The sequence below is a fragment of the Shimia haliotis genome, from assembly GCF_900114415.1.
GTDB classification, from domain to species: Bacteria; Pseudomonadota; Alphaproteobacteria; order Rhodobacterales; family Rhodobacteraceae; genus Shimia; species Shimia haliotis.
The window spans coordinates 452,248-564,375 of the sequence record NZ_FOSZ01000001.1; the positions used below are offsets into that span (position 1 = coordinate 452,248).

The following is a 112,128-nucleotide window of genomic DNA, read 5'->3' on the forward strand; positions in this document are numbered from 1 at the left end:
TATTGCGGGCGCTTGGCGGGTTTTCGGCGCTGATGGTGCTGGTTGCCATGCCGGGGATGCTGGCGCGCCTCTCGATCGGAGTGCTGCCCCATGCGACGATTTTTTACTTGCTGCTGACACTGTCCGGCTGCGCTCTTATTTTTCGCGGATTGCGCCCCAAATGGGTGGACCGTCCCTTGGGGCTGGCGCAGGGGGTGGCGATTTTTGGTACGCTGATCCTTGTGGGCTTTGGCGCGGGGGAATTGGCGGCCAAGGCGGTCATGATGTCGGACATGAAACTGGTGTCGGCACAACAGATGACCGCCGCCCTGTGGTCAGTGGCAATGGCACTGGGTACCGTTGCGGGGATTACGGGTGTAATTGTTAGCCTTTTCAATGATGTATCCGGAAGTCGCACGGTGTTTGGGCAAAGCAGCCGCGGCGTTTAACGCACCAGTTCACGCATGCCTTGCTCAAGACCCGCGAGGGTCATAGGCACCATTCGGTTTTCGAAGATTTCTCGGATCATCTGAATGGAATGAGTGTATTGCCAGTGGCTTTCGGGGGTCGGATTGATCCAGAGGTTTGATGTCCATTGCGCGCGCGCACGTTCCAGCCATGCTTGGCCAGGTTCTGCGTTCCAATGTTCATTTGCCCCGCCCGCATAGGCGATTTCGTAGGGAGACATCGACGCGTCTCCGACAAAAATACATTTGTAGTCCGGCCCATAGGTGCGCATCACCTCGTGGGTAGATGTCTGGTCGTTCCAGCGGCGCTTGTTATCGCGCCAGACGCCTTCGTAAAGGCAATTGTGGAAATAGTAGTATTCCAGATGTTTGAATTCGGTACGGGCCGCGGAGAATAGCTCTTCTACAACTTTGACGTGTGGGTCCATGGATCCACCCACGTCGAGAAACAGCAAAACCTTCACAGCATTGTGACGTTCCGGACGGGTTTTGACGTCCAGATAACCGTTTTCAGCGGTGGAGCGGATTGTGCCGTTGAGGTCCAGCTCGTCGTGAGCCCCTTCGCGCGCCCAGCGACGCAGGCGTTTCAGAGCGACTTTGATGTTGCGGGTGCCCAGTTCAACGGAATCATCAAGATTGCGGAACTCGCGTTTGTCCCAAACTTTGGTGGCGCGCTGGTGGCGGCTTTCGTTCTGACCGATCCGAACGCCTTCGGGATTGTAGCCATAGGCCCCGAACGGCGAGGTTCCGGCGGTGCCGATCCACTTGTTGCCGCCCTGATGGCGGCCTTCTTGCTCTTTGAGCCGTTCCTTGAGGGTTTCCATCAGCTTGTCAAAGCCGCCAAGCGCCTCGATCTCGGCCATCTCTTCTGGCGAGAGGTGCTTTTCCGCCATTTTGCGGATCCATTCCTCAGGAATGTCGACGGCCTCAAGCACGTCTTTGGCCGAAATTTCGTTCAGGCCATCAAAGGTTTGCGCGAAGGCTTGGTCGTATTTGTCGATGTTGCGCTCGTCTTTGACCATGATCGTGCGCCCCAGATAGTAGAAGGCGTCGATGTCATAGGTGGCCAGACCCGCCTTGAGCGCTTCGAGAAAGCCAAGGTATTCGCGCAGGGACACGGGAACGCGGGCCGAGCGGAGGTTTTCAAAGAAGCGCAGGAACATGGATCAGATCGAGAAACGGTGGATGATAAGCGTGATGAACAGCCCCAAGATGCCAAAGATCATTGCGTAAATCACCGCATATTGCAGGATGTCCAGTTTTTTGCCGCCACGTCGTTTGGCGATAGTGCCGCCTGTCAGCAGACCCAAGAGGGTTCCTACGAGTACGATCATAGTGCCTTATCTACTCCCTTTCAGCGGGCTGATCGCCGAAATTTCACGCAGTTTTGCGCGCACGGCCCAGTCCGGACCAAAGCCGTATCGCGCCCAGCCGAGACTGTCCAGACGCAGGGTGCCGGCTTCTTGCAGGCGTCCTTCCAAGTCAAGCGCTTCGGCCTTGAGCAGCATAAGCGTTGACAGAAGGGCCGCGTTTTCGTGGTTGGCGACAATGGTCATATGCGGCGCGATGAGATTGAGCGCTTCTTGTCCGCGACCGGCGGCAATGGCGTGTGCGGCAAGGCGGGTTGCGATAAAGGCGCGGTGCGGCCCGTAGGTCGGATTGCGGGCAAACACGCGGTCCGCATAAAGGTATTGAGTGTGCGCCGCGTTGATGTCGGAGGCGCTGAGCAGGCGTCCGAGGGCGTAGTGCGAAAAGCCGAGGCGATGATCACTCCAGCCTTCCTGATCTGCGATTTGCAGAGCTTTGGAGGCCGCACGGCGGCGGCCTTCGGGGCTGGTGCCCGGGCCGAGGGCCACTTGGATGGCGTCAATCCATGCCCGAGGTGTCGGACGTAGGTAATTGGGAGACAAACGCTCGCCGCGCGGATTGATGCGCGCGAGAATGGCGGGCAGGCGGTCGGCGACCTGTTGGCGTGTCATGCCGTTTTTCAGGCTCGGATCATAGTAGGCCCGCAGAATGGTCATATCAAAACCGGTCAGCACCGCGTGAACGTCATCGTCGTTAAAGACGCTGTCGGGCAGGCGGTAGAGGTCGTTGAGCGGGCCGAGCGCCTGTGCGAGTTCCTCGTGCAGACAATCGCGGGTTTCCTGTGGCGTGGTGTCGTTTGGTACAAAGATCGCAATTCTCTCGCGCTTTGTCAGATCCACCCAGTTTGCCGACCCATTGCGCCGTGCGGATTTGTATTCCCGCAGCGACGAGATATTGGGCACCACAAAACAGGCGGCTTGCGGCAAGGTGCGGCGGATTTCCCGTCGGGTGACGGCGGACACGGTGATGTTGGCGTTGGCGGAATTGGTCAACCGGATGTCGATCCGTGCTTCATTGCGCAACCGTGTCAGCAGCGCGTTCAGATCCGCGGTCATGTTGGCAGGCGGCTTGCCGGTGACGCGCACCGTGATCGGGCCTTCAAATCGGGTCAGATGCGGCAGCGCGCGCCCGCTTTCGAGGGCGAAAGAGAGGTCCAGAAAGTCGCGCGCTATTTCGCGGTTGGACCGTGCTGGCGGTGTCGGGCGCGGGGTGGCAAAGGACTTTACCGGTGGCAGGGTGTTGTCGCTGATGGCCGCACGCGTGGGCGTGCCGGATTGTGGCACCGGAGCACATGCGGCGGCTGCAAGGGCGAGGGGAAGAAGAAACCGGAAAATCATTAAGGGCGCTGATACTTTATAAATGGGGTTTTGGCGGCAATGCGGTCGTAAAGTTGACGTGCTGTGGCGTTGAAATCCTGAGTGAGCCAATAAACGGTTGGCGACCCAGCGTCGTCGGCGGCGGCATAGACCGCTTCGATCAAGGCACGTCCGATGCCTTTGCCCCGCACGGTGGGGTCGGCATAAAGGTCCTGAAGATAGCAGACGTTTTCCACTTTCCACGCGTGGCGGTGGAACAGGTAGTGGGTGAGGCCGACGGGTTTGCCGTCAACTTCGGCAATCAAACAGGTGAAATCCTGCGGATCGTCCCCAAGCAGACGGGCAAAGGTGGATTGGTAGACCTCTTCGGGAACAGAAGAGTCATAAAACGCCAAATAGGCCGTCCAAAGACGGCGCCAGTCTGATTCGTCCGATGCCACCAAAGGGCGCACCGATACGGTCTGCGGTGTCTGCGTCATACGGCCTCTCTGTCGTGCCTCTGGTGGGCATGGCCTCGCTCGTTGTGTCAGTTTAGCAGCTTGCCCCGCAAATGGGGCAAGAATTCGCAGGTTTCGGGTCGGTTTTTAGGGGCGGATCAAGCGGCGCGCCAATTAGCGGCCGGATCGAGCCATAAACGCGAGCCGTTCAAACAGGTGGACGTCTTGTTCGTTCTTCAAAAGCGCACCGTGCAGTTTCGGCAGGGCGGAGGCGCCATCGCGTTTGAGATCCTCGGGCGAGAGGTCCTCTGCCAAAAGGAGTTTCAGCCAGTCGATCACCTCGGAGGTGGAGGGTTTTTTATTCAGCCCCGGGGTGTCGCGGATCTCATAGAACTGCGTCAAAGCGGTGGTCAGAAGTGATTCCTTGACGCCCGGATGGTGGACTTCGACGATCTGTTTCAGCGTGTCGATTTCAGGGAAGCGGATATAGTGGAAGAAACAGCGGCGCAGGAAAGCGTCAGGCAGTTCTTTTTCGTTGTTTGAGGTGATGATGATGATCGGACGGTGCTTGGCCGTCACGGTTTCGCCGGTCTCGTAGACATGGAACGCCATTTTGTCGAGTTCCTGCAACAGGTCGTTGGGGAATTCGATGTCGGCTTTGTCGATTTCATCAATCAGCAGCACCACACGCTCGTCGGAGTCAAAGGCTTCCCAGAGTTTGCCGCGTTTGATGTAGTTGGAAATGTCGTGCACACGCTCGTCGCCCAACTGGCTGTCACGCAGGCGCGACACGGCGTCGTATTCATAAAGACCCTGCTGGGCCTTTGTGGTGGATTTGATATTCCACTCGATCATGCGCAGGCCAAGAGACTGCGCCACCTGAAGCGCCAATTCGGTTTTGCCGGTGCCCGGCTCGCCTTTGACCAGAAGCGGACGTTCCAGCGCCACGGCTGCGTTGACCGCCACGGTCAGATCGTCAGTGGCGACATAGTCTTTGGTGCCTGAAAATTTCATCAGTTTTCCCTGCGCGTTCCCTGTTTCGGCGGCGACCCTAGCGTGAACATAATTTGTCCGCAATGCGGTGCTAGGGGAGGTGGACATTACGTCACGAAGGCGGTATTGGCAGGCCAGTACAGGGGGTTCACATGTCTGACTTGAGTACCATGCCGGACGTGACCCACGACAAGGGAGCAGAAATGAAGGCCGAGACTTTCCTGCCTGACGACTATCGTCCTGCTGAGGACGAGCCGTTCATGAATGAGCGGCAGACCGAATACTTCCGTCGCAAACTGATCGACTGGAGAGGCGAGCTGCTTGCTGAGACCCGCGATACCATCGAAGGTCTACAGGACAGCACACGCAATATTCCAGATGTGGCAGACCGGGCCAGTGAGGAGACTGACCGGGCGTTGGAACTTCGGACACGCGATCGCCAGCGCAAGCTGGTGTTGAAGATCGATAGCGCATTGCGCCGGATTGACGAAGGTGAGTACGGATACTGTGAAGTGACCGGCGAGCCGATTTCGCTCAAGCGGCTGGATGCACGCCCGATTGCGACGATGAGTCTTGAGGCGCAAGAGCGTCACGAGCGTCGTGAAAAGGTGCATCGCGACGATTGATCCCCGCGGACAGCTGACATAAAGACGCCGGGCTACCACAGCCCGGCGTTTTTCGTTTCGCAATGGTGGGTTTGTCAAAAGCATCAGGATACAAAGGCACGATGGATCTGAACGGATTGAAAGTCACCGTGGTGGGCGCGGGGATTGGCGGATTGACCGCCGCTTTGGTATTGCGGGCGCGCGGCGCGAAAGTGACCGTTTTGGAACAGGCCAATGCGATCACCGAAGTCGGCGCCGGCTTGCAGGTGTCGCCAAACGGTATGGCAGTTCTGCGCAGCTTGGGCCTTGAGACGGAGTTGCGGCAGAAAGCTGTGCGCGGGCAGGCGGTGGAGCTGCGCGACTATGCGCGCGGACGCTTGGTGTCGCGGCTACAGTTGACCACACTCGGAGAGGCCGCGCCTTACTATTTTGTGCATCGTGCCGATTTGATTGACGTTCTAGCGAATGCCGCGCGGAATGCGGGCATCAAGATCCTGCTTTTGCAAAAAGTAGAAGACGTGGTGCCAGGCGACCGGCCAAAGGTTGTTCTGGCGCGCGGGCAAGAGATGAAGGCCGATCTGGTTGTGGGGGCGGACGGGCTGCATTCGGTGCTGCGCAAAACCCTGAATGGCACAGTGGCGCCGTTCTTTACCCGACAGGTGGCATGGCGGGCAACTGTGCCCAATACAATGGGCCATGGTCCGGTGGCCAAGGTTCATATGGGACCGCACCGTCATGTAGTGAGCTATCCGCTTCGGGGCGGGTCTCTGGTCAATATCGTTGCCGTTCAGGAGCGGTCGGGGTGGCACGAGGAAGGCTGGCATATTCCGGATGATCCTGAGAATTTGCAACGCTGCTTCTCTGATTTTCAGGGTGAAACCAAGACGCTTTTGGGTGCTGTGGACAGTGTGCGCAAATGGGGGCTGTTCCGTCATCCCGTTGCGCCGGTCTGGCAGCGGGACAACACTGCTTTGCTTGGCGACGCCGCCCATCCGACCTTGCCGTTTATGGCGCAGGGCGCGGTGATGGCGATGGAGGATGCTTGGGTTCTGGGGGATGCTTTGGCAAAGGCCGAAGACATCAACGTGGGTCTGGCCCAATATCAGGCGCGGCGGCAGGATCGGGTCAAAAAGGTAGTTGAAACCGCGTCAAAAAACGCGTGGCGCTATCACCTGAGCGCGCCGCCGTTGCGGTTTGCGGCGCATCTCGGGTTGACGATGGCTTCCACGCTGGCGCCCAAAGCGATGATGGGCGCCTTTGACTGGATTTATCGCTACGACGTGACAAAAGACAGTTAGGTCAGGGCTTTAGGCCGCGAGGTCGATCCAGATCGGGACGTGATCGGACGGTTTGGAGCGACCGCGTTCTTCTTTGTCGATTTGCACATCCTGCAACAGGTCCGCGCATTGCGGGCTCAGTAGGAAGTGGTCGATGCGAATGCCGTCGTCCTTGTTCCACGCGCCGGCCTGATAATCCCAGAAAGTGTATTGACCAGCTGCGGTGTTGCGCATGCGGAAAGCTTCTGTGAGGCCGAGGTTCAACAGGCGGCGGAAGGCAGCCCGGCTTTCGGGGCGGGCGAGGGCGTCCTCTTGCCAGACTTCGGGGCGTTTGGCGTCTTCGTCCTGAGGGATGACATTATAGTCGCCTGTCATCAAAAAGGGTTCTTCGGTGACGAGAAGGTCACGGGCGCGGGCTTCGAGCCGCTTCATCCAAGCCAGTTTGTAGTCGTATTTCGGTCCCGGTGTCGGGTTGCCATTGGGCAAATAGAGCCCACAAACACGGATCGGGATGTCGCCCATCACGGTGGCTTCGATATAACGCGCTTGTTCGTCGCTGTCGTCTCCGGGCAGGCCGCGGGTGACATCTTCGAGCGGCAGTTTTGACAGGATTGCAACGCCGTTGAAGGATTTCTGCCCGTGGGTCTCAACGCGATATCCGCGCTCCTCAAAAATCTCGCGGGGGAAGTTTTCGTCGACGGATTTTATCTCCTGGAGAACGGCGACATCGGGCTGGGCCTCGTCGAGCCAGCGGGGCAGGGTTTCGATGCGCGCCTTGACGCCGTTGATGTTGAAAGTCGCGATTTTCATGATGCGCCGCCCCGTGGTTTTTGCCGGTCTATCTAGGCAGGTCTTGGTAGGCGGAGCAAGTCGGTTTCCCGTCAGGGAGCCGCGCCGGAAGGCGCGGAATTTGCGGAACTTGGTGCCCAGCACAGGGGGTGATTCGATCTCTGATTGCGTGGTGCGCAGCAGAATTTTGGCCAAAATGAGGCGGGAATTTGAAAAATCTTTGAAAAACTTTTGAGATCGAAAGTCTGGCAAGTTCAGTTGTTTACCTGTTGAGGGTCGCAACTCCGAGCTGAAGTTGCAACCAATTTTGCAACTTTAAAATGAAGTTGAGTTTTGAAATTCACGTTTTGCGTGTAGGTTGAGTGCATTGTATTTAACAAGGGAGAAGACAATGATTGCTTACAAAACCACCGAATTTCTTAATGAAGACCTAACAGCCGCACCCGTGTCGGATACATTTTCCGGCGACCGTGTGGACTTGTTTTCCTCCGGCATGGAAGCCACCGCTTTGGACGCATTTGGTGGCGATGGCGCCGCGATGTTTTCGAGTGGCATGGTGCAGATGTTTTCCAGCGGTATGGCTGCCAAAAGTCACGACTTGCGCTTGATCTCTGGTGACGGCGCCGAGATGTTTTCCTCAGGAATGTAGGAACGACTGAAACGTGGGGCAGTCGTGTGGACTGCGGATTTATGGAGGGGAGACCATGTCCAATGTCATCGCATTGCCTGTGCCCAACAGGCGCGCGCCGCAACCGCGGATTTTGAACCGGCTGGCAAGGGGGTTTGCCAGCGAGCGGCGCGGGCCAAATGACGTTTTCTGGCTAAAGGAAAACGCCGAATTTTTGAATGTGACGGAGTCCACTGGTCAAGCCGGTGACTCTGTGATCGCGGCGTATGAAACGTTTTATGCGGAGATCATGGAGCGGATTGCATTCTTCCCGCAGTACTATCGTTTCTTTTTGTCAATTTGTTTTGATTTCGAAGACCTTAAAGGGCGAGGTTCAACCGGTATCGAGTTGGCGAACTGGGTGGCGCAGGCCGGACTTCCCTGTGGGGAGCTCTCGGATTTGCAACGCCTTGAGGCGCGCCGACTGTTGGCGCGACGGGGGGTCAGGATGCCCGAGCTTGGGGCGGAACTGGAGGCGCGTGTGCGCGATTTCATGGGCCGATCTTCGCAGTTTGCGCTGCCCAATAAAAAGATCGCTTATGAGCTGACGCATGCGGTGTTCTATCTGACCGAATATGGTCGCAAGTCGGTGTCATTTGAGGATGCGGTGCTGACGTCATTGGAGTTTGTCGGGCTTTGGGCCTTCATCGAAATGAACGCGGATCTTTTGGCAGAAGTCTGCGTTGCGATGCGGTTTGCCGGACGTCGCCCGCCCGAAATTTGGGAAGGCTGGATTGCGCGGCATTTGCGGAACTTTTCTTTTGCACCGAGCGGCGCAGCTACGCCCGCTGGCGATGATTACCACGAGTTTCTGATGTGCCAATGGAGCCTGATGTGTACGCAGGATGTGCCGCGATTTGAAGCGGCGCCGCCTGTTGGGATTTCTCCTGTCTTCAGGCGGCCTGAGGTATCTGTGGCGCCGTTGCGCGAAATGTCGGAGTGCCTCTTTAGGTTGCAAGGCAATCGCAGCGGCAGGTGGTCGATTATGCGCCCGGTCCTGACGGCAATGATGTCGCCCGAGGCGCAGACGCACCTTGTGGACGCCGAAGCCTCCTCTGCGCGGTTTTCCGAATTCTTTGAGCTGTTTGCCCGCGTTGGGTTTTTGGAGCGCGCAGCGTCATGAGTGCGCGCAAAGAGACAGTGATCGGCGTCATACTGGTGTTGGTATATACGGGTGCGATTTCGCTGGCGGATGCGATCACCAAGCAAATTGCCGGACACTATGAGGCACCGCAATTGTTTGCGGTGTCCGGTCTGGCGGTGGCTGGGCTGTGTCTTGTGGCCGCGCGTCCGGCCGGCCGTGTGCCGCGAACGGACTTTGCTGTGCCCACGGCGGCGCGGTGTGTTCTGGGGGTTTTGGCCTCGCTGGCGTTTTTCCTGGCGTTTCGGTTTTTGCCGTTAGCGGAGGTATTTTTGTTTATCGGCCTGATGCCGATCATCTCGGCGGCGCTGTCAGGGCCTGTTTTGGGCGAGCCGGTGCGGCCTGCGACGTGGGGGGCTTTGGTGATTGGCGGCTTGGGCGTGTTTTTCTTGTTTCCGGCAGGGGTTCACGACATTGGCCCAGGACACGCGATTGCGTTGTTTGCGGCCACAAGCGGGTCTTTGTCGATGGTTCTGTCTCGCTACATTTCCAACCGCGAGAACCGCAGCCTTGCACAAGTGTTCTATCCGAACCTGACCCTGGGGGCCGTCATGTGTCTGGCGTTGCCGCTTGTCTGGCAGCCGATGTCAGCAATGGAGTGGGCGCTGGTCGGGGCCTATTCTCTGGCGCTGTTTGCGGCACGTTGGCTCTGTGTGCTGGCGCTCAAACTGTTGCCGGTTCACGTTGTAACCTTGCTGATGAGCTTGCAGTTTTTGTGGATGGTCTGGCTTGGCAACCGCTTTTTTGGCGAGCAGCCGGGGCTGCACGTCTATGTCGGAGCTGTGGTCGTTGCGGGAGCAGGGGCGGTTTTGGTGATACAGCGCCTGTCGCCGCGTCGCGCAACCGAAGCTGTTACATAGAAAAGCTGGTGCCGCAGCCGCAGGACGAAGTGGCGTTCGGATTGTTGATCACAAAGCGGGCGCCGATCAGTTCTTCGGTGAAGTCGATAACCGCATCCGCCAAAAAGGGCAGGGAGACACTGTCGACCAGCACTTTTTCTCCGGCCCCTTCCAGAACGAGGTCGTCGTCCTTGGGGGTGTCGAGCTTGATTTCGTACTGAAACCCCGAACATCCGCCGCCTTCGACGGCCACGCGCAAGGCCTGACCCTGATCGGAGGCACCGATCTCGGCAAGGCGTTCGAAGGCTCGTTCGGTCACTTTTGGGGGCAGTTGCATGGAGTCACCTGAAAAGTCGCGCATTTGGCCGGTTCAATCCGGCGTCTGTGTGCAATATAGAAAGGCAAAGAACAGGCTACAAGGACCATCGCCATGCGCGCGCCCTATGCCTCCGATCCAAAGACCGCCCGGGGACGGCGGTTTGCGGAGGAGGAAAGCGGGTTTCGCTCCAGCTTTCAGCGGGATCGAGACCGGATTATCCATGCCAGCGCCTTTCGGCGCTTGAAACACAAAACGCAGGTTTTTGTGGAGCATGAGGGCGACTACTTCCGGACGCGCCTGACGCATTCGATCGAAGTTGCACAGGTGGCACGCACCATTGCCGGAGCGCTTGGCCTGAATCAGGAGCTGACCGAAGGGGTGGCGCTGGCTCATGACCTTGGCCACACGCCGTTCGGGCACACGGGTGAGGACGCACTGGACCTGCTGATGAAGCCTTACGGCGGCTTTGATCACAACGCGCAGGCGGTACGGATCGTGACCTCGCTTGAGCGCCACTATGCCGAGTTTGACGGGTTGAACCTGACGTGGGAAACCCTTGAGGGCATTGCAAAACACAATGGTCCGGTGTTGGGGGAGCTGCCTTATGCGCTGGCGGATTATAACGCCGAACACGACCTCGAACTGCACAGCCATGCCAGTGCCGAGGCACAGGTGGCGGCATTGGCTGATGACATTGCCTATAACAACCACGATTTGCACGATGGGCTGCGGGCGGGGCTGTTTGACGAGGACGCGATTTGCGCGCTGCCCATTGTCGGGGCGTGTTTTGAGGTTGTGGACAAAAAATATCCCGGACTCGATCCGATCCGTCGCCGGCACGAAGCGTTGCGACGGGTCTTTGGGGTCATGGTCAGTGATGTGATTGACACCTCCAGTGCCCTGTTGGCGGCAAGTCAGGCGACGTCGGTGGAAGACATTCGCCACCACGGCGCGCCGGTGATCCGGTTTAGCGACGCGGTGTGGGCCGATCTGAAAGTGATCCGCGCCTTTTTGTTCACCCGCATGTATCGCGCGCCGTCGGTGGTCAAGATGCGCGAAAAGGTGACTGTGGTGGTCAACGATTTGTTCCCGCTCTTTATGTCGGATCCGCTTTTGCTACCTGAGCGTTGGCATGAGGATTTGAAGGGCTGCGACACAGAAACCGCCGTGGCCCGCAAAGTGTCGGACTATATTTCGGGCATGACCGACCGCTATGCTTTGGAGCAGCACGCGCGTCTGTTTGCCAAGTGACATTGACGTGACAGCGATTGGTGGTAAACCCCACGCAAACCGATAAAGGACAGGTCAGATGAACCTCTTCACCGAGATGCGCGCACTGGTGATTGATGCGCTGGAAGCGATGCAAGCCGAGGGCGTGTTGCCGGACGGGCTTGATTTCAAAAACGTGGCCGTCGAGCCGCCGCGCGATCCGTTGCATGGCGATATGGCGACCAATGCCGCAATGGTGCTGGCGAAACCTGCGAAAATGAAGCCGCGCGACATCGCGGATACGCTGGCAGGCAAGCTGGCGGAAGATGCCCGCGTCGAGGTGGCCGAAGTGGCCGGCCCCGGGTTCTTGAACATGCGCCTGTCTGCAACCTTGTGGCAGGGTGTGGTCAAGGCCGCGCTTGAAGGCGGCAAGGATTTTGGCCGCTCGGACATGGGTGCGGGCAAAAAAGTGAACGTGGAGTATGTTTCGGCCAACCCGACAGGCCCGCTGCATGTGGGGCACACCCGCGGCGCGGTTTTTGGCGATGCGCTGGCCAGCCTGCTGGATTTTGTCGGCTATGACGTGACGCGTGAATACTACATCAACGATGGTGGCGGTCAGGTCGACGTGCTCGCGCGGTCTGTGTATCTGCGTTATCTCGAGGCGCATGGTCAGGACGTGGCGTTTGAGGACGGCACCTATCCCGGCGACTATCTGGTGCCGGTCGGCGAGGCCCTGAAGGACAAGGTGGGTGACGCCTATGTTGGCAAGGGCGAGGACGTCTGGCTGGCGGATGTGCGTCTGTTTGCAACGGACGCGATGATGGATTTGATCCGTGCCGACTTGAAGGCGTTGGGTGTGGAGATGGATGTCTTCTTCTCCGAAAAGTCGCTTTATGGTACGGGCCGGATCGAAGGCGCACTGGAGTCTTTGGAGAGCAAGGGACTGATTTATGAGGGCGTGCTGGAGCCGCCCAAAGGGAAGAAACCGGAAGATTGGGAGCCCCGCGAACAGACGCTGTTCCGGTCTACCGATCATGGCGATGATGTCGACCGTCCGGTGAAAAAATCCGACGGCAGCTGGACCTATTTCGCGCCCGATATCGCCTATCATTATGACAAGGTGTCGCGCGGCTTTGACGAGTTGATCGATGTGTTCGGTGCGGACCACGGCGGCTATGTCAAACGTATGAAAGCGGCGGTTTCGGCGCTGTCAGATGGCAAGGTGTCTCTGGATATCAAGCTGACGCAGTTGGTGAAGTTGTTCAAAAACGGCGAGCCGTTCAAGATGTCCAAACGTGCCGGCACATTTGTGACGCTGCGCGATGTGGTGGATCAGGTCGGCGCGGATGTGACCCGTTTTGTGATGCTGACGCGCAAAAACGATGCGCCGCTGGATTTCGATTTCGACAAGGTGCTGGAGCAGTCCAAAGACAACCCTGTTTTCTATGTGCAATACGCCCATGCGCGGGTGTGTTCGGTGATCCGTAAGGCAGAAGAGGCCGGTATTGCGGCGGGTGACGAGGTTTTGTCGGCTGCGGATTTTGCCCTGCTGGATCACGAAGCGGAAATCACCGTGGCCAAGAAGATCGCGGAATGGCCGCGTCTGGTGGAAATCGCCGGACGCACCAACGAGCCGCATAGGGTTGCCTTCTATCTTTACGAGCTGGCGAGCGAGCTGCACGGGTTGTGGAACAAAGGCAATGACGACAATTCGTTGCGCTTTATTCAGGACAACGTCGCGACTTCGCAGGCGAAAATTGCACTGGCACGCTCCGTGGCCGTTGTTATTTCCGCAGGTCTTGGTATTCTGGGCGTAACTCCGGCGCAGGAGATGCGGTAGTCAAGCTGCACGTCGCCGGTTTTTGAGGAACTAGGCAAGACGACCCCACCGGCAACGTACCGGCGTGGGCAGCGAGGCAAACATGGCAGACTATCCCGTGGATGGTATGATTGGGCGCGAGGTCACTCGCCCTGTTGATGCGGCGTATGATGAGCCGGCAGGCGGCAACGGCGCAGCCAGTCTTGTAAATCGGGCTGGTGGGCTTGTGTCCATCGGTTTGGTGATCGGGGCTTGCGTTTGGGGCTACCAGATCCTGTCGCGCGATGTGAGCGGTGTGCCTGTCGTGCGCGCGCTGGAAGGTCCGATGCGCATTCAGCCCGACGATCCGGGTGGATCACAGGCAGATCATCAGGGATTGGCTGTGAACAGTGTGGCTGCCCAAGGGTCGGCCGCAGCGCCTGCGGATCGACTGGTGGTCGCGCCCCCGCCGATTTCGATTGATACAGAGACCCCGAGAACGCGAGCAACGGTTGTGCCGCAGGTACAGGCAGACGCGTTGCAGGAAATCGAAGTGGCCGCGGCCGCGCCGATTGTGGCGCCTGAGCCGATTGATGCCACGAAACCCCTGAGCGTCGAAGAACTGGCCGCCCAGCTGGCCGCGGGTGCAACCCCTTTGAGCAGCGCGAGCACACAGAGTGAGCCCGTGAAGGTGTCGCTGACCGCAGTGGATCAGGCCGTGCAGGAAGCGGCAAAAGAGACAAAGCCAGAAATCAAGGGCGGGCTGAAACGGTCCTTGCGGCCAATGCTGCGCCCTGCGGACCTGACGAGCCGTACGGCGTCGGCATCGCCCACAGTTGATGTGGCGCCCAAAACCATGGATGCGGCCGACATTCCGGCCGGCACACGTATGGTTCAGCTTGGCGCATTTGCCAGCCCCGAGATCGCGGCCAAGGAATGGGACAAGCTGCTGGGCCGGTTTGATGCCTATCTTGGCGGCAAAACCCGTGTGATCCAAAAGGCATCAAGCGGTGGGCGGACGTTCTATCGTTTGCGTGCGATGGGCTTTGCCGATGTATCTGATGCGCGCCGTCTGTGTTCCGCGCTGAAGGCAGAGAACGCGGATTGTATTCCTGTAACCACACGGTGAGTTTGTGATGGCCCGCTTTGGCGCAACAATTTTTGGCTGTGAGGGCCTGCGGCTGAGCGAAGAGGAGAAGGCGTTCTTTCGAGATGCCTGTCCCTTCGGGTTTATCCTGTTTGCCCGAAATATCGAGACCGCAGATCAGGTGCGGGCGTTGTGCGAAGAGCTGCGCGCTTGTGTCGATCATCACGCGCCGATCCTGATTGATCAGGAAGGCGGACGTGTACAGCGGTTCCGCGCGCCACTGGCCACCGAATTTGTGCCGCCTCTGGATCAGGTCGCCTCGGCAGGGAAGAATGCAGAGCGGGCGATGTATCTGCGCTATCGCATCATTGCCCATGAGTTGCTGGCGGTGGGCGTAGACGCCAATTGCGCGCCGATGGTGGATGTGGCCAATGCGGCGACGCATCCGTTTCTGAAAAACCGCTGCTACGGCGAAGATCCGGCGCAGATTGCCCGCATCGGGCGGGCCGTGGCAAACGGGCTTTTGGATGGCGGTGTGCTGCCTGTGGTCAAACACATGCCCGGGCATGGTCGGACTTTGGTGGACAGCCATTTTGATTTGCCGACCGTGACCGCGACCGAGGCAGAGCTTGAGGTGGATTTTCTGCCGTTTGAGGCGCTCAATGACCTGCCCATGGGCATGACCGGACATCTGGTGTTCACCGCCTTTGATGATCAGCCCGCAACAACATCGGCAAAGATGATGGGCCTGATCCGCGAAAAGATCGGCTTTGGCGGTCTGATCATGACCGACGACATCAATATGAAGGCCTTGCAGGGATCGCTGAGCGATCTGTCGCGTGCCAGCATAGCGGCGGGCTGTGACGTGGTTTTGCACTGCAACGGCGAACTGGCTGAGATGCTGGAGGTCGCACGGGCAGCGGGAGAGATGACGGACGCGGGGCAAACGCGGGCCGAGGCGGCTCTGGCGATGCGCAAAACGCCTGAAACTGTTGACATCAAGGCGCTGGCTGACGAACTTAAGACGTTCTAAGCAGGCGGGGACATGGCCGAAAACCTTTTTGATCACGCGGCACCGGAAGGTGAGGATGCGCTTGTTGGTGGCGTGTCGGTGGCCGAACGCCTTGCGGCGGAAGCCTTGATCATTGACGTGGACGGGTTTGAGGGGCCGCTGGACCTTTTGTTGACGCTGTCGCGCACGCAGAAAGTGGACCTACGGAAAATCTCAATTTTGCATCTGGCGCAGCAATATCTGGCGTTTGTCGAAAAGGCTAAGGCGTTGCGGCTTGAGTTGGCGGCGGATTATCTGGTGATGGCGGCTTGGCTGGCGTTTTTGAAATCGCGACTGCTTTTGCCACCCGATCCAACCGAAGAGGGGCCGTCGGGCGAAGAGTTGGCGGCGCATCTGGCGTTTCAGCTGGAACGCTTGCAGGCGATGCGAGATGCGGCAGCCAAGTTGATGGCGCGCGACCGTCTGGGGCGGGACTTTTTCGCCCGTGGGGTGCCTGAAAAGATGGAGCGCGTGCGGCGCGTGACCTATTCAGCGACGCTTCTGGATTTGATGCAGGGCTATGCGCGACTGCGCACGCGGGACGAGTTCCGGCCTTTTGTCATGGACCGCGAGTCGGTCTTTACCATGGAAGAAGCACTTGAGCGGATGCGCGGGCTGATCGGCTTTGCCGGCACGTGGACGGATATTCTGAGCTATTTGCCACAAGGCTGGGAAACGGACCCGGTCAAGCGGCGCTCGGCCACGGCGGCGACTTTTGCGGCGTCGCTGGAGTTGGCCAAAGAGGGCAAAGTGTTCATCCGACAGACAGAGACATTCGCACCCATTGAAGTGCGGCGACGGGACGACAGGCATGACTGAGGAAAACGACGAGAAGATCGAGGCGCAAGAGCCTGAGGAAAAAGAAGAAAGCTTGTTTGAAGCGCCGCCCATGGGCGAGCAGGAACGGATGTGTGAGGCGCTGCTTTTTGCCTCGACCGAACCGATGAGCATCAAGGAAATGAACGCGCGCATGCCACATGGTTGCGACGCGGCGGAGGCGCTGGTGCATCTGCGCAAGCGCTATGAGGGACGCGGCGTGCATCTGGTAAAGGTCGGGGACAACTGGGCGATGCGCACGGCGGGGGATCTGGGGTTTCTGATGCAGAAAGAAACCGTGGAAACACGCAAGCTGAGCCGCGCGGCGATCGAGACATTGGCGATTATCGCGTATCACCAACCGGTTACGAGAGCGGAAATCGAAGAAATCCGCGGGGTAAGCGTCAGCCGTGGCACGGTGGACCAATTGCTGGAAATGGAATGGATTCGCTTTGGTCGCCGCAAGATGACGCCAGGGCGACCGGTCACGTTTGTGGTCACATCCGAGTTTCTCGACCACTTCGGTTTGGCCAGTGCCCGCGACCTGCCGGGTCTGAAGGAACTGCGTGCTGCGGGGCTTCTGGAGAACCGGCCACCTCCGGGGAGCATGCCGATTGGCGGGCGGGATGAGGATGACGAGGATGACGACGAGGTCATCGAAGGTCAGTCCGAAATGTTCGAAGATTGAGGACAATCAGCGCGTCACACGCGCGCTGGCCTTAAATTGGGCACAATTGCCGCCTATATTTCCCGAAGGTAGATTGGGAGCAGTGGCATGAGCATCGACAGAATTATCAATATGATTGTGCGTCAGATCACCCGCCGTGCGGTGAATGGCGGCATCAACGCTGGCGTAAATGCGGTGTCTGGCAAAGGTCGCAAACAGGCGCAAAACGGCGGTGGGCAGGGGCGCCCGAAACACGGTCAGAACGGCGCAAAACAGGCCAAACAGGCCATGCGCATGATGCGCCGCATGAACAAGTTCTAAAACATCATACGCTTTTGAAATGCTTGGAAAGTTTCAGGCCCTGACCCTGATAGTTTGAGGCGATGCCCGCACCGTAAAGCTGTTCGGGCACGTCTGCCATGCGTTCATAGACCAACCGCCCCACAACCTGACCATGTTCCAGAACAAATGGCGCTTCGTGGCATCGCACCTCTAGCACTCCGCGTGAGCCTGTGCCTCCGGCGGCGTCATGTCCGAACCCAGGATCAAAAAAGCCCGCGTAGTGGACGCGGAATTCCCCGACCATGGCCAAAAACGGAGCCATTTCCGCGGCATAGGCGGGCGGAATATGCACAGCTTCGCGGCTGACGAGGATATAGAATGCTCCGGGATCAAGGATGATCTTGCCGTCAGAGGCGTGCAGTTCTTCCCAGTAGTCGGCAGGGTCGTAGTGACCGATGTTGTCGAGATCGATGACGCCTGTGTGAGGCTTCGCGCGATAGCCCACAAGCGTGCCGTTGTCCGGCTTGAGATCGACGGAAAAGCCGAGACCGTCGTCAATCACCGCGTCGTCGCCGTCCACCAGCGGGCTGCGGTCATGCAGCGTGCGCAGATCGGCGTCGGACAGGATGCTCTGTCCGGCACGAAAGCGGATTTGGTTCAGGCGCATTCCGGGGCGGACCAGCACAGAGAAGCTGCGCGGACAGATTTCCGCATAAAGCGGGCCGTGATATCCGGGCGCGATGCGGTCAAATTCGGTGCCGCCATCGGTGATGGTGCGGGTCAACAGATCAAGGCGGCCGGTGGAGCTTTTGGCGTTTGCGACGGCTTGAACGGTGTCGGGCAGGGCAAGGCTTTCCATCAGCGGAACCACATAGACGCAGCCCTTTTCCAGCACCGCGCCATTGGTGAGGTCGATGCGGTGCATCTCAAATTCCGACAGCCGGTCGGCGACTGTCCGGTCATGTCCGGAAAGAAAAGAGGCGCGCACGCGATAGGCGACGGTGCCCAGTCGCAGATCAAGCGACGCCGGCTGAACCTGTCCCTCAACGGGCGGATGCGTGACGGCGATCTCGCCGGATGTCAGCATGTTTTCAATGGTTTGGCTGGGCAATACGCCGGTCATGTAACATTCTCCGGATGCAAAAAACGCCCGGGCCTTGCGGCACACGGGCGATTTTTAGTGGTCGGGCTAGCAGGACTCGAACCTGCGACCTTCCGTCCCCCAGACGGACGCGCTACCAGGCTGCGCCATAGCCCGACGATGGGCTGTTCATAACGAAATTGCGGGCGGGGGCAAGTCAAAAATCGCAACTTTTCTCACGCCTGCGTGGTTTCCTGTGTCACCGCGTAAAGCGCGGCAAAACGGGCGGCAAGGGCGGCGGCGTTTTCAGCCTGCGCAGGGTGGATATGCGTGGCAAAGCGCATGTTGCACAGGAAATCTTCGAGCACTTCGTCGTTTGTGCCGCTGTCTGCTGGCCCGCTCACAGCTTCGCCGTCGGCACCGTCATCATCCTGAGAGACGGCCGCGTCGTCGCGGTCGGGTGTTTCGGCGGCTGCTTGCGCGGGTTCGGTGGCTTCAGGTTGGGTGTCCGGCTCAGGCGGGACGTCCTCGTGACGCGACTCGGTGTCCTCGGCTGCTGTTGTCGGGGCCTGCTCTTGCAGCGCATCAAACAAGGACAAAGTCTGCGCGGTGTCCTCTTGTTGGGGCGCGGCAGGCGCAGTTTCTTCCGGCGCGGGCGGGACAGGAGTTGCCTCTATCGTGCTATCTTCGTCGAGGGCCTGAGACAGGGAGGAGACATGTTTGATGCCTTCTTCGCGCAGGAGCTTTTGCGCGCCCTTGATGGTCAGACCGTCGTCATGAAGAAGTTTCTTGATACCGCCGAGCAGGAGCATGTCCTGACGGCGGTAGTAGCGGCGGCCACCGGCGCGTTTTACGGGTTTCACCTGGGTAAATTTGCTTTCCCAGAACCGCAACACATGCGCCTGAATGTCGAGCCACTCGGCGACTTCGCTGATCGTGCGAAACGCATCGCGGGATTTGGCCATAATTGCCGCCTTTTACGCTTTTACTTTTTGTTGCCAGCGGCAACGCGGTCTTTCATCAAGTGTGATGGTCGGAAGGTCAACACGCGACGCGGGTTGATTGGAACCTCTTCGCCGGTTTTGGGGTTGCGCCCGACGCGGGCCGCCTTGTCGCGCACACTAAAGGTGCCGAAAGAGGAAATCTTGACCTGTTCGCCGCGCACAAGCGCGTCAGACATATGGTTGAGCACGCTCTCAACAAGTTGGGCCGAGTCATTGCGGGACAGGCCCACCTCTCGGAAAACCGCTTCGCTCAGATCCATGCGGGTCAACGTCTTGCCGGTCATCTTCTCCCCCTTTTTTTCACTGTATTCCAAGAGAATAGGGGCAAGGGAATTTCCGAGTCAATGACAAGAAACCAAGCCTGAGCGATTATCTGCACGTTTTCACAATGGGTTAGGGGGTGTTTTGGGAGTGAACTGGTGTTTTTACCAGCGCAACACAACCGCCCCCCATGCCAGACCACCGCCGATGGCCTCTGCCACGAGGAGGTCACCTTTCTTGATTTTGCCTTCCGCAACGCCCACAGACATCGCCAAGGGAATAGAGGCTGCGGAGGTGTTGCCGTGATCCTGAACGGTCACAATCACACGATCCATTGGCACCCCAAGTTTCTTGGCGGTGCCTTGAATGATGCGGATATTGGCCTGATGCGGCACGATCCAATCCACGGCGTCATCGTCCAGTCCGACTTTGGTCAGCGCGGTGTGGGCGGTTGAGGTAAGTTTCTCAACCGCTTGACGGAAAAGGGCATTTCCCTGCATGCGCAGTTTGCCGGAGGTGCCTGTGGAGCTGACTCCGCCATCCACATAGAGCATGTCGCGGTAGCGGCCGTCGCTGTTGAGATCGCTGGACAAAACTCCGCGGTCGGCGTTGGTTCCGTCGCCTTCCTGAGCCTCAAGGATCAAGGCGCCGGCCCCGTCGCCAAAGAGCACACAGGTGGCGCGGTCGGTCCAGTCCATGATCCGCGAGAAGGTTTCGGCACCAATGACAAGCACGCGCTTGGCCTGTCCGGAGACAACCAGCGCGTTGGCATTGGTGAGAGCAAAAGTGAAACCGGCGCAGACAGCCTGCACGTCAAAGCCAAAGCCGCGGGTCATGCCGATTTTTTCCTGAATCATCGTCGCCACGGAGGGAAATGTCAGGTCAGGTGTGGAAGTTGCAACCACCAGCGCGTCGATGTCATCGGGGTCAAGGCCCGCATTCTTGAGCGCGGATTGGGCTGCTTTGGCGCCAAGCATCGAGGTGGTTTCGTCCTCGGCGGCGAAATGGCGGCGCTCGATGCCCGAACGGGAGCGAATCCACTCGTCGCTAGTATCGAGGTTTTTCTCAAATTCCGAGTTTGGAACGACGCGTTCCGGCAAATAGTGGCCAACGCCAATCACTACGGCGCGTGTCGTCATATGGGTGCCTAGCTTTTTTGTTTTATTTGTTGTCGTCGGTGGTCGACGTAGGGTCATCTTGGGGCAGGGATACAGCGGATGCAACCCGTGCCGCAAGCCTTTCTGAGAAGCCGGACTGTCCAAGTTTGGTGGCAAGCTTGACCGCAGCGCTGACTCCGGTGGCGTCGGACGATCCATGGCCCTTGACCACGGTGCCGTTCAGGCCGAGGAACACACCGCCGTTGACGCGGCGGGGGTCGATGCGTTTGTTCAGCCGGTTGAGCGAGGTATAGGCCATCAGCGCAGCAAGGCGCGACAGAGGCGAATACTTAAAGGCTTCTCGAAGCCGGGCGCCGATGAGGCTGGCGGTGCCTTCTCCGGTTTTGAGAGCCACGTTGCCGGTAAACCCGTCGGTGACGATCACGTCCGCCTTGTCGCCCGGAATATCGGTGCCTTCGACAAAACCGACGAAGTCGAAGTTCGCGTTCTCGGCGTTCTTTTCGATCAGGTCGTGCGCGGTTTTGAGTTCGGGGCGCCCTTTGAATTCTTCTGTGCCAACATTGAGCAGGCCAACGCGGGGGCGGGTGAGCTCCATACCGTTGCGTGCGTAAGACGCCCCCATCAGCGCGTATTGCAGGAGATCTTTTTCATCGGCGCTGATGTCGGCACCGACGTCGAGCATGATGTTGAACCCCTGCGGGTTGCGAGAGGGCCACAACACAGCGATGGCCGGACGGTTCACGCCGGGCAGTTTGCGCAGGCGCACCACCGACAGCATCATCAACGCGCCGGTATTGCCGCAGCTCACGCAGGCCGAAGCCTCGCCGTTGCGCACCGAATCGATGGCGGACCACATCGAAGTGGTTTTGCCCTGACGCATGACTTGTGTGGGTTTGGCATCCATCGAGGCCACATCCGGCGCATCGCGAAACTCGACTCGGCCTTCAAGATTGCGCTTCTTGGCAACAAGACGGCGCAGCTTGTCCTCGGGACCATGCAGGATGAAGGAGATGTCGGGATTTTTCTTCGCAGAAAGCGAAATGCCGGCAACTACTGCTGCCGGCCCGCGATCGCCACCCATGGCGTCAACTGAGATAACCGTGCGCCCGGAGTCCGCGTTTGCTGATGAAGTCAAACCTGACATGCGGGCGCAAATCTCAGTATATTAAGCTGCGTCTTCGTCCAGGTCGACGTCGTCAACCATGGCAACGACTTCGCGGTCGTCATAGTGGCCGCAGGACGCGCAAACGTGGTGAGGGCGCTTCAGCTCGCCACAGTTGGGGCATTCATTTGGGTTGCCGGCAACCAGGGCGTCATGTGCGCGACGGTTGTTGCGGCGCGATTTCGATACTTTGTTCTGCTGGACAGCCATTGTCGCAACCTTCGATTTACTGGGGCGTGGTGCCCGTTTCCGTGAGCGTCTCGGGCAGATACAAGCATCGCGTACCCGAGTCGACATGAATTCCTAATGAGCGCGCGAAAATACTGCTATTTTTACGCAGCGCAAGCCCTATTCGTCGTCCGACGACCCAAGTTTATCCCGAAAGGCGGCGAGCGACGCAAAAGGTTTTGCTTCTTCGTCGGTCATGGCCTTTTTTCCCGGCTCAGTAAAGGCTGTTGTGTCCATTTCTGCATCTGTTGTGCGCGGAAACAGCGGAAGATTGAGGGCGAGTGCTTCAAAAAGCACATCTGCGATGTTGATTTCGCTGCCGAGCTGCTCTGCGTTTTCGTCCTCCGGCATTTCGACTTCTTCGTCTTCGCCATATTCAGGCATTTGCGACAGATAGTGGCGCAAGACAGTGGCCTCGATCCGTGTTGTCACAGGATCAAGGGTAACGACGCAGGGTTGGACCACTGTGGCGCCAAGGCGCGCGGTGAGTGTCCAATCGCTTTGGCCTGCGGCCTTGATCTCGCCTGTTAAGTGTACCTTGCGCAGATCAAGCAGATCGAGATTGCCCGCGATGGTTGCCAACTCCGATTTGGAGGGGCGCACCTCAAAGGCGGTGGGCTGATTTTGCGCCAGAGTGCGGACTTTGAAGATGGGGCCGTTTTCTGTGGGGTTTGTCATGAGCTTACATTCTTGAACCGATGGCGTTCATTCTGTAAGCGAGATAGAAGGCAGCACAAGCCAACACAAGAGGGCAGGTATGGCACGAGGCAATAAAGCGATCAAATATGCGGTTCTGGGTGTCTTGTTGGCAACCAGCGTGGCTTGCACCACACGCTATCGCAATCATGGCTATGTTCCGACCGCATCCGAAATCGACGAAATCGCGCTTGGTGTCGATACAAGAGACACCATTGCCGACGCCATCGGGTCGCCCACGGCCACCGGCATGTTGTCTGACAGTTCTTATGTATATGTGCGCACTAAAGTGAAGCACTATGGACCGCGCGAACCCGAAGTGGTCGAGCGTCAAGTTGTGTCAATCGATTTTGACACGCGGGGTGTGGCGCGCAATATCGAGTATTATGCTCTGGAGGACGGGCAGGCGGTTCCGCTGGCGCGGCGCATCACCGACAATGGCATTCAATCGAGCGGGTTCCTGCGACAGCTGCTGGCCAACATCGGCAACTTTGATCCTTCGACCATCACGTCAAACTAAGGCCTGACGCCGTCGAAATGTGCGCAAATTGTCGTTCGGATGTCGGTGCTGCTCTGCTATAGTGGGGCGGCAATGTCTGGAATGTGCTTGCTATGGTGACTCTTGAAAAAGGCCGATATTTCACGCGGATAGCGGAAACCGAGGCGGATCTGCAAGCGGCGCAGAAACTGCGGCATCTGGCATTTTTCGGCGGCGATGGCAGTGCCCTTGAGGCGGATGTTTTTGACAGGGAGTGTCGGCACATTCTGGTCCATGACCGTCAGAGCGGCTCGGTGATCTGTTGTTTCCGGTTTTTGCACCTCAGTGGCGGGCATGAAATCGACCGGAGTTATTCGGCGCAGTTTTACGAGCTGAGCGCGTTGCGCGACTTCGACCGGCCGATGATCGAGCTGGGCCGGTTCTGCATACATCCAGATTGGACAGATCCTGACATTTTGCGCGTGGCTTGGGGCGCGTTGACGTCTTACGTGGATGAAGCGGGCGTCGAGATGTTGTTTGGTTGCTCTTCCTTTGAGGGCACGGACAAGGGGCACTATCTGGATGCTTTTGCCATGTTGCGGGACCGCCATATGGCGCCGCCATGTTGGCGGCCGAAGGTCAAATCGCCGAATGTGTTCCGGTTTGCGTCCCGATTGCGCAGAAAGCCGAATCTGAAGCTGGCGCAATTGCGGATGCCGCCGCTGTTGCGCACCTATCTGATGATGGGCGGCTGGGTGAGCGATCATGCGGTGGTGGATCAGAAAATGAACACGATGCATGTCTTTACTGGTTTGGAAATAAAAGAAATTCCTCCAGCGCGAAAGCGTCTTTTGCGCGCGATTTGCGCATAGTTTCCGAGCTGTTGGTGGGGGTATTTACGGCCAGAAAGACGCTGCTTGGTTGACGGGCTGCGCGTGGCGGGCTAGCGCAACGGCATGGCACGTATACCTCTTTTGCAGATGAGCGATATTTCCCTGACGTTTGGCGGGGATCCGGTTTTTGATCAGTTGGGCCTTGTGGTGCAACCCGGTGATCGGGTGGCGCTGGTTGGGCGCAACGGGTCGGGAAAATCCACGTTGATGAAAGTCATGGCCGGACTGGTGGAGCCAGACCGCGGCGAGATTGTGGTGCCCGCGGGGATTTCTGTCGGTTACATGGATCAAGATCCTGACATGTCCGGGTTTTCCACGCTTGGGGAATTTGCCTCCGCGGGGCTGGACCCGGGAGAGATGTACAAAGTCGAACGGGCTGGCGAGGGGTTGAAGTTTGACCCCGAGAGGCCGGTTGAAACGGCTTCGGGCGGAGAGCGTCGGCGCGCGGCCTTGGCACGCTTGATGGCGGAAGCGCCGGACTTGATGTTGTTGGACGAACCGACAAACCACTTGGACATCGAGGCGATTGCCTGGCTCGAAGAGGAGCTTAAGGCGACGCGCGCGGGCTTTGTTTTGATCAGCCACGATCGTGCATTTTTGCGTGAGCTTAGCCGTGCAACCCTTTGGATTGACAGGGGAATGGTGCGCCGGCAGGAGAAGGGATTTGACGATTTCGAAGCCTGGCGTGATAAGATTTGGGACGAAGAGGATACCGCCCGTCACAAGATGGATCGCAAGATCAAATCTGAGGCGCGGTGGGCTGTGGAAGGCATTTCCGCGCGGCGGAAACGCAATATGGGGCGTGTGCGGGCACTTAAGGATTTGCGGGCCGAACGGGCGTCGATGATCCGGCGTCATGGCGCGGCTGGCATGGAACTGTCGGCAGGGCCGAAGTCCGGCAAAAAGGTGATTGATGCGAAAGGCGTGGCCAAGAGTTTTGGCGACAAGCCCATCGTTCAGAACTTTTCTTTGACCATTCAGCGCGGTGATCGTGTGGCCTTTGTCGGACCCAATGGCGTGGGCAAAACCACCGTGATCAAGATGCTCATGGGCGAAGAGGCGGTGGACGCAGGCACTGTAGTGCTGGGCACGAATCTGTTGCCGGCAGTGTTTGATCAGGCGCGTGCGCAACTGGATCCGGACATGACGTTGTGGGACAGCCTGACGGGGGATCCGGATATGCGGGTGTCCGGCAAAGCGGATCAGGTCATGGTGCGGGGTCAGCCTCGGCATGTGGTTGGATACCTTAAAGAATTTCTATTTGATGACCGGCAGGCAAGGGCGCCTGTGCGGTCGCTGTCGGGTGGGGAAAAAGCGCGTTTGCTGCTGGCAAAGCTGATGGCGAAGGAGAGCAATCTTCTGGTCATGGACGAGCCGACAAACGATCTGGATGTGGAGACACTCGATCTTCTGCAAGAGTTGTTAGATGACTATGATGGCACCGTGCTGTTGGTGAGCCACGACCGCGACTTTCTGGATCGTGTGGCGACCACGACGGTGGCGATGGAAGGCGACGGGCGGGCGACTGTCTATGCGGGTGGTTGGTCGGATTACCGCGCGCAACGCCAGCCGGATGAAGAAGATAAAAAGGCTGAAAAAGCAAAACCTAAGGCGGAGAAGATAAAGCAAGAAAAGTCCCAAAAGGAGGGGCTTAGTTTCACCGAAAAACACCGTCTTGAGGCTCTGCCTGGTGTGATGGAACGCCTTGAGGCGGAGATTGCCAAGCTGGAAGAGTTTATGGCGGATCCCGAGCTTTTCACCAAAGAACCGGTCAAATTCCAGAAGGCCACGGAGGCGCTGGTGGAGCGCCAGACGGCGCTTGCAGAGGCCGAAGAAGAGTGGCTGATGCTTGAGGAAAAGGCCGAGGGATAGCCCGTCGGTAAAACGTCGGTATTTGGTCGGTATCGTGTCGGTGCCTGAAGGCGTGCGAGGCGGGGTTGGCTTGCCGGTGATCGCGCCTTGATTGTTTGGGCGCGACAAGGCAGCCTGCGGGCACGGGCTGGACTTGGAGAGATGTGATGGCAGGTGGATTGCTGGCGCTGCTGGATGATGTGGCGGCGATTGCCAAGGTGGCAGCGGCCTCGATAGACGATGTGGCCGCGCAAGCGATGAAGTCGGGTGCCAAGGCAGCCGGAGCGGTGATTGACGATGCAGCGGTGACTCCGAAATACGTGCAAGGCTTTCGAGCCGAGCGCGAATTGCCGATCATTTGGAAAATCGCCAAAGGGTCCATCAAGAACAAGCTGCTCATTCTTTTGCCTGCCGCGCTTTTGCTGGCGAATTTTGCGCCGTGGTTGATTTCGCCTCTGCTGATGATCGGCGGAGCGTATCTGTGCTTTGAGGGAGCGGAGAAGGTTTTTCACCTTTTTGTGCCGCATGACACACACCACGATGATGCCGCCGACGTGCCAGATGATCCAGCTCATCTGGAAGAGGCCAAGGCCGCGGGGGCGATCAAAACCGACTTCATCCTGTCTGCGGAAATCATGACAATCATTCTGTCGGCCATTCCGGAAAGCAATTTCTGGTTCGAGGCGGCGACGCTGGCCATGGCGGGCGTGGGCATCACGGTGGCCGTTTACGGGTCTGTGGCATTGATTGTGAAGGCGGACGATTTTGGTCTGGTGCTTTACGCCAAGGGGCGCCTTGCGGCGACGCGGGCCTTTGGCAAATGGCTGGTGCGGGCGATGCCCGGTTTCATGAAGTTTTTGACGATCGTCGGCACAGCGGCAATGCTGTGGGTTGGCGGATCAATTGTGGTGCATGGGTTGGAAGAGCTGGGCTTTGGCTGGCTTGGGCATCATATCCATGATTGGGCGCATGTGGTTGGCCTTATGGTTCCAAGCGACTGGATGGCTGCGGTGGAGTGGATTGCCAAGGCGGCGATGGACGGGGTCTTTGGGCTGGCGCTCGGGTTTGTTTTGATCCCTGTCGCAACCAAAGTGATTGGTCCGGTGATTGCCAAGTTGACAGGCAAAGAGGCGGCGCACTGAGGGCTGTGACGGCGCGTCAGTGGTGTTGCGGGCGCCTGTTGGCAGCATAGTCTGGGGGAAACCGGTAAGGGGGCCGCAGATGACAACCACTTTGGCAGAATTTCTGGAACACGCAGAGGTCGGGCAGGATGTCCCGACAAACTGGGCACAGGGGCGGACGGCCTTTGGCGGCTTTACGTCGGCTCTGTTGCTAAGGGCCGCCCTTGGCACCAGTGCGGACTTGCCGGCGTTGCGCTCGGCCATGATCAACTTTACGGCGCCGGTGACCGAAACGCCGGACATGGCGATCGATGTGTTGCGTCAGGGGCGAAATGTGACCACGCTGGATGTGAAGGCGCGGGTGGCGGGCAAGGTTGTGGCCTGTGGTGTCTTCTCCTTTGGTGCGTCGCAGATCAGCCATGTCTCTGATGGATTGCCCGCAGCGTCGGTGCCGGTGCCGGAAGAGGCCGAGTTGATGATCCCTGAGGGACGAGAGGCGCCAGCGGCGTTTTTCAACAATTTCGAGGTTCGGCTGATTGAAGGCAACCGTCCGTTTGCCGGCGCGGCGCGGGGGCATGTCCGCATCTGGGCGCGGCACAGGGATCGCGCCAGCTGGTCGACGCCAGAGGGGCTGATGTGCCTTGGGGACGTTTTGCCTCCGGCGATATTTGTGAAGGCGACCAAGCCGGGGCCGAATTCGTCAATGAACTGGATGTACAATGTGGTGCGCGAGGACACGTCGACGCGGGATGGCTGGTATATGCTGGAGACCGATCTGAGCGCGGCGGAGAACGGCTATAGCTCGCAGGTGATGCGCATCTGGAACAGCGATGGTGATCTGCTGGTGGATGGCATGCAGGCGGTTGTGACCTTCGTCTAAAGGTCGGTGGTAAGGTCGGTGACTTCGCCGGTTTGCGCGTCATAGGCGGCGGCCATTGCGGCGCGCAGGCGGGCGACGCAGGCGTCGGTGTTTTCGTCGGCCCCAAAGTGCATCTGTGGCAGGATGTCGATGTGGATCGTGCCTTTGAACGGGAAAAACTTGCCGCGTGGCAACAGTTTATCGGAATGGCTGATCACAAAGGGGCGCACGGCGCGGCCGGTTTTTTGCGCGACCAGAACCGCACCGGCCTTGAAGGGCGGCAGGCCGGGTTTGGTGGCGCGGGTGCCTTCGACAAACAAGATCGGCGAGCGGCGTTCGGGCATGTCGGCCACGGCCTCGGTCAGGGAGGCGAGCGCGTCGCGGCCTTTGGAACGGTCGATTTTCAACAACCCCGCCCCGTCAAAGCCGCGTTTGAGGAGTGCGGCTTCGCAGAGCTCTTTCTTGGCGCCGAATGTAACCCATTTTTCGTCGGGGATCACATGCAGCATGGAAAAGCCGTCCAGATGGCTGCGGTGGTTCACAGCGATGACGGAGTTGGTGTCGGTGCGCAGCGCTTCGCGGGCCTCATCCGAGATATCGACGTCGACATCGAGGAACCACAACAGCCACGAGCAACTGCGCGACACAGTGCGCCAAAACCAGCCGCGGAAACCAGGGCGTTTGCCGCAGAGTGCCGGGATGAAGGCCACGAAGAGGAAGATGAACGGGCCGAGCAGGACCAAGAGGCAGCGCTTGAGGAAAGTGGCGAGCATAGGAGTGGTCCTGTGGCGGGAGGCTTTGCGGCCTCGGGATAGTCTGTCTCTGCCACATAGAGGCTTACGATGGGTAAAGATAGGGGGAATTGGCGGAAGGGGCCGAGGTCGGGAGACAGGCCGTTGACACCCGTTTCCCGAGGCCAGCGGATTAGGGTTTCCAGCGCCGCGGCGGTTGGTTTGCCCGCACAGGGAAGAAGGCTGCGAACATGCCTTGTTCTGAATAGATGATCCGGTCCTTGCTAAACACCGTGTGTCGGTGTGCATGGGCCTTGTAGGAGCCGTAACCGACTGCGTTGGATTGATACACCACCTTGAGGTCAACGCGTTTGACCTCACCTTCAAAATACTCTCCACCCATCACGCGCTTTTTGCGCCCGACGCCAAATAGGTTGTCTACGTCAATTGTGAAGCGTCTTTTTGGATTGTTGGCGACAGTGCAGACCAGACCGTCGGCCGCAGGGAAGCCGGACAACTTGTAGGTCACATTTCGGCCGCTGCCTTTCTTTGTGAGTGAGCCGTGCCCGTTGAGTTCAGCGCAGGCGATGTCCCAAGGGAAGCGTTTGAATTCCACTTTGAATTGCCAGCTTTCAGGCGGGTAGTTGGCTTGAGGCTTGTTGGAATGGATGTTTTGGGCATTTGCGATGCCGCAAAGGGCAAAGAGGGCGAGGACGGAAAGTAGGGACTTTTTATAGAGGGGCATGGAAACTCGCATAGAAAAAGGGCGCCGCAAGCGACGCCCTTTGCTTAGCAGTTTTATTCTCAGATCACAGCAGAGCTTTGACCTTGTCGGCAACATTCGCGGCGGTGATGCCGAATTTTTCGAAGAGCTCACCAGCCGGCGCGGAGGCACCGAAGCTGGCCATGCCGACGAAGTCGGATTTGCCAGCGCGGGCGCGTTCACCCAAGAGCCATTGATCCCAGCCGCCAGCGCGCACGGCGGCCTCAATGCCGACGCGGACCGCTGCGCCTGCTGGCAGGACTTTGCGGCGGTAAGCCTCATCCTGTGCCGCAAACAGTTCCATGCAGGGCATGGAGACGACGCGGGTGCCGATGCCTTCGGCTTCGAGCAGCTTTTTGGCTTCCATCGCGGTTGCGACCTCGGAGCCTGTGGCGATCAGGATGGCCTGACGCTTGCCTTCGGCCTCTGCCAGCACATAAGCGCCTTTCTCGGTCAGGTTGGCCAGCTTGTGCTCGGTGCGCAACGTTGGCAGGTTCTGACGGGTCAGGGCCAGCACAGACGGGGTTTCTTTCGCAGTCAACGCGATTTCCCAAGCCTCGGCGGTTTCCACAGAATCTGCGGGGCGGAACACATAGGTGTTCGGGGTCGCGCGGCAGATGGCGAGGTGTTCGACCGGCTGGTGGGTCGGGCCGTCTTCGCCCACACCGATGGAATCGTGGGTCATCACGAAAACGGTGGGGATTTTGCTCAGCGCGGCCAGACGCATCGAGGGACGCGCGTAGTCGGTGAAACAGAAGAAGGTGCCGCCGTAGGGGCGCATGCCGCCGTGCAGCGCCATGCCGTTCATCGCTGCGGCCATGCCGTGTTCGCGGATGCCCCAGTAGATGTAGCGACCTTTGCGGTTGTCGGTGTCAAATACACCCAGATCGCCGGTTTTGGTGTTGTTGGAGCCGGTGAGGTCAGCGGAGCCGCCAACAGTTTCGGGCATGATCGGGTTGATCGCCGCGAGCGCCATTTCAGAAGATTTACGGGTCGCAACGGAGGGCTGCTCTTCGGAAATTTGCTTTTTCAGGGCTTTAACGGTGGCGGAGAGCTTTTTCGGGGCATCCAGAGCGTAGGCGCGGTTGAAGCGGTCCTGTTTCTGCTTGGAAGCTTCCGCAAAGCGGCCTTCCCATGCTTCGCGATCCGCAGCACCGCGGGTGCCGATGGCTTCCCACTGAGCTTTGATGTCGGCGGGGACCTCATAGGCGCCACCGGTCCAGCCGTAGAGCTCTTTGGCGGCGGCGAGTTGCTCGGCGTCGGTCAGCGCGCCGTGGCCTTTGGAGGTGTCTTGGGCCGCGTGGCCGATGGCGATGTGCGTTTTGCAGGCAATCATCGACGGCTTTTTGGTTTTCTTGGCGGCTTCGATCGCAGCGTCGATCGCTTCGGGATCGTGGCCGTCGATTTCCTGCACGTGCCAGCCGGACGCCTTGAAGCGTTTGACTTGATCGGTGCGGTCCGAGAGTTCAACGGTGCCGTCAATCGTGATGTTGTTGTTGTCCCACAGAACAATCAGGTTGCCCAGCGAGTGGCGGCCTGCGAGGCCGATAGCTTCTTGCGAGAGGCCTTCCATCAGGCAGCCGTCGCCGGCAATCACGTAGGTTTTGTGATCAACGATCTTGCGGCCGTACTGTGCGCGCTGGATTTCTTCGGCCATGGCGAAACCCACGGCGTTGGCAATGCCCTGACCCAGCGGGCCGGTGGTGGTTTCCACAGCGTCCAGCAGGAAGTTTTCAGGATGGCCCGCAGTCAGCGCGCCCATCTGGCGGAAGTTCTTGATCTGCTCCAGCGTGACCTGTGCGTCGCCCATGAGATAGAGCAGCGAGTAGATCAGCATCGAGCCGTGGCCTGCAGACAGGATGAAACGGTCGCGGTCGGGCCAGTTCGGCGCAGCGACGTCAAATTTCATGTGCTTTTCAAACAGCACGGTGGCCACATCGGCCATGCCCATCGGCATGCCGGAGTGACCGGAGTTGGCACCAGCAACGCCGTCGAGCGTTAGGGCGCGGATGGCAGTGGATTTCATCCAGTGGTCGGGGTTCTTTTCGCGCAGGGCAGCGATATCCATGAGGCAGCTCCAAAATAGGCCAGGATGGGGTTAAGCGCTCAATACCAGTGATTGGGCAAAGTGCAAGCGGCGAGGTGGCCTGAAAGGTGCCTGACGGGGCGTTTGGGGGCGTTATTTTGCCCAACGGGGCATGATTTCGTAAAAATCCCCCGCCGCGGGTGCAGGTGAAATTGATTCAATCGCTGACAAGGTGTGGCGCGTGCAAAAAGAACGTGTCAAAGTGGGTGTTAACGACAAGGATCAGAACGATTGACGACGAGGGACGAGGCACATGAGTGACATCAGCGACCTGGAAAGCAGATTGAGCGCCGCGCTTGAACGCATCGGCGCCAAGGTTGCCGATTTGGGTACGGCCCCGACCGAGGTTTCGGGGGAGGGGTCTGGTGACATGAGCGCAGAGGTCGAAAGCCTGCGTCGGTCGCTGGAAAACGAAGCCACAGCCACGGCACAGCTTGAGGAGCGCCTGCGGGCCGTTACTCAGAAGCAGGAAGACGCGGAAGCGGCTTTGGCGGCTGCCGAAAAGAAAGCCGCAGAGGCGGCAGCCGAGGTTGAAGGGCTGCGCAGCACGGTGGATGCGGACAGCGAGGCCAATGATGAAGCGGATGCTCGGATTGACGAGTTGACCACTAAGGTGGCTGAGCTTGAAGCGGCGCTGGAGGTGGAGAAATCCGCTCGTACAGTTGCAGAGGCCGATGCCGAGGCGGCCCGCAGCGCGCTGGCGGCGGCTGGCGCGGGTGACGGCGGTGAAGCTTTGGCGGCCAATCGCGAAGCGATGGAGCAAATGGCACAGCGCCTGCGCCGCATGCGCCGCATGAGCAAAGGTGTTCGTGAAAACAACGAACGTTTGCGGGCTGTGGTCGAAGAGAAGGTTGTGGATGCTGGTCTGATCAACGACGCGCTGAAAGCGGAGATCGACAGTTTAAAGGCGCAACGTGAGGCGGAGATTGCGGAGGCGGATGTGATCCTGACCGGATTGGCACCGATGCTGGCGGTGGCGCCGCCGCAGGATGCTGCGACCGAGGAGGATGCATAATGCCTGAAGTACAAATCGAAATTGGCGGCCGCGTTTTTGAAGTGGCCTGTCAGGAAGGCGAGCAGCATTTCCTTGAAACAGCGGCCAAGATGCTGGACGCGGAAGCAAGCGTTCTTGTGAGTCAGGCAGGACGTGTTCCGGAAGCACGCATGCTGTTGATGTCGGGACTGATGCTGGCGGACAAAACGGCGGGCGTGGAAGACAAGCTGCGCGATGCCGAGGCCAAGCTGGCGGCTGCACAGAAAGAGATTGATGCGCTGAAGGCCGCTGGGCCGGAAACCGTCGAGGTGGCACGGGTGCCGGGTGAGGTGACTGATACGTTGTCTGAATTGGCCGCGAGGGCCGAAGCGCTGGCGGAGTTGATTGAAGAAAAAGCCGGATAGCATTTCCTGACTGTTTTAGGCAGAAAGCCGCTCCTGTTATTGTACAGGAGCGGTTTTTCTTTTCATGAGGCGACGGAAAGACTAGGGCACGCACGTATTACACAGGTATGGCGGTGTTGGGCCGCAGGAATTCGAGTTTTGGAGGCCGGAAATGGCACAGGAAATTACTGGGTATGACCGTGTTTCGCGGTACAATCATTGGGTGGTTGCGGTTTTGATGATTGGCTTGCTGGCCAGCGGGCTTGCCTTGGATATGTTTCTTGCGGACGCGGCAAAGGGGCCGGTGCGTAATGTTCACAAAGCGGTTGGCGTGATTGTTCTGGTGCTGGGTGTCTGGCGCGTGGGCTGGCGGTTGATGCAAGGCTTTGCTGCGCCGCTGCACAAGGATTGGCAAGCAAAGGCGGCGCACTGGGCGCATGTGATTTTGCTTGTGGGCATTGTGGTGATGCCTGTTTCGGGTGTGGTGATGAGCTATTTTGGCGGGCATTCGATTGGGGTGTTTGGCCTGTTTACCATCCCCGCCGGACCAAAGATTGCCGTGTTGAACGAGATTGGCGGGGCCGTGCATAGCGTCATGGGCAAAGTGATGATTGCGACGGTGCTGCTACATGTGGTGGGCGCGATCAAGCATGTGGTGATTGATCGCGACGGCACGATGGCGCGCATGACGCGCGGAGTATAAGTGTGCCAGTTCCGGCCCATTGGGTCGGGTCAAATGAAAAAAGCCCCGCTCGATCCGGCGGGGCTTTTTCGTGGAATTCTGATGTCTGCTTAAGCGTTGGCTTCGCGGATTTTGTCGGCTGCGTCTTTGTCAAAAGCCACGCCATTGTCGGCGAACATTGTGTCTAGTTCGGAAGACAGCACCATTTCGGTGATGATGTCACAGCCGCCAACGAATTCGCCCTTGATGTAGAGCTGCGGGATGGTGGGCCAGTCGGAATAGTCTTTAATGCCCTGACGCACGCCTTCGTCGGCCAGCACGTTCACGTCGGTATAGTCGACACCCATATAGTTCAGCACGCCGGCCACGCGGGAGGAAAATCCGCACTGGGGCATGTCTTTGGTGCCTTTCATAAAGAGCACAACGTCGCTGGCTTTGACGGTTTCGTCGATCTGGTCTTTTACATCGGTCATGTCGCGTTTCCTTGTGACGGCGGGGCCGTGATTGGGTTGCCCATCATATAGGGAGATTTTTTAGAGAATGCCACTGTTCGGGGCTGCGGGTCACTTTTGCTTGGTGTCGGGGACAAACAGTTTGGCGTAGTCCTGCGGATCCTTGGGGATTTTCCATGTGGTGACGTTGCCGCCGCCCATGCCGGATTGATAGTCCGAGCGCAGGGTGTGGTGGTCGGGGTCACTGTCGTCTTGCTCTATCGGGTCGCGGTTGCGGCCGTAAAAGGCCAGCGCCGCTCCCATGGCAATCACGCCGAAAATGAGAAACCCTAGGAAATCCATGGCGTTAGCTCCGAACTTTGGCGGGTTTGCGCGCGGCATGGCGATGCGCTTCTGTGGCGGTGGCAGCCACCACAAGCAAAACCAAAACGCCTATGCCAAGCAACGCGTAGCCCATCAGTCTGGCGCTCGGGTGGTCAGGGCGAGTGCGTGCAATTCGGCGTCAGAGCCGTCCATTTTGCCCTTGAGAGCCGCATAGACAGCGCGTTGCTGCTGCACACGGTTTTTGCCGCGGAAGCTTTCGTCCACGACCATGGCCGACATATGTACACCGTCGGTGCCGCCGATTTCGATTTCTGCGTCCGGGAAGGTCTCGCGCAGGAGTTCTTCGATCTGGTGCGGGTTCATGGGCATCTTGATGCGTCCTTTGATTTGCGTCTTGTGAAAAATGTAGGCGCGCGGCGCGAGGTCTGCAAGCGAGATCAACGCTATGCGACGTAAGGCGCGAGGGAGCGCACGAATGTCGGCACATCGGCCAGCGCGTCCTGCACTTGAGCATCTTCAAAGGCCCAGATCGACTTCGGATCGTCGGGGCAGAGGGCGGTTATTTTGGCGGTCAACTCCATTTGCACCTCGGGCGGCAGTGGCAGCTTTTGCGCCTCAAGCAGGATGGCGAGGGCCTCGTGGATCGGACGCAGCACGCGTAGGGCGTGGGTCATGTGGGTCAGAAGATCGGGGTCGTCGCGCCATGTTTCGCCGTCAAAGAGTTCCTGCGTCACACGCTGCCCTGCACCGGCGCAGGAGTAGGCGATGCAGCCGCCAAAACCGCGCGATTTCAGGCTCGCGTGGATGGTGCAGTCAAAACACGTGTCAGAGAGATTAGGGCAGGGCGTGTCGACGTCTTTTAGGATGGCGAAATCTTCGTCTTCCTCAAATGGATACGCCACGCAGCAGAGCGCTGCGCAGCGTGAGCAATCGTCGGTAAGTGCCGGTAAGTTGGGCACTTTTTGACCCATGGCTTAGGCGACCGCTGCGGCGAAGCTGCTGCGGAAGGTCTCGGAGAGTTCTTCCAGAGTAGCCTCGGAGCTGCCGAATTTCACGGTCTCGCCGGTGAAGCGGCCCACTGAGGTGATCGGGATGCCTGCTTGCTGCGCGTTGATCATGAGCGCTTCGGCTTGATCGAAGTTACAGGCCACGAGATAGCGGGCTTGGTCTTCGCCGAAGAGGGTCGGGGTGTCGTCCATATCGAGGTGCACACCAACGCCTGCGGCTTCGGCCATTTCAAAGGCTGCGAGGGCGAGACCGCCGTCAGCCAGATCGGTGCAGGCTTTGATCAAGTCGCGGTTTTCGCGGACAAATTCGCCGTGCTTGAGTTCGGCGGCAAGGTCCACATGCGGCGCGTCGCCGTCTTCGCGGTTGAAGACTTCGGCCAGCAGGGCGGATTGGCCGAGGTGGCCCTGGGTGTCGCCGATGACCATGGCGACGTGACCGTCGCGCACTTCGCCCAAGATGGGTTCTTCGCCGGCGGCGATCAGGCCAACCGCGCCGATGGTGGGCGTGGGCAAGATGCCGGAGCCGTCGGTTTCGTTATAGAGCGACACGTTGCCCGACACTATGGGCATGTCCAGCGCTTTGACCGCTTCGCCGATGCCTTTGATCGCGCCTACGAATTGCCCCATGATCTCGGGCTTTTCGGGATTGCCGAAGTTCAAGTTGTCGGTGGTCGCCAGCGGCTTGGCGCCGACAGCAGAGAGGTTGCGGAAGGCTTCGGCCACGGCCTGTTTGCCGCCCTCGGTGGGGTTGGCTTTGACATAGCGCGGCGTCACGTCAGACGTGAAGGCCAGTTTCTTGTCGGTGCCGTGCACGCGGATCACGCCGGAGCCCATGCCGGGTCGCTGGGCGGTGTCACCCATGACGGTTGTGTCGTATTGCTCATAGACCCACTGTTTGCCGGCGTAGTTCGGCGAGGTGATCAGGCCCTTAAGGCCATCAATGGCGTCGATCTGAGGCACGTCTGCGAGTTCTTCGGCGGCAGGTGTTTCCACCCACGGACGGTCGTATTCCGGCGCGCGACCAGAGAGCGGCGAGAGCGGCAGGTCGGCTTTGACTTCGCCGTGGTGCAGGATCAGGAAGCGGTCCTCGGCGATGGTTTCGCCAACGATGGCGAAGTCGAGATCCCATTTGGCGAAGACGGCGCGGGCCTCGGCCTCAAGCTCGGGGTTGAGGACCATCAGCATACGTTCCTGAGACTCAGAGAGCATCATTTCGTAAGCCGTCATGTTGTCTTCTCGCTGCGGTACGTCTTCGAGGTTGAGTTTCACACCCAGTTTGCCTTTGTCGCCCATTTCCACAGCGGAGCAGGTCAGGCCAGCGGCGCCCATGTCCTGAATGGAGATCACGGCGCCGGTCTGCATCAGCTCCAGCGTGGCTTCCATCAGGCGCTTTTCGGTGAAAGGGTCGCCAACCTGAACGGTGGGGCGTTTTTCCTCGATTGTGTCGTCAAATTCTGCCGATGCCATGGTCGCACCGCCAACGCCGTCGCGGCCGGTTTTTGCGCCCAGATACACAACGGGCATGCCGATGCCGGAGGCGGCAGAGTAGAAGATGGCGTCAGATTTCGCGAGGCCTGCTGCGAAGGCGTTCACGAGACAGTTGCCGTTATAGGCGGGGTGGAAGCGGACTTCGCCGCCCACGGTCGGAACGCCAAAGCAGTTGCCGTAGCCGCCGACGCCTTCGACCACACCGTTCACAAGCTGTGTGGTTTTGTGGTGGGCCGGTTCGCCGAAGGACAGTGAGTTCATTGCGGCAATCGGGCGGGCACCCATGGTGAAGACATCACGCAAAATGCCGCCAACACCCGTGGCGGCACCTTGATAGGGTTCGATGTAGGACGGGTGGTTGTGGCTTTCCATTTTGAAGACCACGGCGTCGCCGTCACCAATGTCCACGATACCGGCGTTTTCACCAGGACCACAGATCACCTGCGGGCCTTCGGTGTGCAGGGTGCGCAGCCATTTCTTGGAGGACTTGTAGGAGCAGTGCTCGTTCCACATGGCAGAGAAGATGCCGAGTTCTGTGAAAGTTGGCTCTCGTCCGATGATTTCGAGGATCAACTCGTATTCGTCAGGTTTCAGTCCATGAGCTTCGATAAGATCGGTGGTGATGGCCGGTTCCTGCATGTCGCGAGAGTCCCCAATTTTGATAGCAGCGTTTGGGGGGCTTTTAAGACAGGCAGGCCCAAAGGGGAAGGGGGTAGGAAAGGAACCTTAGAAACGTTGGCCGACGTAGATATAAAGTATGTCCTCGTGTTCGTCATTCACGGACATGTCGACGGAAAAAACGGCTTTGAATTTCTTTGAGAGTTGAAAGCGCAGCCCGAGTCCGCCAGCACTGCGCAAGGGTGACGAAAACAGTGAATCAAAGTCTGGTCCGGTGAGGCCCACGCCCGCGAATGCCACTGCGGAGAAGCGGCTGCTCAGATCTTGCCGGAATTCGACTTGGGCGGAGAGCAGTGCGTCATCAAGGTAGCGGGTTGCGCTGAACCCGCGAAAGGCGTCTGTGCCGCCCAGAGAGCATTTTTCAAAGAAGGGCGCGTCTGATGCCGAGCGGCAGGCCGCCGCGCGATAAGCAAGACTGTTTGATGGGCCTAAAGGTTGATAGCCTGTGTAAAGTGCGGATGCTTTTGTATAGGAGCGATCGGATTGGTTCAGAATTTCTCCGTAGGAGAGCGTGGCGTTGATCAGGTGGCCTGTACGCGCCGAAAACGTGTCGTCGCGTGTATCCCATTTGGCGAGCGCAGACAGCACTCCCATTTCAAGATCAGTGTCAGGTAACGGAGGAAAGCCGCCGGAGGTGGCGTAGTCGATGGTTGTTTCCAGGTACCTCAGGCCTGCGCCGACGTGGAGTTCATCTGTGAGACCATAGAGTAATGTGGAATTAAACAGATGACCGTCCTGCCGAATTGGAACCGCCAGGTTTCCCAGATAGAGATCATAGAAAAGATCGGCCTTGCCTGCGGCGACGCTCAGTTGCCATTTGTTTTGCGAGAAAGCCAGATTTCCCATCAAACCAAAGGCGGAAGACCCGTTTTCGCTGCGCATAGCGCCAAGGCCGAGGATGGATGTGTCGCTGGATTCGTCGAGTTGAAACATGTATCCGCCGCCGAGCGCGAGGCCTGCTCCGATCATTGCGTTTTTGAACGGAATAGGTGCGGCGACAAAAGAGCCCCGTGTAAAGCCCAGATCGTCGTCGTTGGCGGCTTTCTTCAAGGCGACGTTCAGGTCTTCCGGTGAGGCAGCGAAAACCGCTGCGCTCGAAAAGAAAACTGCAAGAACGGCCTTTGTGATGTGTTTCAACATTACTTTTCGTTCCCAGCTTAATCCGGCCCTTTGGCCGGCGCGCCTCCCTCGACAGCTTGCTCTTGCGCTGCCTGGGTGGCCGCAGCGGACACTGCTGCCTTGTCGGCGTTGGAAAGATCCTCATGTTCGCCGCCACCAATGGCCACGCGCACCTCGCGGCGGGCAAAATCGATTCCTGCGGCTTCAAACTCGGCTTTGACGCGGTTGTAGATTTCCTTGCGGATCATGAACTGCTTACCGGGTTTGGCCATGAACTTGCCACGGATCACCATGCCGACATCGTCGATGTCAAACACGCCCTGAGACTTGAACGGTTGCAGGAAGTCGTCTTTGAACAGTTCGTCCTGAAGCATTTCCTGACCGATCTTTTTAAAGATCTTCTTGACCTTGTTGGGATCGGTATCAAAGGGCACGGTGAACTTGAGTTTCATGATCACCCAGTCGCGGGAATAGTTTGTGAGCTTGGGGATTTCTCCGTAGGGGATGGTGTGAACCGGTCCGCGGTGGTGACGCAGTTGCATGGAGCGGATGGAGATTTTCTCGACCGCGCCCATGGTGCCGTCGATTTCCACGTATTCTCCGGTGCGGAAGGCGTCATCCACAAGGAAGAAGACGCCCGACACGACATCGGTCACAAGTTTTTGCGCACCAAAGCCGATGGCCAGACCGGCGATACCGGCACCGGCCAGAAGTGGAGTGATGTCGACACCAAGGTTGCCGATCGCGAGCAGTGCAAAGATGACGATGATAGTGCCTTGGGCCGTGACCAGCGCCAGCGGCAGGACGGTTGAGAGGCGGGATCCGCCGCCGCCGCCCATTTCGTCGCCGCCTGCGTCCTCTTTGGAGAGGCCGAGCGCTGTGAATTCCGCCGCAAGCCGACGGTTGATCCAGAGGCTGACCGCCTCATAGACGACGTAGCCCACGATCACGGTCATGGTGAAGCTAAAGAGGTTGTCGCCAATGCCTGCGCGGTCCTGCAGAAGGCTGAGGAGTGACAGGTTCCATGTTTTTGCGATCATCGACAGGACGATCCCGAGGGCGACCACGCGGCCGATGCGCACATAGCTGCGTTTGGTGGCCACATAGGCTTCTTCGGCGACGGGGCCTTCGCCTTGCATGGGTGGCACCAGGTGCCGCACGAGGCCGCGAATGGCGGTGTCGATCACCGGTGTCATCAAGAGCAGGAACATCGTGGAGTAGTGGGAGCCACCCACCAGAAGCTCGACTTTGTTCATGCCAATCAAGGTGGAGACAATCACCCACATGGCCCCTGCGACCGCGATGGCGAAATAGGGATAGCCGCGAGCCATCCATTCGTCGAATTCGGTGTTGTCAGGGTCAGTGCCGCGCATCATGTCGCTGAGGCCCTCACGGGCGGTCCATGCGATATAGGCGATATAGAGATAGACAAGGCTGTCGATCCAGAACCCGATGCGGGTTTCGCCGGGTGGGATGCCATTGTCGCGGTTAAAGGCCACGATGAACAAGGTCATGCCACCCAGCAGCATCAGGCCGGTGATGTGGCGGTGGATGAATTTGGCCCAGGTGTCAGAGACATTCACAAGGCGCAGGTCCGAACGCTCTGGTGCCATCATAAAGCGCGAGAAAGCGGCGGCCACGCGCGGCATCCAGATGAGATAGCCGACGAAGGGCGCCACAAAGATCAGATCATTGGCGTCAAACACCATACGGCCGATTGTACGCACCGTGACGTAGAAGACGATCAGGCCGAAGATTTCACGGAAGAAGCGTTTAACCAGAAAGGTCAGGGCCTCTCGCAGGGAATGGTGCGGTTCGCTTGGATCGGGGTTGCGGATTTTCACGAGCCATGTGCGCACCGCGAATTCGACGGCGAAACCGATGGCCAACACCAAAGCGATCAATCCGAACAGGGTCAGGACGCCGCTTGCGCCACCGTTGCTGGCGGCGAAGTTGGACATGGCCTCAAACTGTTTCGGGAAAAGGATGGGCAGTTTTGCCGACGCATCCAGAAGCTGGTGACTGAACGCGAACCAAAGCGTTTTTGCGGTCTCAAGGATAGATTGTGGTTGTTGGTCCGGCGTTTCCTGCAAGGCGACGGCGTCCAGACGATCCAACAGGAGTGCGCGGACGTCATCGTCTGACATGCGCGCAACCATGGCGTTGATGGCGTCGGGGGTCATTTCTTCGGGGGCAATGGCCTCGGCCTCTCCGGAAGAAGAGGACGTGACAGAGGTCATCGGCAAAGTTTGAGCCACAGGCGTCTGGCCTGTCATCAAGAGGGTTGCGGCGACGAGCAGCAAAACCTGGAGCAATCGCGTCATAGATACTATCCGGTTTGTAAAAAGTGTTTTCTGTACAGTCCGGATTTAAAGGGGCTGCGTCAAGCGAGCTGAACATGTCTTTGAGGCGTGCGTTGATCTTGCCGCGCTGGATTGGGCAAAAAAAAGGGCCGAGCGATAAGCTCGGCCTTAGTCCAACAGGGAGGTATGAAGATGATGCGCTCTTAAGCACTCACCGTCTTCGAGAGTTGAATTAGTAGTCAGTTTTGAATCGTTCAAGAGATATCATGTCGCAATCGCAGCATGCCCGCTATGCGTGAATTGCATAGCTCAGGAATTCTCTTTCTGACTCAGTTGTTTGCGGTGTGCGATGATCTCTTCCTGGACGAAGTCGCGGAAGGCCGAAATGCGCTTGGATTGGCGCATTTCTTCCGGATAGGCCAAGAAAACAGGGATTTCCGCGCTCTCGCTGTCGGGCAAAACACGGGTCATATCCGGGAAATCCTGGATCACGTAGTCGGGCAAAACACCGATGCCGAGATCGTGGATCACCGCCTGAAGCACGCCAAAATAGTTGTTCACGTAAAGCATCGACGTGACATTATTCGCGAGCAAAGTTTGCACATAGGTTGCGCCGGCGCCGACCTGTTCGGAATTCAGGTTCTGGCAGATCAGCCGGTGGTTAGTGAGGTCTTCCTGAGTTTCCGGTGTGCCGTGTTTTGCCAAATAGGAGGGCGTTGCGTAAAGACGCATGCGCACGCTCATCAGGCGTTTGCGGATCAAGTCGGCCTGCGACGGCTCTTTCATGCGAATGGCAACATCTGCCTCGCGCATGGGCAGGTCGAGCACTTTTTCTTCAAGCATCAGGTCGATGTTGAGATCGGGATATTTCTCATAGAGATGGGGCAGGCGCGGAGCGAGCCAGAGGGTGCCGAATCCGATGGTGGTGGTGACACGCAATTCGCCGAACACTTCTTCTTCGCTATCGCGGATACGGGCTGCGGCGGCATCGAGGCGTTTGTTCATTGAACTGGTCGCGTCAAACAGCAACTCGCCCTGTTCGGTGAGAATCAGGCCACGGGCGTGGCGGTGGAACAGGGTGGTATTAAGCGATTCTTCAAGCGCGCGGATTTGGCGGGAGACCGCCGATTGAGACAGGTGCAACACATCGCCAGCGTGGGTGAGGCTCCCGGCGTCAGCAACCGCGTGAAATATTCTGAGCTTGTCCCAATCCATTAGGTAACTTTCTTATCTGTTCTTTGCTCGTTTCGTAACGCTTGCAAATATTGCCTGCAAATTCAGACCATAAGGAAAAATGTGAAAAGGTGCATCTCAAAAAATATTTGCATAGGTCAGAATTTGTGACCTATTATCGCGTTAGTATGGGAGACGTACCGTCCAGCGAGGGGAGCGCAAGATGAGTATTCAGAAGGTTTCGTTGAATGACCGTTTGGATTTGGAAAAACGGCATGTGCTATTGAATGGCACGCAGGCGCTCGTGCGGCTGATGTTGATGCAGAAGGCCCGCGACAGCAAAGCGGGGCTGAACACTGCAGGTTATGTGACCGGATACCGTGGCTCGCCGCTTGGCGCGGTCGACAGCCAGATGATGCGGGCCGAAAAAGAGCTTAAGGCCAGTGATGTGCTGTTTCAGTCGGGTCTGAACGAAGACCTTGCGGCCACGCAGCTGTGGGGCAGCCAGCAGGCGGAATTGCGCGGTGAAGGCAAGTTCGACGGCGTTTACGGGCTTTGGTATGGCAAAGGTCCGGGTGTGGACCGCACCGGCGACGTGATGCGCCACGCCAATATGGCGGGCACTTCGGAACATGGTGGTGTTCTGATGGCCATGGGCGATGACCACACGGGCGAAAGTTCCACTGTATTGCATCAGTCCGAATGGGCTTTGGTGGACGCCTATATGCCGGTGGTGTCACCTGCGGGTGTACAGGAGATCATGGATTACGGCCTTTATGGTCTCGCGCTGAGCCGGTTTGCCGGTGTCTGGGTCGGACTGAAGACCATGAAAGACACGATCGAGGCGACGGCAGTGGTGGATGGTGATCCGCACCGGTTGCAGTTTGTCACGCCGGAGTTTGAAATGCCTGAAGGCGGGCTGAACATCCGGCTCAACGACACGCCGCACGCGCAGGAAGCGCGGATGATCGACTACAAACGCTTTGCTGCCGAAGCGTTCAGCCGTGCCAACAAGATGGACAAGCGCATGTGGGGCAAACCCGGTGCAAAAATCGGTTTTGTTGCTGCGGGTAAGAACTGGCTGGATCTTGTGCATGCGATGGACCTGTTGGGCATCGATGAGGCCGAGGCGGAGCGTCTTGGCATCACCACTTATAAGGTCGGCCAAACCTTCCCGATGGACATGACCACGTTCAACGAATGGGCCGAGGGGCTGGAGTTGATTGTTGTGGTGGAAGAAAAGCGCAAACTGATCGAAGTGCAGATCAAAGAGGCAATCTTTGACACGCGCGGTGGTCGTCGCGTTTATGGCTGGTACAAAGGCGGAGCGGGCCTAATGGGCCGCGAGGAGCTGTTCCCGACGCGCGGGGCGCTTGATCCGATCATGATCGCCGAGAAGCTGGGCGATATTCTGGTGGAAGAGGGTCGCGGCACCGACGGGGTGAAGGCAGGCATGAACGCGCTTAAGGAAGCGCAGCGGGCGGACAACGCCGAAGATATTGCGGTGCGCACGCCGTGGTTCTGTTCCGGCTGTCCGCACAATACCTCTACCAAAGTGCCCGACGGCAGCCGCGCGTATGCGGGGATTGGCTGTCACTATATGGTGCAGTGGATGGATCGCGAGACCACAGGTTTCACCCATATGGGCGGCGAGGGCGCGAACTGGATCGGTGAAGCGCCGTTTTCCAAGACCAAACATGTGTTCCAGAACCTTGGCGATGGCACGTATAACCACTCCGGCGTGCAGGCCATTCGCGCCGCGCTCGCGGCGGGCACCAATATCACCTACAAGATCCTGTTCAACGATGCGGTGGCAATGACCGGCGGTCAGGCGAATGACGGCAATCTGAGCCCGCAGAAGATCGCACAGGAACTGGCCGCGATGGGCGTTGAGGCTCTAGCGGTGGTGTATGATGAAAAAGAGGATGTGAGCGAAAGTCTGTTCCCGTCAAATGCCGCGTTTTATGAACGTTCTGATCTGATGAATGTTGAGAAAAGGTTTCGTGAAATCAGTGGCGTAAGCTGCATTGTTTATGTGCAAACCTGCGCGTCCGAAAAACGGCGTCGCCGCAAGCGGGGGCAATTCCCCGACCCGGACCGTCGTGTGTTCATCAACACAGATATCTGTGAAGGTTGCGGCGATTGCGGTGTGCAGTCCAACTGTATTTCCATTGAGCCGGTGGAAACCGAACTGGGCCGCAAGCGCAAGATCAACCAGTCGAGCTGTAACAAGGACTTCAGCTGTCTCAACGGGTTCTGTCCGAGCTTTGTGACCGTGGAAGGGGCCAAGATCAAAAAGGCGGCGACGGCAACACTTGAATTGCCAGAAATGCCGATGCCCGCGCTTAAGAAGATCGACGGCACGCACAATGTGGTGATCACCGGCGTTGGTGGCACGGGTGTTGTGACGATCGGCGCGATCCTGTCGCAGGCGGCGCAGATCGACGGCAAAGCGGCCGCGATGATGGAGATGGCGGGGCTGGCCCAGAAGGGCGGTGCTGTTCATATCCATTGCCGTCTGGCGGAAAGCCCTGACGCGATCAGCGCAGTGCGTGTAGCAACCGGTGAAGCGGACGCCTTGATCGGTGGCGATCTGGTGGTCAGTGCGGGGGCCAAGACCCTTGGTTTGACCTCTACAGGGCGTACGGGGGCTGTTGTGAACAGCCATGAAATCATCACGGGCGCCTTTACGCAGGACACCGAATTCAAGCTGCCGACCGGCCGTCTTGAGGTGGCGTTGCAGGCGCGTCTGCGTGAAGAGCTGTCGTTGTTTGATGCCTCGGAACTGGCCCGCGTTGTGATGGGTGACAGCATCTTCTCCAACATGATGGTGTTTGGCGCGGCGTGGCAGAAGGGACTTGTGCCGCTGAGCCATGACGCGATTGTTGCGGCGATTGAGTTGAACGGGGCGGCTGTGGAGCGCAACCTGCGTGCGTTTGAAATCGGGCGTTGGGCGGTGCTTTATCCGGCGGAGGCGGCGGGTATGCTGTCGCCGAAAGTGGTCGAGAAGCCCAAGACACTGGATGAGCAGATTGCCTTCCGCGCTGATCATCTGGTGAAGTTTCAGGACGCAAAACTGGCCGCGAAATACCAAGCGCTGGTGGCGGGTGTGTCTGACCTGCGGCTCAAAGAGGCCGTGGCGAAAGGGTATCATAAGCTCTTGGCCTATAAGGACGAATACGAGGTTGCGCGCCTGCACCTTGAGACGCGGGCAAAGGCTTCGGAGGTCTTTGAAGGCGATTTTGCGATGAAATATCACCTTTCGCCGCCCCTGTTGGCGAAAGAGGGGGCCAACGGGCGTCCGGCAAAGACGGAATACGGAGCCGGTATGGCGCGTATGTTCCCGATTTTGGCCAAACTCAAGTGGCTTCGCGGTACGGCGCTTGATCCGTTTGGTCGCCATCCGGAGCGCAAGATGGAGCGGGCGTTGATTGCGCAATATGAGACCGATATGGCCGAGGTGATTGCGCAATATGGCGACGCCGCGCCAGAGGCAGCTGTGGCGCTCGCGGAACTGCCGCTTGAGATTCGTGGCTTTGGCCCTGTGAAGATCGAGAACGAGGCCAAGGCAGCCAAGCGACGCGAGGCCTTGTTGGCGGAATTGAGTCAGGGGCCGATGGCAACGGCGGCTGAGTAAAAATGAAAGGCAGCGCCCGACTTTGAGTTGGGCGCTGCGCAAGCTACTTTCGCCCCAACACGGGGCGCAAAATCCACAGTTTTCCATCGGCGGTCCAGCAAGGGTTAAAAAACTGTCGCACTCCTGTCATACGCTCGGGCAACCACCGCAAGAGCCTATGCCATGACCCACGATCCTCATGTCGCCCGCGATATCAGCTACGCCTATTCCGCACAGACCAAAGGCGGGCGCGCCATGATCCGCGTGATGGAAAATGCCACGGGACGGATCGGTTTGATCAAACGCGCGGCGGGCTATGAGGAAGAAGTCGCCGCGGGGCAGGATTTCTGGGCGGTGATGAAGGATCGCTACGGGCTGACGCTGGATGTGGTGGGCGGATCTTTGAGCAATATCCCGACCGCGGGGCCACTGATTATGATCGCCAACCATCCTTATGGTATTCTGGACGGGCTGATGATGGGTCACATCCTGAGCCAGGCGCGCGGCGATTTTCGCATTCTGGCCAATTCGGTTTTCAACAAGGCCGAAGATTTGAACCGGATTGTTCTGCCGGTCAGTTTTGACACCACCAAAGAGGCGGTGAAGCTCAACCTCAAGACCCGCAAAACGGCGCTGGATTACCTTGGTCAGGGCGGGGCGATGGGGATTTTTCCTGGCGGCACGGTCAGCACGGCGGCGCGGCCCTTTGGCATGCCGATGGACCCGGGCTGGCGCGGGTTTACGGCGCGGATGGTGGCGAAATCGGAGGCTGCTGTAGTGCCGGTATTTTTTGACGGCCACACCAGCCGGCTTTTTCAGATTGCCAGTCACTTGCATATGACGTTGCGCATGGGGTTTCTGATCCGGGAATTCAAAAAACGCGTGGATGCGCCTGTGCGTGTGGCCATCGGCAAACCTTTGCCCTCGGATGCGCTCAAGAGCCGCGCCGGAGACACCAAGGCGCTCATGGACTTCCTGCGGGACAGCACGTATTCTCTGTCCCCGACGCCCATTGCTAACACGGGCTATGGGTTTGAGTTCGAAGAAAAATATCGCGCATAAGCGCAGAGGTGTGGTGTGGCAGTTGGAATCTTTGACAGTGGCTTGGGCGGGCTGACCGTTCTGGATGCGGTGACGAAGCGGTTGCCGGATGTGCCGTTTGTGTATTTTGGCGACAACGCGCATGCGCCCTATGGGGTGCGGGATGCGGACGATGTTTACGCTCTGACAACCGCAGCCGTTGAGCGCATGTTTGGGGCCGGGTGTGATCTGGTGATTTTGGCCTGCAACACCGCCAGTGCGGCCGCTTTGCGCCGTATGCAGGAAAGCTGGATACCGCACGACAAACGGGTGCTGGGCGTTTTTGTGCCGCTGATTGAGGCGCTGACGGAGCGCAGCTGGGGCGACAACAGTCCACCGCGTGAGGTTGAGGTGAAACATGTGGCGCTTTTTGCAACGCCTGCCACCGTGGCGAGCCGCGCATTTCAGCGTGAGCTGGCGTTTCGCGCGATTGGTGTGGATGTCGAGGCGCAGGCCTGTGGTGGGGTGGTGGATGCCATTGAAGATGGCGACATGATCTTGGCTGAGGCCTTGGTGCGGTCTCATGTGGATGCGCTCAAGCGTAAGATGCCTGACCCGCAGGCGGCGATTTTGGGCTGTACGCACTATCCGATCATGCATGACGCCTTTCAGGTGGCCTTGGGGGAAGACGTGAGCGTCTATAGCCAAGCCAATCTGGTGGCGGAATCGCTGGCGGACTACCTTGAACGACATCCGAAAATGGTCGGGGCGGGCACCGAAAGCAAGTTCCTCACGACAGGGGACGTGCGCAAGGTTTCGGACCGTGCGACGCAGTTTTTGCGACGACAAATCACATTTGAAGCGGCGTAAGGGCGCAGGCCCTCGCAATTTCCACAATTTCTGATTAATTAGCCTCGAAAAGCGGGGCGGCCTGTGCGGAGTGCGCCGGCCATGCAAAAGGACGAGGTCGAGAACATGACCCACAAAATCGCAATTCTAGGTGCAAGCGGCTATACCGGTGCCGAACTGGTGCGTTTGATTGCCACCCATCCCAGCATGGAGATAGTCGCCTTGTCGGCGGATCGCAAAGCCGGCATGGAAGTGGCTGCGGTGTTCCCGCATTTGCGCCATCTGGACCTGCCGACGCTGTGTAAGATCGACGAGATTGATTTTGACGCGGTAGATCTGTGTTTTTGCGCGCTGCCGCATGCGACTTCGCAAAAAGTTATCAAAGCCTTGCCGACCAATGTAAAAGTGGTCGATCTGAGCGCGGATTTCCGGCTGCGTGACCCTGAGGACTATGCCAAGTGGTATGGCGGTGAACATGACGCGGTTGAGTTGCAAAAAGAGGCTGTTTACGGCCTGACGGAATTTTACCGTGACGAGATCAAGGCGGCGCGTTTGGTGGCGGGCACTGGCTGCAACGCGGCGACAGGGCAGTTTGCCCTGCGGCCCTTGATCGAGGCGGGTGTGATTGATCTAGACCAGATTATTCTGGATCTGAAATGTGCGGTCTCCGGCGCGGGTCGGTCGCTTAAGGAAAACCTGCTGCACGCGGAGCTGAGCGAAGGCTATCACGGCTATGCGGTGGGCGGCACGCATCGGCATCTGGGTGAGTTTGATCAGGAATTCTCAGCGATTGCAGGCCGTCCTGTGAAGGTTCAGTTCACGCCGCATCTGGTGCCGGCGAACCGGGGTATTCTGGCGACGGTTTACGTGCAGGGGAATGCCGAGGAAATCCACGCGACCCTTGCGGGGGCCTATGGCGAGGAGCCGTTCATCGAGGTGCTGCCGTTTTGCGAAACACCGAGTACACGCCATGTGCGGGGCTCGAACTTTTGCCACATTGGCGTGACTGGCGATCGGATCGAAGGCCGTGCCATTGTGATTGCGGCGTTGGACAACCTGACCAAAGGATCAAGCGGACAGGCGTTGCAGAACGCCAATCTGATGCTTGGAGAAGACGAAACCGCAGGATTGATGCTGGCACCGTGCTTCCCGTAATGTGCGCCAAACGCGTAGGAGTGTGAGAGATGAAGAGCCTCAAGAAAACGCGCCGGATTCAGGTGATCGTTTTGCTGTTTGTCGCGTTGGGCGTGTCCACCGCATTGATCGGAACCGCGATGAAAGACGGCATCAACTTTTTCCGATCACCATCGCAGGTCGTTGAAGAGCCGCCCAAGGCCAACGAAGTGTTCCGCATCGGAGGCCTTGTGGAAGAGGGCACATTGGTGCGCGGCCAAGGCGACACGGTGTCGTTTTCTGTCACCGATGGCGGCGCGTCCGTGCCGGTGACGTTCACGGGGATTTTGCCGGATCTGTTCAAGGAAAACGAAGGCATGGTTGGCACGGGTTCGTATGTGAACGGGGTGTTTGTTGCGACCGAGATCCTGGCCAAACACGATGAGACATATATGCCGAAAGAGGTTGTGGATGCGCTGAAGGAACAAGGCGTTTATCAGGAGCCAGACGCGGACTCTTAAGCGTTTTCAAATGTTTGCAATGAAGGCCCGTGACAATTGTCGCGGGCCTTTTGCGTAAAGGCAACGGCCGCGCACGGTGGGGCGCCATGGTCTTAACTTGTCGCTTCCACTCTGAACGCGAGGCAGAGAGAGGAGGCGGCCATGTTGGATGTGAGAGCCATTGCGCGAGAAATCGTTGCCCGCGAAGGCGGGTATGTGAACGATCCCGATGATCCGGGCGGGGCGACGAAATACGGGGTGACTATTGGCACGGCGCGGGCGCTGGGGCTGGACACGGATGGAGACGGAGATGTGGATGTGGCCGACATTCGCGGTCTGACCCGCCAAGACGCGGAAGCGGTGTTTCTGGAGCATTACTTTGCCCAGCCAGGCATAGGCCAATTGCCTGAGACGCTTCAGGCCAGTGTTTTTGATATGTATGTCAATGCGGGGCGCAACGCTGTGAAGATATTGCAGCGGTTGCTCGGTCAGATGGGGCAGGCAGTGGCCGTGGATGGCCGGATCGGGCCACAGACTGTGGCGGCGGCAAAGGCGGCGGCGACGGTGTCACCGCGGCATCTGGCGGATGCTTACGGGATCGCGCGGCGAAACTATTACCTTAAACTGGCGGATGCGCGGCCAAGCCTGCGCAAGTTTGCCCGGACGCGAAAAGGCGGCAAGGGCGGCTGGATAAAGCGGGCGGAGGAGTTCATCTCGCAGCGCTATCACCTGAGCGACGCGGAGTTTGGTCGGAGGGTTGCCAAATGGGGCTGATTGGCAAGGTTCTGACGCTGATATTCGGCGGCGGGCGCAATGTGGTGCGCGAAACTGCCGAGGTGTTTCGGGAAAACGCAGAGGCAGGTGCCAAACGCGCGCAGGATGTGCAGATCGCGGCAATGGACGGGTTTAGGGCTGAGTTTCTGCAAGGTCCGCGCGGCATGTTTGACCGCGTAATGGACGGGGTGAACCGCCTGCCGCGGCCGGCGATGGCTTTGGGGTGTCTCGGGCTGTTTGTCTCGGCGATGGTTGATCCGGTGTGGTTTGGGGCGCGCATGGCGGGGTTGTCGCTGGTGCCGGAGCCGCTTTGGTGGTTGTTGGGGGTGGTGGTGAGTTTTTATTTCGGCGCGCGACATCAGGCCAAAGGGCAGGAATTTCAACGCCAAATCGCACAATCCATGGCGCAGGTGCCTCAGGTTGTCGAGGCGATCAATAGCGTGCGCAGCGTTGAGGCGCCAAAGGACGCAAACGCTGCCTTGGCCGCGTGGCAGGCGGAACGGGTAGGGTAGGCAAATAGCCGCAACTTTGTGAACGGGTTGGTCGGCGAATCCCGTTGGCCGCCCGCGCCGGTGCGCGTATAGTCCGGCCATGATAGTTGAACTCGGCCATTTCGCTCTGATCCTCGCCGCCGTCACCGCTGTGGTGCAGGCAATTGTTCCTCTTATTGGCGCGCAGAAACGCTGGCCCGCCTGGATGGCGGTTGCCGAACCTGCGGCGGGGCTGCAATTCCTGTTCACCGCCTTCAGTTTCGCCGCTCTTACCTATGCCTTTGTGACTTCGGATTTCTCGGTGGGGCTGGTGATTTCCAACTCTCACACGTTGAAGCCGATGCTGTACAAAGTCAGCGGAGTTTGGGGCAACCATGAAGGCTCGATGCTGCTTTGGGTGCTGATCCTGACGCTGTTTGGCGCCTGTTTGGCGTGGTTCGGGGGCAGCTTGCCACCCGGCATTCGGGCGCGGGCTTTGGCGGTGCAAAGTGCTGTGGCGGTTGCGTTTTTTGCCTTTATTCTGTTCACATCCAACCCGTTTGAGAGGGTGCTGATCCCGCCGTTTGACGGGCAAGATCTGAACCCGCTTTTGCAGGATGTGGGCCTCGCTCTGCACCCGCCGTTTTTGTATCTGGGGTATGTGGGCCTGAGCATGGCGTTCAGCTTTGCGATTGCGGCCCTGATCGAAGGTCGGGTGGATGCGGCATGGGGCCGTTGGGTGCGTCCGTGGACGCTCGCGGCGTGGATTTTCCTGACCATCGGCATCGCCCTGGGGTCTTGGTGGGCCTACTATGAGCTTGGCTGGGGCGGTTTCTGGTTCTGGGATCCGGTTGAGAATGCGTCCTTTATGCCGTGGCTTTTGGCGGCGGCGCTGTTGCACTCTGCGATTGTTGTGGAAAAGCGCGAGAGCTTGAAAAGCTGGACCATTCTGCTGGCAATCATGGCGTTTGGCTTTTCGCTGATTGGGACATTCTTGGTACGCTCGGGCGTGATCACATCGGTCCATGCATTTGCCAATGACCCGGAGCGCGGCGTGTTTATCCTCGCCATTCTCGCGTTTTTCATGGGCGGCGGGCTGACGCTTTTTGCGGCGCGGGCCAATGCGATGGAGGCCAAAGGTGTCTTTGGCATGGTGAGCCGCGAAAGCGCGCTGGTACTTAACAACATCCTGTTGGCGGTGGCCTGTTTCGTGGTCTTTGTCGGCACAATCTGGCCCTTGGTGAGCGAGATGGCATTTGACCGCAAACTGAGCGTCGGGGCGCCGTTCTTTAACATGGCGTTCACACCGTTCATGGTGCTGCTTGGTGCGGCTCTGCCGATTGGCGCCATGCTGAGTTGGAAGCGCGCCAGCTTGCGCAAAGCCATCAAACCTTTGGTGCCTGCTCTTGTTTTGGCGCTGGCTCTGATGGGGCTGGCTTGGGCAATTCAGACCGAACGCACGCTTTTGGGCCCGATTGGGTTGTTTCTTGGCTCGTGGGTATTCTTCGGTGCCATTATTGATCTGATGTCGCGCACCGGTCGCGGAGATTTTGCAACCCGGCTTGGACGTCTGCGCCGCCTTCCGGGCGCCGATTGGGGCAAGGCGATTGCCCATGCGGGTCTTGGCGTGACGATGTTCGGCGTGGCCGGTCTGATGGCTTGGGAGCAGGAAGATATTCGTGTGGCCTATGAAGGCGAAACCTATTCTCTGGGTGCCTATGAGTTCACGTTGTTGGACGTGCGCGAAGAGAAGGGGCCGAACTTCTTTACGACCAAAGCGGAAATTGAAGTCACCAAAGGCGGAGCGCCTGTGACGATGTTGTATCCGGAAAAACGCGTGTATCCGGTGGCGGGTATGCCCACCACCGAAGCCGCCATTGATTACCGGTTGTTCCGCGATGTGTACCTCGCGCTTGGAGATGCGCAGAATGACGGTGGCCATACGGTGCGGGCCTATATCAAGCCATTCACCAACTGGATCTGGTTTGGCTGTTTCATGATGGCATTGGGCGGCTGTTTCAGCTTGTTTGACCGACGCTATCGCGTGGCTGCGGGTGCGCGCAAGGCGCCGAATGCGGGGGTTCCAGCAGAATGAAAATGCTGAATTGGATTGTGGTGGCGCTGGCCGTCGGGTTGGCGGCGCCAGCCTTCGCGGTGCAACCGGAAGAAATGCTGGATGATCCGGTGCTGGAAGAACGCGCACGGGAGATTTCTCAGGACTTGCGGTGCCTTGTGTGCCGCAACGAGAATATTGATGATTCAAATTCGGAACTGGCCAAAGATTTGCGTCTTTTGGTGCGGGAACGATTGACCGAAGGCGACAGCAACGAGGAAACCGTGGATTTCATCGTTGACCGGTTTGGTGAATACGTCCTGTTGCGGCCACGCACAGGAGGAACCAATCTGGTTTTGTACCTTGCGGGGCCGTTGATGCTCTTGCTCGCGTTGGGTGTCGCGCTTAGCTATGTGCGGACACGGTCCAAAGCGCCGGCAAAGACCGAAGCAGGTCTGTCAGATGAAGAGCAGGCGCGGTTGGATGAAATCCTGAAAAAGTGACGTCGGGTCGGACTGGGAGCGGCCCGCAGTCAATGCAAGAAACGGGCAGGACGGAGGGAAAAATGCAATATCAAACAATTTCTTATGAGGTGACGGACGGCATTGCGGTTGTGACGCTGAATCGGCCTGATACCTACAACGCCATGACACAGCAGATGCGGGCGGAGATCACCGACGCGGTGTTGACGGCCGGACAAGACGCGCGTGTGCTGGTTCTGACCGGTGCAGGCAAAGCATTTTGTTCTGGTCAGGATCTGGGCGATGCGTCGGATGCGACGAACATGAATCTTGAGCGCACATTGCGCGACGAATACATGCCGATGATCCGCGCGATCCGTGAAAGCAAGATCCCGACGATCTGCGCCGTGAACGGGGCAGCGGCAGGGGCAGGGGCCAACCTTGCGCTGGCGGCGGACGTGGTGATCGCAACCGAAAGTGCGTATTTCCTGCAAGCCTTTTCGCGCATTGGTCTGATGCCGGATGCCGGTGGCACCTATGAGTTGCCGCGCTCGATGGGCGCAGCCAAGGCGATGGGCGCCGCGTTGTTTGCCGACAAGATTTCCGCGCGTCAGGCGGATCAGTGGGGCATGATCTGGGAAGCGGTTGCGGACGGTGAGTTTGAAGCTGTCTGGAAAGCGCGAGCCAAACATTTGGCCGAGGGGCCGACCTTGGCCTATGCCGAGATCAAAGCCGCCATTCAGGAAACCTGGGGCAACGACTGGACCGGTCAGATGGAACAGGAAGCCAAGCGTCAGGGCAAGCTGGGTTCCACGCGCGATTTTCAGGAAGGTGTTGTGGCATTTCTGGACAAGCGCCCCGCGACATACGAGGGGCGCTGATCCTTCTTTAGCGGCTTTTCAGGCGATCCATGAGGGCCAGCGCATCCTGCGTTGGCCTTTGTTCTATGCGCCTATAGGTGCGCCCGTCGATGGTTCGGGTGGCCAGTTTGTGGTCGATCAGAGACCGACGCAAAAGCACATGATCCCCGAACGTCAGACCGGGTTTGAGGATCTCGTTCACCTCTTTCTCGGTCATGTCCTGATGGGCAGGCATGCGCGCCCAGAAGGGCCAGAGGCAGAGCCCCTGCACTTTGGTCCATTTCGGCCAGCGGATCATGCGGCCCTGATCGTCAAACACCCGTAGGGCGCGTTTGAGCGCCAACTCATCCAGTTCTGGGGTTTTTGGCTGTTCGGCCTTGAGATGTTGGTGATTGCGATAGCCTGCGGCCTTGGCGACCATTGCAAGCATGGCAGCGTGGCCGGGAAAGGTGTCTGTTTCAGACAGGGATTTTCGCAAAGCTTTGGTGAAGGCCGAAACGTCGGCCACATAGAGAGGGGTCACGTCCTGAGACATGGGTACATCCTTTGACAGAAGTGCCAACCTCGGGAAGCCGAGGGTCGATGGCCGCCCTTGTCGACGGCACAAAACAAAGGTGCTGTCGAAAGGTGTTATCGCAGGTTTAGCAAAGTCAGATGACCGGCGGCGCCTGGGTGAACTGCGGACCCTGCGCAAGGCATAGGATGCAATTCCTCTTTTGGCAAGACTTTGGGTTTAGCCGACTTCCACGAGCTGAATGTCACTTGCCGACAGGCGGGGCAAGGCGCCGCCTTCGTTTGACATGTTGCGGGCAATCAATTCCCCGTTGGCATAGATGTTGTCGATCAGGCCAAAGCCTTCGTCAGAGGTGTCGACGGTGATTGTGGGGGGCGGGTTGCCTGCCGCATAGCGCACGACGATCACATCATCTGCGGGGGTATAGTCCTCGATCACCGGCGCGCGATCCGCGTCGTTGATCCATTCGCCCAGCTCGAAAGTGTCGTTGCCCTGTCCGCCTTCGGCGGTGTCGCCTTCGCCGATTAACAGATAGTCGTCGCCGCCCTTGCCGTTCAGATAACTGCCAGGCTCCTGATCTTCGGGTGGTTCATACGTGAAATCGGCAACGGGTTGGCTGTTTAGCAAGGCGAGAATGTCACTGGCGGTTGGCACGCGATTGAGGGTTTCCGCGCCGATCAGCAGGTCGTTTCCGCCCCCGCCCACAAGGTTGTCGGCGCCGTCCGAGGCCAGCAATGTGTCGTCGCCATCGCCGCCGCGAAGCGTGTCATCGCCGTCCCCGCCCACCAGAAAGTCATCGCCCTCACGCCCCTTGAGGATATCATCGCCATCCCCGCCGAGAAGGATGTCGTCGCCGCCAAGTCCGGTGATGTCGTCATCGCCGCCGCGACCGTCGATCAGATCTGTGTCGCCGCGGCCGAACATGGTGTCATCGTCCTCGGTGCCTTCGTTTACTTCAACCGCGCTGGCAACCCCTCCGTCGTCGTCTCCAAAACCGCCGGAGACCGCCGCCAATAGGCCAACAGACAACAACAAACCCACCAACATCATTGCAATAACTCCCTAAAATGTCTGGCACCGGTTTCCGCGCGGACAAATTCCGTGCTGCGCTAAAGTTTTGCGCTCTGAACCGACTCGTTTCAAAAGTGGCAATTTTGTGGCGAGTGTGCTGCGTGGCGGATTTAAGTCAACAAAATCAACGTGAAATCGGCGGGAACCTATGGATTTCCATAGGCCGGAATCAAAGAAACCCGCGACAGTTTCCTGTCGCGGGCCAGATTGTTCAAAAACCGGAAAATTAGCGGTCTTCGATGTCGGTATAGCTGCGGGTGTCTTCGCCAAGATAAAGCTGACGCGGACGACCAATTTTGTGGGCCGGATCGGAGAGCTGTTCTTTCCACTGCGAAATCCAGCCGACGGTGCGCGACAGAGCAAAGATCGGAGTGAACATCGAGGTCGGGAAGCCCATCGCCTCGAGAATGATGCCGGAGTAGAAGTCGACGTTCGGGAACAGCTTTTTCTCGACGAAATAGGGGTCGTTCAGAGCAATGTGTTCCAGCTCTTTGGCGACTTGCAGCAGCGGATTGTCCTCGACACCCATCAATTCCAATACTTCGTCGGCGGACTGCTTCATCACCGTCGCGCGCGGATCCATGTTTTTGTACACGCGGTGGCCAAAGCCCATCAGGCGGAACGGATCGTTCTTGTCCTTGGCGCGCTCGATGTACTCGGGGATGCGGTCAACAGAGCCGATTTCCTTGAGCATCTCCAGACATGCCTGGTTGGCGCCGCCGTGGGCCGGACCCCAGAGGCACGCGATGCCGGCAGCGATACAGGCAAACGGGTTGGCACCGGACGAGGATGCCAGACGTACGGTCGAGGTCGACGCGTTCTGTTCGTGGTCCGCATGCAGGGTGAAAATGCGATCCATGGCGCGGCTGAGGATCGGGTTGACCTCATATTCTTCGGCCGGAACCGCAAAGCACATGCGCAGGAAGTTGGAGGCATAGTCCAGATCGTTGCGCGGATACACGAAAGGTTGGCCGATGGTGTATTTATAGGCCATCGCGGCAATCGTCGGCATCTTGGCGATCAGGCGGTGGGACGCGATTTCACGCTGGCGCGGGTCATTGATGTCGGTGCTGTCGTGATAAAATGCAGACATGGCGCCAACAACGCCGGTCATGATCGCCATCGGGTGCGCATCGCGGCGGAAACCGCGGAAGAAGTTGACCATCTGCTCATGCAGCATGGTGTGATGCGTGATGGTGTTTTCGAATTCTTCCAGTTCAGCAGCGGTCGGCAGCGCGCCATAAAGCAGCAGATAGCAGACTTCGAGGTAATGGGATTTTCCGGCCAGATCACCAATGGTGTAGCCACGGTGGGTCAGGATGCCTGCTTCGCCGTCGATGTATGTGATTGTGGATTCACAGGACGCGGTAGAGGTGAAGCCCGGATCGTAGGTGAAAACGCCCGCTTGTCCGTAAAGCTTGCGGATATCGAGCACGTCCGGCCCGGAAGTGGGGGAGTAGATCGGCAGATCGTAAGTCTCGCCCTCGATCGTGAGGGTGGCTTTTTTCTGGGTCTCAGACATTGCTGTTTTCCTTCTCTTCTTGCCAACGACTTGGAAGGGTCGCGGCGCTGTCCCTGCCGGTGCGCTTGGCCGCGGCTGGCGGTCAATCGCAAAGGCTTTGCGTATTGTGGCTGTGTCGCGCGGCGGAGTGCACCGCGCAGGCCTGCCCAAATCATCCCTAATCCGCCTGTTGTCCCGACCGGTCTGTGCGACGTGGCTCCTGCGGAGTTCACGGGCGTGTCGCAACCGATACAGGCGGTCTTGAAATCGACCGGGGAAACGGCTCTTAGTTCCTTGCGCGATGAGCTAGCATTTTGCAGATGCGGCGTCAATTCTTCCTGTATACAAATGAATACCGAAGCGGCGTTTTGAAGCGGTGCCCATCCGACCGTGATTTGGCCCATTTTGACAGAAAATTTCGAATATTCAACGAATTATGGCGTGTTTCCGGATCGCTCATCGGGCCCTGTGAAACCCCTCCGTAGAAATACGGGGCCATGACCTTGGGTCAAGTTCGCGCGAGGAAAAGCAAACAAATTGACGGATCAATTGCAGCAGCGCAGCAAAGCGGACGGGGTGAGGAGACTTTGCAAGCCTCATAGAGTTAATAAGTGCGTTAATGGTTCAGTAACCGTGCCGCCATAAACTCCTTGTTTCAGCCAGAGAGTGAGGCGGCGGCGATGCGCTTTCTCAGCCAGTTCAGAACTGCTTTGCTGGAGCAGCACGGGCATCTGTTCAATTGGGTGCCTGTCTGCCTTGGCGGGGGCATCGGGCTCTACTTTTTGTTGCGGTTTGAGCCGCCTGTCTTGGGTCTATGGGGCGCGGGAGGGGCTGCTGCAGCCATGATGGTGCTGGCGCGCGGGCGTTCGCCGGATATGGCGGCTGCGCTGCTGTGTCTGGCATTGGTGTCCGGCGGATTTGCGATTGCGGGCGCGCGGGCACATCTGGTGGCGGAACCGGTTTTGACCTTTCGATACTATGGTCCGGTGGAGGGGCGCGTGGCCGGCATAGACCGATCTTCGTCCGGCGCCGTGCGTTTGACCTTGGAAGAGGTGGTTCTGGAACGGATTGCCCCCCAGGCTACGCCGCATCGCGTGCGCGTGTCGCTTCATGGTGGGCCGGTGGGCACAAATCCCAAACCGGGTATGCTTGTCGGCACAACCGCGTTTCTGTCGCCGCCCAATGGTCCGGCAGAGCCGGGGGGCTTTGATTTCAAAAGACATGCATGGTTTCAGCAACTTGGCGCCATCGGCTATAGCCGGGTGCCCCTGGTCGCCCTGCATCCTGACCTAGTAGCAAATCCGGTTTTTGCCTTTCGTATGCGTCTGTCGAGCGGCATTCAGGCGCGCATGCCACCGGAGGTGGCCGGGTTTGCGGCAGCGGTAACAACGGGGGACCGATCTGCGATTCCCGAAGACGTGCTGGAGGCGCTGCGCATCGCCAATCTGGCGCATCTGCTGGCGATTTCGGGTCTGCATATGGGCCTCTTGGCGGCCGTCATTTTTGCCGGTGTCCGCTTGGGACTGGCGATGGTTCCGGCGCTGGGGTTGCGGCTGAACGGTAAGAAAGTGGCGGCAGTGGCAGGGTTGGTGGCCTCGGGCTGCTATTTGTTGCTGTCGGGGGGCAATGTGTCCACACAACGGGCGTTTGTGATGACTGCGGTGATGCTGGTGGCGATTCTGCTGGATCGCCGCGCGCTGAGCCTTCGGGCGGTGGCGGTGGCGGCGACCCTTGTGTTGTTGCTGCGGCCCGAAAGCCTGTTGGGTCCCGGATTTCAGATGTCATTCGCCGCAACCACGGCATTGGTGGCGGTGTTTGGCGCGCTGCGAGACCGACAGATTGGATTGGGCCCGAAATGGGCGCGGCCCGTGAGTGCGGTGTTTTTATCCTCATTGGTTGCAGGGCTGGCGACAGCGCCGTTTGCGGCGCTGCATTTTAACCACCTTGCGCATTATGGCTTGCCTGCGAACCTGTTGTCGGTGCCGGTCATGGGCACAGTGGTTGCGCCGTCTGCGGTCATGGCTGCGGTGCTGGCGCCGCTCGGGTTGGAGGCTTTCCCACTTTGGGTCATGTCCAAGGGATTGGCGTGGATACAGGGAGTCGCGCGTTTTTTCAGCGCTCTTGATGGCGCGCGAAGCTTTGTCGTGAGTCCTATGGGTGCGGTGTTGCCGATCCAGACACTTGGGGCGGTGTGGCTTGTTTTGTGGCGCAACGCGGCGCGGTGGATTGGCGCCGCGGTTGTATGTCTGGCCGTCGGACTGTGGGCGCGCACCGAGAGGCCGGATGTGTTGATCTCCCAAAGCGGCGGATTGGTTGGGGTCGCTCTGGCAAATGGGCGAGCTTTGTCCAAACCAAAAGGAGACGGCTTTGTTGCGCGGGTCTGGTTGGAAAATGACGGCGTGAAGCCAGATCAGGAGAGCGCCTCAAGGCTTTGGAAAAAAAAGGGAAATCCAATCCGACCGACATCAGTGGGCAAGAACGGTGTCCTGTTTCATCTGTCGGGAAAGCGGGCGCTGGCCGCGTTCACGGGATGCGACGCCAACGACATTTTGGTGATGACCCAAAAAAGCCCGCGCAAGTGGCCATGCAAGACCTTTGATCGCGAGTTTCTGGATCAGCACGGCTCAGTGGCAATTTCGTTCGAAGGCGACACCGCCAAAATCACAACAGCCCGTGAGGTGTCGGGTCAGCGACTTTGGCACAGGCCGCTGACACCGCAAGATTAATAGGTGCGGATCAAGCCAACCAATTTGCCTTGCACTTTGACTTTGTCTTCGGGGAATACCCGTGTCTCATAAGCAGGGTTTGCGGCTTCCAGCGCGATAGAAGTGCCGTTGTGGTGGAACTTCTTCAGCGTCGCTTCTTGATCTTCGACCAAGGCCACAACGATGTCGCCATTGTCGGCGGTTGTGGTCTCGGAAATGATCACCACATCGCCGTCGTTGATGCCCGCATCGATCATGGAATCACCTTTGACTTCAAGCGCATAGTGGCTGGACCCAGGGGCGAGCATCTGACCAGGAACCGCGACGTGGTGGTCGACGTGGCTTATGGCCTCGATCGGCACGCCGGCTGCGATTTTGCCCATGACGGGCAGTTCGCGGGCATGCAGATCGACACGGTTCGTGCCAAAATTCGCCGGTTCCGAGCTTGAGGGGTGCGGACCGTCAATAACACGCGGTTCAAATCCCGCGGTTGTGGGGGCACCGCCCATGCTTTCGGGCAGTTTCACAATTTCGATGGCGCGGGCGCGGTGGGCGAGACGGCGAATGAATCCGCGTTCTTCGAGCGCTGTGATCAGACGATGGATACCGGATTTTGAGCGCAGATCGAGCGCGTCTTTCATCTCGTCAAAGCTTGGCGGCACGCCGTCGCGTTGCAGGCGGGTATGGATGAATTCCAACAGATCGAGCTGTTTTTTGGTTAACATGGGACTGCTCCCCCTTGTGGCCGTTTTTCCGGTGCGAAAGCGCGGATTGTGCCGCACATTTTCGGTGGATATTGCCATATGTTCTAGTCATGTTCTTGTTTTGTGTCAAAACTTTTTGCGAACATAGCGGAAACATGCATGCGGTGCCGGTAGAGATACCTCCCTCAAGATGTTGAGATTTCAGCATTAACGCTAAATCGGAAGGAATCTCACCGATGTTCCCTTGGCCATGCGCGGGGCATTGGGGGGTGCAATCAGCAAGGCGTTGGCGGTGCTGAGAACCGTCAACAAGCTGCTGTCTTGATTACCAAAAACGCGGATTTCGCCTGCGTCCACCTTGGCGCGCATATAGTGTTGGCGCGGGCCGTTGGCGGCAAGGTCATGGGCAAGGGTGGCCGTTTGTTCGATCGGCGCGGCTTGTCCTAGACCCAGCATGGCGCGGATCACAGGCAGGACAAACACCTGTCCGCAGACCATTGCGGAGACCGGATTGCCTGGCAGTCCGATCATCATGGCGCCGTTGGCAAGTTTGCCGGCCATCAGAGGTTTTCCAGGGCGCATGGCAATTTTGTAGAAACTGCGCTGCATACCGAGATCTGCCGCCACTTTGCCGACCAGATCGTGATCGCCCACAGAGGCACCGCCGATTGTGATCACCAGATCGGCATCATCAATCAGCGAGAACGCCGTGCGCAGCGAGCTTTCGGTATCGCGGGCGATGGGCAGGAGGCGGGCTTCGCAGCCGGCATCGCGCAACATCGCCTGGAGGCCAAAGGAGTTTGACGCGATGATCTGGTCGGGGCCGGGGTTCTCTCCGGGCATGACAAGTTCGTCGCCGGTGGCCATGATCGCCACCTTTGGGCGGCGGGTCACAGTGACGTTGCCGATGTTCATTGCCGCCAAAAGTGCGACGTCGTTGGGGCGCAAAAGGCGTGGGGCGGCAATGGTTTGGCCGACGGTGAAGTCGCCGCCAGCAGGGCGGATGTTGGTGCCGCTGCCAAGCCGGTCGGTGATGGTGATTGTGTCGCCGTCGCGGTCGATGTCTTCCTGAATGACTACGTGGCCTGCGCCCTCGGGCACGGGTGCGCCGGTGAAAATGCGCACGGCCTGACCCGCGGCAACGGACCCGTCAAATGCATGTCCAGCGGCGGCCTCGCCGATGACTTTGTAAGATGCTCCGGCGACCACGCCTTGGGCGGCAACCGCATAACCGTCCATCGCGGAGGCGGAGAAGGGCGGTTGGTTGCGGGTGGCGGCAACTGCTTCAGCCAACACGCGGCCATTGGCTTGCGTCAGCGGCACGGTTTCCGTGGGTAAAGGAGTTGCGAGTTCAAAAAGGTGGTCGAGGGCTTCTGAGACGGAGATCATTTGGCTTCGAACCGTCCCGATTTGCCACCGTCCTTGAGGATCACGCGGATGCCGCCGATTTCCATTTTCTTGTCCACGGCTTTGGACATGTCATAGACGGTCAGCGCAGCAACGTTCACTGCGGTCAGCGCTTCCATTTCGACACCTGTCTGACCGGTGGTTTTCACGGTCGCCTCGATGCGGACACCGGGAAGGGATGCGTCGGGCACGAGTTCCACCGCAACTTTGGTGATCGGCAGAGGGTGGCAGAGCGGGATGAGGTCAGAACATTTCTTGGCCCCCATGATGCCGGCAAGGCGGGCCACGCCAAGAACGTCACCCTTTTTGGTGCGACCTTCTGAAATAATTTCAAAGGTTTGCGGCGCCATCTTCACCCATCCTTCGGCGGTGGCGACACGGCTGGTGGCGGCCTTATCGGACACGTCCACCATATGGGCGTCGCCCTTGCCGTCAAAATGCGTCAGGCCGCTCATCACATTGCCCCCGTGGTCAACGGGTTGGCAAGGATGTGGCGTGTGGCTGCTGTGACGTCGTCCTGACGCATCAGGCTTTCACCGATCAGGAAGGTGCGCGCGCCGTAGCGGGCCATATCTGCGAGCTCTTCCGGTTTGTTCAGGCCGCTTTCACATACGATCAGGCGGTCGGCTGGCACCTGTTTGGACAGGATGCGAGTTGTATCCAGTGTGGTCTCAAAGGTTTTGAGGTTGCGGTTGTTGATGCCCATCAGCGGTGATTTCAGAAGGCTGGCGCGTTCCAGTTCTTCGGCGTCGTGAACCTCAAGAAGTACGTCCATTTTCCAACCGAATGCGGCGTCTTCCAGTTCCTGAGCCTGCGCGTCTGACACCGACGCCATGATGATCAGAATACAGTCCGCCCCAAGGGCGCGGGCCTCGGCGACCTGATAGGTGTCATACATGAAATCCTTGCGCAGAGCGGGCAGGTTGGTGGCAGCCCGCGCTTGCGTCAAAAAGCTCTTGTCGCCCTGAAAGCTGGGGGTGTCGGTGAGCACGGACAGGCATGTTGCGCCGCCGGCCTCGTAGGCTTGCGCGAGTTCCGGAGGGTTGAAGTCTTCGCGGATCAACCCCTTGGATGGACTTGCTTTTTTGACTTCGGCGATCAGGCCATAACCGGTACGGGAGGCCTTTTGCAAGGCATCGGCAAAGCCGCGGGTGGGGCCGGCTTCACGGGCTTCTGCCTCTACTGCTTCCAGCGGTTTGGCGGCTTTGTCGGCGGCCACTTCTTCAAGCTTATAGGCTTTGATCTTGTCCAGAACGGTCTCGGTCATGCGTCGGTCCAGTTGATTGACGGCTCGCCGCGCGCGGCCAGCCAGCTATTGATGCGGGAAAACGGTTTTGATCCAAAGAAACCGCGCCGCGCCGACAAAGGCGAAGGATGGGCGGTTTCAATCATCAGATGCCCGTTTTCAGGGTTAGTGCCATCATTAGGCGATGAAATGTGTGGCGCAAGGCTTTGTGCCTGTTTTCCCCAAAGAACATAGGCACAGGGTTTGGCCGACGTTGCGTTCAGCACCTGATGGCTTAGCCGTTGCCAGCCAAGATGTTTGTGCCCGTTGGCCTCGCCGGCTGGGACTGTGAGAACGGTGTTCAGAAGCAGCACGCCCTGATCTGCCCAAAACCGCACATCTGCGGTCATCGGGGCTTGGCCGATGTCGTCAATCATTTCTTTGTAGATGTTGGCCAGAGAGCGCGGCAACGGGGTGACATGTGGCTCAGCGGAAAAGGCCAGACCGTGGGCGTGTCCAGGTGTCGGATAGGGGTCCTGGCCGAGGATCACAACGCGCACTTTCGCAAGTGACGTGTGTTGGAATGCGGCAAAGATCCGATTTTCTGGCGGAAGGATATCACGCGGATCGGCGTCGAGTTGGGCGGCAATGGCGGGCAGGTCGTCCGTGAAAAACGGAAGATCTGCCCAATCGCCAAGGTTGGCCGTCGACAGGATCATGCCGCCGAGGTGATGGCGGCGAGGGCTTCGACCTTGGATTTTGCCGCGCCGGAATCAATGCTTTCACGTGCCTTTTCAACGCCTTCGCGCAGATCGCTTGCCGCGTCGGCCACGACAAGCGCGGCGGCAGAGTTCAGCAGAACCGCGTCGCGATAGGCGTTCTGTGCGCCATCCAAAAGCGCGCGGAACGCATTGGCGTTGTCTTCGGGAGTGCCGCCAACGATGGCCTCAAACGGGTGTACAGGCAGGCCCGCGTCCTCGGGGTGAAGTTCCACGTCTTTCACGCTGCCGTCACGCTCCAGCGCCGAGACCCAGCTTACTCCGGTGATGGTCAACTCATCCGTGCCGTCAGAGCCGTGTACCAGCCATGCGCGCTCGGATCCGAGCTTGCCAAGCGTTTCGGCCATCGGGCGGATCAGATCACGGCTGAAAGCGCCGGTCAGCTGGCGTTTCACGCCCGCCGGATTGGTCAGCGGACCAAGTATGTTGAAAATCGTGCGGGTGCCGAGTTCGGCGCGGGTCGGCATCACATGAGCAATCGCCGGATGGTGCATGGGCGCCATCATAAAGGCGATACCACAGGTTTTCAGCGCCTTTTCAACAACATCAGGTCCCACCATGACGTTGATGCCCATCTGGGTTTGCACATCTGCGGTGCCGGATTTGGAGCTGAGGTTGCGGTTTCCGTGTTTGGCGACCGGCACGCCCGCGCCGGCGGTGACAAATGCCGTGGCGGTGGAAATGTTGAGCGTGTGTTTGCCATCGCCACCGGTGCCCACAATGTCGATCGCCCCATCAGGCGCGGAAACTGCGTTGCATTTGGCGCGCATCACGGCGGCCGCCGCCGCGTATTCGTCAACGGTTTCACCGCGGGTGCGCAGCGCCATCAGCAGGCCACCGATCTGGCTTGGCGTGGCTTCACCCTCAAACAGAATCGCAAAAGCGGTTTCGGCCTCGTCGCGAGTGAGCGGGCGTTCGGCGGCGGCCCCGATCAGGGGCTTGATTGCGTCGTTCATGCGGCTGCGCCTTCTTTTTGCGGCATCAGGTCGAGGAAGTTCTGAAGCATTTTGTGGCCATGTTCGGAGGCAATGGACTCTGGGTGGAACTGCACGCCTTGGATGGGCAGGTCGCGGTGCTGAAAGCCCATGATCACGCCATTGTCGAGTTCGGCTGTGATTTCCAGACAGTCAGGTAGAGTGTCGCGGTCCACCACCAGAGAATGATAGCGTGTGGCCTCAAACGGCGTGGGCAGGTCTTCGAACAGACCTTTGCCGGTGTGGTGCATGGTGCCCATTTTGCCGTGCACGATCTCGTCGCAGCGCACGACCTTGCCGCCAAAGGCCTGACCGATGGTCTGATGTCCGAGGCACACACCCATCAGGGGCGTGCGGGTTTCGGCGGCGGCTTCGGTCAGGGCAAGGCAGATGCCTGCCTGATCAGGATCGCATGGGCCGGGAGACAACAGGATACCCGCCGGATTCATACCCATTGCATCCTGTACAGTCAGTGCGTCGTTGCGCCAGACCTGTACGTCAGCGCCCAATTCGCCCAGATAGTGGACGAGGTTGTAGGTAAAGCTGTCGTAATTATCGATCAGGAGCAACATTTTGCATCTTCCGTGACTGTTGTGCGAAACAGGGTGGAGGCCGGGGCCTTGGTCGCGGTATACATGTTCAGGCTTGGGCCAGAGGGTCAAGGGGTGCACAGGCATGAAAGCCCCCTCAGAGACACAAAGAGCACGGGCTGGGCAAAGAGAATTGAGAGGCGACGGGCATGGTGCGCGGAATTTTGTCAGGGATCATCTGGGGTGTTGTGGTGGTTGGCGGTGTGCTGGCGGTCGCGTCGCTATTGGCGCCTTTGCCAGCAACGGTTGCACCGCAGACCGAAGCGGCGGTTGGCACTGAGGGGCAGACCAGCGCGGCGGCGGCAAACGCGCCTGCGGCCGGTGGGGCCCTAGATGCCGACGTGGACGAGGCGATGGCAAGCGAAGTTGCCCAGGCTGAGGGCGGCGACGAGCCGGTCCTGAGCAGCACAGATTCGGCGCCGAAACCGGAAACCGGTGGCGGGGATGCCAGTTTGACGGCACCTGTTGCACCAGAGGGTGGCAGCGGTGTCGACGTGGGCAGCCCTGATGCGACTGCCGTTGAAGAGGAATTGTCGATCTCGACGAATCCGCCGCAACCGCAGGCTCCTCTGGTGGCAGAAGACAGTGCCTTTCCAACAGAAGACTCGTCGCTTTCGGTGACGGACCCCGCGCCGACGCCGGAGGCGGAGGATGTGACTCCAGAAGCAGAAGAGGTGGCTCAGCCAGCAGACACAGAGGTGGCGGGGCAGTCGCTCCTTAAGCCTGCCGGATCGCTGGTGGAGGACAATGAAGAGCGCAAATCTTCGCGGTTGCCCAGCGTGGGTGATGGCACAGATGACGGTGTGGCCGGTGCCAGCAAACCCTTTGTTGCCAATGCCGAACCCTTTGAAAATGTGGATGGAAAACCCATTATGTCGATCGTCCTGATCGATGAAGGCGCATCGGTCAATCTTGAGGCGCTGGCAGGATTTCCCTATCCACTCAGCATTGCGCTTTCGACCCTTGATCCTGACGTGGCCACCAAGGCCGCGCAATACCGCGCGCAGGGGTTTGAAGTGTTGGCCATGGTTGATCTGCCGGCTGCCGCGGGCGCGGCTGATGTAGAGGTCGCAATGCAGGCGCACTTGACTGTGTCCTCTGATTTCGTGGGTATCATGGAAGGTGTGGGCGACGGTCTGCAGGGGGCCAAAGTGGTCAGCGATCAGGTCACGGATGTGGCGCTGAACGAGGGCTACGGTCTGGTGCTGTTCTCGCAGGGGCTCAACACGGCGCAGAAGCTTGCGGCGAAAGAGGGCGTGCCCAGTGCCAGCGTGTTCCGCGATTTTGACGGCAAAGGTCAGAGTGCGATTGTGATCCGGCGTTTTCTGGATCAGGCGGCGTTTAAGGCACCGCAGGAAAACGGCGTTGTCATGGTTGGGCGTTTGCGTGACGACACGATTTCGGCCTTGGTGCTTTGGGGCTTGCAGGATCGCGCGGGCACCGTTGCATTGGCGCCGGTATCGTCGGCATTGAGCACCTTGAACTGAGGCGGGAAACCCTGTCGGTATCCTGTCGGTAACGCGTCGGTGTTTATTGGTGCGGTGTTTACGTGGCGTCCGGCCTTGGGAATTTGTGTACATACCAAGCGCGATGGCTAAGCTCTTCTTCATGGGAAGAGGAGACTGGCCATGCCGTATGCCGACCTGAACGGAGCGCATATCCACTACACCGACACAGGCGGGGATGGGCCCGCTGTGGTTTTCAGCCACGGATTGCTGCATCACGGCGGCATGTTTGCCGCGCAGGTGGCGCATCTGGAGGATCGGTTTCGGGTGATCACCTTTGACCATCGCGGTCAGGGCAAAAGTGGTGTCACCGAAGGCGGCTATGATCTGGACACGCTGTGCGAAGATGCAGCGGCGTTGATCAGCCATTTGGGCGCGGGGCCGTGTCACTTTGTCGGGCTGTCGATGGGGGGCATGGTTGGAATGCGGCTGGCGGCGCGGCGGCCGGAGCTGGTGAGAACGATGGTGCTGCTTAACACGTCGGCGGAACAGGAACCGGCATCCAACCTGCCCAAATACAAACTGATGGCTTTTTGTGCGCGGTGGCTGGGTCTGGGATCGGTTGTCGGTGGGGCGATGAAGTCGATGTTTGGCGAGACCTTTTTGAATGACCCTGATCGGTCGCAAGAACGGGCGTATTGGCGGCGGTCAATGGCGTCAGGAAACCGGATCGGCGTCACGCGCGCCGTGGCTGCGGTGTTTTCCAGAGACAGTTGTGAAGCGTTGCTGGGACAGATTGATGTGCCGGTCGGGATCGGTGCAGGCGCGGAAGATGTGGCGACCGTGCCGGAGAAATCCGAAAGAATTGCGGCCGAGATCACCGGCGCAGAGCTTGTGATTTTCCAAGGCGCAGGACATTCCAGTACAATCGAAACACCGGATCAGGTGAACGCCCTGATTGACGCGACAGTCGCGCGGGGGTGAGGGCAAAATTCGCTGCGAGAATTTGCCCCGCTTGTTTGCGGCCTAGACGTCTGCGCCCTGAGATAGGACCGTCAGGCCAGAGATTTGAGCAGGGACTGTGATGGGTCGCCCGTGGGTTCAAGGCCAAGGCTGCGTTGATAATCGGCGATCGCGGCGCGGGATTTTGGCCCCAAAACGCCATCTGCGCCGCCGGTATCAAACCCGCGGGCGGTCAGGCGCGTTTGCAGGGCGATGCGGTCATCCTTGGTCAGCCCGTATTGGTCGGGCGGGAACGCTGTATGCAAAGGGCCTGCGCCGCCGATACGGTCTGCCAAATGGCCGACGCCAATCGCATAGCTGTCGGAGTTGTTGTAACGTTTGATGGCTTTGAAGTTGCCGGTCACGGCAAAGCGCGGGCCGCCAGCTTGGGGCTGGATCACGTTTGAGGCGCTTTCGCTTGCGCGCAATTCGCGGCCCCACTTGGTGCCACGAGACCAGCCGTTCTTTTGCAGGTAGGCCGCGGTCGAGGCCAGCGCATCGGATGGATCATCGGACCAGATGTCACGGCGTCCGTCGCCAGTATAGTCCACCGCGAAGGCCTGATAGCTGGTCGGGATAAACTGAGTGTGGCCCATGGCACCGGCCCAACTGCCGGTCATACGGTTCACGGTGATGTCGCCGTTTTGCAGGATCTTGAGCGCGGCGATGAGTTGTTTTTCATAAAACGCCCCGCGACGTCCGTCAAAAGCCAGCGTTGAAGTGGCGGAAATCACCGGAATGTCGCCCTTGCGCTCGCCATAGTAGCTCTCAAGCCCCCAGATCGCACAGATGATTTCGGCGTCCACGCCGTAGGATTGTTCGAGGTTTTGCAATGTGGTGCGGTGCCTTGAGAAGGCGGCGCGCCCTTTGGTGATGCGTTCATCAGAGGCGGCAATGGAGAGGTAATCTTCGAGTGTGCGGGTGAATTCCGTTTGGTTGCGGTCACGCTTGATCACGCCGGGCAAATAGCCGGTGTCACGGAACGCGGCGTTGAGTGTGCTTTCGGTGATGCCCTGCGACAGCGCGCGTCCACGGAAGCCTGCAACCCACGCCGCATAGTCGCGGTTCAGTTGCGGCTGCAAATCCGGCGGCAGTGATTTGGGGCCGGCAATGGCGGCTGTGGAGGTGGTGGACAGCGTGCTTTGGCAGGCGCTGAGGGTCAGGGCGGCGAGGCCGAAGGTGACATTGCGACGGGTGATACTCATGAAACTGCTCTTGTTTGCCAAGTTTGTTGGTGAGCAGTTTGGCAGAGAAATGGGCGAGGGGGAATGCTGGAAAAGGAAAGGGGAGCCCGAAAGCTCCCCTTTTGACTTTGGATTTGCGCTGGGTCAGAGATCAATGCGGAACCGAGCGAACCCGTCGGGGCCTTCGCCAGCGGGCGCGATGGTCACGCCTTCAACGTCTGCCGCGTAATCCGCCGCTTTGGGGCCGGTATCAAACAGGACCGATGTGCCAGGTAGCGGTGCGAAGGTCCAGTTGGCGTCGGCGCGCGGGCTGATTGTGCCCTTTTCCACGATATAGCGCACGATCACGTCGCGGTTGGTGTCAGGGCCTTCAAACACCACTGTGTCGCCCATGGCGCCGGGGAATTTGCCACCACCGCCAGCGCGGTAGTTGTTGGTCGCAACGATGAATTCCGCATTCATATCAAGAGGTTTGCCGTCAAACATCAGGTTCACGATGCGGTTGGCATCCGCGTTCACGAGGTTGCCCTTGGGGTCAAACATGGATGGCTGACTGAGGTCGATCTGGTAGGTCACGCCGTCCATCACATCGTAGTTGTAGGACGGGAAATCAGGGTTCAGCAGCACCTGATCTGCCTTGCCCGCCTCGACCTGATTGAAGATACCGGCAGAGCGTTCGAGCCAGTTCTTGACCTCTTGGCCGGTCACGCGCACCGCACGCACCGTGTTGGGGTAGAGATAGAGATCAGACACGTTCTTGATCGCCACATCACCTTTGGCCACATCGGTATAGTACTCGGGCCCACCACGACCACCGGCCTTGAAGGGCGCTGCGGCAGACAGGATCGGCAGGCCTTCGTGTTCGGTGCCTTTCATCATCTGCTCGATGTACCAAAGCTGAGCAATCGACACGATCTGAACGGAAGGGTCGTCAGCGACCAGCGCAAAATAGCTGTGCAGAGGTGCGTCGGTCTTGCCCACGGCACGTCGCACGTAAGCCAGTGTGGCATCGTGTTCGGCCTGAACCGAGGCGAGAACGGTTTCCTGACTGTCCACCAGCGCGGTGATCGAGCGGTCCTCGTTGCGTTTGGAGATCGGGCGGGCCTCAGAGGTGTGGCTGACGATTTTCCATTCGTTGCCGGAGCGTTCCAGCATCAGGTCAATCAGGCCCAGATGGCTGCCCCAGAAACCGCCCATGGCGGCCGGTTTGCCCATCAGGGTGCCGTTGGCCACGTCTACGCCTGCCATGCCGTCATAGGCGGAGGAGGGGAAAACACGGTGGTGGTGGCCGGTGAGAACAGCGTCGATGCCGTCAATCGCGGCGAGCGGGACCGAGGCGTTTTCCATTCCGTCGCTGTGATCGGCCGCGCCAATGCCGGAGTGGCTGAGCGCGATGATCAGATCGCAGCCTTGTTCTTTCATCACCGGAACATAGGCCTTGGCGGTTTCGACAATGTCGCGCGCCATGACGTTGCCCTCTAGGTGGCGACGGTCCCAGTTCATGACTTGTGGCGGCACAAAGCCGATGAGGCCGACTTTGATCGGGTGTTTCTCACCCGCACCATCGGTCACTTCGCGGTCCATGATCACGTAAGGCTTGATCAGGGTTTTGTCCTGCGTCGGGCTGCCGCCCATTTCGAGCGCGACGTTGGAGCAGATCACGGGGAAATCGGCGCCTGCGAGCGACTTCATCAGAAAGTCGATGCCGTAGTTGAATTCGTGGTTGCCTAGCGTTGAGGCATCAAACCCCACGGCGTTCATCGCTTGAATCACAGGGTGCATGTCGCCTTCTTTCATGCCCCGCTCATAAGCGATGTAGTCGCCCATCGGGTTGCCTTGAAGGAAGTCGCCATTGTCGATCAGCATGGAGTTGGTGGCCTCATCGCGGATGGATTTCACGATGGAGGCGGTGCGGGCGAGGCCCACAGTGTCGCGTGGTTTGTCGGCGTAGTAGTCATAGGGAAAGACATGCACGTGCAGGTCGGTGGTTTCCATGATCCGAAGGTGAGCCTGATTTGTGGCTGCGTGGGCGGAGAAAGGGTGCACGGCGATAAAGCCTGCGGTGGCGCCGAGGAAATGACGGCGGGATAGGGTGAATTGGGACATGGAACCCTCGCTAGTGTTGAAACAGGTGGGCGTCTGGGCTTGGCCGACGCGTATGATCTTGGGGTAATACGGGAAGTGTAACACCAGTTTGACCGACTGGACAAATTATCATGATGCTGTGCGCAGCCTTTGGTCACTTGCAAAACGTGGCCCGTCTGTCACGGTGGGTACAAGGCCAACGTGGATGATCGTCAATGGGGGACCTAAGATCATGAAATACGTTCCAAAAGAAACCACCGATGATGACCTGATCCAGCAGTATCTGGACAAAGGCGGCAAGGTCAGCAAGGGCAAGACCAAGCCTTTGGCCTATGATCTTGGTATCAGCAAAGGCACATGGGGCAACAAGCTGACCAAAGAAGAGAAAGAGGCCAAAGGCTTGAAATAAGCGTCAGTGGATTGGTTCAGCGTCCAGATCGATTGACGCCGGACGTTAGCCTGCTTCTTTGATGATCTTGGTGTCAAAGGCTGACAAGCAAAGCCGGTGAAGGCTCTGGCATCGGGCACCGCGACGTCTTGTGTTGCGGTGCCTGATCCTGATGTGTCTGTTACGTATTCCCGTTGCCGGTAAACCGCGCCGCGTCGGCTGCTGCGCGGCGGATGGCGTTGGATTTGTGCACAGTCTCCATGTACTCGGATTCCGGATCGCTGTCGTAAACAACGCCGCCACCGGCCTGAATGTAGAGCTTCTGATCTTTCACAATCGCCGTGCGCAGCGCGATACAGATGTCCATGTCGCCGCCTGAGCTGAAGTAACCCACGCCACCGCCATAGATGCCGCGTTTTTCGGGCTCCAACTCGTCAATGATCTCCATCGCGCGCACTTTGGGCGCCCCGGACACGGTGCCAGCCGGCATGCCAGCAAAAAACGCATCTAGCGCGTCTTTGTCGTCAGACAGTTCGCCCACCACGTTGGATACGATGTGCATCACATGGCTGTAGCGTTCGATGATGAATTTCTCAGTCGGGCGCACGGTGCCGATTTTGGCGACACGGCCTGTGTCATTGCGGCCGAGATCAAGCAGCATGAGGTGCTCTGCGAGCTCTTTCTTGTCTGCCAGAAGGTCTTCTTCGAGGGCCTTGTCTTCTTCTGGCGTCGCGCCGCGGGGACGGGTGCCAGCGATGGGGCGAATGGTGACTTCGTCGCCAAAAACCCGCACCAGAATTTCGGGGCTTGCACCAATCACCTGATAGCCGCCGAAGTTGAAGTAGAACATAAACGGCGAGGGGTTGGTGCGGCGCAAAGAGCGGTAGAGCGCAAAGGGCGGTTGGCGGAATTCCTGTGTCCAGCGCTGTGCCGGCACCACCTGAAAGATGTCGCCCGCGCGGATGTAGTCTTTGGCCTTCTCGACAGCGGCCATATAGCCTTCTTTGGTGAAGTTGCTGACCGGAGCGCTGTCCTCATGGGCTTCGCCCAGATCACGGGCGGCCTGTGGCATTGCACGTTCCAGATCACGCACTGCATCCATAACGCGTTCGGCGGCCTGCGCATAAGCGGCTTTGGCAGATTGCCCATCGCTGACCCATGCGGGCGAGACAACTGTCACTTCTCCTTTGACACCATCCAGCACGGCAACCACCGAGGGGCGCATCATGCAGGCGTCGGGCAGGCCGAGCGGATCGGGGTTCACGTTTGGCAGATGTTCGACCAGACGGATCATGTCATAGCCGAGATAGCCAAACAGCCCTGCGGAGGCCTGTGGCAGGTCTTCGGGCAGGTCAATGCGGCTTTCGGCGATCAGCGCGCGCAGATTGTCCAGCGGGTTGCCGCCTTGATCCTCAAACGCGTCCCCATCAAAGCGGGCATGACGGTTTAGGCGGCTGGTCTCACCACGGCATTGCCAGATCAGGTCGGGTTTCATGCCGATAATGGAGTAGCGACCGCGGACTTCGCCGCCGGTCACGGATTCAAGCATGAAGGCATCCTTGTGGGCGCCGGTCAGCTTGAGCATCAGCGAAACAGGCGTGTCCAGATCGGCCGCAAGACGGGCATAGACCACCTGATTTTCGCCCGCATCATAGGCGCGGGCGAACTCGTCAAAGGAGGGGACAAGATCCATGGGATCAGGCCTTTCTTACTGAAGCTGGGCGTGCACAGCGTTGAGTGCCTGCTGATTGATTTGCGGCGGGTAGGCCACCTGAAGCGCCTGTGCGTAGGCCTGGAAAAGATCCTGGGAAATACCGCCACCCAATTGCTGTGTGATCAGTTCGGCAATGCCCGAGATTTCCGCGTCGGATTGGTCCGGCGCTGTGATTTCGTTCAGGCGCACGACGATCAGGCCGCCGTCGTCGGTCGGGATCTGGCGCAGCTCGCCTGCCTCCATTTCAAACACCTGCACCATGAAGTCTTCCGTGGTGCCCGCAACAAAGTCGGCGCGTTCCGTGTCGACTTCTTCGTTGGCGTCAAAGCCGAAGGACGTGAATTGCGTACCGGCGGCCAGCTGCGGCTCAAGAGATGTCACCAGCTCGCCAAGTGCCTTGACGGTGCGTTCTGCCTTGAGCGCGGCTGCGGCGTCTTCTTTGACATCCTCAAACGGTGCCGGTGCGGCCTCGGTTGTGCCATCCAGACGCAGGGCGAAAATGCCGCCGTCGTCCAGCTCCTCGATTTGCGGGAAATCGCTTTCGGTGACTGCGGCCGCGATGTTGCGGAAGGTTTCATAGCCTGCGATTTCCGCGTCTGAGCCTGCGTGCCAGTCAATTGTGGCCAGTTCGAGATCGGTTTCATCCGCAAGCTCTTCGAGCGTTGCGCCACCTGCAAGCAGGTCGTCGACGTTTTCGATCTGGGTCTCGATCACACGACGGGCGCGGTCAAATGCCAGGTCTTCGCGCAGTTCTGGAAGCGCGTCTTCGAAGCTGGTGGCGCGTGCCGGCAAAATGCCGTTCACACGGAACAGCGCGGGGCCGAGGTCGGTCTGAACGGGGCCAGCAAGGCCGCCAACCGGCGTGATGAACACAGCTTCGCCTGCGGCACCGAGATCAGATTTGGAGATGTCGCCAAGATCCACGTCGGACAGGGCAAGGCCGCGGGCCTCCACAAGGTTTTCAAAAGAGGTCTGACCGTTGCGGACCTGATCCAGCGCGGCGTTGGCTGCGGCGTCATCAGCAAAGGCCAGACGCTCAACAAGGCGGCGCTCGGGCTGGTTATATTCCGCGTCGCGCTCGGCATAGAGATCGCGCAGGGCCTGTTCGTCGACTTCGACGCTGTCCAAAATCATGGCCGGTGTCACCCAAGCATAGGTGATTTGGCGCGTCGCTGGCTGCATGAAGGCGTCGATATTGGCGTCGTAGTGCGCCTTGGCGTCCGCGTCGGACGGAGTAGCGACCGGGCCGGTCAGATTGGCCTCGGTCAGTTTGGTCCATGTGAAATCGCGGTTTTCGGCGATGAAACCGATCATCGTTTGGGCATAGCTGTCAGGAATGTTGACGCCTGACACGATGGCGCCCTGCAACAGCGAGCGGGCTGTTTCTTCGCGCACGCTGTCTTCAAATTCGGATTCGCTCATGCCGGCTTGGTCAATGGCAAAGGTATAGGCGGCGCGGTCAAAGTTTCCGTCCAGCCCCTGAAAGGCCGGAATGGTCAGAAGTTCGCGGCGCAGGTTTTCATCGCCAATAGACAGGCCCATACGGGAGGTTTCCGCATCCATTGAGTGGGTTGTGACAAGACGGGCCAGAACGTTTCGGTCTACGCCAAAAAGCTGTGCTTGTTGGAAGGTCAGCGGCTGGCCGACCTGCGCGGAGTAGGCGTTCATTTCTTCCTGAAGGCCGCGGTAGTAGTCATCCACCGAAATGTCTTTGCCACCCACTTCGCCCACAGAGCGGACGGAGCCGGACAGGTTGGTCACGCCAAAGCCGCCAAGGCCCAGGATGAGCATCGCCATTAGGATCCAGACAAATGTCTTGGACGCTTTGCCACTCTTTTTCGCCTCGGCCATGTTGGTTCCTTACGTCTTTGTCGATTATTGGTCTGCGCGGATGTCTACGCGGTTGAAAAGAAGGGAGCAAGCTCAGATGGGGCTTTCGCTCTGTTTGGGGTAATCCGCTTGTGCCAGCCGGTCAAACAACACGGCAATTTCGCCGCGGTCGACGTTTGCAAAGGCGATGCGCAACTGGCGGCTGCCTGCGGGATCATTTTCCGGCATAAACATCGTGCCGGGGAGGCAAAGCACGTGATGATCCTGCACCAGCCGCTTGGCCAATTCATCCGAACCCATGTCGAAGGGATGCTCGACATAGGCGAAGTAGGCGCCTGCGCCCATGAGTTTCCAGCCTTGCGCCGTCAATGTGCCCATGTTGTCGGCAATCGCTGCGCGACGATCAAGGATCTCCGCGCGTTCGCCCGCAAGCCACTGTGACAGGTTCCGCATGCCCCAGAGCGCCGCATACTGGCCAAGCTGGTTCGGGCAGATGGTGACTGTGTCGAGGAATTTCTCCGCCTCAGCCAGAAAGGCGCTGTTGGCCACCATGGCCCCGACGCGATGCCCCGTGAGTCGGTAGGCCTTGGAAAACGAATAAAGCTGCACAAGAGTGTCACCCCATTGCGGGTCGGTGAACAGATCATGCGGAGCCTCTGTGCGAAGGTCGAAATCGCGGTAGGTTTCGTCGACAATCAGCTTGATGCCCTTGGCCCGTGCAAGCTCAAAGAAGGCACGCACAAGTTCTGCGGGGTATTCCACGCCGCCGGGGTTGTTGGGTGTCACCAAAACTATGGCGCGAGTCCGGCTGGTGATCAGCGCGCTTGCGGCTTCGGGATCGGGCAAAAGAATCTCGCCAGTCGCGAGGGGCACCGTTTTGATGCCCTGCATGTCGAGCCACATTTTGTGGTTAAAATACCAAGGCGTCGGCAGGATGATTTCGTCGCCTTCTCCTGCGATTGCCGACAGGGTCGCACAGAAAGCCTGATTGCAGCCGGAGGTGATGGCCACTTCGTCCGCCCCGATTTGGCCGCCGTAAGCCGAGCTCCACTGAGACGCCACTTCTGCGCGCAACTCAGAAAGACCCAGAACCGGCCCGTAAAGATGTGCTTCGGGAACGTCTTTTGCCACGCGCGCGATTTCGGCGCGCAGTGGGGCGGGGGGGGGATCGACGGGGGCGGCCTGACTGACGTTGATCAAAGGGTTGTCTGGCGTGAATGTCGCGCCTTCCAGCCAGCGGCGGGCCTCCATAACGGGCGGAGCAAACGTGGCTTGAGTGCGGGACAAGGTCATTGGTGTCTCCAGAAGTAAGTGTGTGACCAAAGGGTTTTAGGGGGCTCGTTGCGTTAGGGCAATGTTCAAAAACATCAGGAGGTTCACCATATGGGCGAAACCAGATTTAAGTTGAAAAATGCTGGGTGGTGGCGCAAAGAGTCAGGGCGAATTCTGTCCCAGATTATGTAAGGTCGGCTATGACACAATCCCTCCGTCAGAAAATTGAGAGCTTGGCCGCCGAGGACAAGGAAGAACCGGTTTCATTGGCAGAAATGCTGGAAGGGCATGTACGTGCGGAGGGAATTGAGGACCGAAACCTCAAAACACTACGCTTGATACAGGCATTCAGACAGTTTCAGGCGAGCGACAAAGCCAGGTTCTCTGATTTGGACGGTCTGGCGGCGGAAAACCCCTATTACGGGATCGTGCCGTGTCGCGCTGCAGGCGTGGATTTTGTTATGTTTTGTGCCAACGATGATGTTGTTGCGCGGCGGTATCTGTGGGCGGGCGCTGACAGTTATGAGCCGAAAATGGTCCAGCGATGGGTATCGTGGTGCCGCGAGGCGCAAGGCGACATTCTTGATATCGGGGCATACTCCGGCCTGATGTCACTCCTTGCGGCACGCTGTCACCCAACGAACCAGGTGCATCTTTTTGAACCATTGGAAGCAATCGCGGAACGTGCCAACATCAACGTGAAACTGAATGGGGTCAGCAGACGGGTGGATCGCCACAAAATTGCTGCGTCAAACGTTTCGGGCAAGCAAGACATCCATATTTACCGTGACCCAAACTTTCTGGCGACGGGGGCGTCCATTGACAAAAAAGCTGGCAAGGACGTGTTTGCCACGCACACGATCCGCACGGCCAAGCTGGACGATGATTTTGCGCACCTGTCTCCGAAAGTCGTGAAAATCGACACTGAGGGGCACGAATTGGCGGTCATCAAAGGTATGATGGGCCTGCTGACCAAGCACAAACCGAAACTCTTGATTGAGGTCTGGCAAGACACCCGCGATGAGGTGCTTTCCGAGTTGAAAAACCTTGGCTACCGGCTTGAACAGGCTGAAAAAGTCGACGCCAAGGTGAATAATTTCTTCGCGGAGTAACGCGCCGCGTTCCTTAGTCCGTGCCGCGATAGGGCTCAACGTATTGCAGCGCCATATCCCACGGGAAGAAGATCCATGTGTCCTGGCTGACGCCGGTGATGAAGGTGTCCACCATCGGCTCGCCTGCGGGTTTGGCGTAAACGGTGGCAAAATGCGCCTTGGGATACATCTGACGCACCAGTTCCAGCGTTTTGCCGCTGTCCACCAGATCGTCCACGATTAGAATGCCTTCTCCGTCGCCCATCAGGTCGGCGTCGGGGCTTTTGAGGACCTGCGCTTCGCGTTGTTTGTCCTGTGCGCCGCCGCCGGAGTAGTAAGATTTCACCGAGATGGTATCGACGGTGCGAATGTCCAGTTCGCGTGACACGATCATCGCCGGCGCCATACCGCCACGGGTGATGGCAACAACGGCTTTCCATGCGCCGTCATCGGGGCCTTTGCCGTCCAGACGCCACGCCAGCGCACGGCTGTCGCGGTGGATTTGATCCCAGCTGATGTGGAAGCCTTTTTCGTGTGGCAGACGCTCGCTCATGTGCTTTTCCCCGGGTGTGCGTGTGATTTGCGTTTGGATCGTTTTATCAGACGCTCGGGGCGGCGCAAATGGTTTGCGCCGTCGTATGCGGATTGCCACGTATTGGCCGTCTTGCACACTGATTTGCGACGGGCGGAGATCGCAGACGAGGCGAGCAAAAACCCCGAACACCGACACATGAGGTCGGGATAGGACAAGGGTTTTTAGAGAGCCGCGATTTTGACGCCAAGAGCTGCCAGCAGACCGCCGAAGATACGGTCGATCCAGTGTTTCAGGCCGATGTAGACGCGACGGGTGCGTTCAAAGGAGAACAGACGCGCCACAAAGGTGTTCCACAGAAATTCGCCCATGAAGATACAGACGAGCAAGGCGGCGAGGGCAGGGGCTGTCGCCTCTGCTGGCACGGTGCCGACAAAGATCGCGCCGAAAAAGACGGCCGGTTTCGGGTTGGCAAGCTGTGTCCAAAGGCCGAGGCGGAAGGCGGCAAGGGCGCTGCGCGGGGCAGCGGTGGATGCTGTTTCGTCCAGCGGCTCATCCGCGGCGCGCCACATTTTGACGGCGGTCCAGATCAGGAAAGCCGCGCCGCCGATTTTCAACACCGTCAACAAAAACGGAGCATATTCAAACAACAGCGCCAGACCGAAAAGGGCGGCAGCGGCCCAGAAAACCGCGCCGGCGCCAATGCCCAGCGAAAGGGCTGCGCCGGTGCGCAGACCCTCGGACAGGCCAATGCGGGCGGCCATCAAAACGGCAGGACCGGGGCTGATGGCGGCCATCAGGCAAAGCGAGACAGCGGCCAGAAACGCGGCGCCGCTCATTTGCGGCCCGTTACGGCGTCGATGTCGGGGCTGTCCACAGCCTTCATGCCAACCACGTGATAGCCTGCGTCCACATGCAGGTTCTCGCCTGTTGTGCCGCTGCCGAGGTCAGACAGCAGGAACAGCGCGGATTTGCCCACGTCTTCGATGCTGACATTGCGACGCAGGGGGGAGTTCAATTCGTTCCATTTCAGAATGTAGCGAAAGTCGCCGATGCCGGAGGCGGCGAGGGTTTTGATCGGACCTGCGGAAATGGCGTTGACGCGGATTCCGTCTTTACCGAGGTCTTCGGCGAGGTATTTCACCGAGGCTTCCAGTGCGGCCTTGGCGACGCCCATGACGTTGTAGTGGGGCATAACCTGCTCTGCGCCATAGTAGGTCAGCGTGAGGGCGGAACCGCCGTCGGTCATCAGCTTCTCGGCGCGTTGCATCACGGACGTGAACGAATAGACGGAGATGTCCATGGTCATCAGGAAGTTGTCACGGCTGGTGTCAACATAACGGCCGCGCAGCTCGTTTTTATCTGAAAAGCCAATGGCATGCACGATGAAGTCAATCTTGCCCCATTTTGATTCAATCTCAGCAAAAGCCGCGTCGATGGAGGCAGGATCCGACACATCACAATCAATCAGTGTATCGACACCCAATTTGGCCGCCAGCGGCTCTACACGCTTCTTAAATGCGTCCCCCATATAGGAAAATGCCAACTCGGCGCCGGCATCGGCACAAGCCTGGGCGATGCCCCACGCGATGGATTTGTCGTTGGCCAGGCCCATGATCAGGCCACGCTTGCCTGCCATCAGTTGATTAGACATCGGTTGCTCCCACTCCCAATTCGGTATTGAAGTCCTTTAGGCGATTGATCCAAATGCATCAATAGGCGTGGGTCGATGGGACGGGCGGTGCCGCGTCGGATAACGGAGAAAGTAGATGAGCGACAGAACCGGAATTTTTGCTGGCGACAATCCGTTCGAGATTGCGCGCAATTGGCTGGTCGATGCGGAAAAGGCCGAGGTGAACGATCCCAACGCGATCGCTTTGTCGACCGTAGACGCAGACGGCATGCCCAATGCGCGCATGGTTCTTCTGAAGGACATCGAGGACGATGCGTTTGTGTTTTATACCAATTATGGCAGCGCCAAGGCCCGCGAGATCGACAGCGCCGGTAAGGCCGCCTTTGTGATGCACTGGAAATCCTTGCGTCGCCAGATTCGGGTGCGCGGCACGGTGATCAGGGAAGATGGCGCCGCCGCCGACGCCTATTTTGAGTCGCGGTCTTTGAAGAGCCGGCTGGGAGCGTGGGCGTCAAAACAATCACAACCTCTCGGATCGCGCACAGAGCTGATGGCGAAAGTGGCAAAAATTACAGCCGCCCATGGACCCAAACCGGAACGGCCTCCGTTTTGGGGTGGTTACCGGCTGTGTCCGACAGAAATCGAGTTCTGGGCAGACGGGGCTTTCCGGTTGCATGACAGGTTCCGTTGGGTCAAGCAAAGCCCTGAAAAACCTTGGGAAATCACGAGACTCAATCCCTAGGGAAATGGGTTGCCGAAAAGCAGGCGAAAGAAAAGCTACCCATTTTAGCGCTTGCTGATTTTGATCAATTGAACCAATCTTCAGTCCATCATGGGGATGATACGGACTAAGGTTAAGGTTTTGACTACTGTTGAAAATGACATCTCGCGCATTGCGGGCGAGGTGAAGTGGTTCGATCCTGTAAAAGGATTCGGATTTATTGTGTCAGATGACGGCGGCGCCGACATTCTGTTGCACGCCAATGTTTTACGTAACTTCGGACAAAGCTCTGTTGCGGATGCGTCGCGCATCGAAGTCGCGGTTCAAATGACGAATCGCGGGGCGCAGGCGGTGGAGGTCTTCGAGATCGAGCCGCCTGAGTCGGACGCGGCGGTGCCGCTGTCCGACTTTGAGGGGCTTGATCTGGACGAATTGCGCTCCGCACCGCTTGAACCCGCGCGGGTGAAGTGGTTCGACAAAGGCAAAGGGTTTGGCTTTGCTAATGTTTTCGGCCACCCTGAAGACATCTTTTTGCATATCGAAGTGCTGCGCCGCTCTGGACTCGCTGATTTGCAACCTGGCGAAGCGCTGGCGTTGCGGGTGATTGACGGAAAGCGGGGCCGCATGGCGACCGAGGTTCTGGCATGGGAAAACGCAGTCAACGAAGACTGACAGGATTGAGAATGAGTGCCCTTTGGGGGGCATCAGTGGCCGCGTCTTTGGGTGCGGCCACATCCGTTTGGGCAGGCTGTGCCCCTGGCGCGCTTGAGGTGCGCGGCAATTGGGGGCAAGCGCGATTCACCGTTGAGGTGGCGGATACGGACGAAGAGCGGGCGCGAGGGCTTATGCATCGTGAGAGCATGCCGATGAGCGCGGGGATGCTCTTTATATATGAGCGGCCGGAGCGGGCGTCTTTCTGGATGCGAAACACGCTGATTCCTTTGGATATCCTGTTTGCGGATCACACGGGGGTGGTGCGCCACATCCATCCGGAGGCGGTGCCTTTGGATGAAACACCGATTCCCGGCGGCGATGGCATCAAATATGTGCTCGAAATCAACGGGGGACTGGCCGAAGCGATGGGAATTTCGGTGGGCAGCGAGCTTCGACATGGTGAGATGCAGCAAGAAAGCGCAAAATGGCGCTGCGAATGACACCTTTGGGGTTTTCATTCCCCGCAGGGCGGGCTAAACGATGCCTCGGTCCGGGGCGTAGCGCAGTCTGGTAGCGCACCTGTTTTGGGTACAGGGGGTCGCAAGTTCGAATCTTGCCGTCCCGACCATGTTTCTCTGCACACCTAAGGTGTCGTGCCGGATATTCCGGTCTGTGAGAAACCGCCGCAGTCGCGCGTGAGCGACACATTCCAGCATACGCTGAACTCTGCCGATCCCTCGTTTTGATTCGCAGTCTGACCATTGAGTTGGGCAGAGTTGACTAAAATTCGTGCATATCGTCTGTGACAAATTTTCTGCACTCTAGATTTGGTGTTTTTTGAGCAAGTGATCAGAAATGGCGCGAATCTCCCGTCTTTTCAGACCGTTCTCTGGCTATCTCAAAGTGGATCGATTTTTCTGCATTGCAGAAGGATCGGCGCGGAATCGGGGGGAGGCTTGGGAGGTCATACAAACCGCGTTTCGGTCAACAGAAAAATTCCAGATATCCACACAATTAATTCGTTGACCTTGTATGGTCGAATACGCCAGTTTGTGGGAGCGGTTGCGAAACGCTACAACATATAGTGGCGAGTGGCACCGGACAGGGACGAACACCATAATAAGATCCGACATTGGTCGGGCGATATTCGGCGATGCGCTTGCGTTTGCCGTGGCGGTGAGTCTTTGCCGGACCCAAGCGATTTTGCGGTCAAGGGGTGGCAAATCCCGTAGGCGCACCGCGTGAATGTGAACAGCTGGGACATGAGGCAGCGATGAAAATCGAGAGAAAGTTTACCGAGGCAGGGCAGGACGCATACGCAGCGCTGGATTTTGTGACCACCGAGTCCGAGATTCGCAATCCCGACGGGTCGATTGTTTTCCGATTGGCGGACGTTGAAGTGCCTGCGAGCTGGAGCCAAGTCGCCAGCGACGTGATCGCACAGAAGTATTTCCGCAAAGCTGGTGTTCCAGCAAAGATGAAGAAGGTCAAAGAAAAGGGCGTGCCGGAATTCCTGTGGCGCTCGGTTCCGGCCAACGACGATGTTGAGATCGGTGGCGAGACCAGCGCCAAGCAAGTGTTTGACCGTCTGGCGGGCGCTTGGACCTATTGGGGCTGGAAAGGCGGCTATTTCAGCACCGAAGAAGACGCGCGCGCCTATTTTGACGAGATGCGTTATATGCTGGCAACCCAGCGCGCCGCGCCGAACTCGCCCCAGTGGTTCAACACCGGTCTGCATTGGGCCTATGGCATCGATGGTCCGGGTCAGGGGCACTACTATGTGGACTACAAGTCCGGCAAGCTGACCCGCTCGAAGTCTTCTTATGAACATCCACAGCCGCATGCGTGTTTCATTCAGTCGGTCAAAGACGATCTGGTGGGTGACGGCGGTATTATGGATTTGTGGGTGCGTGAGGCGCGTCTGTTCAAATACGGCTCCGGCACCGGCACCAACTTCTCCTCGCTGCGTGCGGATGGCGAAACCTTGTCGGGTGGCGGCAAATCCTCGGGCCTGATGGGGTTCCTGAAGATCGGCGACCGTGCGGCGGGCGCGATCAAGTCAGGCGGCACCACGCGCCGTGCGGCAAAAATGGTGATCGTGGATGCGGATCACCCCGATATCGAAGAATACATCAATTGGAAGGTCAAAGAGGAGCAGAAGGTTGCGTCCATCGTGGCCGGCTCCAAGATGCACGAGCAGAAGCTGAACGGCATTTTTGATGCGATCAAAGCTTGGGACGGTGCAGAGGCGGATGCCTATGACGCCAAGGTCAACGACGGGTTGAAGTCCGCGATCCGCGACGCGAAAAAGTCCATGATCCCTGAGACTTACATCAAGCGCGTGCTGGATTATGCCAAGCAGGGTTACGCCAGCATCGAGTTCCCGACCTATGACACAGACTGGGATTCCGAGGCTTATGCGTCGGTCTCTGGCCAGAACTCCAACAACTCGATCCGTGTGACGGATGCCTTCCTGAAGGCGGTCGAGAACGACGCCGATTGGGAACTGATCCGCCGCACCGACGGGTCAGTCGCCAAAACCATCAAGGCGCGCAAGCTTTGGGAAGACGTGGGTCACGCAGCCTGGGCCTGTGCCGATCCCGGCATTCAGTACCACGACACTGTAAACGCGTGGCACACATGCCCCGAAGACGGTGAAATCCGCGGTTCCAACCCGTGCTCGGAATACATGTTCCTTGATGACACGGCTTGTAACCTGGCCTCGATGAACCTGCTGACCTTCCTTGAGGATGGCGTGTTCCAAGCCGAAGATTACATGCACGCGACCCGTCTGTGGACTGTGACGCTGGAAATCTCCGTAACCATGGCGCAGTTCCCGTCCAAAGAGATTGCACAGCGGTCTTATGACTTCCGGACGCTGGGTCTTGGCTATGCCAACATCGGCGGGCTGCTGATGAACATGGGCTTTGGTTATGACAGCGATGAAGGCCGCGCGCTGGCCGGATCGCTTACCGCGATCATGACTGGCGTGTCCTATGCAACCTCTGCCGAGATGGCGGGCGAGCTGGGTGCATTCAGCGGATACGAGCGCAACAGCGAGCATATGTTGCGCGTCATCCGCAATCACCGTCGCGCGGCTTATGGCCATGACACTGGATATGAAGATCTGGCGGTGAAGCCGGTGGCGCTGGACCTCGCGAACTGTCCTGATCAAAGCCTTGTGAAACTGGCCAAGACAAGCTGGGACGAGGCGCTGACGCTGGGTGAAAAGCACGGCTATCGAAACGCGCAGACTTCGGTGATTGCGCCGACGGGCACCATCGGTCTGGTGATGGATTGTGACACCACCGGCATTGAGCCTGACTTTGCACTGGTAAAGTTCAAGAAACTTGCGGGTGGCGGGTATTTCAAGATCATCAACCGCTCGGTTCCAGCGGCGTTGGAAGGGTTGGGGTATTCTTCGGCACAGATCGAAGAGATCGTCAGCTATGCGGTGGGCCACGGCACCATCGGCAATGCGCCAGGCATCAACCACACCTCGCTGATTGGGCATGGCTTTGGCCAGAACGAGATCGACAAGATCGAAGCGTCGCTTGGCTCGGCCTTTGATATCCGGTTTGTGTTCAACCAGTGGACGCTGGGCGAAGAGTTCTGCACCAACGTGCTGGGCATTCCCGCCGAAAAGTTGAATGATCCGGGTTTTGATCTGCTGGCGTCGCTGGGGTATTCCCGCGCCGACATCGAAGCCGCCAACGACCATGTTTGCGGCACCATGACACTGGAAGGCGCGCCGTTCCTCAAGGAAGAGCACTACAGCATCTTTGATTGCGCAAACCCTTGCGGCAAAAAGGGAAAACGCTTCCTGAATGTGGACAGTCACATCACCATGATGGCGGCGGCACAGTCGTTCATCTCGGGCGCGATCTCCAAAACGATCAACATGCCAAACGACGCCACGATCGAGGATTGCCAGAAGGCTTATGAGCTCAGCTGGTCTCTCGGTATCAAGGCGAACGCCCTGTATCGCGACGGCTCCAAGCTTTCGCAGCCTCTGGCGGCGGCTCTGGTTGAGGATGACGACGATGCGGCGGAGATCCTTGAGAGCGGCTCAATGACCGAAAAGGCGCAGGTGCTGGCCGAAAAGATCGTCGAGAAAATCGTGGTCAAAGAAGTCGCCCGTGGTCGTGAGAAAATGCCTGAGCGCCGCAAAGGATACACCCAAAAGGCGGTTGTTGGCGGCCACAAGGTTTATCTGCGGACCGGTGAATATTCGGACGGCTCTTTGGGCGAAATCTTTATCGATATGCACAAGGAAGGCGCGGGTTTCCGTGCGATGATGAACAACTTCGCGATCGCTGTGTCGGTGGGCCTGCAATATGGTGTGCCGCTGGAAGAGTTCGTGGACGCATTCACCTTCACCAAGTTCGAGCCGGCGGGCATGGTTCAGGGCAACGACAGCATCAAGAATGCGACGTCGATCCTTGACTATATCTTCCGCGAGTTGGCGGTGTCTTATCTGGATCGCACCGATCTGGCACACATCAAGCCGGAAGGTCAGAGCTTTGACGAGTTGGGACGTGGCGAAGAGGAAGGCGTGTCAAATGTGTCCGAGCTGAGCGAAAGCGCAGCAACGCGGTCTTTGGAAGTGCTGAAGCAGATTTCCTCGACCGGATATTTGCGCAAGCGTTTGCCGCAGGAACTGGTGGTGTTGAACGGTGGTCAAAGCACGGGGACCGATCCGGTGGCCACGTTGAACACTTTGGTGCCGGAAACGGCCGGCGCGCCAGCGGTTGCCGCCACGGCAACGGTTGCACCATCCGTGTCCACAACCGTATCTAGCGCCTCTGCGCCCACCGGTATGGATGAGCGCGTGAAGGCGAAAATGCAGGGCTATGAGGGTGATCCTTGCGGGGATTGCGGAAACTACACGCTGGTGCGCAACGGCACCTGCATGAAGTGCAACACCTGCGGCGCCACAAGCGGGTGCAGCTGATCCCGGGGGGGACCTTGGGTAGGGGGCCTTTGTGCCCCCGACGACTTTGACGAATTTCCGGGGCCGTGCGCGGCCTTGGGTGAGACACGGAGCGGGTGCGCTTGCTCCGACGACATTCAGGCCGCAGGCAAAAAACATCGAGCGGTATCAAGAGTGAGCCTGAATGGCGAAACTGGGGGGCCTTGAGCCCCCCAATTTTTTTTGTCCCGTCAGAATTTTGAGAGGGGGCTTTGCCCCCGCCGACGCAAGCGCCGACTCCCCCAAGGTATTTGCAGCAATAGGAAACGGTTAGGCTGGCAGATGGATATTGAACCGCTCGCGGATTTGCTGATCTGTGATCGGATCAAAGCGCGCGGCAGAGGGATCTGTGAGAATCTCTTCTTTGCGTTTGATGGCCTTTTGGATCAGGTCCGGCTTGTCGAGTTCGGCCCATTCTTTTGGTGAGGTTCTGTCTCCAAGTGTTGGATAAACATGATCTTTTTGCATGCGGCTGAGAGTGGCGCCCGTGCCGAGATAATGGCCGGTGCCGCCAAGGCAAACCTTCTTCATCTGATCGAGCGCAAGGGTTTCGTCATCCACCTCGATGCCGCGCACACAGCGCAGAGCCTGACCGATAATGTCATCACCCAAAATCAGGGATTCGTGGCAAAATCCAAGAAGGCTGGCATGCATGCCGGCGGCCTCGTAGACCATGTTGAGGCCGGAAAGACCGGCCATCACATTGGAGCACATCTGTTCCCAACCGGCCTGCATGTCCGGCAGTTTGCTGTCGGCGATGCCTGCCGCCGCGCCGCCGGGAATGCCGTAGAATTTGTGCATCTGGGCGCAGCCTGCGGTCAGGAGCGCTTGCTCGCCCGAACCACCTGTCATGGCGCCGGTTCTAAGATCAAGGCCAAAGGGCCATGTGCCGAAAATCGCGGGGTGGCCGGGTTTGATGGCGTTCACATAAACGATGCCGGCAAGGCATTCTGCCACCGCCTGCACGATGGCGCCTGCGATGGTCGAGGGCGCGGTGGCGCCGGCCATGCCAGCAGACAATAGCAACACCGGCATGCCGCCTTGAATGCAGGCTTCCATCACCTCGCAGGATTCGGTGGCGAATTTCATTGGTGGAACAACGAAGCAGTTGGAATTGCTGACAAAAGGCCGTTCGTGCCACTTGTCTTCGCCGCCCGCGATCATGTGCAACATTTCCAAGGCTTCGGGCACAAAGGACGGATCGGTGAAGGAGGTGCCGATGTGTTTCGTGGTGCCTGCACAGCAGGCGTAGATGGTGTTGAGGTCCATTTCCTTGTTGTCGAGGATATCGCGGGCCACCATCGGGCGTTGCAGGAAGTGGATGTTATCAAGTTGTTGTGTGATGCGGGCTGCATCGTGCAGATCCTGCAAGGTGGAATCGCGGTAATTCCGACCATCCACATCAACCATGTGCACGGCCGCTCCGGCGGTGCCATAATGCACGCGATGGCCGTTCAACTGAAGATCGTACTGGGGGTCCCGGCCTGGCAAAGTGATGTCTTTACAGGCCTTTGCCAAAGAATCTTCAACCAAGGCACGCGGAATACGGATGCGGCCGTCATCGCCAAGAACAGCGCCCGCGGCGGTGAGATAGTCGATGCCCGATTGCGGCGCGTCGGCAAAACCGATTTGTTCCATGGCGTCCAGGGCGGTTTCGTGGATACGCTGCATGTCGCGGTCTGAGAGCGGCTTGTAGGTGCCGCCTTCGAGGCCAGCGCGTACGGGGCGGATTTCCTGAGTGAGAGGCGCTGCACGGGAGGCTCGACGGGCTGCACGACCGCCGGAGCGGCGGGAAATTGTGGCATTCATATTGGTAAGTTCCTGTAAAGTCAGTCAAAAAATGGATTTGACGGCTTTACGGACGGCCACGGGCTGCACGGCCGCGTTCGGCACCGATGGTGATGATCACCAACTGAATTTTGCTGCGCACGCCTTGCATGGCTCCTCCTTCTTGCTCTCAGTGTGCGAGTCAGAAAGGGGCCTGTCGAACCTGTTTGCGACATTTGTCGCAAACAGGATATGCAAGGCTATTTTGCCAATGTCTGCGCGTGATCCACCAGTGTTTTCAAGGCTTTGGCAAAGCGCTCGTCATCCACGGTCATGGCCACGCGCACATGGCCATGGGCGGCGGTGCCAAAACTTTCGCCCGGCATGGTGGCGATTTTGTGGGTGTCGAGCAGGCTGTTGGCGAATGCCTCGCCGCTGAGGCCGGTCGCGCGCACGTCCAGCATCAGATACATTGCGCCCTGAGCGGGAATGAGGCCGACGGTGTTCTGGTCGGCCAGAATCTCACGCGCGATTTCGCGTCGGCGACGGAACGGGGCGGCGACGCCATCTTCGAGATCAGGGCCTTGGTCGATGGCAAAGGCAGCGGCGTCCTGAATGAAGCCCGGCACGCCATAGGTGGTGTGGGTGGCCAGATTGATGAGATGCGAGATGACCTCTTTCGGGCCGCAGATCCAGCCGACGCGGGAGCCGGTCATGGCGTGTGATTTGGACATGGATCCCACAACCAAGGTACGATCCGCCATGTTGGGCAGGCTGCGTGGCGAGATGTGTTCGCCTTCCCAGACCTGCGTGTCATAGACTTCGTCTGAGATCAGCCAGAGATCATGTTCACGGCAGACTTCGGCGATTCCTTCAAGGGTTTCAGCACTATAGACTGTGCCGGTCGGGTTGTTGGGGGAGTTGATCAGAAGCGACGCCGCGCCTTTGGAGGCCTCTGCGGCAATATCTTCCGCGCGGGGCTGGAAGGCGTCGGAGGCGTGGGTGCGCACAACCACGGGTTCCGCGCCGATGCCGCGGATCGTGCCGGGGTAGGTGGCATAATACGGGTCGATATAGAGCGCACGATCACCGGTGTTACAGGTGGCGGCATGGGCGGCAAACAGGGCCGCCTGACCGCCGGGCGTGATCAGAATATTCTCAAAAGTGGTCGGCACGCCGGTTCTGTCCTGAATGCGAGCGGCCACGGATTCACGCAAGGCTTGCGTGCCGGGAACCATGGCGTAACCGGTGTGTCCGCCGCGGGCGGACCGGTCCATGGCGGCCAGAATCACGGGGTCTGTGCGGATGTCATGTTCGCCGATGGTCAGTTCGATGACATTTTCGCCCTCGGCGATCATACGGCGGGCTTTGTAGAAGACATCCCACCCGTCCGAGCCGCCGCCGGTGATTCCTGTAATACGCTGAGAAAGCTGCATTTTCTTCGTTTCCCTAGAGTCCCTTTGTCCGGAGTGGTGGCATTTGGATGCTGCGCGCGTCAAATGCAATTCTGTGATGGGTGATATTTCCGGATGCGGGGGGGCGGTATTGTGTCGGCAAAGCGTCGGTATCACGTCGGTGCGATCCGGTGGGGGTTTTGCTCCGGTCACTGCAGGCTGAGACCCCCGCAGGGTATTTGTGGCCAGACAGAGAATGCGGCTCAGGTGTCAGGCGTGTCGCCAAGCAGGAATCTGGGGCCTTGGCCGCGGTTTCGGATGCGGTCGTCTTTGTTGTAGAGCGCGCAGTTTGTCAGGCTGAGGCAGCCGCAACCGATGCAGCCGTCAAGTTTGTCGCGCAGGGCCTGCATCTGTGTGATGCGGGCATCAAGTTCGGAGCGGAAGAGGGCCGAGAGATTTTCCCAATCGGTTTTGGTCGGCGTACGGTTTTCCGGCAGGCGCGACAGGGCGGCGCGGATGTCCGCAATGGAAAAACCCATGCCTTGAGTGATCATCACAAAGCTGAGGCGGCGGATGTCGGAGCGCGCGTAGCGACGCTGGCCTGTGTCGGTACGGTCGGGAAAGACCAGCCCTTGTTCTTCGTAGTAGCGGATGGCGGAAACCGCGAGGCCAGTGCGGTCTGCGATCTGTCCAATGGTGAGTCCGGTGGGGCGCAGGCGAAGAGGTTTTTTCATGGGTCACTGTTTTTGTGCGTAAAAAACTGGTTGAGCTAAAGTTAACTTGAGGAAATAGCCTGAGTCCACCGGCAATTTTGAAAGGACTGAGGCGATGAGACTTGAACATGTGAATATCTGTGTGAATGAACCCAAGAGTTTTTCCGCCATTCTGTGTGACCTGTTTGGCTGGCATGTGCGCTGGGAAGGTGCGGCCAAGGACAACGGGTTCACGGTGCATGTGGGGGATGCGGAGAGTTATCTGGCGGTTTATGCGCCGGCGGTGACGTTGAAACCGGAAGCGGCGCGGTATCGCCATGTGGCGGGGCTTAATCACATCGGCGTTGTGGTGGAAGATCTTGACGCGGTTGAGGCCAAGGTGAAGGCGGCGGGATATGTGCCGCACAGCCACGGGGATTATGAACCGGGGACACGGTTCTATTTCGATGGGCCCGAGGGCATCGAGTTTGAGGTGGTGCATTATGACTGAGGCGCGAGGATTGGGCCCTGTGGGGCTTTTGGTGTGGTGCGGCACGCTGTTGGGGGTGACGTTTCCGCTTGGCAAGGTGGCAGCTGAGGCCGGTGTGTCGCCGGTGATGTGGGCGCTTTTGGTGTCGGTGGGGGCGAGCGTGTCGCTGGTGCCGATGTTGGTGGCGAAGGGTCTGTTGGAGCGGCCGCGGGGGCGAATGCTGCGCTATGTGGTGATCTCTGGCTTGATGAGTTTTGCGGGTATCAACCTGATGATTTTTGGTCTGGTGCCGAAAGTGGGCGCGGGGCAGGTGGGCATGATGTTTGCGCTCTCTCCTGTTGCGACGCTGGCGCTGTCTTTGGTGTTTGGCATGAAAGCGCCAAATACGTTCGGGATTGTCGGGATACTCGTCGGTCTTGCGGGGGCGTTGATGGTGGCTTTTGGGCGCGGCGGTGTGGACGGCACGCTGGTCTGGTCGCTGGTGGCCTTGTCGATCCCTGTGGTGCTGGCGGCTGGCAATGTTTACCGCTCGCTGGAGTGGCCAGAGGGCGCGCATCCGATGGTGCTGGCGTTCTGGGCGCACTTGGTGGCGGTATTGGCTTTGCTGGCGGTGCAGGTGTTTCAGGAAGGCGCTGTGCCATTGGCCCCGTTTGCCGAGGTGCCATTCGCCGCCTTTGCGCAGCTGGTGGCGGCGGCGCTGACCTTTCCGGCGTATTTCAAGCTGCAAAAGATCGGCGGGCCGGTTTTGCTGAGCCAGATCGGCTATGTGGCGGCGGCTTTGGGGTTGGCAACTGCGGTTGTTTTCTTCGGAGAGCGGTACGGGCTGGTGAGTTGGATTGGCGCAGGCGTCACTGCGCTTGGCATTGCCATGACGATCGCGGCGCAAACGGGATGGCGCGGACCAAAGGCCTTGCCGCTTGGACGGGTTACGCGGGCGGGTCTGTTTGGGCGGCGAGATGCGGCGCGGGCACCGCAGCAAGGGGCGTTACTCGCTGCGCGGCGGCAGGCTGTTTTGAAGCTTCTTGGTTAGGCCCGCGCGCACAATGTCATAAGACACGATCAGACGGTGGCGGAGTTCTTCTTCGTCACCGTCGAGTGGGATGTTGATCCAGCTGCGGTGGAAATACTTGGCCTTGGTGCCGACGCCTGCATCGATTAGCATTTGCGCGGTCTCGATGCTGTCGGTTTTGACCGACACGCCGGGGGTTGCGCTGCCCATTGAGGCAAACATTTTGCCGCCGACCTTCCACGCGCCATGACCGCCACCCCAAGGATCGGAGAGGTCGGCACCAGGGAAGGTGGCGCAGATCGAGTTGACGAAATCACGGCTCATAATCCGGAGTGTCCGGGGTTTTGGAGAGGGGGTCAATTGCGGAGATCGGGCGATGCTCGGCGGGTTGACGCGATTGGTCCCGCGCCATAGTGTGAGCCCATGAACACTGCACGCATCATCATTATTTGCTGCATTATCCGCTGACATCGTCAGGCGGGCCGTTCTTCTATTCCATTGAGGTATCAGAGTTGCTAAGCCCGCTGCGGAGCCAACCCCGTGTGCTGAGGAGCCACTGATGACCGAGATCAAACTGCACAACTCGCTGAGCCGCAAAAAGGAAATCTTTGCGCCCATCGACCCTGAAAATGTGCGGATGTATGTCTGTGGGCCGACGGTTTATGACCGCGCGCATATTGGCAATGCGCGGCCTGTGGTGGTGTTTGATGTGCTGTATCGTCTGCTGCGGGAAGTTTATGGCGCGGATCATGTGACTTATGTGCGCAACTTCACCGACGTGGACGACAAGATCAACGCACGCGCCGCCGAGAGTGGGCGCGCCATTGGCGAGATCACGGCGGAGACAACGCAGTGGTATCTGGATGACATGGGCGAACTGGGGGCGATGGAGCCCGACCACATGCCGCGTGCAACGCAGTATATCGCGCAGATGGTCACGATGATCGAAAAGCTGATCGCGGACGGGTTTGCCTATGCCCATGACGGACATGTGCTGTTTCGGGTGCGTAAGTATGATGAGTACGGCAAGCTGTCGGGGCGGTCTGTGGATGACATGATTGCTGGTGCGCGGGTTGAGGTGGCATCTTATAAAGAAGACCCGATGGATTTTGTTTTGTGGAAGCCGTCAGATGAGGCGACCCCGGGTTGGGACAGTCCGTGGGGCCGTGGGCGTCCGGGCTGGCATATTGAATGCTCGGCGATGAGCAAAGAGTTGTTGGGCGCGCATTTTGACATTCACGGTGGCGGCAATGATTTGATGTTCCCGCACCATGAAAACGAGATCGCCCAAAGCTGCTGTGCCAATGGCGGGCAGAACATGGCGAACTACTGGTTGCACAACGAGATGTTGCAGGTCGAGGGCAAAAAAATGTCCAAGAGCTTGGGCAACTTCTTCACCGTGCGAGATTTGCTGGAAGAAGGCATTCCGGGTGAGGTGGTGCGCTTTGTGTTTTTGAGCACGCATTACGGCAAGCCGATGGATTGGACCGCGAAGAAGGCGGGCGAGGCTGAGGCGACGTTGCGCAAGTGGCGGACGTTGACCGACGGCGTTGAGCCCTCGGACATCGTGCCCGCAGAGGTGGTTTCTTGTGTTGCGGATGACCTGAACACCGCCGGCGCGATTGCAGCGCTGCACGGGCTTGCCAGTGCGGGCGATGCCGCCGGATTGCTGGCGGGGGCGCGGATGCTGGGTTTGCTGACGGATGAGTTGGGCGATTGGGCGCGGGGGGTAGACCTGAGCGCTTATGAGACGTTGTTGGCGGGGACGCGTGAGGCGGCGATGGCGAGCAAGGATTTCTCAGAGGTGGACCGGATCAAGTCGGCGCTGATGGCGGCGGGTGTTGAGGTGCGCATGAGCAAGGCGGGTGTCGAACTGCTGCCGGCGGCTGGATTCGACCCTGCCAAGCTGGAGGGGCTGTTGTGATGGGCGGCACGACACATGGCAGCGCCCGGACCGCGCGGGGCGGTTTTCAGTTTCGCGCCGCAACGAGAGCTTTGTTTGAACCTCGCGCCAAGTGGCCACCTTTCAATGAAGCGCCCGCCCCGTGGGGGGGCGGTCCGGGCGCTGTCCGGCTGCGCCGGACGGTGTGTGGGGAGAGTTTTGCATGACCAAAGAGCGGCTCTATCTTTATGACACCACGCTGCGCGATGGGCAGCAGACGCAAGGCGTGCAGTTCGCGACATCGGAAAAGGCGCAGATTGCGGATGTGCTGGATCAGATGGGCGTGGATTACATCGAAGGCGGCTGGCCCGGGGCGAACCCGACGGACAGCGAGTTTTTCGAGACGCAGCCGAAGCTTTCCGCGACCTTCACCGCTTTTGGCATGACCAAACGCGCGGGCATGTCGGCGGAAAACGACGATGTGTTGGCCGCGGTCATGAACGCGGGCACGCCTGCGGTGTGTCTGGTGGGAAAGACACATGATTTCCACGTCACCACGGCGCTTGGCATCACGCTTGAGGAAAACGTCGAAAATGTCGCGAAATCTGTGGCTTACATGGTGGCGCAGGGGCGTGAGGCGTTGTTTGACGCGGAGCATTTCTTTGACGGCTACAAGGCCAATCCCGCCTATGCGATCCAGACCGTAAAAGCCGCCTATGACGCGGGCGCGCGGTGGGTTGTGCTGTGTGACACGAATGGCGGGGCGATGCCGCGGGAGGTTTATGAGATCACCAAAGCGGTGATTGCCGCGGGCATTCCTGGCGATCATCTGGGCATTCACACCCACAACGACACCGAACATGCGGTGGCCAATTCGCTGGCGGCGGTGGATGCGGGGGCGCGGCAGGTGCAGGGCACGTTGAATGGTCTGGGCGAGCGCTGTGGCAATGCCAATCTGACGACGCTTATTCCGACGCTTCTGCTGAAGGAGCCGTACCGAAGCCAGTATGACATCGGCGTGAGCCTAGAGGCGTTGGAAGGGTTGACGCGGGCTAGCCGGATGTTGGACGATATCCTCAACCGCGTGCCGATGCGGCAGGCGGCTTTTGTCGGGGCGTCGGCCTTTGCCCATAAGGCGGGGCTGCATGCCAGTGCGATCTTGAAAGATCCGAACACGTACGAGCATGTTGACCCGTCGGTGGTGGGCAATGCGCGTATCATTCCGATGTCCAATCAGGCGGGGCAGTCTAATCTGCGTAAGCGGCTGGCGGATGCAAACCTCAGTGTAGAGAAGGGTGATCCCGCGCTGGGACGTATTCTCAACCGGATCAAAGATCGGGAGTCCGAGGGCTATTCCTATGACAGTGCGCAGGCGAGTTTTGAACTGTTGGCGCGCGAGGAAATGGGCCTGACGGAGCGGTTCTTTGACGTGGAACGCTATCGCGTGATTTCCGAGCGGCGACGCAACGCGCGCGGCGCGACCGTGGTGGAAAGCGAAGCAGTGGTGACTGTGCAGTTGCCGGACGGCACGAAAACCACGAGTTACTTCAAGAACGATCATGCCGACGACATGAAAGACGAAGGCCCTGTCAACGCGCTGTGGCAGGCGATGAAGGCCGATCTGGGCCCCTATCAGGCGATCATAGACGACGTGCGGCTGGTCGATTTCAAAGTGCGCATCACCAATGGCGGCACCGAGGCTGTGACACGTGTCATCATAGATTTCGAAGATGACGCGGGGCGGCGGTGGGCCACGGTGGGTGTGTCCGCCAACATAGTGGATGCGAGTTTTGAGGCGCTTTTGGAAGCGCTGAACTGGAAGCTGGCGCAGAACGGAACCAAGGTGGCGGTTTGATGGATTGGGCCAACTTCTTTGTGGTGCATTCAGACCTTCCGCGTGAGGGGCCGGGAAGTGCTCAGGAAGTGGCTTGGGCTTGCGGGCTGGCGGGGGTGCCTGTGGACGCTTCCGTTCTGGATGCCGGTGGTGGACCGGGCGGCGATGTGGCCGCGTTGTTGGCGTCGGCGCCCGAGGGGCGGGTGCTGACTGTGGACAGTCACGAAGGATTTACCGAGCAGGCCAAGGCGCGGTTTGTGGAGGACCGTCGGGTCACGGCCGTGAGCGGCGACATGATGGCGCAGAGCGGACCGTTTGACCTGATCTGGTGTGCGGGCGCGCTTTATTTCGTAGGCATCGAGGACGGATTGAGCGGCTGGCGCGGGCAATTGGCCGAGGGCGGTTCTGTGGCGTTTTCCGAGCCGTGCTCGTTTGACGGAGACAAGGCGCGGGCGGTTGCGATGTTTGAAGACTATCCCGTTGGCACCGAGGCCGAAATTCGTGCGCGCATTGAAGGCGCCGGTTATGAGGTTTTGGGCACCCGAAAGGTGAGCGACGCGGCATGGGAGGCCTATTATGGCCCTATGGATGCGCGTGTGGCCCTGTTGCGGCAAGGAGCCGATGCGGCGTTGGGCGCAGAACTGGACGCCACGGAGGCCGAGGCGCGGGCGTGGCGGGACAATCGGGAAAGCTCTGGTTATTTGCTGTGCGTGGCGCGGCCGGTTTGATTTTTTGAGGGTCCAATGAGCCAGTTGATTTGGGGTGTCGTCCTGACGCCGGTTATTTTTCTATGCATTGCAGTGGGTTTGATCCTGTCACAGCCGCCCAAGGCGTCGGTTGTCGCGCAAGGCACGGGGCTGGATTTTTCAGAGACATTGTCACGGGCACCCGTTGCGCCGCTTGATACGGTTCAAACCACCGCGCGGGACGGGGCTATGCTGCGTTCGGGCTTTGTGGCGGGGCCTGAGGGCGCGCCGTTGTTGGTTCTGGTGCATGGTTCCGGTTGGCACGGCGGCCAGTTTGACCGGCTGGCGCGCGCGATGGCAGGCCGTGCGGATGTTCTGACGGTGAATTTGCGGGGACATTTCAATGGGCCGGGAGCGCGGGGCGACGTCAGCTATGTCGGGCAGCTGGAGGATGATCTGGCCGATGTGATTGTTGCGCATCGCAAGGACGGGCAGAACGTGGTTCTGGGTGGGCATAGCTCCGGCGGCGGGCTGGTGGTGCGTTTTGCCGGTGGCGCACATCGTGACCTGATTGACGGGGCAGTATTGCTGGCGCCGTTTCTGAAATACAACGCGCCGGTGACGCGGCCCAATTCGGGCGGTTGGGCGCATCCGCTGACCCGTCGCATTATTGGGCTGAGTATGCTCAACAAGGTCGGGATCAGCGCGCTGAACTATTTGGTGGTGATGCAATTTGCCATGCCCTCCGAGGTCTTGGACGGTCCCAATGGTGAGCAGGCCACAGTGGCCTATAGCTGGCGGTTGAACACATCCTTTGCGCCGCGTGATGCCTATCTTGAAGACATCGCCGCTTTGCCGCCATTTTTGCTGGTTGCGGGCTCTGAGGACGAGAGTTTCGTCGCCGAGGGCTATGGGCCTTTGATGGCGCAGGTCAGTGACAACGGGCGCTATTTCACGGCGGATGGCGTCGGGCATCTGGATGTTGTAGATGCGCCCGATACGGTCGCATGGTTGGGGGGATTCCTTGAGCGTTTCCGATGATTTGATGTCCTGCGCGGGGATCGTGCAAAAGGGCGATCCCGACCGGTTCGCAGCCGTTTTGGCGGCGCGGCCTGCGGCGCGGGACGTGTTGTTGCCGATCTATGCGTTCAACGTCGAAGTGGCACGTGCGCCATGGGTGACGCAGGAGAGCATGATTGCGGAGATGCGTCTGCAATGGTGGCGCGATGCGCTTGAGGAAATCCGCGCCGGCGGGCTGGTGCGTCGCCATGATGTTGTGACGCCTTTGGCCTTGGTGATTGACGCGGACGGGGCAACGGTTCTGGACCGGTTGATCGTGGCGCGGCGCTGGGATGTGTATCGCGATCCGTTTGAGGATGCGGCGCATTTTGAGAGCTATCTGGCGGACACCGGTGGTGGGCTAATGCAGGTTGCTGCGCAGGCTTTGGGCAGCTGCCCTGCAGAGGTGGCACAGGACGTGGGTTACGCCTTGGCGCTGGCGAACTGGCTGCGCGCCATTCCGGCGCTGGAGGCCGAGAAGCGGGTGCCCTTGCTGGATGGTCGCCCCGAGGCGGTGGCGACTTTGGCTCAGGACGGATTGGTGCGGCTGGCACGGGCGCAGGTGCGCCGTGGCGAGGTGTCAAAACCCGCACGGCAGGCGTTTTTGGCGGCTTGGGAAGCAGGGGCCATTCTGACTCAGGCCGCACGCGAACCTGAGCGCGTGGCCAACGGCGCATTGGGGCAAAGTGAATTTGCCAAACGTGTGGGGTTAATGTGGCGCGCGGCGAGTGGCCGGTATTGAGCCAAGGCGCGCGGGGCCGCGGGCCTGAGCCAGTTCGCTAGGCGTCTTCGGGCCGCAGCACGAGCCAGATCAGCGCGCCGCCTGCGAGCATCAGGAAGGGCGCCATGGCAATGTTGACCGAGGTCCAGCCCGTGACCGCGTCGCCCCCCGAGCAGTTCATCAGACCACCGGAGGCCAGAGAGGCCACAGTCACGCCGCCAAAGACGATCAGATCGTTCATGCCCTGCATGCGGCCACGTTCTTCGACGGTGTGGGCCGTGGTCAGCATGGTGGTTGCGCCGATGAAGCCGAAATTCCAGCCAAGGCCCAGCAGGATCAGGGCGATGAAGAAGTTTTCAAGCTCGACCCCCTGAAGCGCCACTGCGCCGGCACCGGCGAGGATCAGGATACCCAGACCAACGATTTTCTCGACCCCGAAGCGGGCGATCAGGTGGCCGGTGAAAAAGGACGGTGCAAACATCGCCAGCACGTGGGCTGTGACCACATTGGCGGCGTCGTTTTGTTCAAAGCCGCAACCCACTACCGCCAGAGGCGTAGAGGTCATCACAAGGTTCATCAGCGCATAAGCCACCATGGCACAGATCACCGCCACGGCGATGCGCGGTGTGGTGATCAATTCCCAGCGGGAGCGGCCCTTGGGGGCATCCTCATGGGGCGCTTCGGGTTTTGGAATGTCGATGAACAGGAACAGGAGCGAGCCGATCACGTTGATGGCGATCACGGTGAGGTAGGCGCCGAGGAAAGGGACCACCATGCTGTCTGATGTCATTTTGACCAGTTGCGGGCCGATGATCGCGGACAACAGCCCGCCTGCCATGACATAGGAAATGGCCTTGGGGCGGAACTCGTCCGATGCGGTGTCAGAGGCTGCAAATCGGTAAAAACCCTGTGCCGACATATAGATGCCGGTCATAAAGGAACCGAGAAGAAAGACCGGAAAGCTGTTGAGATACAGTCCGTAAGCACCAATTGCGCCGCCAAGTGCGCCGCCGGTGGTGCCAACAAAGAAGCCCACCCGACGGCCGTATCTTTGCATGATGGCAGACAGGGGTGTCGCTGAAATCATGCTGCCCAAAACGATCAGGGAAATTGGCAGGGTGGCAAAACACAGGTTTGAGGCCAGCGATTGCCCCGCGAGGCCGCCGATGGTGAAAATCAACGGCATCTGCGCGCCAAGGAAGGCTTGCGCCAGCACCAGAATCAACACGTTGCGTTTGGCGCGGGAATCGTCGGCGGGCAGGGGGGCTGTGGTCTCATTCATGGGCAAAGCGTTAGCTTGTTAACGAGAGGAGGTCCAGAGGCGCGCGCGCTCTAGGGTGGGGTCCAAGGTCGCGGGCCTCTGCTTGTGATTTCATCGCTGCAAAATCATTGAATGGGCATGGCGAGGACGGTGCGAAATCGGAGGGTCGGTGTCATGGCGCTTGAAGCCATGCAGGTGGCGGGCATAGGCTGCACCTTGGCGACAGGTCGAGAGCAACGGAGCAGTGGACATGGAACGTGTGATCAAGGGAGACGCCTGTGTCATCGAAGGGGCGGCGTGGCTGGCGGAGCATGAGCCGCGCTTTGGCTATGCTTTGTCGCAGACGGGGGATTTGCCGTTGCGGTTGCGACCCGACGGTTTTGCCCAGCTTTTAAGCGCGATTGTCAGCCAGCAAGTGAGCGTGGCCTCGGCCCGTGCGATCTGGGCGCGGCTTGAGGCGGCGGGTTTGACCACGCCGCAGGCGGTTCTGGCTGCGGGTGAGGACGGCCTGCGTGCTGGCGGGTTGTCGCGGCAAAAAATCAAATACGCGCAGGCCTTGGCGTCGGCTGGGATCGACTATGAGGCGTTGCGTGCGGCCCCCACGGATGAGGTGGTGAAAACCCTGACCACGGTGACGGGCATTGGCGTGTGGACGGCGGAGATTTATGCGATGTTTTCGCTGGGGCGTGCCGATGTGTTCGCGCCGGGTGATCTGGCGTTGCAGGAAGGCGCACGCATCCTGTTTGATCTGGACGGCCGGCCGAAGGAAAAAGACCTGCGGATCATGTCCGAAAGCTGGACCCCGTGGCGGTCGGTCGCCGCGCGTATTCTGTGGGCGTATTATCACGTGGAAAAGAACCGCGAAGGGATTGCCTGAGCACATCGCGGGCAGGGGCCAGCCCCTCTTGGCCCTCGTGGGCCAATTCACCCCGAGGTATTTGCCGCAATAGGAAGCAGCGCATGGGCGGCTTTGCCTTGTTCTGAGGGGCAGCTTGCTTCTAGGCTGGTTTCGGGCGGGCGTTGCGCACCCTGTGGAGGCAGCGGATTGGGCGTCGGCGCCCTGTTTGGGAGGATAAGGACATGACATCCGAGGACGCGGAGCCGCAAACACGGGCACCTGACAGAGCGCCGAAGGTTAACAAAATATCAGCGCAGGATATTTGGGACTCTCTGAAGGCGGGGGCGGCGGATTTCGCGGCCCATCCGGTCATGAGCGGTTTTTTCGGGTTGGTTTATGCGGTTTTCGGCTTGGGGTTTGTCTGGTGTCTGATCCAGCTGGGCATGGTGTGGATGATCATTCCGGCCATCGTCGGGTTCCCGCTGGTCGCGCCGTTTGCAGCGGCGGGGCTTTATGAGATGTCGCGCCGGCGGCAAATCGGGCTGCCAATCAGGTGGCGTGATATTCTCACGGTGATGGCGGATCAGCGCAAACGCGAGCTTGGCTGGATGGCCTTTGTGACGCTGTTTGTGTTCTGGGTCTGGGTGTATCAAGTCCGGCTTTGGCTGGCGATTTTGCTGAAGGATGCGTCGTTCTCTGATTTTGACGGATTTATGCAGACGGTGCTCTACACGCCGGAGGGGTGGACATTTCTGGCAATCGGAACCTGCGTTGGCGCGTTTTTGGCGCTTGCATTGTTTTCGGTGACGGTGATCGCGATGCCGATGCTGTTGGAGCGGGAGATGAATTTTGTGTCCGCTATGTTGACGTCCGTGCGAGCAGTTACGGAGAAGCCGCTGGTCATGATGGTGTGGGCCGCGATCGTCACGGGCGCGCTTTTGCTGTCCATGGTGCCGGCATTTGTGGGCCTGATTTTCACCCTGCCGATCCTTGGTCACGCCACTTGGCATCTTTACAAGCGGGCCATTCCCGAGGTGGGGGCATCATGATCGCCTATGTCACGGTGGGCGCGCAGGACATGGTCGCGGCGGAGCGCTTTTACTCTGCGTTTCTGCCAGCACTTGGCTATCGGCTGGAGCGTTATCAGGGGGATCTGAGTTATGTTTTGCCGGTTGCCGAGGGGCAAAAGCCGGTGTTGCCGGATTTCTATGTCAAACGGCCCTTTGACGGACAGCCCGCCGCGGCGGGAAACGGCGTGATGGTGGCCTTTGAAGCAAAGACGCAGCAACAGGTGCGCGAATTACATGCCGCCGCTCTGGTTGCGGGTGGTGAGGATGAGGGCGCACCGGGATTTCGTGAGGCATATGGGCCGCATTTCTTTGTCGGGTATCTGCGTGATCCGCAGGGCAACAAGATCGCGCTGATCTGTGACAATCCAAGGGAGCCGGGGCGCGATGACTGACGCGGACGTGCGGCGTTCTTGCGGTGCGGCGCATGGCGTGACACACAAGGGCAACAGTTGACCAAGAGAGATCCGAGATGACCCGAGTATTGAAAGCCGGCCGCAAGGAGCCGGTGTCCGGAGACACCCGTTCGGCGGTGATTTTCCTGCATGGCTATGGCGCCAATGGCGCGGATTTGCTGGGATTGGCGGACCCATTGGGCGAGCATTTGCCGGACACGCTTTTCCTTGCGCCGGATGCGCCCGAAGAAATTCCGGGCATGCCAATGGGGCGGCAGTGGTTCCCGATCCCTTGGATTGACGGGTCCAGCGAAGAAGAAAGCGCCCGTGGCATGATGGCGGCGGTCGATGATTTGAACGCGTTTCTGGATGCGGTCATGGTCGATGAGGATCTTTTGCCGGAGCAGGTCGTGTTGTTCGGGTTTTCACAGGGCACCATGATGAGCCTGCATGTGGCGCCGCGCCGTGAGGATCCAGTGGCAGGTGTCGTGGCGTTTTCGGGACGCTTGTTGCAGCCGGAGGTTCTGGAGGATGAAGTGGTCAGCCGCCCGCCGGTGCTTTTGGTGCATGGAGACATGGATGACGTGGTGCCACCGCAATCATTGCCGCAGGCGGCCGAAGCGTTGCAGAAGGCGGGTTTTCAGGATGTCTATGCCCATGTGATGAAGGGCACCGCACACGGGATTGCGCCGGATGGCTTGTCAGTGGCGTTGGCGTTTATGCGCGACAAGCTGGGTTTGTGATGTGATCCTGAGAGACTTTTTAACGAAGGAGAATTCTCCTCCTGACCGAAACTATGCCCCCGCCAATTTGGCGGGGTTTTTGTTAATTTTCTTGGGCAAACAGCGATAGCAGGCTACAGACGTTTAAAGAGGTATTTTTGGTTGGATTGCAGAATGATTTTTGAGCAACGGATTTTACGGGGAAGCGCGGTTGCCCGCGCGGTTGCTGGTTTGGTTTTGGCAGGCAGCAGCGCGGTGGCACAGGACAACCGCGTTGTGCTTGAGAATACGCCAACGCGAATGCGCGGTTTTGAGACCGCACAGACCTATCATGCAGGCACTTTGGAGTTGTCTGTTGGGACCTCTCAAACGTCGCCTGGAAGCGGGCCTGGCACTGGCCTGCAAACCTACTACGGTGGGGGCAGTTACGCGCTCAGTGATCGGTTTATGTTTGGGCTGGAATTCCAGGACTTCAATGACCCCGCGGCTGGACCGATCAATGGCAGTACACCGTTGATAGAAATGTCGACCCTGGCTCTGTGGGGCAAGATGTCACTTTATCAGGGCGAGCGTCTGTCTGTCGCAGGGTTGGCGTCGATTGAGAGCGTTTTGAATTTGCGATCCCCGATTTGGAACGGGTCGGTGCCACATTTTTTAATCGGGGCGATTAAGGCGCCGATTTCTTATCAGGTGAACGATAGTTTCGCCCTACACCTGACGCCCGGGGTGACGTTCATGCCGGATTCGGTGAATGGGCGTCAGTTCTATGGCGACACAATTGGCAGCGTGGGTGTCGGGGCCAGCTGGAAGGCCGGCCGACGCCTGAGTTTCGGGGCGTCCGTTGAAGCTCCAATCAGTGGAACGAACACGATCGCTAGTGACGGATCATACAAAAAGGTTCCGGTCTGGACTGTGAGCGGGCGATATAACGTGACGCCAAAGACAGCACTGGAAGGGTACGTCACCAATGGCTATGGCATGACGCCGGCGACCAGTATCCTGACGTTCTGGCCAGTAGGCGACGAAGTGCTGGCGGGGCTGCGGTTGATTTACACGCCGGGAGCCGCGCGACCAGACAGTTATCGTGGCGTGGCCGCGCCTGTGACGCCGGCCCAGAAATCCCTTCAACTGGACGGCTTTACTCTGGGTGGCGCAGACACACTGGAACCCGGAACCCTGCGTTTCAGTGGGTGGTATGGCAGCGACAACAATGCCGGAGTCTTGCTTGGTTTCAGTCCGGATCGGGATGGCGAAATCCAGTTGATCTTTGAGCAATATTCGGACAATCCGACGGCCTCTGCCGGGCTGGTGCCAACAACCGATGTACGGTTTATGATTGGGCCGAAGTTGCGGTTTATGGATCAAAACAACGGCAACGCGTTTTCGCTTGCAGGTCGCGCTCTATACGGACGACGGATCACTGGATTTGGCCAAAAGACTGGTGTGTTCTTTGCCGAAGCGATGGCCAGCTATCAGGCGCCGAACGGCCGGGCGGTGTTTACAGCAAACCCGAAGATCGCCGCCTTCGGGAATACCGAAATTGCCGGGGTAGGGCTGGGCGTAAACATTCGTGCAACGGACACACTTGATTTGATCGCCGAAGTGACGCCCGTAGCTCTGGATGGCAGCACACCGACCTGGGCGGCGGGCTTGCGCTATCAACTTGGCGACAGTGGTTTGTCGGTGGATGCGCAGGCAACCAACGCGATCGGCCGCTTTGGTATCGGATCAATGGTGGCTCAGGATGATTTGCGTGTGTCGGTCATGCTGAGCAAGACATTTGGTGTGACTGGTTTGAAGTTCTACTGATCCGGTTTTTTCGGCAGGGGCGTTCGTGATGATTGCTGTCACAGGCATGTTACGTGGCGGCTGCACTATCGCGATGGCTTCGCAGATTGTGAGGCTTGTCAGAGCGCGACCACGATATATAGTGGATGGAGAGCCGGGGCGGATGCGCCCGCCTTGGATCCAGAAAACTGGGCAGGCCCGATGGGCCGGGGCGGAGAGCGAGTCACTATGGACGGAGATTTCAGGACAGAGTTCACGCGGCAACCGGCAGGGATGAAGCAGCATCCCGCACTGGTTTTGAACGCGGACTACAGACCTTTGTCATATTACCCCTTGTCGTTATGGCCGTGGCAGGACGCTGTAAAGGCGGCGTTTATGGATCGGGTCGACATCGTAGCCGAGTATGACGAGGTGGTGCGCAGCCCGTCGACGGTGATCAAGATCCCGTCTGTTGTTGTCCTCAAAGACTATGTGAAACCTCAAAAGCGCGTGTCCTTCACGCGCTTTAATTTATTTCTGAGGGATGAATTCCAATGCCAATACTGTGGCAGCAAGCGGGATTTGACGTTTGACCATGTAGTGCCGCGCGCAGCCGGTGGCGTGACGAGCTGGCAGAACGTTGTCGCGGCCTGTAGCCCCTGCAACCTGCGCAAAGGATCGAGAAGCCTGCGGCGTGCGGGTATGAGTCTGCGCAAGCCGCCGCGTCAGCCACACGCGGAGGAGCTTCGCAACATGGGGCGTAGGTTCCCGCCGAACTTCCTGCATGAAAGCTGGATGGACTTTTTGTATTGGGATGCTGAACTGGATGCCTGAGGTATGCAGGCGCGCCTAATGGCGCGCGCTGTTGCTCTTGGGCGGATGGCCGTCCTCGGGTTCAGGTTTTCGCCCGTTGTAACATGCCAAAAAGGTCGCGTGGATCGTCAGGGTCCGCGAGCATGTCCAGATCTTCCTTGTACGCTGTGCCTGCGACTTTGTCACGGATGTAGCGCAGGGCCGAGAAGTCCTCGATGGCAAAGCCGACGCTGTCAAAAAGCGTGATTTGGCGCGGGTCGCGGCGGCCTTGTTGCTGACCTGTGATGACCTGCCAGAGTTCGGTGACGGCAAAGTCGTCTTTCATCTGCTGGATTTCGCCCTCGATGCGGGTTTGGGCCGGGAATTCCACAAAGACGTCAGAGCGTTCAAGGATGCCTTTGGCGAGTTCGGTTTTGCCGGGGCAGTCGCCGCCGATGGCGTTGATGTGGACACCCGCGCCAACCATGTTGTCGCTTAGGATGGTGGCGTTTTGCTTGTCGGCAGTGCAGGTAGTGAGGATGTGCGCGCCCTCGATTGCCTCTTGCGGCGTGGCGCATTTCACCACGTTGAGGCCTGAGCCTTGGAGGTTGGTGGCACATTTGTCGGTGGCGGCTGCGTCCTTGTCATAAAGGCGCACGGTCTTGAGGCCGACAATGGCCTTCATCGCGAGCGACTGGAACTCGGATTGCGCGCCGTTCCCAATCATGGCCATAGTGTCAGATCCCTTTGGTGCCAGATACTTGGCGGCCATAGCTGATGTGGCGGCAGTGCGTAGCGCGGTGAGAATGGTCATCTCTGTCAGCAGCACTGGATAGCCGGTGTAGACATCTGCCAAAAGGCCAAAAGCGGTCACTGTTTGCAGGCCCTCAGACGTGTTTTTTGGGTGGCCGTTGACGTATTTGAATCCATAGGCCTCGCCGTCGGATGTGGGCATCAGTTCGATGACGCCGACGTCGGAGTGGCTGGCAACGCGCGGGGTTTTGTCAAAGAGTTCCCAGCGGCGGAAATCGTTTTCTACGTAGGATGCGAGGTCAATCAGTACCTGTTCAACACCGATGTGATGCACAAGGCGCATCATGTTGTCGACGGACACAAAAGGCACGAGGGCTTTATCGGAAGGGGAAGTCATCATCGTAATCCTCGGACTTAGAAACAGCGGGTGGGGCGGTCAAAGACGCGGCGGCCCAAGGCGGAGGCGGCGAGATCGACCATCAGCGAGGCCGTGCGGCCACGTTCATCAAGGAAAGGGTTCAGTTCGACCAAGTCCATCGAGGTCAGAAGGCCACTGTCGTGCAGCATTTCCATGACCAGATGGGCTTCGCGGACGGTGGCGCCGCCAGGCACCGTGGTGCCGACTGCCGGCGCTACGGACGGATCAAGAAAGTCGACGTCGAGCGAGACATGCAGAAGGCCGTTTTGGGCGGCAACGTCTTTGAGGAAAGCCGCGAGCGGTTTCACGATGCCGTTTTCGTCGATGTCGCGCATGTCGTGCGTGCGGATTTCGGTGGCCTGCAATGCGTCGTGTTCGGCCGCGTCCACAGAGCGCAGGCCGATCATGCAGATGTTTTCCTGTGGCACAGGGTTGGCAACCGGCGGGAAGCCCTCAAACCCCGAGCGGCCGGTGAAATAGGCGACGGGTGTGCCGTGCAGGTTGCCCGAAGAGGTCGATTGGGGCGTGTGGTAATCGGTGTGCGCATCAAGCCAGAGCACAAAGAGCGGGCGGCCTTGAGTGGCGGCGTAATTGGCGACGCCGGACACGGTCCCCGCGGCCAGAACATGATCACCGCCCATAAAGATCGGCAGGCCCTGCGTCATGGCCTCTTGTGCGGCCTCAGCCAGAGCTTTGGTCCAGGCGATTGTTTCATTGAGCGCGTGCGGCAATGGCGCGGTGTCCGGCGCAAAAGGCGCAGGGCACACGTTGCCCAGATCGCGGACATCGTGGCCCAGATCAGAAAGGCTTTCGGCAAGCCCAGCGGTGCGATATGCATCCGGGCCCATAAGGCACCCGCGGCTTTTTTTGCCGCTGTCAACGGGAGCGCCCAGCAATAAGCAACTGCGGTTGGTCATTCGTGATTCCTGTAAAAAACCGTAATTTGAGGCAGGATGTTTCCGAAATGACTTGATTTGCACCCATCATTTTGCTCAAAGCGGAATAGCTTTTGACAAATCGGACGCAAGAGGTGCCGTAATGGATGATATCGACCGCAAACTGATTTCGGCTCTGCGCCATGATGCGCGCGCGTCTTTGTCGGATCTGGCGATGGACCTCGGTGTGTCCCGTACCACAGTGCGCGGTCGAATCGAACGGTTGCGGCAACGCGGGGATATCGTCGGATTTACGGTGGTTCTTCAAGAAGAAACCAAGACCGATCCGGTTCGGGGACTGATGCTGATTGGCATTGAGGGACGGGGCACAGAGCGCATCATTCGCCAGTTGCACGGGCTTAAGGCGGTGCGGGCGATTCATTCGACAAACGGGCGCTGGGATTTGATCCTAGAGCTGGGCACGCAGACATTGGACGAATTGGACGAGGTGTTGGGCCAGATCCGGCGTCTTGATGGTGTGTCCACCAGCGAGACCAACCTGCTTTTGTCTACAAAAAAGGCAGGTTGATCCCCGATTTTCGGTTCAGTTGGTGCGGCTGGCTGCGTAGAGCCAGAACACGGCAGCCCCTAAAGACATCAGCATGTTGTAGTTTGCCATCGACAGGCCAAACAATTCCCAAGGGATTTCGTCACAACGTGCGATTGGTGCGGCCATGATCTGATTGAACAGATCGTCGGTAGAGCCTTCTAGCGACATGGCGCTGGTGCAGCTTTCAGGACCGGCCCACCATTTGCGCTCGACGCCTGTGTGGTAGGCCGCGACAAAGCCGGAGGTCGCCGCGCCAAGGGCGCCGATATAGAGCCAGATTTGGCCACCAACAGCCAGTGCGAGTACGCCGGCGCCGCCGGCAACCCAATGTGGATAGCGCTGATAGTAGCAGAGTTTGCAGGGCGCCATGCCGCCGATGTATTCAAAGCCCCAAGCGCCAAGGACCATGAAGACCGAGAAGGCAGTTAGCAGGGCAACCCATTGTTTTTTTGACAGAAGGTTCAGATATTTCATAGGTAACTCACGAGAAGATAGCTGCCGAACAGCAGCACGATAAAGACGGTGGCGACCAAGCCGAACCGTTTCTCGATGAAGTCGCGGATCGGTTCGCCAAAGTAGAAGAGCAGCGCTGCCACCAAATAAAAGCGAATGCCGCGCGCCAGAATGGATGTGGCCACAAAGGTGGCAAGCGGCATGCCGGTCCAGCCGGACATGATGGTGATGACTTTGTAGGGGAATGGCGTGACCCCTGCGCCAAGCACGGCCCAGAACCCGAAGTCGTTGAAACGGGTGTTGAATTCGCTCATGGCGTGCGCCTTGCCCAGAGAAGCAAGAATGGGCTGGCCGATCTGTTCAAATGCGAATGCGCCGATCGCATAGCCCAAAAGCCCGCCAAGAACAGAAGACACCAGCGCGACTGTCGCAATGAGCCACGCCTTGCGCGGGGCGGCGAGAATCATCGGAATCATCAGGACATCGGGCGGAATCGGGAAGACCGAGCTTTCCACAAAGCTCACAATGGCCAGCGCCCAAAGCGCTCGGGGGTGATCTGCCAGTCGCAATGTCCAGTCGTAGAGGCCGCGCAGCATGGAGACTCCTTTGGTCCTTTGATGCAGAATGCCTAGGCTATCAGGCGACAAGTGCAAGCAAATTATGCGCGAAAATCGAGACAGACGACGCAGCAAAAAGAGCTGCAAAGTGGATGAGTTTTGGGCTGGACCTCGGAGAAAAGGTTGGATACATCCTCCGCAGTGCCCAAGTGGCGGAATGGTAGACGCAGGGGATTCAAAATCCCCCGCCAGCGATGGCGTGCCGGTTCGAGTCCGGCCTTGGGTACCACCAAATCCTGCGCTTCGCAGAGATTTGCTCCGCAATCCCCGATTACCCCCCCGAGATGAGCGGGTTTGTGCGTGACGTCGCGCAGTGCGCGGTCTCTGTGTCGTTCAAGGGGTTTTGTGACGCCGCCAATATGTGCAACCCTGAGGCGCGCAGGCGGAATCCGGATTAAGCCGGATGTCTGTCGGATCGCGCCAGGGCTTATCAGCCCGGAGATACTCGCAAGGGAAATGCGTTCACAATGAATATCCAGAACCCGCAAGCCGACGCCACCGACGCGCTGAAGGTGCAGTTTGATCGACTGAAAATAGCATATGCGTCAGAGACCTATCCAACGCTCCAAACGCGGCTTGAAAGGTTATCGAAGCTCGATTCGATGATTGCGGGCAATCAGGAAGCAATCATTGAAGCGCTTGACACCGATTTCGGCTGTCGTGCCCGCAGCGAAACGGTGCTGGCCGAGATCATCGGCACCCGTGGCGCGATTCATTACGCCAAGAAAAAGCTGCGTGGCTGGATGCAGCCAAGGCGGCGTGGCACGTCATTTTGGTCGTTGCCTGCGAAATCCTATGCGCTTGCGCAGCCGCTGGGTGTGGTTGGTATCATGGCCCCTTGGAACTATTCGTTCAATCTGAGCCTTGCGCCCATCGTGGCGGCTTTGGCAGCGGGAAACCGCGTGATGCTTAGCATGTCGGAAGAGACGCCGACGCTGTGTTCCCTGGTGCAAAGATTGATCGCGGAGTCGTTTGAGGCCGACCTTGTGGAGGTCGTTCAGGGCGGGGCTGTTGTGTCTCCGGCGTTTGCGCAGTTGCCGTTTGATCATTTGCTATTTACCGGCTCAACCCGCGTCGGACGCCTTGTTGCACAGGCTGCAGCGGCGAATTTGACGCCGGTCACACTGGAGTTGGGTGGCAAGTCACCGGCAATCGTGGCGGCTGACTATGACATCGCCGAAGCCGCGACTCGGATCAGTTGGGGCAAGACGTTCAACGCAGGCCAGACCTGTATCGCGCCGGATTATGCGTTTGTGCCCGCAGCGGAGCGTGATAGGTTTGCGGCGGCGGTTCTTGCGAAATTTGCCAAATCCTTCAGCGGTGTAGAGGATCCTGACCTGACTGCGATTGTGGCGGAGCGGTTTTATAACCGGTTGAACGAGCTTGTTGCTGAGGCACAAAGCAAAGGTGCCACAATATTGCGTGTGGACGGACAGGAGCCGCGCGCGGTGGACGGTGTGTTCAAGTTTCCGCTGACGGTTGTTCTTGATCCGCCGCGTGACAGCGCGTTGATGCAAGAAGAGATTTTTGGCCCGATTTTGCCGGTGCTAACGTACGACAGCCTTGATGAGGTGGTTGAGTATGTTTCGGCGGGGGAGCGTCCGTTGTCGCTTTATGCCTTTACCAAGGATCAGGACGTGATCGCGCGTTTGCAGCGTGACACCGTGTCTGGCTCGTTCGGGGTGAACGAGACCTTGATGCAGTTTGTTCAGGAAGATCTGGCCTTTGGCGGGGTCGGCGCGAGCGGGCAGGGTGCATATCACGGAAACGAAGGATTTGACACGTTTTCACATGTTAAATCGGTGTTTGTGCAACGCGGTTTTGGCTCGTTTACCGGACTGAAGCTGTTGCATCCGCCCTATGGGCGGCTATCACAGCGTGTGCTCAAGATGATGCAGGGCTGAGGATCACTCAGCCGCTCGGCTAGGAAGCTCGGCGATTTTCTGTTCCAGAAAGTCGCGGGCGGGCACGCCGAGTTTGCGGGCGCGATAGGTGGCCGTGCCAACCAAAGGCACCTGATGCAGCGCCGGATTGGCACGCTTTATGATCGCATCATAAAGCAGCCCCCGTTTGCGATCCTTCCAAGGAACCTGCATCGCGGCTTCAAAGACGCGGCGATGATTGCCAGGCGGCAGATAAGTGTGGCTGGAGAAGCCGTAAAAGCTGCCTTGTGCCGGCGCCAGTGTGAGATCGAGATAGGTAAGGTCGTGCAGATGCCGGTCGGCGTCCATCAGAAGGCTGGCGCGCCAGTCTTCAAGTTTCGACAGTTTGCGGGCGATATCCGCTTCGTCGCCAAGTGCAGTGCGTGTGTTGGTGAGTGCGTGCAGCATCTCGTCAGAGGGCGTGAGGTCATGGCGCGGCCAAACGCGGGCTGTGATGATCTCAAGGAAATTCCCCCGCAGCCAGATGTTCCCCTGACGCAATTGGCGTGCATAGCCACGTTGCCACCAGGCATCACCCAAATGCGAAAGGCCGGAGCCGAGCGCAAAGCGGTGACGTGTCCGCATCGCAGAGTTGCGGTTGGTCATAAAGGTGCCTTTGGGGCCGCTGTCTGCGATTTGGCCGAAGAAAGGTCGGCCTAATGTGTCGGCAAGCACCTCGGACACGCGCACATCCAGCGTGCCAATCCAGTTGGTGGCGTATGCGTAAAGCTCTGTGTCCGTGCGCGCGAGATCCGGCGCACAGGCCAGCAACATGCGGCTGTCGTGGCCGCCCGAGATCGCGAAATAACCGGGGCCGATGGTACAGAAGGCCAACATCATGTCCTGAAGTGCCGAAACGATTGTGTCCGCTGCTTCGTCGACGGAGAGATCAGGCATATCGGGGTTGGGAGACCAGAAGCGATGCTCGGTCAGGGTGCCGATGTCGAGTGCGCGGTTTGCGAAGAGGCGGCGCAGGTGGCGGTCGGGTGTGGAGCCGAAGCCGTAGCCGCCGACGGGTGTATCCGGATCAAACTCGGGAAGGAGCTTTTTCAGACCTTTGTTGGAGAGCAATTCATCCGGCGGACGGCACTCCGGATCGGGGTCAATGTCGCGCTCAAGACACAGCAGGATCGTGGATGCTATGATGCCGGAATTAGGGTCGTAGACCAGTCCAAGCGCGCCCGCGGGATCGGGGTAGATTTTGCGGTGCTTGCGCTCAGGCAGGTCGGTGAAAACAAGAAACCGTCCGCCAAGGTATGTGACCCAACGTTCAATTTTTTCAACAGCATCAAGGTCTTGAGCGGAAAGGTCGAGTTTTTCGACGCCCTTCAGGATATAACCGTCTTCGCCCATGGCATAGCCCAAAATCAGCCCGATGGCGGTGCCGTCGCGGTCGGTGATTTCGGTCACCGGGAGCGCTTCGTGGGTGTGCAATACCTGATCGGCAAACGGGCGGGTCACAAAGCCCGGAAGCGCGCGCTCGGCTTTGGAGAGCACAAATTGGAACCGGAACGCCAGCGAAAACCCGACGCCCAGTTCGGAGCAATATGTCTGTCCCAGTAAAGAGGCCTGTGCTGCTGTCATGGTCCGGTTCTGACTCTGATTGTTGGACGCAAGATGCCACAGGGGTGCCCTGTCGGAAAGTAGTTTTACGTCGGTATCATGTCGGTATGTCGTCGGTGCGACTGGCTCGCCAGCGGGCCCAATCCGTCGGTGTGTCCAGATCGGTCAGAGCATGATTGGCCGGCAACGGGACAGGGATGATTTGGTCCTTGTTCGCGGCCAGAACAGCGCGTGCGCCAGAGTCACCGGAGAGGGTGAGCAGGTCGGGAAAAAGCGCTGACGGAAAGACAACGGGGTGCCCTGGTTTGCCTTCAGAAGATGTGGCGCGCAGGATCGCGGTCGGGGTTTTGGATTGAGCGGTGCGCATGGTGGCAAGATCGTCGGCTGTGATGTCGGGCATATCGGCGGGCAGGATCATTGCTGCGGTCGCTGACACAGGGAGGGCCGCGACGCCTGCCCGTAGCGAATGCGCCATACCGAGGTGGGCGTCATGGGCTTGGACAGGTGTCAGTGGCAAACCGTCAAGCGCGGCTGCACGGTCGGGTCTGTCTGGAGGCAGGACAACAAACACCGGTGCACCTGTGGTCTGGGCGCGTTTCACCATGGTACGCAGCAAGGGCGCGCCGTCGACCGCTTCCATCAGTTTGTCGCGGTCGCCCATGCGGGATGAGCGGCCAGCGGCGAGGAGGAGAATGGCGAGCATTTTGCGGTCCCTGATTGGTCGCGCTTACCCTCGCATTCTTGCGCCGTCGGCGTCAAACAGCGGCTCGGTGATCATGCGGGCCTT

110 protein-coding genes and 3 tRNA genes (2 of these 113 cut by a window edge) are annotated in these 112,128 nt (G+C 58.9%); 57 read left to right on the plus strand and 56 right to left on the minus strand.

Annotated elements, in window-relative coordinates:
• A protein-coding gene (locus BM069_RS02205; protein ID WP_093319688.1) for a hypothetical protein crosses the window boundary here: on the plus strand, window positions 1–428 show its 3' portion. It extends 34 nt beyond the left edge of the window; only the last 428 of its 462 coding nucleotides appear in the window; its start codon lies beyond the left edge, outside the window; it ends in the stop codon at window positions 426–428.
• Here BM069_RS02205 and BM069_RS02210 read toward each other — a convergent pair.
• From BM069_RS02210 to BM069_RS02230, 5 genes are all read right to left on the minus strand, one after another.
• Window positions 425–1,609 carry a vWA domain-containing protein gene (locus BM069_RS02210; protein ID WP_093319691.1) on the minus strand — a complete coding sequence of 395 codons (1,185 nt, stop codon included), beginning with the start codon at window positions 1,607–1,609 and terminating at the stop codon, window positions 425–427. The two genes, BM069_RS02205 and BM069_RS02210, sit on opposite strands and share 4 nt — an antisense overlap.
• A 3-nt stretch (window positions 1,610–1,612) precedes the next feature.
• Window positions 1,613–1,780 (minus strand): hypothetical protein, encoded by a 168-nt coding sequence (locus BM069_RS19730; protein ID WP_093319692.1) that lies wholly within the window; start codon window positions 1,778–1,780, stop codon window positions 1,613–1,615.
• Window positions 1,781–1,786: 6 nt separating this feature from the next.
• A complete protein-coding gene (locus tag BM069_RS02220; RefSeq protein WP_093319695.1) occupies window positions 1,787–3,151 on the minus strand; it encodes a DUF2927 domain-containing protein in 1,365 nt (454 codons plus the stop codon).
• Window positions 3,151–3,609 (minus strand): GNAT family N-acetyltransferase, encoded by a 459-nt coding sequence (locus BM069_RS02225; RefSeq protein WP_093319697.1) that lies wholly within the window; start codon window positions 3,607–3,609, stop codon window positions 3,151–3,153. Before BM069_RS02225 ends, BM069_RS02220 begins: the two co-directional genes overlap by 1 nt.
• 132 nt (window positions 3,610–3,741) lie before the next feature.
• Window positions 3,742–4,581: an AAA family ATPase gene (locus BM069_RS02230; RefSeq protein WP_093319700.1), complete on the minus strand. Its 840-nt coding sequence runs from the start codon at window positions 4,579–4,581 to the stop codon at window positions 3,742–3,744.
• A 182-nt stretch (window positions 4,582–4,763) separates the two neighbouring features.
• On the opposite strand from BM069_RS02230, the gene dksA reads away from it, so the two are divergent.
• A complete protein-coding gene (gene dksA / locus BM069_RS02235; RefSeq protein ID WP_093321234.1) occupies window positions 4,764–5,186 on the plus strand; it encodes an RNA polymerase-binding protein DksA in 423 nt (140 codons plus the stop codon).
• A gap of 101 nt (window positions 5,187–5,287) precedes the next feature.
• The gene (locus BM069_RS02240) at window positions 5,288–6,463 is read left to right on the plus strand and encodes an FAD-dependent monooxygenase (protein WP_093319703.1); all 1,176 of its coding nucleotides are present in this window, start codon (window positions 5,288–5,290) and stop codon (window positions 6,461–6,463) included.
• 9 nt (window positions 6,464–6,472) lie between these two features.
• On the opposite strand, the gene xth is transcribed toward BM069_RS02240, so the two are convergent.
• Window positions 6,473–7,252, minus strand: a complete 780-nt coding sequence (gene xth / locus BM069_RS02245) for an exodeoxyribonuclease III (protein ID WP_093321237.1) — start codon at window positions 7,250–7,252, stop codon at window positions 6,473–6,475.
• 370 nt (window positions 7,253–7,622) lie between these two features.
• On the opposite strand from xth, the gene BM069_RS02250 reads away from it, so the two are divergent.
• Genes BM069_RS02250 through BM069_RS02260 form a run of 3 tightly spaced genes read left to right on the plus strand, consistent with a single transcriptional unit; the run spans window position 7,623 to window position 9,899 of the window.
• Entirely contained in the window at window positions 7,623–7,880 is a 258-nt protein-coding gene (locus BM069_RS02250; RefSeq protein ID WP_093319706.1) for a hypothetical protein, read from the plus strand.
• 55 nt (window positions 7,881–7,935) lie between these two features.
• Window positions 7,936–9,021 (plus strand): DUF6902 family protein, encoded by a 1,086-nt coding sequence (locus BM069_RS02255; protein ID WP_093319708.1) that lies wholly within the window; start codon window positions 7,936–7,938, stop codon window positions 9,019–9,021.
• The gene (locus BM069_RS02260) at window positions 9,018–9,899 is read left to right on the plus strand and encodes a DMT family transporter (RefSeq protein ID WP_093319710.1); all 882 of its coding nucleotides are present in this window, start codon (window positions 9,018–9,020) and stop codon (window positions 9,897–9,899) included. Before BM069_RS02255 ends, BM069_RS02260 begins: the two co-directional genes overlap by 4 nt.
• On the opposite strand, the gene BM069_RS02265 is transcribed toward BM069_RS02260, so the two are convergent.
• Window positions 9,892–10,215, minus strand: a complete 324-nt coding sequence (locus BM069_RS02265) for a HesB/IscA family protein (protein ID WP_093321240.1) — start codon at window positions 10,213–10,215, stop codon at window positions 9,892–9,894. The two genes, BM069_RS02260 and BM069_RS02265, sit on opposite strands and share 8 nt — an antisense overlap.
• 93 nt (window positions 10,216–10,308) lie before the next feature.
• Here BM069_RS02265 and BM069_RS02270 point away from each other — a divergent pair, with 93 nt between their 5' ends.
• From BM069_RS02270 to BM069_RS02300, 7 genes are all read left to right on the plus strand, one after another.
• The gene (locus BM069_RS02270) at window positions 10,309–11,448 is read left to right on the plus strand and encodes a deoxyguanosinetriphosphate triphosphohydrolase (protein WP_093319712.1); all 1,140 of its coding nucleotides are present in this window, start codon (window positions 10,309–10,311) and stop codon (window positions 11,446–11,448) included.
• 58 nt (window positions 11,449–11,506) lie between these two features.
• Window positions 11,507–13,249 carry an arginine--tRNA ligase gene (gene argS / locus BM069_RS02275; protein WP_093319714.1) on the plus strand — a complete coding sequence of 581 codons (1,743 nt, stop codon included), beginning with the start codon at window positions 11,507–11,509 and terminating at the stop codon, window positions 13,247–13,249.
• A gap of 82 nt (window positions 13,250–13,331) precedes the next feature.
• The gene (locus tag BM069_RS02280) at window positions 13,332–14,336 is read left to right on the plus strand and encodes an SPOR domain-containing protein (RefSeq protein WP_244503501.1); all 1,005 of its coding nucleotides are present in this window, start codon (window positions 13,332–13,334) and stop codon (window positions 14,334–14,336) included.
• 7 nt (window positions 14,337–14,343) lie between these two features.
• Window positions 14,344–15,327 carry a glycoside hydrolase family 3 N-terminal domain-containing protein gene (locus tag BM069_RS02285; RefSeq protein WP_093319717.1) on the plus strand — a complete coding sequence of 328 codons (984 nt, stop codon included), beginning with the start codon at window positions 14,344–14,346 and terminating at the stop codon, window positions 15,325–15,327.
• Between the two features lie 12 nt (window positions 15,328–15,339).
• Window positions 15,340–16,164, plus strand: coding sequence for a segregation and condensation protein A (locus BM069_RS02290; RefSeq protein ID WP_093319719.1), 825 nt, complete (start codon window positions 15,340–15,342; stop codon window positions 16,162–16,164).
• Window positions 16,157–16,849, plus strand: a complete 693-nt coding sequence (scpB, locus tag BM069_RS02295) for an SMC-Scp complex subunit ScpB (RefSeq protein ID WP_093319722.1) — start codon at window positions 16,157–16,159, stop codon at window positions 16,847–16,849. The genes BM069_RS02290 and scpB overlap by 8 nt, the downstream gene beginning before the upstream one ends.
• Before the next feature lie 87 nt (window positions 16,850–16,936).
• Window positions 16,937–17,149 carry a hypothetical protein gene (locus BM069_RS02300; RefSeq protein ID WP_093319724.1) on the plus strand — a complete coding sequence of 71 codons (213 nt, stop codon included), beginning with the start codon at window positions 16,937–16,939 and terminating at the stop codon, window positions 17,147–17,149.
• A 4-nt stretch (window positions 17,150–17,153) separates the two neighbouring features.
• Here BM069_RS02300 and BM069_RS02305 read toward each other — a convergent pair whose 3' ends face one another.
• The 8 genes from BM069_RS02305 to BM069_RS02340 form a co-directional block, all read right to left on the minus strand.
• On the minus strand, window positions 17,154–18,233 hold the full coding sequence (locus BM069_RS02305; protein ID WP_093319727.1) for a 2'-deoxycytidine 5'-triphosphate deaminase: 1,080 nt from the start codon (window positions 18,231–18,233) through the stop codon (window positions 17,154–17,156).
• Between the two features lie 58 nt (window positions 18,234–18,291).
• Window positions 18,292–18,368, minus strand: a tRNA-Pro gene (locus BM069_RS02310).
• A gap of 59 nt (window positions 18,369–18,427) precedes the next feature.
• Complete coding sequence (locus BM069_RS19975) at window positions 18,428–19,156, minus strand: MerR family transcriptional regulator (RefSeq protein WP_244503502.1); 729 nt, start codon at window positions 19,154–19,156, stop codon at window positions 18,428–18,430.
• Window positions 19,157–19,176: 20 nt separating this feature from the next.
• Window positions 19,177–19,479 (minus strand): integration host factor subunit alpha, encoded by a 303-nt coding sequence (gene ihfA, locus BM069_RS02320; RefSeq protein WP_093319729.1) that lies wholly within the window; start codon window positions 19,477–19,479, stop codon window positions 19,177–19,179.
• A gap of 141 nt (window positions 19,480–19,620) precedes the next feature.
• Window positions 19,621–20,595, minus strand: coding sequence for a beta-ketoacyl-ACP synthase III (locus tag BM069_RS02325; RefSeq protein ID WP_093319732.1), 975 nt, complete (start codon window positions 20,593–20,595; stop codon window positions 19,621–19,623).
• A 22-nt stretch (window positions 20,596–20,617) separates the two neighbouring features.
• Window positions 20,618–21,718 (minus strand): phosphate acyltransferase PlsX, encoded by a 1,101-nt coding sequence (gene plsX / locus BM069_RS02330; protein ID WP_093319734.1) that lies wholly within the window; start codon window positions 21,716–21,718, stop codon window positions 20,618–20,620.
• A gap of 21 nt (window positions 21,719–21,739) precedes the next feature.
• Complete coding sequence (gene rpmF / locus BM069_RS02335; RefSeq protein WP_093319737.1) at window positions 21,740–21,946, minus strand: 50S ribosomal protein L32; 207 nt, start codon at window positions 21,944–21,946, stop codon at window positions 21,740–21,742.
• A gap of 138 nt (window positions 21,947–22,084) precedes the next feature.
• Window positions 22,085–22,642 carry a YceD family protein gene (locus tag BM069_RS02340; protein WP_093319739.1) on the minus strand — a complete coding sequence of 186 codons (558 nt, stop codon included), beginning with the start codon at window positions 22,640–22,642 and terminating at the stop codon, window positions 22,085–22,087.
• A gap of 79 nt (window positions 22,643–22,721) precedes the next feature.
• Here BM069_RS02340 and BM069_RS02345 point away from each other — a divergent pair, with 79 nt between their 5' ends.
• The 5 genes from BM069_RS02345 (at window position 22,722) to BM069_RS02365 (ending at window position 27,883) form a co-directional block, all read left to right on the plus strand.
• Window positions 22,722–23,180, plus strand: a complete 459-nt coding sequence (locus BM069_RS02345) for an outer membrane protein assembly factor BamE (RefSeq protein WP_093319742.1) — start codon at window positions 22,722–22,724, stop codon at window positions 23,178–23,180.
• 92 nt (window positions 23,181–23,272) lie between these two features.
• On the plus strand, window positions 23,273–24,010 hold the full coding sequence (locus BM069_RS02350) for a GNAT family N-acetyltransferase (RefSeq protein ID WP_093319744.1): 738 nt from the start codon (window positions 23,273–23,275) through the stop codon (window positions 24,008–24,010).
• An 84-nt stretch (window positions 24,011–24,094) separates the two neighbouring features.
• A complete protein-coding gene (locus tag BM069_RS02355) occupies window positions 24,095–25,903 on the plus strand; it encodes an ABC-F family ATP-binding cassette domain-containing protein (RefSeq protein WP_093319746.1) in 1,809 nt (602 codons plus the stop codon).
• 146 nt (window positions 25,904–26,049) lie between these two features.
• Window positions 26,050–27,024: a DUF808 domain-containing protein gene (locus BM069_RS02360; protein ID WP_093319749.1), complete on the plus strand. Its 975-nt coding sequence runs from the start codon at window positions 26,050–26,052 to the stop codon at window positions 27,022–27,024.
• A 79-nt stretch (window positions 27,025–27,103) separates the two neighbouring features.
• Window positions 27,104–27,883, plus strand: a complete 780-nt coding sequence (locus tag BM069_RS02365) for an acyl-CoA thioesterase (protein WP_093319752.1) — start codon at window positions 27,104–27,106, stop codon at window positions 27,881–27,883.
• Here the strand turns inward: BM069_RS02365 and BM069_RS02370 are convergent.
• The 3 genes from BM069_RS02370 to tkt all read right to left on the minus strand — a co-directional run bounded on the left by BM069_RS02370 (window position 27,880) and on the right by tkt (window position 31,424).
• Entirely contained in the window at window positions 27,880–28,635 is a 756-nt protein-coding gene (locus tag BM069_RS02370) for a lysophospholipid acyltransferase family protein (RefSeq protein ID WP_170846652.1), read from the minus strand. The two genes, BM069_RS02365 and BM069_RS02370, sit on opposite strands and share 4 nt — an antisense overlap.
• Window positions 28,636–28,786: 151 nt before the next feature.
• The gene (locus BM069_RS19610; protein WP_139216120.1) at window positions 28,787–29,338 is read right to left on the minus strand and encodes a hypothetical protein; all 552 of its coding nucleotides are present in this window, start codon (window positions 29,336–29,338) and stop codon (window positions 28,787–28,789) included.
• Window positions 29,339–29,402: 64 nt separating this feature from the next.
• Window positions 29,403–31,424 (minus strand): transketolase, encoded by a 2,022-nt coding sequence (tkt, locus tag BM069_RS02375; RefSeq protein WP_093319758.1) that lies wholly within the window; start codon window positions 31,422–31,424, stop codon window positions 29,403–29,405.
• Between the two features lie 271 nt (window positions 31,425–31,695).
• Here tkt and BM069_RS02380 point away from each other — a divergent pair, with 271 nt between their 5' ends.
• The 3 genes from BM069_RS02380 (at window position 31,696) to BM069_RS02390 (ending at window position 33,522) form a co-directional block, all read left to right on the plus strand.
• Window positions 31,696–32,457, plus strand: coding sequence for a hypothetical protein (locus tag BM069_RS02380; RefSeq protein ID WP_093319760.1), 762 nt, complete (start codon window positions 31,696–31,698; stop codon window positions 32,455–32,457).
• Window positions 32,457–32,840 (plus strand): cell division protein ZapA, encoded by a 384-nt coding sequence (locus BM069_RS02385; RefSeq protein WP_093319762.1) that lies wholly within the window; start codon window positions 32,457–32,459, stop codon window positions 32,838–32,840. Before BM069_RS02380 ends, BM069_RS02385 begins: the two co-directional genes overlap by 1 nt.
• A gap of 151 nt (window positions 32,841–32,991) precedes the next feature.
• Window positions 32,992–33,522: a cytochrome b gene (locus BM069_RS02390; RefSeq protein WP_093319765.1), complete on the plus strand. Its 531-nt coding sequence runs from the start codon at window positions 32,992–32,994 to the stop codon at window positions 33,520–33,522.
• A gap of 89 nt (window positions 33,523–33,611) precedes the next feature.
• Here the strand turns inward: BM069_RS02390 and grxD are convergent, their stop codons facing one another.
• From grxD to BM069_RS02430, 8 genes are all read right to left on the minus strand, one after another.
• Entirely contained in the window at window positions 33,612–33,974 is a 363-nt protein-coding gene (gene grxD, locus BM069_RS02395) for a Grx4 family monothiol glutaredoxin (RefSeq protein WP_093319767.1), read from the minus strand.
• 90 nt (window positions 33,975–34,064) lie between these two features.
• A complete protein-coding gene (locus tag BM069_RS02400) occupies window positions 34,065–34,334 on the minus strand; it encodes a hypothetical protein (RefSeq protein ID WP_244503503.1) in 270 nt (89 codons plus the stop codon).
• Between the two features lie 75 nt (window positions 34,335–34,409).
• Entirely contained in the window at window positions 34,410–34,646 is a 237-nt protein-coding gene (locus BM069_RS02405) for a BolA/IbaG family iron-sulfur metabolism protein (protein WP_093321245.1), read from the minus strand.
• 74 nt (window positions 34,647–34,720) lie between these two features.
• Entirely contained in the window at window positions 34,721–35,236 is a 516-nt protein-coding gene (locus BM069_RS02410; RefSeq protein WP_244503504.1) for a hypothetical protein, read from the minus strand.
• A gap of 15 nt (window positions 35,237–35,251) precedes the next feature.
• A complete protein-coding gene (purL, locus tag BM069_RS02415; protein ID WP_093319775.1) occupies window positions 35,252–37,411 on the minus strand; it encodes a phosphoribosylformylglycinamidine synthase subunit PurL in 2,160 nt (719 codons plus the stop codon).
• A gap of 87 nt (window positions 37,412–37,498) precedes the next feature.
• A complete protein-coding gene (locus BM069_RS02420) occupies window positions 37,499–38,590 on the minus strand; it encodes a BamA/TamA family outer membrane protein (RefSeq protein WP_093319779.1) in 1,092 nt (363 codons plus the stop codon).
• 17 nt (window positions 38,591–38,607) lie between these two features.
• On the minus strand, window positions 38,608–40,893 hold the full coding sequence (locus BM069_RS02425; RefSeq protein WP_093319781.1) for a mechanosensitive ion channel family protein: 2,286 nt from the start codon (window positions 40,891–40,893) through the stop codon (window positions 38,608–38,610).
• A gap of 288 nt (window positions 40,894–41,181) precedes the next feature.
• On the minus strand, window positions 41,182–42,087 hold the full coding sequence (locus BM069_RS02430) for a LysR family transcriptional regulator (protein ID WP_093319783.1): 906 nt from the start codon (window positions 42,085–42,087) through the stop codon (window positions 41,182–41,184).
• A 181-nt stretch (window positions 42,088–42,268) separates the two neighbouring features.
• On the opposite strand from BM069_RS02430, the gene BM069_RS02435 reads away from it, so the two are divergent.
• The 10 genes from BM069_RS02435 (at window position 42,269) to BM069_RS02480 (ending at window position 53,782) form a co-directional block, all read left to right on the plus strand.
• On the plus strand, window positions 42,269–45,682 hold the full coding sequence (locus BM069_RS02435) for an indolepyruvate ferredoxin oxidoreductase family protein (protein WP_093319786.1): 3,414 nt from the start codon (window positions 42,269–42,271) through the stop codon (window positions 45,680–45,682).
• 162 nt (window positions 45,683–45,844) lie between these two features.
• Window positions 45,845–46,723, plus strand: coding sequence for a lysophospholipid acyltransferase family protein (locus BM069_RS02440; protein WP_093319788.1), 879 nt, complete (start codon window positions 45,845–45,847; stop codon window positions 46,721–46,723).
• A gap of 15 nt (window positions 46,724–46,738) precedes the next feature.
• On the plus strand, window positions 46,739–47,551 hold the full coding sequence (locus BM069_RS02445) for a glutamate racemase (RefSeq protein ID WP_093319791.1): 813 nt from the start codon (window positions 46,739–46,741) through the stop codon (window positions 47,549–47,551).
• Between the two features lie 105 nt (window positions 47,552–47,656).
• Window positions 47,657–48,685, plus strand: coding sequence for an N-acetyl-gamma-glutamyl-phosphate reductase (gene argC, locus BM069_RS02450; RefSeq protein ID WP_093321249.1), 1,029 nt, complete (start codon window positions 47,657–47,659; stop codon window positions 48,683–48,685).
• A gap of 29 nt (window positions 48,686–48,714) precedes the next feature.
• Window positions 48,715–49,164, plus strand: a complete 450-nt coding sequence (gene ccmE / locus BM069_RS02455) for a cytochrome c maturation protein CcmE (protein WP_093319793.1) — start codon at window positions 48,715–48,717, stop codon at window positions 49,162–49,164.
• 141 nt (window positions 49,165–49,305) lie between these two features.
• Window positions 49,306–49,917: a holin-associated N-acetylmuramidase gene (locus tag BM069_RS02460; RefSeq protein WP_093319796.1), complete on the plus strand. Its 612-nt coding sequence runs from the start codon at window positions 49,306–49,308 to the stop codon at window positions 49,915–49,917.
• Window positions 49,908–50,429: a holin family protein gene (locus tag BM069_RS02465; protein ID WP_093319799.1), complete on the plus strand. Its 522-nt coding sequence runs from the start codon at window positions 49,908–49,910 to the stop codon at window positions 50,427–50,429. Before BM069_RS02460 ends, BM069_RS02465 begins: the two co-directional genes overlap by 10 nt.
• A gap of 79 nt (window positions 50,430–50,508) precedes the next feature.
• Window positions 50,509–52,482, plus strand: a complete 1,974-nt coding sequence (locus BM069_RS02470) for a heme lyase CcmF/NrfE family subunit (protein ID WP_093319803.1) — start codon at window positions 50,509–50,511, stop codon at window positions 52,480–52,482.
• Between the two features lie 2 nt (window positions 52,483–52,484).
• Complete coding sequence (locus BM069_RS02475; RefSeq protein ID WP_093319805.1) at window positions 52,485–52,943, plus strand: cytochrome c-type biogenesis protein; 459 nt, start codon at window positions 52,485–52,487, stop codon at window positions 52,941–52,943.
• Between the two features lie 62 nt (window positions 52,944–53,005).
• On the plus strand, window positions 53,006–53,782 hold the full coding sequence (locus BM069_RS02480) for an enoyl-CoA hydratase-related protein (RefSeq protein ID WP_093319808.1): 777 nt from the start codon (window positions 53,006–53,008) through the stop codon (window positions 53,780–53,782).
• Between the two features lie 7 nt (window positions 53,783–53,789).
• On the opposite strand, the gene BM069_RS02485 is transcribed toward BM069_RS02480, so the two are convergent.
• The 3 genes from BM069_RS02485 to gltA all read right to left on the minus strand — a co-directional run bounded on the left by BM069_RS02485 (window position 53,790) and on the right by gltA (window position 56,868).
• The gene (locus BM069_RS02485) at window positions 53,790–54,296 is read right to left on the minus strand and encodes a DUF2087 domain-containing protein (protein WP_093319812.1); all 507 of its coding nucleotides are present in this window, start codon (window positions 54,294–54,296) and stop codon (window positions 53,790–53,792) included.
• Between the two features lie 198 nt (window positions 54,297–54,494).
• On the minus strand, window positions 54,495–55,325 hold the full coding sequence (locus BM069_RS02490) for a calcium-binding protein (RefSeq protein WP_093319817.1): 831 nt from the start codon (window positions 55,323–55,325) through the stop codon (window positions 54,495–54,497).
• Between the two features lie 247 nt (window positions 55,326–55,572).
• Window positions 55,573–56,868, minus strand: coding sequence for a citrate synthase (gene gltA, locus BM069_RS02495; RefSeq protein WP_093319820.1), 1,296 nt, complete (start codon window positions 56,866–56,868; stop codon window positions 55,573–55,575).
• Between the two features lie 659 nt (window positions 56,869–57,527).
• Between gltA and BM069_RS02500 the strand changes: the two genes are divergently transcribed.
• Window positions 57,528–59,573, plus strand: a complete 2,046-nt coding sequence (locus tag BM069_RS02500) for a ComEC/Rec2 family competence protein (RefSeq protein ID WP_093319823.1) — start codon at window positions 57,528–57,530, stop codon at window positions 59,571–59,573.
• On the opposite strand, the gene lexA is transcribed toward BM069_RS02500, so the two are convergent.
• From lexA to BM069_RS02535, 7 genes are all read right to left on the minus strand, one after another.
• Window positions 59,570–60,277, minus strand: a complete 708-nt coding sequence (gene lexA, locus BM069_RS02505; RefSeq protein WP_093319826.1) for a transcriptional repressor LexA — start codon at window positions 60,275–60,277, stop codon at window positions 59,570–59,572. The genes BM069_RS02500 and lexA overlap by 4 nt on opposite strands.
• Window positions 60,278–60,469: 192 nt before the next feature.
• Complete coding sequence (locus tag BM069_RS02510) at window positions 60,470–61,645, minus strand: molybdopterin molybdotransferase MoeA (protein ID WP_093319828.1); 1,176 nt, start codon at window positions 61,643–61,645, stop codon at window positions 60,470–60,472.
• The gene (gene moaC / locus BM069_RS02515) at window positions 61,642–62,118 is read right to left on the minus strand and encodes a cyclic pyranopterin monophosphate synthase MoaC (RefSeq protein ID WP_093319830.1); all 477 of its coding nucleotides are present in this window, start codon (window positions 62,116–62,118) and stop codon (window positions 61,642–61,644) included. Before moaC ends, BM069_RS02510 begins: the two co-directional genes overlap by 4 nt.
• Entirely contained in the window at window positions 62,118–62,930 is an 813-nt protein-coding gene (gene trpC / locus BM069_RS02520) for an indole-3-glycerol phosphate synthase TrpC (protein ID WP_093319832.1), read from the minus strand. Before trpC ends, moaC begins: the two co-directional genes overlap by 1 nt.
• Window positions 62,927–63,607 carry a uracil-DNA glycosylase gene (locus BM069_RS02525; protein WP_093319835.1) on the minus strand — a complete coding sequence of 227 codons (681 nt, stop codon included), beginning with the start codon at window positions 63,605–63,607 and terminating at the stop codon, window positions 62,927–62,929. Before BM069_RS02525 ends, trpC begins: the two co-directional genes overlap by 4 nt.
• Window positions 63,604–64,623 carry an anthranilate phosphoribosyltransferase gene (gene trpD, locus BM069_RS02530; protein ID WP_093319837.1) on the minus strand — a complete coding sequence of 340 codons (1,020 nt, stop codon included), beginning with the start codon at window positions 64,621–64,623 and terminating at the stop codon, window positions 63,604–63,606. Before trpD ends, BM069_RS02525 begins: the two co-directional genes overlap by 4 nt.
• Window positions 64,620–65,213 (minus strand): anthranilate synthase component II, encoded by a 594-nt coding sequence (locus BM069_RS02535; protein ID WP_093319840.1) that lies wholly within the window; start codon window positions 65,211–65,213, stop codon window positions 64,620–64,622. The genes trpD and BM069_RS02535 overlap by 4 nt, the downstream gene beginning before the upstream one ends.
• Window positions 65,214–65,380: 167 nt before the next feature.
• Between BM069_RS02535 and BM069_RS02540 the strand changes: the two genes are divergently transcribed.
• Complete coding sequence (locus BM069_RS02540) at window positions 65,381–66,718, plus strand: divergent polysaccharide deacetylase family protein (RefSeq protein WP_093319842.1); 1,338 nt, start codon at window positions 65,381–65,383, stop codon at window positions 66,716–66,718.
• A gap of 141 nt (window positions 66,719–66,859) precedes the next feature.
• Complete coding sequence (locus tag BM069_RS02545; RefSeq protein ID WP_093319845.1) at window positions 66,860–67,660, plus strand: alpha/beta fold hydrolase; 801 nt, start codon at window positions 66,860–66,862, stop codon at window positions 67,658–67,660.
• A 71-nt stretch (window positions 67,661–67,731) separates the two neighbouring features.
• On the opposite strand, the gene BM069_RS02550 is transcribed toward BM069_RS02545, so the two are convergent.
• Both BM069_RS02550 and BM069_RS02555 read right to left on the minus strand, forming a co-directional pair.
• Window positions 67,732–68,883 carry a lytic murein transglycosylase gene (locus tag BM069_RS02550; RefSeq protein WP_093319847.1) on the minus strand — a complete coding sequence of 384 codons (1,152 nt, stop codon included), beginning with the start codon at window positions 68,881–68,883 and terminating at the stop codon, window positions 67,732–67,734.
• Between the two features lie 123 nt (window positions 68,884–69,006).
• A complete protein-coding gene (locus BM069_RS02555) occupies window positions 69,007–70,968 on the minus strand; it encodes a bifunctional 2',3'-cyclic-nucleotide 2'-phosphodiesterase/3'-nucleotidase (protein WP_093319850.1) in 1,962 nt (653 codons plus the stop codon).
• Between the two features lie 211 nt (window positions 70,969–71,179).
• Here BM069_RS02555 and BM069_RS19735 point away from each other — a divergent pair, with 211 nt between their 5' ends.
• Window positions 71,180–71,356 carry a hypothetical protein gene (locus BM069_RS19735; RefSeq protein WP_170846653.1) on the plus strand — a complete coding sequence of 59 codons (177 nt, stop codon included), beginning with the start codon at window positions 71,180–71,182 and terminating at the stop codon, window positions 71,354–71,356.
• 160 nt (window positions 71,357–71,516) lie between these two features.
• Here the strand turns inward: BM069_RS19735 and trpE are convergent, their stop codons facing one another.
• From trpE to BM069_RS02575, 3 genes are all read right to left on the minus strand, one after another.
• Complete coding sequence (gene trpE / locus BM069_RS02565; RefSeq protein WP_093319855.1) at window positions 71,517–73,028, minus strand: anthranilate synthase component I; 1,512 nt, start codon at window positions 73,026–73,028, stop codon at window positions 71,517–71,519.
• Between the two features lie 15 nt (window positions 73,029–73,043).
• Window positions 73,044–74,900: a peptidylprolyl isomerase gene (locus BM069_RS02570; protein ID WP_093319858.1), complete on the minus strand. Its 1,857-nt coding sequence runs from the start codon at window positions 74,898–74,900 to the stop codon at window positions 73,044–73,046.
• 72 nt (window positions 74,901–74,972) lie between these two features.
• Window positions 74,973–76,172: an aminotransferase gene (locus BM069_RS02575; protein ID WP_093319860.1), complete on the minus strand. Its 1,200-nt coding sequence runs from the start codon at window positions 76,170–76,172 to the stop codon at window positions 74,973–74,975.
• Window positions 76,173–76,351: 179 nt separating this feature from the next.
• Here BM069_RS02575 and BM069_RS02580 point away from each other — a divergent pair, with 179 nt between their 5' ends.
• Window positions 76,352–77,263 (plus strand): FkbM family methyltransferase, encoded by a 912-nt coding sequence (locus BM069_RS02580; protein ID WP_093319863.1) that lies wholly within the window; start codon window positions 76,352–76,354, stop codon window positions 77,261–77,263.
• Window positions 77,264–77,276: 13 nt separating this feature from the next.
• Here BM069_RS02580 and gpt read toward each other — a convergent pair whose 3' ends face one another.
• From gpt to fabI, 3 genes are all read right to left on the minus strand, one after another.
• Window positions 77,277–77,795: a xanthine phosphoribosyltransferase gene (gene gpt / locus BM069_RS02585; protein WP_093319865.1), complete on the minus strand. Its 519-nt coding sequence runs from the start codon at window positions 77,793–77,795 to the stop codon at window positions 77,277–77,279.
• A gap of 203 nt (window positions 77,796–77,998) precedes the next feature.
• Entirely contained in the window at window positions 77,999–78,613 is a 615-nt protein-coding gene (locus BM069_RS02590; RefSeq protein WP_093319867.1) for a LysE family translocator, read from the minus strand.
• Window positions 78,610–79,428, minus strand: coding sequence for an enoyl-ACP reductase FabI (gene fabI / locus BM069_RS02595; protein WP_093319869.1), 819 nt, complete (start codon window positions 79,426–79,428; stop codon window positions 78,610–78,612). The genes BM069_RS02590 and fabI overlap by 4 nt, the downstream gene beginning before the upstream one ends.
• Before the next feature lie 115 nt (window positions 79,429–79,543).
• Here fabI and pdxH point away from each other — a divergent pair, with 115 nt between their 5' ends.
• From pdxH to BM069_RS02620, 5 genes are all read left to right on the plus strand, one after another.
• Window positions 79,544–80,149 (plus strand): pyridoxamine 5'-phosphate oxidase, encoded by a 606-nt coding sequence (pdxH, locus tag BM069_RS02600; protein WP_093319872.1) that lies wholly within the window; start codon window positions 79,544–79,546, stop codon window positions 80,147–80,149.
• 120 nt (window positions 80,150–80,269) lie between these two features.
• Window positions 80,270–80,800, plus strand: coding sequence for a cold-shock protein (locus BM069_RS02605; RefSeq protein WP_244503505.1), 531 nt, complete (start codon window positions 80,270–80,272; stop codon window positions 80,798–80,800).
• A gap of 11 nt (window positions 80,801–80,811) precedes the next feature.
• Entirely contained in the window at window positions 80,812–81,282 is a 471-nt protein-coding gene (locus BM069_RS02610) for a DUF192 domain-containing protein (RefSeq protein ID WP_244503506.1), read from the plus strand.
• A 51-nt stretch (window positions 81,283–81,333) separates the two neighbouring features.
• A tRNA-Pro gene (locus BM069_RS02615) sits at window positions 81,334–81,410 on the plus strand.
• A gap of 645 nt (window positions 81,411–82,055) precedes the next feature.
• Window positions 82,056–85,736, plus strand: coding sequence for a vitamin B12-dependent ribonucleotide reductase (locus tag BM069_RS02620; RefSeq protein ID WP_093319877.1), 3,681 nt, complete (start codon window positions 82,056–82,058; stop codon window positions 85,734–85,736).
• A gap of 288 nt (window positions 85,737–86,024) precedes the next feature.
• On the opposite strand, the gene BM069_RS02625 is transcribed toward BM069_RS02620, so the two are convergent.
• From BM069_RS02625 to soxR, 3 genes are all read right to left on the minus strand, one after another.
• Complete coding sequence (locus BM069_RS02625) at window positions 86,025–87,563, minus strand: trimethylamine methyltransferase family protein (RefSeq protein WP_093319880.1); 1,539 nt, start codon at window positions 87,561–87,563, stop codon at window positions 86,025–86,027.
• Between the two features lie 218 nt (window positions 87,564–87,781).
• A complete protein-coding gene (locus BM069_RS02630) occupies window positions 87,782–88,957 on the minus strand; it encodes a pyridoxal phosphate-dependent aminotransferase (protein ID WP_093319883.1) in 1,176 nt (391 codons plus the stop codon).
• A gap of 221 nt (window positions 88,958–89,178) precedes the next feature.
• Window positions 89,179–89,649 carry a redox-sensitive transcriptional activator SoxR gene (gene soxR, locus BM069_RS02635; RefSeq protein WP_093319886.1) on the minus strand — a complete coding sequence of 157 codons (471 nt, stop codon included), beginning with the start codon at window positions 89,647–89,649 and terminating at the stop codon, window positions 89,179–89,181.
• A gap of 94 nt (window positions 89,650–89,743) precedes the next feature.
• On the opposite strand from soxR, the gene BM069_RS02640 reads away from it, so the two are divergent.
• Both BM069_RS02640 and BM069_RS02645 read left to right on the plus strand, forming a co-directional pair.
• Window positions 89,744–90,118: a VOC family protein gene (locus BM069_RS02640; RefSeq protein ID WP_093319889.1), complete on the plus strand. Its 375-nt coding sequence runs from the start codon at window positions 89,744–89,746 to the stop codon at window positions 90,116–90,118.
• Window positions 90,111–91,127 carry a DMT family transporter gene (locus BM069_RS02645; protein WP_170846654.1) on the plus strand — a complete coding sequence of 339 codons (1,017 nt, stop codon included), beginning with the start codon at window positions 90,111–90,113 and terminating at the stop codon, window positions 91,125–91,127. Before BM069_RS02640 ends, BM069_RS02645 begins: the two co-directional genes overlap by 8 nt.
• Here BM069_RS02645 and BM069_RS02650 read toward each other — a convergent pair.
• Complete coding sequence (locus tag BM069_RS02650; protein WP_093319896.1) at window positions 91,083–91,430, minus strand: MmcQ/YjbR family DNA-binding protein; 348 nt, start codon at window positions 91,428–91,430, stop codon at window positions 91,083–91,085. The two genes, BM069_RS02645 and BM069_RS02650, sit on opposite strands and share 45 nt — an antisense overlap.
• Window positions 91,431–91,665: 235 nt before the next feature.
• Between BM069_RS02650 and cysS the strand changes: the two genes are divergently transcribed.
• From cysS to BM069_RS02675, 5 genes are all read left to right on the plus strand, one after another.
• The gene (gene cysS / locus BM069_RS02655) at window positions 91,666–93,030 is read left to right on the plus strand and encodes a cysteine--tRNA ligase (RefSeq protein ID WP_093319899.1); all 1,365 of its coding nucleotides are present in this window, start codon (window positions 91,666–91,668) and stop codon (window positions 93,028–93,030) included.
• Between the two features lie 181 nt (window positions 93,031–93,211).
• The gene (gene cimA, locus BM069_RS02660; protein WP_093319902.1) at window positions 93,212–94,843 is read left to right on the plus strand and encodes a citramalate synthase; all 1,632 of its coding nucleotides are present in this window, start codon (window positions 93,212–93,214) and stop codon (window positions 94,841–94,843) included.
• Window positions 94,843–95,550, plus strand: a complete 708-nt coding sequence (locus BM069_RS02665) for a class I SAM-dependent methyltransferase (protein WP_093319904.1) — start codon at window positions 94,843–94,845, stop codon at window positions 95,548–95,550. Before cimA ends, BM069_RS02665 begins: the two co-directional genes overlap by 1 nt.
• A gap of 15 nt (window positions 95,551–95,565) precedes the next feature.
• Window positions 95,566–96,549 (plus strand): alpha/beta fold hydrolase, encoded by a 984-nt coding sequence (locus BM069_RS02670; RefSeq protein ID WP_093319907.1) that lies wholly within the window; start codon window positions 95,566–95,568, stop codon window positions 96,547–96,549.
• The gene (locus BM069_RS02675; RefSeq protein ID WP_093319910.1) at window positions 96,533–97,309 is read left to right on the plus strand and encodes a squalene/phytoene synthase family protein; all 777 of its coding nucleotides are present in this window, start codon (window positions 96,533–96,535) and stop codon (window positions 97,307–97,309) included. Before BM069_RS02670 ends, BM069_RS02675 begins: the two co-directional genes overlap by 17 nt.
• A 37-nt stretch (window positions 97,310–97,346) precedes the next feature.
• Here BM069_RS02675 and BM069_RS02680 read toward each other — a convergent pair whose 3' ends face one another.
• Entirely contained in the window at window positions 97,347–98,570 is a 1,224-nt protein-coding gene (locus tag BM069_RS02680) for an MFS transporter (protein WP_093319913.1), read from the minus strand.
• A gap of 229 nt (window positions 98,571–98,799) precedes the next feature.
• Here BM069_RS02680 and BM069_RS02685 point away from each other — a divergent pair, with 229 nt between their 5' ends.
• The 6 genes from BM069_RS02685 to BM069_RS02710 all read left to right on the plus strand — a co-directional run bounded on the left by BM069_RS02685 (window position 98,800) and on the right by BM069_RS02710 (window position 104,172).
• Window positions 98,800–99,426: a DNA-3-methyladenine glycosylase family protein gene (locus BM069_RS02685; RefSeq protein ID WP_170846656.1), complete on the plus strand. Its 627-nt coding sequence runs from the start codon at window positions 98,800–98,802 to the stop codon at window positions 99,424–99,426.
• A gap of 203 nt (window positions 99,427–99,629) precedes the next feature.
• The gene (locus BM069_RS02690) at window positions 99,630–100,436 is read left to right on the plus strand and encodes a DUF2189 domain-containing protein (RefSeq protein WP_093319918.1); all 807 of its coding nucleotides are present in this window, start codon (window positions 99,630–99,632) and stop codon (window positions 100,434–100,436) included.
• On the plus strand, window positions 100,433–100,849 hold the full coding sequence (locus BM069_RS02695) for a VOC family protein (protein WP_093319921.1): 417 nt from the start codon (window positions 100,433–100,435) through the stop codon (window positions 100,847–100,849). The genes BM069_RS02690 and BM069_RS02695 overlap by 4 nt, the downstream gene beginning before the upstream one ends.
• Before the next feature lie 77 nt (window positions 100,850–100,926).
• Window positions 100,927–101,592 (plus strand): alpha/beta hydrolase, encoded by a 666-nt coding sequence (locus BM069_RS02700; protein ID WP_093319923.1) that lies wholly within the window; start codon window positions 100,927–100,929, stop codon window positions 101,590–101,592.
• 153 nt (window positions 101,593–101,745) lie between these two features.
• On the plus strand, window positions 101,746–103,380 hold the full coding sequence (locus BM069_RS02705; RefSeq protein WP_093319926.1) for a hypothetical protein: 1,635 nt from the start codon (window positions 101,746–101,748) through the stop codon (window positions 103,378–103,380).
• 207 nt (window positions 103,381–103,587) lie between these two features.
• A complete protein-coding gene (locus BM069_RS02710; protein ID WP_093319928.1) occupies window positions 103,588–104,172 on the plus strand; it encodes an HNH endonuclease in 585 nt (194 codons plus the stop codon).
• A 61-nt stretch (window positions 104,173–104,233) separates the two neighbouring features.
• On the opposite strand, the gene BM069_RS02715 is transcribed toward BM069_RS02710, so the two are convergent.
• Complete coding sequence (locus tag BM069_RS02715) at window positions 104,234–105,280, minus strand: ornithine cyclodeaminase (protein ID WP_093321254.1); 1,047 nt, start codon at window positions 105,278–105,280, stop codon at window positions 104,234–104,236.
• Between the two features lie 17 nt (window positions 105,281–105,297).
• The gene (rocF, locus tag BM069_RS02720; RefSeq protein WP_093319931.1) at window positions 105,298–106,218 is read right to left on the minus strand and encodes an arginase; all 921 of its coding nucleotides are present in this window, start codon (window positions 106,216–106,218) and stop codon (window positions 105,298–105,300) included.
• A gap of 121 nt (window positions 106,219–106,339) precedes the next feature.
• Here rocF and BM069_RS02725 point away from each other — a divergent pair, with 121 nt between their 5' ends.
• Window positions 106,340–106,765, plus strand: a complete 426-nt coding sequence (locus tag BM069_RS02725) for an Lrp/AsnC family transcriptional regulator (RefSeq protein ID WP_093319935.1) — start codon at window positions 106,340–106,342, stop codon at window positions 106,763–106,765.
• A gap of 15 nt (window positions 106,766–106,780) precedes the next feature.
• Here BM069_RS02725 and BM069_RS02730 read toward each other — a convergent pair whose 3' ends face one another.
• Both BM069_RS02730 and BM069_RS02735 read right to left on the minus strand, forming a co-directional pair.
• On the minus strand, window positions 106,781–107,260 hold the full coding sequence (locus BM069_RS02730) for a disulfide bond formation protein B (RefSeq protein WP_170846657.1): 480 nt from the start codon (window positions 107,258–107,260) through the stop codon (window positions 106,781–106,783).
• On the minus strand, window positions 107,257–107,835 hold the full coding sequence (locus tag BM069_RS02735; protein ID WP_093319938.1) for a YqaA family protein: 579 nt from the start codon (window positions 107,833–107,835) through the stop codon (window positions 107,257–107,259). Before BM069_RS02735 ends, BM069_RS02730 begins: the two co-directional genes overlap by 4 nt.
• Window positions 107,836–107,999: 164 nt before the next feature.
• On the opposite strand from BM069_RS02735, the gene BM069_RS02740 reads away from it, so the two are divergent.
• Both BM069_RS02740 and BM069_RS02750 read left to right on the plus strand, forming a co-directional pair.
• Window positions 108,000–108,085 (plus strand) — tRNA-Leu (locus BM069_RS02740).
• 238 nt (window positions 108,086–108,323) lie between these two features.
• Window positions 108,324–109,760, plus strand: coding sequence for a coniferyl aldehyde dehydrogenase (locus BM069_RS02750; protein WP_093319944.1), 1,437 nt, complete (start codon window positions 108,324–108,326; stop codon window positions 109,758–109,760).
• 3 nt (window positions 109,761–109,763) lie between these two features.
• On the opposite strand, the gene BM069_RS02755 is transcribed toward BM069_RS02750, so the two are convergent.
• From BM069_RS02755 to BM069_RS02765, 3 genes are all read right to left on the minus strand, one after another.
• A complete protein-coding gene (locus BM069_RS02755; RefSeq protein WP_093319946.1) occupies window positions 109,764–111,362 on the minus strand; it encodes a hypothetical protein in 1,599 nt (532 codons plus the stop codon).
• 76 nt (window positions 111,363–111,438) lie between these two features.
• Window positions 111,439–112,044, minus strand: coding sequence for a nucleotidyltransferase family protein (locus BM069_RS02760; protein ID WP_093319948.1), 606 nt, complete (start codon window positions 112,042–112,044; stop codon window positions 111,439–111,441).
• 24 nt (window positions 112,045–112,068) lie between these two features.
• On the minus strand, window positions 112,069–112,128 hold the final stretch of the coding sequence (locus tag BM069_RS02765; protein ID WP_093319951.1) for a GcvT family protein. 2,358 nt of this gene lie beyond the right edge of the window; the window shows 60 of its 2,418 coding nt (coding positions 2,359–2,418); the start codon falls outside the window, past its right edge — the gene reads right to left on this strand; the stop codon is at window positions 112,069–112,071.

Bases quoted from the DNA above. Each gene is read 5' to 3' on its own strand.
- BM069_RS02625 (WP_093319880.1), bottom strand. From the start codon at position 87,563: ATGAATGCCACAATTTCCCGCCGCTCCGGCGGTCGTGCAGCCCGTCGA.
- BM069_RS02420 (WP_093319779.1), bottom strand. From the start codon at position 38,590: ATGTTGAAACACATCACAAAGGCCGTTCTTGCAGTTTTCTTTTCGAGC.
- soxR (WP_093319886.1), bottom strand. From the start codon at position 89,649: ATGAAAAAACCTCTTCGCCTGCGCCCCACCGGACTCACCATTGGACAG.
- BM069_RS02760 (WP_093319948.1), bottom strand. From the start codon at position 112,044: ATGCTCGCCATTCTCCTCCTCGCCGCTGGCCGCTCATCCCGCATGGGC.
- trpD (WP_093319837.1), bottom strand. From the start codon at position 64,623: ATGAACGACGCAATCAAGCCCCTGATCGGGGCCGCCGCCGAACGCCCG.
- BM069_RS02685 (WP_170846656.1), top strand. From the start codon at position 98,800: ATGGAACGTGTGATCAAGGGAGACGCCTGTGTCATCGAAGGGGCGGCG.
- BM069_RS02405 (WP_093321245.1), bottom strand. From the start codon at position 34,646: ATGCCCATGAACCCGCACCAGATCGAAGAACTCCTGCGCGAGACCTTC.
- BM069_RS02510 (WP_093319828.1), bottom strand. From the start codon at position 61,645: ATGATCTCCGTCTCAGAAGCCCTCGACCACCTTTTTGAACTCGCAACT.
- moaC (WP_093319830.1), bottom strand. From the start codon at position 62,118: ATGAGCGGCCTGACGCATTTTGACGGCAAGGGCGACGCCCATATGGTG.
- BM069_RS02470 (WP_093319803.1), top strand. From the start codon at position 50,509: ATGATAGTTGAACTCGGCCATTTCGCTCTGATCCTCGCCGCCGTCACC.
- xth (WP_093321237.1), bottom strand. From the start codon at position 7,252: ATGAAAATCGCGACTTTCAACATCAACGGCGTCAAGGCGCGCATCGAA.
- pdxH (WP_093319872.1), top strand. From the start codon at position 79,544: ATGAGCGACAGAACCGGAATTTTTGCTGGCGACAATCCGTTCGAGATT.
- BM069_RS02570 (WP_093319858.1), bottom strand. From the start codon at position 74,900: ATGGCCGAGGCGAAAAAGAGTGGCAAAGCGTCCAAGACATTTGTCTGG.
- BM069_RS02690 (WP_093319918.1), top strand. From the start codon at position 99,630: ATGACATCCGAGGACGCGGAGCCGCAAACACGGGCACCTGACAGAGCG.
- dksA (WP_093321234.1), top strand. From the start codon at position 4,764: ATGAAGGCCGAGACTTTCCTGCCTGACGACTATCGTCCTGCTGAGGAC.
- BM069_RS02280 (WP_244503501.1), top strand. From the start codon at position 13,332: ATGGCAGACTATCCCGTGGATGGTATGATTGGGCGCGAGGTCACTCGC.
- BM069_RS02525 (WP_093319835.1), bottom strand. From the start codon at position 63,607: ATGATCCTGTCGACGGCCAACCTTGGCGATTGGGCAGATCTTCCGTTT.
- argC (WP_093321249.1), top strand. From the start codon at position 47,657: ATGACCCACAAAATCGCAATTCTAGGTGCAAGCGGCTATACCGGTGCC.
- BM069_RS02365 (WP_093319752.1), top strand. From the start codon at position 27,104: ATGACAACCACTTTGGCAGAATTTCTGGAACACGCAGAGGTCGGGCAG.
- BM069_RS02355 (WP_093319746.1), top strand. From the start codon at position 24,095: ATGGCACGTATACCTCTTTTGCAGATGAGCGATATTTCCCTGACGTTT.
- BM069_RS02250 (WP_093319706.1), top strand. From the start codon at position 7,623: ATGATTGCTTACAAAACCACCGAATTTCTTAATGAAGACCTAACAGCC.
- plsX (WP_093319734.1), bottom strand. From the start codon at position 21,718: ATGTCAGGTTTGACTTCATCAGCAAACGCGGACTCCGGGCGCACGGTT.
- BM069_RS19610 (WP_139216120.1), bottom strand. From the start codon at position 29,338: ATGCCCCTCTATAAAAAGTCCCTACTTTCCGTCCTCGCCCTCTTTGCC.
- BM069_RS02750 (WP_093319944.1), top strand. From the start codon at position 108,324: ATGAATATCCAGAACCCGCAAGCCGACGCCACCGACGCGCTGAAGGTG.
- BM069_RS02550 (WP_093319847.1), bottom strand. From the start codon at position 68,883: ATGAGTATCACCCGTCGCAATGTCACCTTCGGCCTCGCCGCCCTGACC.
- BM069_RS02210 (WP_093319691.1), bottom strand. From the start codon at position 1,609: ATGTTCCTGCGCTTCTTTGAAAACCTCCGCTCGGCCCGCGTTCCCGTG.
- BM069_RS02490 (WP_093319817.1), bottom strand. From the start codon at position 55,325: ATGATGTTGGTGGGTTTGTTGTTGTCTGTTGGCCTATTGGCGGCGGTC.
- BM069_RS02380 (WP_093319760.1), top strand. From the start codon at position 31,696: ATGAGTGACATCAGCGACCTGGAAAGCAGATTGAGCGCCGCGCTTGAA.
- BM069_RS19730 (WP_093319692.1), bottom strand. From the start codon at position 1,780: ATGATCGTACTCGTAGGAACCCTCTTGGGTCTGCTGACAGGCGGCACT.
- BM069_RS02545 (WP_093319845.1), top strand. From the start codon at position 66,860: ATGCCGTATGCCGACCTGAACGGAGCGCATATCCACTACACCGACACA.
- BM069_RS02230 (WP_093319700.1), bottom strand. From the start codon at position 4,581: ATGAAATTTTCAGGCACCAAAGACTATGTCGCCACTGACGATCTGACC.
- BM069_RS02400 (WP_244503503.1), bottom strand. From the start codon at position 34,334: ATGCCGCGCGCAAACCCGCCAAAGTTCGGAGCTAACGCCATGGATTTC.
- gltA (WP_093319820.1), bottom strand. From the start codon at position 56,868: ATGTCTGAGACCCAGAAAAAAGCCACCCTCACGATCGAGGGCGAGACT.
- BM069_RS02460 (WP_093319796.1), top strand. From the start codon at position 49,306: ATGTTGGATGTGAGAGCCATTGCGCGAGAAATCGTTGCCCGCGAAGGC.
- BM069_RS02270 (WP_093319712.1), top strand. From the start codon at position 10,309: ATGCGCGCGCCCTATGCCTCCGATCCAAAGACCGCCCGGGGACGGCGG.
- purL (WP_093319775.1), bottom strand. From the start codon at position 37,411: ATGCAGGAACCGGCCATCACCACCGATCTTATCGAAGCTCATGGACTG.
- BM069_RS02285 (WP_093319717.1), top strand. From the start codon at position 14,344: ATGGCCCGCTTTGGCGCAACAATTTTTGGCTGTGAGGGCCTGCGGCTG.
- BM069_RS02540 (WP_093319842.1), top strand. From the start codon at position 65,381: ATGGTGCGCGGAATTTTGTCAGGGATCATCTGGGGTGTTGTGGTGGTT.
- ihfA (WP_093319729.1), bottom strand. From the start codon at position 19,479: ATGACCGGCAAGACGTTGACCCGCATGGATCTGAGCGAAGCGGTTTTC.
- BM069_RS02580 (WP_093319863.1), top strand. From the start codon at position 76,352: ATGACACAATCCCTCCGTCAGAAAATTGAGAGCTTGGCCGCCGAGGAC.
- BM069_RS02575 (WP_093319860.1), bottom strand. From the start codon at position 76,172: ATGACCTTGTCCCGCACTCAAGCCACGTTTGCTCCGCCCGTTATGGAG.
- BM069_RS02650 (WP_093319896.1), bottom strand. From the start codon at position 91,430: ATGAGCCGTGATTTCGTCAACTCGATCTGCGCCACCTTCCCTGGTGCC.
- BM069_RS02360 (WP_093319749.1), top strand. From the start codon at position 26,050: ATGGCAGGTGGATTGCTGGCGCTGCTGGATGATGTGGCGGCGATTGCC.
- ccmE (WP_093319793.1), top strand. From the start codon at position 48,715: ATGAAGAGCCTCAAGAAAACGCGCCGGATTCAGGTGATCGTTTTGCTG.
- BM069_RS02475 (WP_093319805.1), top strand. From the start codon at position 52,485: ATGCTGAATTGGATTGTGGTGGCGCTGGCCGTCGGGTTGGCGGCGCCA.
- BM069_RS02385 (WP_093319762.1), top strand. From the start codon at position 32,457: ATGCCTGAAGTACAAATCGAAATTGGCGGCCGCGTTTTTGAAGTGGCC.
- BM069_RS02345 (WP_093319742.1), top strand. From the start codon at position 22,722: ATGGCACGAGGCAATAAAGCGATCAAATATGCGGTTCTGGGTGTCTTG.
- scpB (WP_093319722.1), top strand. From the start codon at position 16,157: ATGACTGAGGAAAACGACGAGAAGATCGAGGCGCAAGAGCCTGAGGAA.
- BM069_RS02735 (WP_093319938.1), bottom strand. From the start codon at position 107,835: ATGCTGCGCGGCCTCTACGACTGGACATTGCGACTGGCAGATCACCCC.
- BM069_RS02500 (WP_093319823.1), top strand. From the start codon at position 57,528: ATGCGCTTTCTCAGCCAGTTCAGAACTGCTTTGCTGGAGCAGCACGGG.
- BM069_RS02255 (WP_093319708.1), top strand. From the start codon at position 7,936: ATGTCCAATGTCATCGCATTGCCTGTGCCCAACAGGCGCGCGCCGCAA.
- BM069_RS02340 (WP_093319739.1), bottom strand. From the start codon at position 22,642: ATGACAAACCCCACAGAAAACGGCCCCATCTTCAAAGTCCGCACTCTG.
- cysS (WP_093319899.1), top strand. From the start codon at position 91,666: ATGACCGAGATCAAACTGCACAACTCGCTGAGCCGCAAAAAGGAAATC.
- BM069_RS02700 (WP_093319923.1), top strand. From the start codon at position 100,927: ATGACCCGAGTATTGAAAGCCGGCCGCAAGGAGCCGGTGTCCGGAGAC.
- BM069_RS02645 (WP_170846654.1), top strand. From the start codon at position 90,111: ATGACTGAGGCGCGAGGATTGGGCCCTGTGGGGCTTTTGGTGTGGTGC.
- BM069_RS02725 (WP_093319935.1), top strand. From the start codon at position 106,340: ATGGATGATATCGACCGCAAACTGATTTCGGCTCTGCGCCATGATGCG.
- BM069_RS02695 (WP_093319921.1), top strand. From the start codon at position 100,433: ATGATCGCCTATGTCACGGTGGGCGCGCAGGACATGGTCGCGGCGGAG.
- trpC (WP_093319832.1), bottom strand. From the start codon at position 62,930: ATGACCGAGACCGTTCTGGACAAGATCAAAGCCTATAAGCTTGAAGAA.
- BM069_RS02640 (WP_093319889.1), top strand. From the start codon at position 89,744: ATGAGACTTGAACATGTGAATATCTGTGTGAATGAACCCAAGAGTTTT.
- BM069_RS02620 (WP_093319877.1), top strand. From the start codon at position 82,056: ATGAAAATCGAGAGAAAGTTTACCGAGGCAGGGCAGGACGCATACGCA.
- BM069_RS02730 (WP_170846657.1), bottom strand. From the start codon at position 107,260: ATGAAATATCTGAACCTTCTGTCAAAAAAACAATGGGTTGCCCTGCTA.
- BM069_RS02425 (WP_093319781.1), bottom strand. From the start codon at position 40,893: ATGACGCGATTGCTCCAGGTTTTGCTGCTCGTCGCCGCAACCCTCTTG.
- BM069_RS02325 (WP_093319732.1), bottom strand. From the start codon at position 20,595: ATGACGACACGCGCCGTAGTGATTGGCGTTGGCCACTATTTGCCGGAA.
- argS (WP_093319714.1), top strand. From the start codon at position 11,507: ATGAACCTCTTCACCGAGATGCGCGCACTGGTGATTGATGCGCTGGAA.
- BM069_RS02555 (WP_093319850.1), bottom strand. From the start codon at position 70,968: ATGTCCCAATTCACCCTATCCCGCCGTCATTTCCTCGGCGCCACCGCA.
- BM069_RS02535 (WP_093319840.1), bottom strand. From the start codon at position 65,213: ATGTTGCTCCTGATCGATAATTACGACAGCTTTACCTACAACCTCGTC.
- trpE (WP_093319855.1), bottom strand. From the start codon at position 73,028: ATGGATCTTGTCCCCTCCTTTGACGAGTTCGCCCGCGCCTATGATGCG.
- BM069_RS02290 (WP_093319719.1), top strand. From the start codon at position 15,340: ATGGCCGAAAACCTTTTTGATCACGCGGCACCGGAAGGTGAGGATGCG.
- tkt (WP_093319758.1), bottom strand. From the start codon at position 31,424: ATGGATATCGCTGCCCTGCGCGAAAAGAACCCCGACCACTGGATGAAA.
- BM069_RS19735 (WP_170846653.1), top strand. From the start codon at position 71,180: ATGAAATACGTTCCAAAAGAAACCACCGATGATGACCTGATCCAGCAG.
- BM069_RS02220 (WP_093319695.1), bottom strand. From the start codon at position 3,151: ATGATTTTCCGGTTTCTTCTTCCCCTCGCCCTTGCAGCCGCCGCATGT.
- BM069_RS02300 (WP_093319724.1), top strand. From the start codon at position 16,937: ATGAGCATCGACAGAATTATCAATATGATTGTGCGTCAGATCACCCGC.
- grxD (WP_093319767.1), bottom strand. From the start codon at position 33,974: ATGACCGATGTAAAAGACCAGATCGACGAAACCGTCAAAGCCAGCGAC.
- BM069_RS02705 (WP_093319926.1), top strand. From the start codon at position 101,746: ATGATTTTTGAGCAACGGATTTTACGGGGAAGCGCGGTTGCCCGCGCG.
- fabI (WP_093319869.1), bottom strand. From the start codon at position 79,428: ATGTCTAATCAACTGATGGCAGGCAAGCGTGGCCTGATCATGGGCCTG.
- BM069_RS02710 (WP_093319928.1), top strand. From the start codon at position 103,588: ATGGACGGAGATTTCAGGACAGAGTTCACGCGGCAACCGGCAGGGATG.
- BM069_RS02350 (WP_093319744.1), top strand. From the start codon at position 23,273: ATGGTGACTCTTGAAAAAGGCCGATATTTCACGCGGATAGCGGAAACC.
- BM069_RS02590 (WP_093319867.1), bottom strand. From the start codon at position 78,613: ATGAGCGGCGCCGCGTTTCTGGCCGCTGTCTCGCTTTGCCTGATGGCC.
- BM069_RS02465 (WP_093319799.1), top strand. From the start codon at position 49,908: ATGGGGCTGATTGGCAAGGTTCTGACGCTGATATTCGGCGGCGGGCGC.
- BM069_RS02370 (WP_170846652.1), bottom strand. From the start codon at position 28,635: ATGCTCGCCACTTTCCTCAAGCGCTGCCTCTTGGTCCTGCTCGGCCCG.
- BM069_RS02265 (WP_093321240.1), bottom strand. From the start codon at position 10,215: ATGCAACTGCCCCCAAAAGTGACCGAACGAGCCTTCGAACGCCTTGCC.
- BM069_RS02240 (WP_093319703.1), top strand. From the start codon at position 5,288: ATGGATCTGAACGGATTGAAAGTCACCGTGGTGGGCGCGGGGATTGGC.
- BM069_RS02715 (WP_093321254.1), bottom strand. From the start codon at position 105,280: ATGACTTCCCCTTCCGATAAAGCCCTCGTGCCTTTTGTGTCCGTCGAC.
- BM069_RS02610 (WP_244503506.1), top strand. From the start codon at position 80,812: ATGAGTGCCCTTTGGGGGGCATCAGTGGCCGCGTCTTTGGGTGCGGCC.
- BM069_RS02670 (WP_093319907.1), top strand. From the start codon at position 95,566: ATGAGCCAGTTGATTTGGGGTGTCGTCCTGACGCCGGTTATTTTTCTA.
- BM069_RS02430 (WP_093319783.1), bottom strand. From the start codon at position 42,087: ATGGATTGGGACAAGCTCAGAATATTTCACGCGGTTGCTGACGCCGGG.
- BM069_RS02305 (WP_093319727.1), bottom strand. From the start codon at position 18,233: ATGACCGGCGTATTGCCCAGCCAAACCATTGAAAACATGCTGACATCC.
- lexA (WP_093319826.1), bottom strand. From the start codon at position 60,277: ATGTTAACCAAAAAACAGCTCGATCTGTTGGAATTCATCCATACCCGC.
- rocF (WP_093319931.1), bottom strand. From the start codon at position 106,218: ATGACCAACCGCAGTTGCTTATTGCTGGGCGCTCCCGTTGACAGCGGC.
- BM069_RS19975 (WP_244503502.1), bottom strand. From the start codon at position 19,156: ATGGCCAAATCCCGCGATGCGTTTCGCACGATCAGCGAAGTCGCCGAG.
- BM069_RS02440 (WP_093319788.1), top strand. From the start codon at position 45,845: ATGACCCACGATCCTCATGTCGCCCGCGATATCAGCTACGCCTATTCC.
- BM069_RS02480 (WP_093319808.1), top strand. From the start codon at position 53,006: ATGCAATATCAAACAATTTCTTATGAGGTGACGGACGGCATTGCGGTT.
- BM069_RS02665 (WP_093319904.1), top strand. From the start codon at position 94,843: ATGGATTGGGCCAACTTCTTTGTGGTGCATTCAGACCTTCCGCGTGAG.
- BM069_RS02680 (WP_093319913.1), bottom strand. From the start codon at position 98,570: ATGAATGAGACCACAGCCCCCCTGCCCGCCGACGATTCCCGCGCCAAA.
- rpmF (WP_093319737.1), bottom strand. From the start codon at position 21,946: ATGGCTGTCCAGCAGAACAAAGTATCGAAATCGCGCCGCAACAACCGT.
- gpt (WP_093319865.1), bottom strand. From the start codon at position 77,795: ATGAGCGAGCGTCTGCCACACGAAAAAGGCTTCCACATCAGCTGGGAT.
- BM069_RS02755 (WP_093319946.1), bottom strand. From the start codon at position 111,362: ATGACAGCAGCACAGGCCTCTTTACTGGGACAGACATATTGCTCCGAA.
- cimA (WP_093319902.1), top strand. From the start codon at position 93,212: ATGACCAAAGAGCGGCTCTATCTTTATGACACCACGCTGCGCGATGGG.
- BM069_RS02390 (WP_093319765.1), top strand. From the start codon at position 32,992: ATGGCACAGGAAATTACTGGGTATGACCGTGTTTCGCGGTACAATCAT.
- BM069_RS02485 (WP_093319812.1), bottom strand. From the start codon at position 54,296: ATGTCTCAGGACGTGACCCCTCTCTATGTGGCCGACGTTTCGGCCTTC.
- BM069_RS02225 (WP_093319697.1), bottom strand. From the start codon at position 3,609: ATGACGCAGACACCGCAGACCGTATCGGTGCGCCCTTTGGTGGCATCG.
- BM069_RS02630 (WP_093319883.1), bottom strand. From the start codon at position 88,957: ATGCAGCTTTCTCAGCGTATTACAGGAATCACCGGCGGCGGCTCGGAC.
- BM069_RS02260 (WP_093319710.1), top strand. From the start codon at position 9,018: ATGAGTGCGCGCAAAGAGACAGTGATCGGCGTCATACTGGTGTTGGTA.
- BM069_RS02435 (WP_093319786.1), top strand. From the start codon at position 42,269: ATGAGTATTCAGAAGGTTTCGTTGAATGACCGTTTGGATTTGGAAAAA.